The organism is Proteiniclasticum sediminis (assembly GCF_018128025.1).
Lineage (GTDB): Bacteria > Bacillota > Clostridia > Clostridiales > Clostridiaceae > Proteiniclasticum > Proteiniclasticum sediminis.
In genome coordinates, this window is record NZ_JAGSCS010000004.1 from 1 (window position 1) to 115343 (window position 115343).

Genomic DNA, 115343 nt, shown 5'->3' on the forward strand with positions numbered 1-115343 from the left:
TTCGCGACAGTGTTCCGGGAACAACCTAAAAGAGAGGCAATACTACGGCTGCTCAGCGATTGATGGTGAAGGCGAAGAATTTCTTTGTGCTTGGTCATAGGGTACCTCCTCGAGTTTGTTACACCTTAGTGTACAGCTCTATCGTACTCCATAAAAACACAAATGGCTCTCCGTTGCGAAATGGTTGCTCTACACGAGCGAAATCATGGCTCTCATTCACCGTACTCGTGGCTTATTTAGACCGTTATATTCACTCTGCTCTTTGGTGGTTAATGATGGGGCGAGGGAGAGTTAGACGTAGTAATATGACTTTAAAAACTATATTGTTATTTTTTAAATTACTGTTTTACAATTTTTATATCATACGGTCGATATTACTCTTTAAAATTAACGCTTAGATTTAAGTCCTTTGAGCATAGTACGTAGATAACTAACTTCTTCAAATTTCAATACAAAGGCGAATACAAAATATATCACTACACCGATTATGATTTGAAGGGAAATCAAAACTACATTACTATTAAGGTGCAAATATTTTAATAAATAAACCATTACCCCCATAAAAAGTGACAATAGTATCGAAGGCAAAATATCCATCCACTGTTCTTTTATACTATAATCAAGGTATTTTTTATTTGGATAAGCATTTATAACCGTTGAAATTAAACCAGTTAACAACTCTCCTAAGGCAATCATAAAAACACCAAAAGGTACTGTAATAACTAGAACTATAACATCGATTGTTTTTTTTATTATTTCCAACTTTAAGATGGTGCCACTATGTCCGAGTGCTTTAATTGCTAATAAATTTGCTGTATGTATAGGCATTATTGAATATACAGCACAATAAACTTGTACATAAATAACAGCTGGGAGCCATTTTTCTGTTAGTAGTACCAAAATAAGTGGTTCTGCGATTACCGCCAAACCAGTCATCATCGGAAAAATAATAAATGAACTCATTTTTATAGATCGTCGGACCATACTTCTAATAGCTTTGGTGTCATCTTGATACGACGAATAAGCTGGAAGCATTACAGATTGGATTGAACCATTTATATTTGCAACGAAAGCTGCGGGGAATTGCATTCCTCTATTATAAAACCCTAATATTGATGGATTAAATATTTTCCCTATTAATAAGTTTCTTAAATTGAGAAAAGTAGTAGCTAATAAATTAGTCACTAATATATTTGAACCAAATCCAAATAACTCTCTAAGGCTAGTTTTCGAAATATAAAATGATGGCCTCCAATTAACAGTAATAAATAATAATCCGATAATTAGTACCTGATTTATAAGCTGTTGAGATACTAAAGCCCAAACACCATAACCATTATAGGCTAAAAAAATACCCACCAAACCTGATATGACAACTGCTATGGTACTAGTACGAAATAATACTTTGAATTTCATGTTACGTGAAATAATAGCAACTTGGACAGAATTTATGGCGCCTGCAAATAATGTTACTGAAAAGACCCTTAAAATTAAAATTATTCTAGCGTCATCATAAAAACGCGCAATTGTAGGCGCTGCAAAATAAATCATAGAGTATAAAATAGATGCAATAAGTAAACTACATGAAAATGCGGTGGAATAATCAATAGAACTAACTTCTTTTTTTTGTATTAGCGAAGTACTAAATCCGCTCTGTACAAATATGTTGGCAAAAGTAGTAAATACCAAAATCAACGCAACTAATCCGTAATCCTCAGGCGTTAATAGTCGTGCTAATATAAGAGATACAATAAAACTAATTGATTGATTTCCCCCTCTCTCAATTAGCTTCCACATTAATGAAGTAATAACTTGATTTTTTGAAACTGTATTAGTCATATAATTACCTTCTTTTTAATTATGTTGGTATCACCTTGCTGTCAATTAACATGCAAACATTGTTGATAACTTTACACAATTTCAAGTTTGTATGGTGATTTCCAAATCAATTTAATATTGATTGATAGAGAACTTTTATGTGCTTACAACTTCATGTTTCTTTTGTGAATTAGTAATAGCAAGCAAAATTACAAAAGTATACAATAATCTTGGTTCATCGATTAACGAATTAATAGAGAAAGCTATTAATGCAGGTATGACGAATAAGTAATTTCGAGAAATAAATTTTCTATTAAATACCATTATTATCAATGATAAATAAGAGATTATCCCATAGGAATACAAAAATCTCAAATGGTCTGAATGAGGTGTGACATAACTACCCTTTCTTAACAAAGTGTATCCATTACCAATTATTGGAGGTGTTTCCTTCAAAACTTCAAGATAAATATCAGTCCTTCCAGATAAACTATTTGAAGACCATCTTTGAAAAACCACGCTATTGACAATACTATCCATTATTATATTTGATGTGTATCCATCTATAACAATTATCAGCAATGAACCAAGGACTAAACCATAGCTTACAATCAGCTTCTTTATATTAATCCTTTTACTAAGAACAAATGCACTTTTAATTAGTATATAAGCCGATAACGCATAAGCGCCTCCAAGGCTTTTTGTTAGAAATAAAGAAAGTAGCATTACAATCCAAAGTGACGTTTTTTGAGCTGATTTTAATTTGTAATTCTCGAGCAAAAATATTACTATAATTAGAATAAAATAACAAGCATTATTAGGATCTAGTAATATAAAGTTGAATCGGCTTAAATAACCCGCATTTTTTAGAACTGCATTTGTAGCCATATTTACATCGGCATTAAAAAAAACACCTTTAATAAGATAAAATAAATTTATGTCCACACTAAAGATCAATCCAAATAGTACAAAACTGAAACAAACAAATAGTAATATTCTCTTTATTTTTAAGTTAGTATTTAAATTATATTTATAATATGCGTTATATACTGATTTATATAACATGAAGCCCACGAGAAGATAAATTAATCTTTTCACATCTTCCTTTTGAACATTTACAAAGAAACTCGAAACACCATTATCTATTAAAGCTACTGGTTCTTTACTGATAAATGAAAACAATGTTGATACAATCAATGTAAATATAAATAAACTCACTGCATGAATATTATTGAATGTTTTTCTGTTTATATATTTGATTACAAAATATAAAGCTATAGGTGTAGAATAAGGCATTGAAAAAAAAGGACTAACAGGAAAAATGGTAATGTCAAATATAATAAAAGCTAATGCAACGCTTTCAAATTTTTGTTTTGAACTCTTAACATTAGAAATCTCAAGTTCTGCATGCATCTTCAATTACCTCACAAATTGTTTTTTGTACTAAATTCGGATGATGCCTACGTAGAAATCCATCATAAGCTCTTTTTATAATTTGATCCCGGAAATTAGGATCATCTATTAAGATTGTTAGCTTTTTTTCTATGTTTTCAATGCTATCGGATTTGACTACCATTGCATAATTATTTTCTTCCAAATATTTAATTGATGCTACCTTGTCTGGGCCTACAGCAAAAATGCACCTTTTTGATGCCATATATTCAGGAATTTTTGTCGATATTGATAATCTAGTAATTTTCATCATTTTTTTATCAAAAGATTCTACATGTATAAGAATGCTTGAATTATTAATTTGCTCAGCCAATTCTTCTTGATTTAATGAACCACCAATATTTATGGATGAAATATTATTAAATTCCTGTATAATTTCTTGAGGTAATACTGTTGGAGTATATATATCTAAACTATAATCCATAGATCTCTTTTGGTTTATTTGATCTAGCGCTTTCCCAATATTTTTTAATACCTTCCAGCGATTTAAAGATACATTCCCGGCATATATCAGCCTTAAGTCTTTAGGTTCATCACCTATATCTTTTCTTTCCACTGAGTTCATTAAAGTAGTATAATTTCCACCATATAAATTTTCATATTCATTCGACATTTCATCACTTATGGTAATTACATTTTTTGATAATGATATTGCTTTTTTAAAAATTTTTTTATACCTTAATTTATTTATTTTTTCTACAATCGAATACTGGTAGAGACCAGTTGTATAATCATCTGTTAATTCTAATACTAATGGTATTTTAAATTCTTCACATATCCATAGTGCAATATCATATCCAAAAACACCATTACTCCCTTGAAAAAACAGAACATCTGGTTTAAACGTATTTATCCAATCAACTAGCTGTTTTGTTTTCCATGTACTAATTTTCCATAAAACCTCTCTTGCGGTAATGAAAATCGGTACTCTTGATACAAAAGCTTTGTGGATGAATTTATTAAGGTTTTTTCTTTCTACTCCTTTTCTTCGATCTTGATAAAGCTTTTTCACAATTGGATTATAAATTTGTTCAGTATCCACATCTTTTTTCTCTTGGACTACACTACCTATTTCACTCCTAGATAATATATTATTTAATACATCATAATCAGTAATCTTAAAATAGTTATTACAAAAATCAAAATCTGGAATTTCTGGTTGTAAATAAATTTGAGCAATTGCTTCTTTATCCCATTCTTTAAAAAAGGCCTCCAACGTTTTTCCATTGTTTTGCTTTTTACTAAATGCATTATGACTTAAAACTAGTACTCTCTTGAAAGATTCCATAAAAATCTCCTCTATTTAAAATTGATATTCATCATATACAATACAAATATTTATTAAATAAGCTAACTCATAACAAGAATTGCTATTTAAATACATTACATCCAATAGTCAATCAAGTAATTTAGGTAAACTTTTCAATATATCTCATTCCATTTATAATGAATAATGAAGTTATTACATCGAAATGTATATTGCACCACAACAAGACCATTGAACAGGTGAATGAGCCCCCCCCAAAAAAACTACTTTTGAACTCCTAATTTATAGTTAATTTCAATCAGTTTATAAAGGATTTTTCACACTGCTTTGAATCAAGTCCTTGACAAACAAACCTCTGAAAATCAAGTCTTTTCCAATTAGGCAAAGTAAGTATAACTATCCCACTCAAGTGGACTTGTTTGGCGCAATGATGGCTTATTTTTCCGCAAGAGTGGTTCATTTTTCAGTTGATAAATATATTTAAATCAACACAAAATTTATTTTCCCCAAACCACTCTGTTTACATAATCTGTATAGCTTAAAATTATCCTTAACACCTTATTAGACACATTTGGCATGCTATAATCAGCTACTAGCCTCAAACTATCTTTTTCTTGTGTTTCAAGTATTTCAAGCCCCTGAAGAATTCTTTCTTTCTTAAGTCCAACCATCATCACTGATGCTTCTTCCATAGCCTCAGGTCTCTCATGAGCTTGTCTAATATTCAGCGCTCTAAACCCTAGAATTGATGACTCTTCACTGATTGTCCCACTATCACTTAAAACAGCCTTTGCGTACTTTTGAAGTTTTACATAATCGTTAAATCCAAGCGGCTTCATAGTTTTAACTAATGGATTGAACTCAATACCTTTAGCTTCAATCATTTTTCTAGTTCTTGGATGTGTGCTCACGATCAGAGGCATCTGATATTTTTCTGCAATCGTGTTTAGGCTATCTACTAAATCCATGAAATTCTGTTCAGAGCTGATATTCTCTTCTCTATGAGCTGATACAACAAAATACTCTTCTTCTTCTAATCCTAATCTTTCAAGGACATCGGATTTCTCAATATCTTCTTTTCTTGAGTTAAGAACTTCAAACATCGGACTACCAGTCTTTATCACTCTATCTGCTGGGAGACCTTCTCTTAAAAGGTACTCTCTAGCAATGTCACTATACGTTAGGTTAATATCTGCTGTATGGTCCACGATCTTTCTGTTAGTTTCTTCTGGGACCCTCTGGTCAAAACATCTATTCCCTGCTTCCATATGAAAGATAGGGATATGTCTTCTCTTAGCAGCTATTGCACATAAACAGCTATTTGTATCTCCGAGAACTAGAAATGCATCAGGCTTTACCTCTTCAAGGATTGGATCAATCTTAACTAGAATGTTCCCAATCGTCTCAACAGCAGTTCCTGTTGCAGCATTGAGGAAATAGTCCGGTTTCTTTAAGTTGAAGTCATTGAAGAATACTTCATTCAATTCATAGTCATAGTTCTGTCCAGTATGAACAAGAACATGATCAATTGCTTCTGATTCATCTAGTTTATTTATAACAGCTGACAGTCTAATTATTTCTGGTCTAGTACCAACGACTGTCATGACTTTTAATTTCTTCATCAGTTATACCTCCAAATAATAAGTATCAGGTTTTTCAGGATCAAATGGCTCATTGGCCCACATAATTGTTACCATATCTGTATCACCAAGATTTTCTATGTTGTGTGTATAGCCTGTTGGTATATCGACAACTTCCATTTTGTCACCACTTACGAAATACTCTAACACTTCATCTGAATCTATTCTTCTAAATCGTATTACACCTTTACCGCTTACCACTAAAAACTTCTCATTCTTCGTATGGTGCCAGTGATTTCCTTTTGTTATTCCAGGTTTTGAAATATTAACAGAAACCTGGCCTCGATCAGGAGTTTTAATGCATTCAGTAAATGATCCTCTCTGATCCACATTCATCTTTAAGTCGTAACTAAACTGGTCTTCTGGCAAATAACTCAAATAAGTGCTATAGAGTTTTTTAGTAAATGCATCAGCCATATTTGGCACTGATCTATCTTCTCTACTTTTCCTAAATGAATAAATTAGATCTGCTATTTCACCAAGTGTGATAGTATGTGCTACAGGAACTTCACAAAATGAACCTATTTTGTTTTCTTTTCCCTCTAGGGAATTAATCAGCTCATTAACAACATCATCAATATAAACAAGGTTCATTACTACGCTTGGATCATTCACTTGAACAGGCAAAGAATGAGCAACATTATGACAAAATGTAGCAACCGCACTATTATAATTAGGCCTACACCATTTACCAAATACATTAGGAAATCTATAAACAAGAACTTTAGATCCCGTTTCTTTGCCAAAAGCAAATAAGATGTCTTCTCCCGCCTTCTTACTTTCACCATAAGGATTATCTAGCTCAGCTTGAATAGACGACGAAATCATCACCGGACAGGTGTTGTTATATTTTTTAAGCGAGCTTAATAGATCTGAGGTAAATCCAAAGTTTCCTTCCATAAACTCAGACTTTTCCTTTGGACGGTTAACACCCGCAAGATGAAACACAAAGTTAGCCTCTTTACAATACTCATCAAGTAGAGAAGGATCTGTATCTCGATCATATTCAAAAATGCCTTCATACTTTCTATTTCTTAACTCTGCAATTAAATTTTTTCCTATGAAGCCCTTTGCCCCAGTGACTAAAATCTTCATTATTTATCCCAACTTTCCAATTGTTCTCTTACATAATCAAGCTGTAGAAGCTTCTCTTTTATTTGCTCAATGTTAAGCCTTTCTGTATTATGTGAGTTGTACTCATCTTCAGATGAAAGCTTTTGATCTCCTTCAACAAAGTACTTATCGTAGTTTAAATCTCTCTTATCAGCAGGCACTCTATAGAATCCACCCATGTCTTTTGCTACAACATGCTCTTCCTTCGTTAGAAGTGTTTCATATAGCTTTTCACCGTGACGAGTACCAATTACTTTGATTTCATTATCTGCATTAAAAAGTTCTTTAACTGCTTGAGCTAAATCTCCTATAGTTGAAGCAGGTGACTTCTGAACCATAATATCACCAGCTTCAGCGTTCTGAAATGCAAACACTACAAGCTCAACAGCTTCTTCAAGACTCATTAGGAACCTTGTCATATTTGGATCAGTTACTGTCAATGGCTGTCCATTCTTAATTTGATCTATAAACAGTGGAATTACTGATCCTCTTGAAGCCATAACATTGCCATATCTTGTACCGCAAATAAGTGTTCTGTCAGGATCAATGGTCTTTGCTTTTGCAACAAAAACTTTCTCCATCATAGCTTTTGAGATGCCCATGGCGTTAATTGGATAGGCTGCTTTATCAGTAGATAGACATATTACCTTTTTAACTCTCATCTCAATAGCTCCAGAAAGTACATTATCGGTTCCTAATACATTTGTCTTTACTGCCTCGAGAGGGAAAAACTCACAAGAAGGCACCTGCTTAAGGGCAGCTGCATGAAAGATATAGTCGACTCCATGCATAGCATTTTTAACACTTGCAAGATCTCTAACATCGCCAATATAGAATTTCAATTTATCATTTTTATATAGTTTTCTCATATCGTCTTGTTTCTTCTCGTCACGAGAAAAAATACGGATTTCTTTAATATCTGTATTTAAGAATCTTTTCATTACCGCATTCCCAAAAGAGCCTGTTCCACCTGTAATTAATAAAGTTTTGTTTTTAAACATTAATTTTACCTCATTTCTTATTTATTAAAGTGATTTATTATAATCTCATAAGAGTGTTTAGCTGTATAGTTGTCCTCTAAATACTCTCTTGCTTTTTTCCCCATATCATTCCTGAGTTTTAAATTGCATAATTTTGTAACTAGCTTGTTAAATTTTTCTAAACTTCCACTCTCACACCAAAAACCAAAAGTTCCGTTTTCTATCACTTCACCAATGTCTGTATTCTTGTCAGTAGCAGCTAATACAGGCATAGAAGCTTGCATATAAGGAAGTAACCGTGATGGAAAGTTTGGTATTGTAAATCTTTTGTCTAAAAATATCAAACCAACATCAGATGAGTTAACCAACAAGTCATATTCTGTTTTAGGCAATTGGCTTATTAACTTAGCATTAATCGGATTGGATTCTTTAAAAAACCTATCAAGTTTCCCAAATTCTGTTCCCGATCCGACAACTAAGATGAATGAACTAGTATTTTTTTCATTGGCTTGTATACATTCAATAAGAAAGTCAACTCCTTGGGGTTTTCCTAGGTTCCCACCATAGATAAAAACAGTCTTATTATTTGGAATCCCATATTTGTCTCTTATGCTATTTTTCTCTTCATCTACTATTTCAATTTTAGCTGGGTCTATAGAATTAGGACAAACTTCTACTGTTTTGGGATTTATACCTGAATTATGTCTTAGAATATATTCAACATTTGCTCTTGACATGCATCCGATATAGTCAGAATTTCTATAAAGAGCCTTTTCCTTGTGTCTAAAATACAAATATATTGGGCTCTTCTTACTAAACATATTTAAGTCAACAGCATTCTGAGGAAATATATCTTTTAGAAGTAAATATGACTTAGCACCATCTCTTTTCTTCACATATCTTATAACTTTATCAAATGTAATAGGAGGTGTTGTATAAAGCACTAGATCAAATTTTACATCACTAAACGTCTTTTTAATCCCTTCTAATATGATAGTTTCTAAAGTCAGAGTTGATAATCCTTTTTCTAATAGATTTGTTTTTTGAATGTTACCAACCTTAGGCTTGAATATTATTATTCGATCATCGTTAACTAATTGTGTGTTTGTTGCTTTTCTTTTTTCAACTGGTGAAACAGCGTAAATAAAATGTCCATTCTTGTGAAATTCTCTTAACAAATCTGAATAGATACTTTTGTGATTTATGTCTGTAAAATCTAAAAGAGATAAAAATAGAATATTCAATCTAGAGCCTCCTTAAAACAAATTTATGTCTTGGAGACATCATCTCTAACATCCCCTTCATGCTTGCTTATTTCATCGTGAGCAACAAACTCAATCTTTTCACTTTTAAATACAACGATAAAAGTCTTTAGTATAATCTTTAAATCACCTATAAATGTTATATTATCAACGTAATTTATATCATACTGTATTTTTTGCTCCCAGCTTAAACTATTACGTCCACTTACTTGCGCAAGACCTGTTAATCCAGGCTTTACTTTCAATCTTCTTGCTTGATTATCATCATACTTTTCCACTTGATATGAAAGTGTCGGACGAGGGCCAACTATTGACATATCTCCAATGAAAATATTGATTAATTGAGGCAATTCATCAATACTAGTTTTTCTAAGTATGTTTCCAACTTTAGTTACTCTGTCATAGTTTTCAATTGGTGATCCATCAGGATAAAAACTATCTTCAAAAGTCAGCATCGTTCTAAATTTGTAAATTTTAAATTCTTTACCTTCTTTCCCAACTCTCTTTTGAGTAAATAGTGCCGGCCCTTTTGAATCAATTTTGATTAAGACAATGACAATTAGGAAAATTGGTGATAATAATACTAGACTTATTCCACTTGCAGTTACATCTATGAAACGTTTGAGGTGCTTTCTATACATATTGATCGCTCCGTTTTCTATAAACTATTTAATATTCCGGTTGAGGAAAGATTCTCTCGTTTTCTTTAACTTCTCTATATTTTTTTTATACAAATTATTATAGTTATTTCCTTGAACGCTCGTGATGTGTTCAAAGTGTTCTGCTATGAAATCCAAAGCTTCTAAATAATCTAATCTCAAATAGTCTCTTTCATCAAAATCTATACCATTTAACGCTTGGTTCAACATGCCCAGATTTTTATTGTAATAATACCTTTTGTCACCCAATACATCTTTTAGTACACTTATTATTGGTGTTCCAACTGATACCGCTACCACTAGTGCATGATATCTAGAACTAATGACTAATTCAGCTTTTTTTATTAACTCAGTAGCATCTTCAATTGGCAAATAACCTATAGAATCAATATCAAAATAAGTATAATTGCTAAGTGTTGATTCAAAATATAAAGCTTGATCCATCCCTCCATGCTTAAGATTGAAAGGAAGAAATAAAATAGTTAAGCCATATTTTTGATTAATACTTTCGGAAAATTGCTTGAACAACTCTATATTGCTCTCGATGAACTCAATAGGTAAATACGTTTCCATGACTATATATCTATCAAGATTTATTGGTCTCCTAAGATCTTTGTTAACTAATTTCTCGTTTACAATAAAAAAATCATCTGGGATAAACTCAATATTATCTTTGTTAATACCTATTTGACTTGCCCACATTGGAGACAATAGATTATCTCTTGAACCTATTACAGAATGTTTTAATGCATTAAAGGTACATCCGAAAAACTCAGCATCATCAGTGAATGGGCCATAACTGTTACCCGTAAAGACAATCTTTTTATTAAGATTATTCGCAACCAATATAGGAGCAATAATCTTAGACAATCTCTCGATTCGATGTGGCATGCTCCACAAACTATTAAAGTATCCTCCACCATTAACAACTAAAACATCAAGATTACTCATCGCAGCCGCAATTTCATCATAATTTGAAAGATTATGTAAAATGTCTATCGGGGTTAGAATTTTAGTTCTGCTCTCTTCAGCGATATTGAACTTATCTTTGAACTTCACATCTACGATATTTATATTGAAGTCAGATAAGTAATCTTCTTTTATGGTATTCAAGAACGGCGAATCATAAGAAAATAAAACAATATCTTTTATTTCCAAGTCATAGATGTTATTTACAACCATAGCATAATCCCCAAAATTGACATCTGCAAAAGGTCCGGTAAATCCAATTCTTCTTTTTTCTAGCATCTCAGACTCCTCCAATATAGAATCAAAAATATTTTTTTATATCCTCTAGTGACTTAATTCTTAAGTCTTCTTCTATGGATTGATAGTAGAGTTTAGAGGAATGTACACTATCCTGTCTCATGATTCTGATTACTTTAATATGGTAAATAGTTTTGATGTGAAAATCTTTTTCAGGATTATCTCCTACATAGACCATCTCATCAAAATTAACCTCTAGCTTATCTCTAATAAGCTCAAACGCTTTCGGATGTGGCTTCCAATAGTCGCGCCCAAGTTCATCTGTTACAATGATTTCATCAACATATTCATCTGCTTGAATGGCTTTTAATTTCTGACGTTGTGCTATAGCATATCCATCAGTAATAATACCGATTTTAATTCCTGATCTCTTTAACTCTGAAATACATGGTAAAACATCGTCATAGAATTGAATATCAGGAAAGTGCCCTCTGTATTCCTTAACTAAATCAAGTATCATTTCTTTCGAATACTCAATTTGATACATATCAAAAAATCTGTTGAAAACGTTCAAAGGACTAATCTTAAATAGACTCATTAGTTCATCAAATACTTGCTTTTTATCCATTGCAAATCTATCTTCGATGATTCCAGCGATGTGTCGATATCCACTTTTTATATATTCTTTTTCGGATATTAAAGTATCATCTAAATCAAAGACTACTGCTTTTACCATTGAACAATCTCCAAGTTCTCATCAACACATATGCTATTATCAAATCTAAAGAACATAATGTTATCTCGATAATTTTCGTTATACTCTAGATTTTGTCCCATTAACAAACGATATAGGTTTTCACAAGAGTCCGCACCACTTTGAATACTCATTGGTGCGCCCCCACCGAATCTAGGATTAATCTCAATATATTCGATTCCCTTATTTGTTTTCATAAGTTGTACTGTAATATGCCCTATAGGTTTTAATACTTTTACAAGTCTCTTTATATCTTCAATAATTTCTCTATCTCTGATAATTTTGCCCTTTGATATTTCTCCGCTTCGTGTTGCCATCCTTAGCCTTGGGACAACGGTGATTAGGTTTCCATCAAAATCTAAGAACACATCAACAGTAAATTCTTTACCTTCCATGAAGTTTTGCACTATAGGCTCTTTGACTAAAGATCTATATGTAGCTAATTCCTCTAAATTGTTTACTTTAAATGTATTTATACTCGAACTTCCTGATTTCGGCTTAATAAATAAAGGAAATTCTAATTTTCCAGAATCCAATTCTTCTTCAGAGTACATTTTGGGAATCTTGAATCCATTTTCTTCAAGAAACTTTTGTGTATTGATCTTATCTCTACAAATTGATATCACTTCAGTACTAGCTATTAATACTACAGCTCCTGATTCAGATTCTATTCTTTCTCTCTCTTCAGACAAAAGTAGCAGGTCTGTATCGATTGTAGGTATAACCAAGCTAATATTCTCCCTATTACAAACGTTGATAATCTCTTCTATATAGTTCTCTTCGTTTATTCTTGGCAATATTGCTTTTCTGTCTGCAAAATAAATAGCTGGTGCAGTCTCTGAACAATCTCCAGCTACAATGTTACTCTTAATGCTCAATCTCTTAGCCGCATTTTGGAAGCTTCGCACTAGTTCTACTCTTCTACCTGCACTTAATATTAAAATATTAATTTCTCTCATATTACACCCACAGTCCCTTAATAATTGAACAAATTCTCTCAAGATCCTCATCTGTCATCTTCGTATCAGATGGCAGGCACACACCATTCTCAAATAACTTCTCAGATACATCACTACCGATATAATCATAATCAGCAAAGAATGGCTGCATATGCATTGGCTTCCACACAGGTCTTGATTCAATGTTCTCTTTTTCCAACGCTTCCATTACATCAAGAGGTCTAACTTTACCTTTCAACGTCATTACACTAAGCCAGTAATTAGGCTCATTCCAGTCGTTTATAGGCATGAAGTTCACATCTTTTAATGAACCTAACTCTCTCTTATAAAATTCAAAGATATATTTTTTCTTTGCCACTCTCTGTTCTAATACTTTTAATTGCCCTCTACCAATCCCAGCAACGACATTGCTCATGCGGTAATTGAACCCTAATTCGCTATGCTGGTAGTGCCTTGCTGCATCTCTCGACTGAGTGGACCAGAATCTAACTTTCTTGATTTTCTCTTCATCATTAGAAACAAGCATGCCACCACCAGAAGTAGTGATGATCTTGTTTCCGTTAAAGCTAAATACTCCAAACTCTCCAAAGGTTCCCGTATGTTTTCCTTTATAATAGGCACCTAATGACTCAGCAGCATCTTCAATGACAGTCACATTGTATCTACTGCAAATCTCTATGATCTTGTCCATATCAGCTGACAGTCCATATAAATGCACAACTAAAACAGCCTTCACCTTATCACCGTACTTCTCGAAGGCTGCCTCTAATGCTGATGCGTCCATATTCCAAGTTTCGTAATCACTGTCTATAAAAACAGGAGTAGCGTTCTGATAGATGATCGGATTGGCTGTAGCAGAAAAAGTAAGGGTAGGACAGAATACGATATCTCCTTCACCAACACCAGCAGCTTTAAGAGCTAGATGAATGGCCCCTGTACCAGAAGTCATAGCTGCAGCGTGTTTAGAACCAACTTTTGCAGCAAGCTCCTTTTCAAACTCATTTACGTTCGGTCCGAGTGGTGCTACCCAGTTTGTGTCGAATGCTTCTTGTACATATTGCATTTCAAAACCTTCATCACTCATGTGTGGTGAAGCGAGCCAGATTTTTTTGTTATCAGCCATTTAACCGTCATCCTTCCTTATCTAAGTCTATGTATTGTATAGAGGTGCTGGTTTTGGCACCTTCTTGATTTCAAATTTATGTAATTCTCTTCCGAGTTGTATTTCCTATCCAAATTTGCAAAGTATTGAAATGTACATTTTGGGTTTCTGTTGAAACCCTTTATATAACTGCATTACGGCCTCTTCACCCTTTCACCATACTCACGTCGAAAATATACATAATTTCAATAAGTTTGCGATTTCTTAGACTACATAGGCTACAAAAACTCTCAAACCATTGATTTTACTGGCTTTGAGCCTGTAGTCTGACTTTTTCTTAGACTACAAAATCAAACTTTTTCAAACTACATATTGTGGTCCGATACTTTTGACCCACTATATGTTGTAATCCTTTCACCATACTCACGTCGAGCTAACCTTCCAATATTATTGTCTCGGATTATGCTTATACATGAGAGTTAATCGACTACTACTTAGCCAAGGTACCTCAACATCTGGTTTGTCATCATCAACGTCAGTATGATTATGGATACTACAGAGGATTTTTCCTTCTACATAAGATATTTTTCCGTGATCAGGACAGATCCCATCGAAGTTTTCAAGAATAAACTGATCAAGCTCAATATCTTCATTATTTTGTATATTAACAATATTGTACTGTCTCATCACAGCTTCTCGATTAGTTACACAAACCGTCTTCACTGCATTCTCTCTGTAACTCCAAACTTTGGGATAAAGAATCAAAACCAGCATCGCCAAGAGAGCCATAACGATGAGTCCTTCAATTAAAGTAAACCCCTTTGTAACTCTTGGCATTTATCTCTCCTCCAATAAGAAAGAACTAACCTTTGAAATATCATGAAATAACGTGAACCGGAGATGAGTCTCCGGTTCACCGCATTTAGCAGCTGAAAAGATGAATCCAGGACTTATAGTGCAAGGTCGTTAAGATCCGGATCATAGGTAGTGACAATTTCACTCATGATCTTCTTAACTTCTTGTACTGTATTCTCATTCTCAATAATCTGCTCTTTGAGATTAATCAATTTGTCTCGTAACGTATTCTTATCAAACCCATTAGGCCTTCCTACAAAGATCAGGTCATTGGGTGTACTCTCAAGTCCTTCCTCCGCCATGAGTAGTTCTTCATAGAGCTTTTCCCCTGGTCTTAATCCAGTCACCTTAATCTCAATATCTTTATGCGGTTCAAATCCAGAGAGCTTAATGAGATTTTCTGCTAAGTCATAGATCTTCACCGGATCCCCCATATCAAGCACGAAGATCTCCCCTCCATGAGCATAGGAACCAGCTTGAAGTACAAGCTGGACTGCTTCCGGTATCGTCATGAAGTAGCGTACGATGTCCTTATGGGTGAGCGTAACTGGTCCTCCATTTTTTATCTGTTCTTTAAATAAAGGAATTACAGAACCATTTGAACCCAGTACATTCCCAAATCTAACTGCTACAAACTCTGTTGAGGCAGAATCCATGTCCATGGTCTGAACGATCATCTCACAAAGTCGTTTTGTGGCTCCCATGATATTCGTAGGATTTACTGCTTTATCTGTAGAAATCAGAATGAATTTTTCTGAGTGGTAATCTCGAGCTGCCAAAGACACATTGAGAGTACCAAAAACATTATTCTTAATTGCTTCATCTGGGCTTACTTCCATTAATGGTACGTGTTTATGCGCTGCCGCATGGAAAACGATCTGAGGTCGATACTTCTCAAAAATCTTCTCGATCCGTTTCTTATCCCGAACCGATGCAATTAGGACTAGAAGATCAAGATCGGGATATCGTCTCTGTAACTCCATCTGGATATCATAAGCATTATTCTCATAGATATCCACGATAATCAGCTTCTTCGGGTCCAATGCTGCGATCTGCCGGCAAAGTTCGCTTCCAATTGAGCCACCACCACCAGTTACTAGAACAACCTTTTCTTTGATATAGCCTTCAATAAGCTCATTACTGAGTTTTATTTCTTTTCTTCCCAGGAGGTCAGAAATTTCCACATCGCGGATGGAGGATACATTAATCCCTTTCTCCACCATCTCATATACTCCTGGAAGTGTCTTCAGTTTAACCTTTGTACTACTGGCGATTTCCAGTATCCTTCGTCTTGCTTCATTGGATGCACTAGGGATCGCAAGAAGAATCTCATCCACTTTATACTCTTCAACCAGTTCTGGAATGTCTTCCGTCATTCCCAGAACTTTGATCCCGCTGATCTTTGCATGCTGTTTGAAGGGTGAGTCATCCACTAATCCAACAATATCCATTCCCAGTTCTACATGCTGTTTGATCTCCTTGATGATCATGGCTGCGGAGTCCCCCGCTCCTACAATCAGTACTCGCTTTATAGTCCTCTGTCTTTCCTTTGCTTGAGGATGCCGTTCAAACTTCAGCCTGCGATAGATCCGGAAGAACATTCGGATCCCCATAGTTCCCAGCAGAATATATCCACTAGCAATAAGAATAGTTGCTGTAGAGAATAGCATCTCCGACAGCAGCGTATCCAGGATCAGCACTACAATTGTTGTGGCAAAGTTTGCCGTGACAATATTCATGTAGTCGAAAAATCCTGCTACGGTCCAAATGCTGCTGTAGAGTCCTAGAAGGGCAAATCCAGCAAAGTAAACAAAAAGCAAGACTAGTGGATATGTCTGGTTCTGTGTATACTTTGCAGGGATCTGGAAGTCATAAGCCAGAAGTAGCGCCAGGTAGTAGGAGAACCCCACGATGAAGAGATCACCCAAAACGAGAAATATTCGTTTATATTTTCTAAGATTTTCCATGATCTCATCTCCGATTATAAGTTTGATTTATGAGGACATTTTTGCATCATAGGGAATTGCGCCAAGGAAAGGAAGATCCAAGTCGTTCATGATGAACTCTTTATCCTTTACCGTTTTATCCAAGAACTCCAAGAGGAAGACGCCAAAGACTGAAAGCATAAGGCCTAGTACAAAGCCTACTGCTAAGTTCATCTTTACATTAGGTGAAGATGGGCTTGATGGAACATTAGCAGAATCCAGGATTTGAACAATATCCGTTCCTCTCAGGTCGCCAGATACAGTCTTTAAGCTAAGAGCCAGCTGATTAGCTACCTTGTACGCCAACTCGCGATCAGTAGATGTCACACTAAGATTCAGGAACTGGGTATTCCCTTTGGGAGATGTGGAAATCATTTCACGGATATCTCCAATCCCTAAATCAAGATCCAGTTCTTTGATCACATCTTCAGCCACGGTTCTAGATTTGGTGATTTCCGCATAGGTGTCGACCAGCTTCTGGTACATATTAATGTCGTTAATCGTCTGCCCTGTGGTCTTCTCGTCCTGACGGACATCGTTGATAAAGACAGCTACAGTGGATGTATACTTTGGCTCAATGAGGAAGAAGGTGAAGATTCCGGAGGCCATGGTAATAAGAATCGTAATGATGACGATGACATTCATCTTCTTCTTGATGATGCGCCAGAGGGTGCTCAGGTCGATGGTTTCTTCATTCATGAATGGTATCTCTCCTTGTTATCACTTGATTAATAGTTATATATATAAATTTGGTATCAATCGAAAACTACTTTTATATTTTAACATGAAACCGAAGATTTATTTTTCTTATCCTTCGCCATTTCTCCCGATATCCTCAGATGGATTTTAGTGAGGGGAAAAATGAATGAAAAAATAATCCGAAAAATCCGGATTATTTGGAACAGCTTTGTTAATTGTTGTCGTATCTTTAATGGCATTAACAAATCTTCCGGAATGATAATAAATTAATGTAATAAAGTGTTTTCTTCAGGTGACAATCTTTGACACAATATATTGTCGTTTTCGAAAATCCAATTTTAGTATATCATCATTTTAAGGGAAATGACCGGTTAGTGAACAAAATATGAATCTTTTTTATCCGGCAACTCTCATTGAACATTCTCTATTTCTCCTTGTCCATTATTCGCATATTTGAAAAAATCAACAGGCTCAATGGAAAACACCACCAATTTGATGACGATTACACGAACGTTTCTCCGAACATCCTGAAAAATAGCATTTTAGAGATCTCACTTTTTCGATGGTTAGAATTTTTCGCGGTGATATGACAGTGATTTCACCTATTTATAACTTTGTTTTAATTTAACTCACTTTTTTTTAAACCACTTTTTCATTCTCCCATACTCTGCACCGTTGTGCAAGATCGGAAACATTAAAATAGCCACCGGAGCTGGATTTCACAATCCCGGCTCCGATGGCTGATCATCATTTCTTATTCTGTTAGGTTTTTCTCAAAGCGCCAGGAATCCCTAACCATGTCCCGAATCCCTAAAGTGGCCTTCCAGCCAAGCTTTTCATTCGCCTTGGTGACATCGGCATAGCAGGAGGCAATGTCTCCTGGGCGTCTTGCCACGATGTCGTACTGTACCTCCACCTGGTTCTCCTCCACAAAGGCTTCGATGAGTTGAAGGACCGAAGTTCCCTCCCCTGTTCCAAGGTTGTAGATCTCCACGCCTTCTGTGATCTTCTCCAGGGCAATGACGTGGCCTTTGGCCAGATCTACCACATGGATGTAGTCCCGGACACCGGTGCCATCCACGGTATCATAGTCATTTCCGAAAACCCGGAGCTTATCCCGCAGTCCTTTGGCCACCTGGGTCACATAGGGCATGAGGTTATTAGGAACTCCCTGGGGTCGTTCCCCAATGAGTCCACTCTCATGGGCACCCACTGGATTGAAGTAACGTAGAAGGGTTACCGCAAACTGTGGATTAGCCTTGGCCGCATCCGTGAGGATACGCTCACCCATGGCTTTTGTCTCCCCATAGGGATTGGTGGTGGGAAGAAGCGGCAGCGTCTCCACAAAGGGCACCACATTATCTCCGTAGACCGTTGCGGATGAACTGAAGATAAAGCGGTTCACCCCATGCTTCAAGCAGGCCTTGGTAAGCACCAGGGTGCTGACGAGGTTATTGTAGTAGTACTCCACTGGCTTCTCCACGGACTCGCCCACAGCCTTCAGGCCGGCGAAATGGATGACTCCGTCAAAGGAATAGATGTTAAAGAGCTCTTCCACCTTCTCCTCCACAGTCACATCCACCTCATGGAATGGAATGTCTTTGCATGAGAGCTTCTTCAGGGTATCGACGGTTTCCCGTCGGCTGTTGCAGAGATTGTCCGCGATGACTACCTCATGGCCGCTGGCCAGTAGCTCCAGACAGGTGTGGCTTCCAATATACCCGGCTCCGCCGGTGACTAAGATTTTCATGAGTACCTCCTCCAGTTAAACTGACTTCAGTATGCCAAAGATGTCGAGAAAAAGCAAACTCTTTCAGCTTTGACTAAAAAAAGACCGAGGATGATCCCCGGTCTAAAGGTTCTAGCAGTCCGTCAGGGTCTTTACATAACGGGACAGCGCATCCTGCCAAGTGGGAAGTCGATGGAAGCCCATTTCGTCCAGCTTGTCCTTGCTCATGCGGCTGTTTAAAGGACGCTTAGCCGCTGTGGGGAACGCATCACTTCCCACAGGGGTCACTTCCACATCCAGGCCTGCCTGGACAAAAATTTCCTTGGCAAAATCATACCAGGAGCAGATTCCTTCGTTGGTGGCATGGTATGTTCCATACTTGTCCGTTTCAATCATGTCGCAAAGAAGAACTGCCAGGTCTGCCGTGTAGGTAGGGGATCCGAACTGATCCGCCACTACGCTGACCTTGCCCAGCTTCTTGCCAAGACCCACCATGGTGCGGACGAAGTTCTTACCGTTCTCACCAAAGACCCAGGAGATCCGCACAATGTAGCGCTTCGATACCAGTTCTTCCATGACGAGTTCGCCCTCGTACTTCATCTGACCATAGACATTGACGGGATCCCGGTGAGCATTGGGCTCCCAGGGAGTTTCGCCGTTACCATCGAAGACATAGTCGGTACTGATGTACATCATGGGGATATCCTGCGCCTTGCAGACCTCTGCAATAAAGCGGGTACCATCCACATTGATCTTACGAACCAGGTCCACATTGGACTCAGCAGCATCCACTGCGGTGTAAGCCGCGCAGTGAATCACCGCCTCCGCCTGGGCGGTACCCAGGTAGTCCTTGACGCTCTTCTCATCGGTGATGTCCATTTCTTCCTTGTCCACACCCACAGCCTCATGGCCTCTGCGGGTCAGTTCCTTGACCACATCATAACCCAGCTGTCCCCGGGCTCCTGTTACTAAGACTCTCATCTACTTCACCTCGTATACAAAGTTAGCGTCGCTGTCCTTCAGGTTCGGGCTGGTCTCATCCTTAGCGCTGAGAATGGGTGTCACATCGCCCCACTCTACGCCGATCTCCGGATCATCAAAACGGATGCCCCGGTCGCAGTCCTTGGAGTAGAGATTGTCTACCTTGTACTGCACTTCCACGTTGTCTGTGAGGGTGATGAACCCATGGGCAAAGCCCTGGGGAATGTAGAGCTCTTTCTTGTTCTCCTCAGAAAGTTCTACTGCTACCCACTGCTTGTAGGTGGGGCTGCCCTTACGGATATCCACAGCCACATCAAGAATGGTGCCCTTAGTGCAACGAACGAGCTTCGTCTGCGCCATGGGGTTATTCTGGAAATGGAGCCCTCTTAAGGTACCCTTCGTGGCGGAGAAAGAATGGTTGTCCTGGACAAATACGGTGTCCATGCCAAAAGCTTTGAACTTTTCCTGATTATAAGACTCCATGAACCACCCACGATGGTCTCCATAGCAGTCTGGCTCGATGACGAGCACTTCCTTAATGGCCGTTTCTGTTACTTTCATGCGATCCTCCTGATCTCTTTGGGATTAAACATGCCGGATTGCGCAGAGCCTCAGGCTTTGCGCAATCCGGTGTTTACTTTCTTCTATTAACTACAAAATGTTGATCTACTTTACCGTACTTCGGATGACCAAAGGTCAAACTATAATGGGTGATTCAGTTTAGCGTCCTTCGTACATCTGCTTGAAGTAGTTCTGGTACTCGCCGCTGAGGATGTTCTCCCACCAGTCTTTGTTGTCCAGGTACCACTTTACAGTCTTCTTGATGCCTTCATCGAAGGTGGTGGTAGGCTCCCAACCCAGTTCGTTGGAGATCTTGGTGGGATCGATGGCGTAACGCATATCGTGGCCTGCACGGTCTGTAACGAAGGTAATGAGGGACTCGGGCTTGCCCAGTTCCTTCAGAATGGTCTTCACGACTTCCAGGTTAGTACGCTCGTTGTGTCCGCCCACATTGTAGACTTCGCCCACACGGCCGTCATGGATGATGCGGTCGATGGCGATGCAGTGATCCACGACATACAGCCAATCCCGGACATTCTCACCCATGCCGTAGACGGGAAGCTTTTCGTCATTGAGAGCACGGGAGATGATGAGGGGAATGAGCTTCTCGGGGAAGTGGTAGGGTCCGTAGTTATTGGAACAACGGGAGATGGTCACCGGCAGCTTAAAGGTTCTGTGGTAGGCCAGAACCAGAAGGTCTGCCCCTGCCTTGGAGGCCGAGTAGGGGGAAGAGGTGTGGATGGGGGTCTCTTCCGTGAAGAACAGCTCTGGCTGATCCAGGGGAAGATCTCCATACACTTCATCGGTGGATACCTGATGGTATCGCTTTACGCCATACTTACGGGATGCATCCATGAGCACCTGGGTACCCAGGATGTTGGTCTTCAGGAACACATCGGGGTTCTCAATGGAACGGTCCACATGGGACTCTGCGGCAAAGTTCACCACGATGTCGAACTTCTCTTCGTTGAACAGTCCATCGATGAACTCCTTATCCGTAATGTCGCCCTTGACGAAGCGGAAATTCTTGTTTTCCATGGCGTCTTTCAAGGTGGACAGGTTGCCTGCATAGGTCAGGGCATCCAGACAGACGATCCGGTACTCCGGATAGGTCTCCAGCATATGGTACACAAAGTTGCTTCCGATAAACCCGGCTCCGCCGGTCACTAAAATATTCATTCCCAATCCTCCGTAACCTTAATTAGTATTGAATCTTATGGTCTGCTACTTTTTGCAGGTGCAGGCCATAGGGTGATTTTCCGTACTTCTTGGCAGACTCCAGAAGGGTATCCCGGTCAATCCAGCCGTAGTGGTAAGCAATCTCTTCCAAAGCGGAGATCTTGATCCCCTGACGCTTCTCCACCATGCGGACGAAGTCAGCAGCATCTACTAGGGAATCCATGGTTCCGGTATCCAGCCATGCAAAGCCTCTACCCAAAAGCTTAACATCCAGGTCGCCCATTTCCAGGTATACCCGGTTAAGATCCGTGATTTCCAGCTCGCCGCGCTTGCTGGGCTTCAGGTTCTTGGCGATTTCCACTACGCGGTTGTCGTAGATGTAGAGTCCCGTGATGGCATAGTTGGACTTGGGGTTCTCCGGCTTTTCTTCCACAGAGAGAACCTGGCCGGCCTCATTGAACTCCACCACGCCAAAGCGCTCGGGATCTTCCACATAGTAACCAAAGACCGTTGCCTTTCCTTTGTTAGCCACAGCATCCTTCAGGATATGGCTGAACTGGTTGCCATAGAAGATGTTGTCTCCCAGGATAAGGGTGCAGTCATCATCACCGATGAACTCTTCCCCAATGATGAAGGCCTGGGCCAGTCCATCGGGTGAAGGCTGCTCCGCATAGGTCAGGCTGATCCCGAACTGGGATCCGTCACCCAAGAGCCGCTCAAAGTTTGGCAGATCCGTGGGGGTGGAGATGATGAGGATGTCCTTGATCCCCGCCAGCATCAGTGTGGACATGGGGTAGTAGATCATGGGCTTGTCGTAGATGGGGAGCAGCTGCTTGCTGGTCACCATGGTTAATGGATAAAGTCTAGTGCCTGATCCTCCGGCCAGAATAATTCCCTTCATAAATAGCCTCCTGTTTCATTTTCGTTCTTTTCATTCTTCATTCTTTTATCCAAGTCTGTCAACCGTTTTGGTTGACGTTATAATCCACATTGCATTATACACGAAACCCTTTAATTTTCGATGAAGAGTTCCGCAAAAAACCATTAAATAATCGCAGATTTTGAGCATAATGACGAGGTCATGGCCGATTTGCCCCAAAAATCCCTTCCTAGGCTCTCAGCATTCCCTTGATCCGTTTGAAGCTTCCTGCAATTCTCTCCCGCTGGAGGAAGAGATAGACGCCATAGGCGAGAAGATACGGGACCAAAGCCACCACAGACTCCAGGAACCATCCAGAGACCATGAAGACGAGAATCACCAGGAACTCGCCTCTTGCTGCACTCAGGAAATCCACCTTCAGGAGCTTCGCCAGCTGCCGTTCCGCCAGGAACGATCGGATAACGAGGAGAATGGTGATGGACGCCATGGCTAGATCCAGGTTCTTCAGCATCACCGTGGTGATGAGGGTGGCGATGCCACTTAAGGCCATGGTGGTCACATTGAGCTTCAGCATGAGCTTCTCCTGCCGTAGGGTCTTCAGGTACGTGTTGGTGAGAAGGGACATCTGTCCCTCATAGACACTTAAGGGGAAGACTAAAGGCATGTAGTGGAGACTTTCCGCATAATTGGGGAGCCACTTTAAGAGCACTGCTTTCAGCGGGAAGTAGAACACGAGAAGCCCCAGCATCATGGCGAGAAGCAGTGTCCGGATGATGCCGTAGAGCTCCGGCAGCTTCTTCTCCTCCGTGCGGCGAAGAAGCGGATACATGATGATCCCCACGGCATTGATGAAGAGCATGAGGAGATTGGAAATGGTTAAGGATAAGGAGACTTTGGCAAAGGTCACCACATTCCAGACCCGTTCTACCCCAAACCGCACAATGCCCACAATGAGGGAGCCTGCGATGTTGGAGATCATGAGCTTAATACCCACTTGGATATTGTGGAGCATTTCCTTCACGGTCCAGGTGAACTCCGATACCTTGCGGAAAACCATCTCCTTACAGGTCACCATGGCATAGCCCAGGGAAATGGCTTTTCCCAAGAGATCCGCATAGATCATGACCTTGTAGTCCCGGCTACCGGCAAGGAGGAATCCCACAATGAGGACCACATAGATGAGCCGGTCCAGGATGGTGATGGCCGAATACTCCTTGATCCGGGCAGTGCCCTGGAGGATGAAGATCAGCATATAGCGGATGTTCGAAAGTACTAAGCAAATGGCGGTCATCTGGAAGATGAACTGCCGATCCCCTTCCATGGGGAAAATCAGCGTGCCCACCACCACCAAGATCGCTAAAACGATCTGGCTGAAGGAGAGCATATGGAACTGGGAGAAGAACTTCACCTTGTCCAGCTCCTCGTAGGTCTTTCCCCCATAGCGCAGATAGATTCCATCCACCCAACCGAAGTGGAGGAATCCCACATAGGCGGAGTAAAAGAAGTAGAGCTGCCAGTAGCCATACTGTTCAATACCCAAAAGTTTGGGAATGACCAGGACCACCAAGGTGGAAATGACCAGGGAGATGACGTTGGACACAATGGTGTAGGAAAAGTTCTTGAGGAAATTCAACGCTTTATTATTCAACTTCAATACTCCTCAGGATGAATTCTAGGATGCTGCCAAAAAGCCTTGGGTTAGACAAACTTGCGCACTAAGAGATGCCCCAGGCAGTAGGACCTCACCTGCAGCTTATGGGCAAGGCTGTTGGTGCTCTTCACCCCACCTGTGGAGGCGTTGCCCCCATGACGGCGGTATAGAAGAAGCGGTTCCTCCACCAGACCCACACTGAAGTAGGCTTCCCCCACCAGCATGATCCAGTAGTCATGGGCGCAGAGTTTCTGATTCTTGGGCATGGGCAATACCTTCTTCAGAAGTTCCTTCCGGAAGGCCATGCAAGCGCCGATATAACGGGTCTTGGCAAAGTTATACCAAAAACCCGTCTTCACCCCATAGAGGGCAAAATGGGAAGGAATGAGGGTCTTTAAGTCCCCATCCACAATGGCCGCATCGCTGACCACCAAGGCATCCTTCTCCAGGGCCTTCATCATCTTCTCCACTTTTCCGGGAACCCAGACATCGTCCTGGTCGCTTAAGAAGATATAGTCTCCATTAGCCTGGGACAGGGCATGCTCAAAGTTCTTGGCATAACCTCGCTCCCCAGGGTTCAGACTCAACTTCACCCGGGGATCATTGAGATCCCGGATCACCTGGAGGGTATTGTCCGGTGAATGGTCATCGGAAACAATGACCTCATCCTTCTCCCCTAGCTGGGACAAAATAGAACGAAGCTGCTCCGCCACATAGTGCTCACCCTTATAGGTGGCCATACATACACTGATCATAAGGTCTTCTCTCCTCCGTAATACTGCAGGGCCAAAGGCAGCGGCCGCAGTGTTTTGTACTTCACCACGAGGCGAAGCATGCGAAACAGCACAAAGACCGAGAGCTTTCCTTTCGGTCCGCCGGCTTTGCCAAACTCCCGGGCTCCGTTGCAGTAATAGCGAAAACGGCTTAGTTCCCGTTCCTTGTCCATGCCCTCATCGCCGGAAAGCCCATGGAGAAGGGTTTCCTCCACCAGGATGCATTCCTTCTTATAGGCTTTGTACTTCGAGATAAAGGCGATATCGCTGAAATCCAGCTTAATGGTGTCATAGAATCCCCCAATGGCATCCACCACCTTCAATGGCAGGAGGAGGCCACTGTTAATGAGGGACTTGCCCTCCAAAGGGTATACGGGTGAATACACGAAATCCGCCACGGGCGTGGCGCTGTTTCGGATCTTCCCCTCGATAAAAGGCGAATAAACCTTCCCGTTCCCCGCCACCATGGGGGCATAGAGATAGTCCTCCCCATAGGTGGAGAGGGCCTCCCGGTAGCTTTTTAAGATCTCCGGGGAAAACACCGTATCATGATCCAGGAGCAGTACGCCCTTGAGCTTCAGCTTCCTTGCCAGGTCGATGCCCCGGTTGTAAGCCTTGCTCACCCCGGGATTATGGGGATCATGGATGTAGTGCCATTTCGGATCCACGACCTGGGGTTCCGGTGAATTGTCATGGATGAGGATCTCCACCCCTTCCATGCGTTTAAGATAGGCGATGTCTTCTACTTTTTTCCTGTAGCAGACCACCACCAAGAGCAGATCATTCATGGGGATCCTCCCTTTAGACTTTCTCCCAGACCTTCGTCTGGGGATTCCACTGTTTCAGGACCTTGGCGGGAATCCCGCCCACAATGGCCCCGGCGGGCACATCTTTGTTCACCAGGGCATTGGCCCCGATGACGGCGCCGTCCCCGATGGTGACCCCCGGAAGAATCACCGCATTTTCCCCAATCCACACCTGGTGCCCGATGGTCACGGGGCGAGTGATGAGCTTTCGCTCATCGGGGGCTTCCGAAGGATCCGCCGCATCCTCATGGCCATACTCCCCATGACTGGTGTCCGAGATGAAGATCTTGGAGGCCATGAGGCAGTCGTCCCCAATGGTGACCCGTTCACTGGCCACAATATGGACATTGTCCCCGATTTTGCAGTTCTTGCCTAAAATTAATCGGATCTCTCCCGCATCGCCCGATGCGCTCTCATTATCCAGATCAAAACGGCAAGAATATCCGGTGGTGAAGCCCTGTCCAAAGGACAGGTGCTTTCTCCCCCGGATATGGAATGGGCGACGGATGAGCCGCGCCCCCGGATAAAAGACTTTCGTCAAAACCAAAGCGTGAACCGACTTCAGCGTTTCAGACAGACTGTAACTTCCCATGTTTCTTACCTCGTATAGGTCATTTTTTCATCCTTGTGGAGAATTCGCTTCACCCAAGACTGGAGACTATAGGAATCATAGATTTCCTTGGGGATCTCCCGGTAAGGCTTGGCCAGGAACGGAAGAACCTCCTCCTGGTTATCGCTCTTCAGAATAAAGATATTCTCTTCATCGTAGAAGTTGTAGTTGGCCACCTTCTGATTGGTGGTGATGAGCTTCTTCTTGGCCCCCAGAGTCTCGATGGTGCGCATGGTGAGCCCCGTCTGCTTGTCATGGGGAATATCGAAGATGCAGCGGCTCTTCTTGATGATGTCCACCACTTCCTTACTGGTGAGGAAGGTGAAGTTGAACTCCTCCTTCTTCGCCCGGCGAAAGGCCGGCACAAAGAGCTTATTGTAGACATACTGAAGCTTCATGATGTAGTAGAAGGAGAAGATCCGAAGACCCTTTTCCTCCAGCTTCGGGAAGAGCTCCCGGATGATCTTGTAGCGGTTGGGATGAGCCGTGCAGATGCTGGCCAGGTCATACTCCACCTTAACCTTACTCTCGGGAATGCTGGCATACTCCTCCGTATAGAAGAGGGGCAGAAGCTCCAGCTCCGGATAGGACTTGGCATCCTCATAGTCAAAGGTGTAGGCCCGATCCACCACGGGAATGACTTCCCGGACGTGGGGATAGAGCAGCACGGAGTCCCAGAGATAGAGCACAAACTCCGCCTGGGGCTGGGCCTTTCGAAGCCCCTTCACCATATCCCCGTCAAAGGCTTTGCCGTTTAAGATAAACACCAAATCATACCGCTCATGCTTGATCTTTGCCAGGAGCGCCTCATAGTGTTCCCGGATCTGCTTCTGGATGATCTTGGGATTGATCTTCAGGAACGCTCGGGTAAGGGACGAGGTGCCGGGGCGGTCATTGTAAAAATCCACCGCCCAGCCCTGGTTCTCCATGGCTTCCTGAATCAGCGTATGATAATTGTAAAATACGGTTCCTATGAAGAGAACCTTCCGTTTAATCATGAAATCACCTATTTAGTTCCCTTAAGCAGCATGCCCCGGGCCACCAGTTCTTCGATGGATTCGTCAAAGGATACCCCTTCCGGTTTCTTCTCCTTGGAGAGTTCTTCCAGTACCCAGGCGCTGAACTCCTTCATGCCCAGATCAAAGGTGTACTCGGGCGTGAACCCGCAGCAGGCAATGGTCTTCACCATGTCTGCCTTGTTGTGGCGGATGTCGCCGATCCGGAAGTCCCCGGTAACGCCGATGCTGGAGGTGGAGCCATACATGGCCTTCAGGGTTTCCGCCACACGAATGACGGAGACACTCTCTCCGCTGCCCACATTGAGGGTCTGTCCATTGGTCTTCTCATTGGTCAGGGCGTTGATGGTATACGCCGCCACGTCCTTCACATGGACGAAGTCACGGCTTTCCAGACCATCTTCGAAGATGTTGATGTCCTGATTGTTCAGAAGACGCTTGGAGAAGATGGAGAGGATGCCCGTATAGGGATTGCTCAGGGACTGTCCGGGTCCAAAGACATTCTGGTACCGGAAAATGGTGTAGTCCAGACCCATGGAGGGGCACATGACCTTCAGCATTTCCTCCTGGGCCAGCTTAGTGAAGGCATAGTAGGAAATGGGCTTGGGCAGGCTCGTCACATCCGTGGGGATGAGTTCCACATCCTTCGCACAGATGGGGCACTTGGGCTCAAAGTCCTTCTTCAGCATATCCTCCACCACTCGGGAGTTGGGCACCACCACGCCGTGTTCCGCGCAGCGGTACATGCCTTCGCCGTAGACGGAACGGGAGGAAGACAGGACGATCTTCTTCACGGGAAGCTTCTTCTTCAGAATGGTTTCCAGCATATTGGAAAGCCCAGCAATATTTACCTGGGTATAACGGTTCAGTTCGTACATGGACTGGCCAGTGCCGGTCTCGGCAGCCAGATGGATGATGTAGTCCACCCCTTCCAGGGCCTTGGCCACCAGGGCCTCATCGCAGACATCGCCGATAATGAGCTCCACCTTGTCTTTTACCTGCTGGTATAGATAGGAATCCTCATAGTTCTCGCCATGGATCTGGGGGGACAGGTTGTCTAAAACCACCACATCAAAATCCTGGTGGATCTTCTCGATGATGGCATTTCCAATAAAACCGGCTCCGCCTGTGATCAATACTTTGTTTTTCATGTTTTTCTCCTCATCCTCTGTTTTTATTTAATTCAGATATACCATTTACACGGATGGATGTAAAGAAACCCCGTGCAAAGAAAATGTCAATTTTGGATTCAAGCCATAGAAATAATCCTGCTTGGCTGATTTGGCGGTTCCAGATCAGAAAACAGGATTCTTACATATGCTTCATCATTAAACTGCAAGGGAGCAGGCTATCTTGCGCCTTCTCCTGTGAATATGACGCCGATGGTGGCAAAAAGAATCTTGAAATCCAGCTTCATACTTCTGTTCTTGATGTAGTACAGATCGTACTTCAGCTTCTCTTCCGGACTGATGTCATAACCGCCGTTGATCTGGGCCCATCCGGTGAGTCCGGGCTTGACCAGGAGACGGGAACGGAATCCGGGAATGGTTTTCTCAAATTCCTCGGTGAAAACTTCGCGCTCCGGCCGGGGTCCCACGATGCTCATGTCCCCCATGAGGATGTTCAGAATCTGCGGAAGTTCATCGATCCGGGTCTTGCGGATGAATTTGCCCACCTTGGTCACCCGGGAATCTCCCTGGGCTGCCCAGACGGCGCCATCCTTTTCTGCATCCATATTCATGGAGCGGATCTTGTAGATCATAAATTTCTTGCCGTTACGCCCCAGTCTTTCCTGGGCATAAAAAGGGCTTCCTGGGGTCTCCAGCCTCACCAGCAGAGCAAAGATGAGGACAAGGGGGATGGCTACGATGAGCCCCACCAGGGAACCAACAATATCCAACAATCGTTTGATGAGGTTATACCCCACTTTTTTATCCAAGGCCAAATCTTCCATGGCTTCTTCACCTGTCATACTATTCATCGGTATCTCTCCATTATGGGATATTCTTCACCTTATTCAGGTCCGTGAATCCTTAAACAATTATACTATAACCTTTTGGAAAATGGTAGACAGACCGGGTTTAATCAAAGAAATGTAAGAAATCATCATAAAATCCTCATATTTATCCGTGAATTTTAAGAATTCCCCCGGCTTTTTCGGATTCCATCCCCCATTCACTCCCGGAATCCGAAATCCCGAAGAACCTTGTCCCTGAGGACTCCTCGGGACTTTCGCCATTCCCGAAGGAGAATGGCGAAAGAAACCCTTTACCTCCCCTCTATCCTCCGATTTTCGCCGAAAGGCGAACATTCTCGCGATGTTCTGATTTTCAGCCAATGAAAAACTCCGGGCTTCCCACGAAGGGGATCGCCCGGAGATTCATGACGGAATCTTAAATCCTTCTCTTGGACCTTAGGGTCTCAGGAAGGACGGGAAGATAAACTTCTTCACGGCCGTGACGCCCATGGCGTCGAACTGATCCTTGATGCGCTTGGCCTGCTTGTAGGCCCATTCAATGTCCGTGGCATACTGGTGAGTCATGCCGCCGGCCAGATTGTACCGCATCTTGTAGAGGGTGTTCTGTCTTCCGCTGACGCGGTTGATGTAGTTGTCCGCAATCCACTTGGCTCCCCCGTCAATGGCCTTGTCCACGGAATCCCAGCCCACGCTGTAGGCATACTGGGAACCCCAGAGGACCGCATTGCCGTCATAGGCACGGATGCCAAAGACGTTGTGATAGAGCTTGTCGGCATTTTCCGGCGGTACCGGCGTCGTGGGCGAGTTGATGTCGCCAATTTTGGAATACACCACGGTGATCTTCACCCCCTGGGCCAGGACGGAAGTGCCGTTGCCTGTTTCCAGGAGAGAGTGGGCCACCAGGTAGAAGGGGTTCACGCCATAAGCCTTGGCGGCATTGAGGAATACCTGTCCTTTTCCGCTGAGAACGCCCTTGCCGGCCAGCATGGTGTCCAGAAGCTCCACAGGAGCTTCATAGTCTGCGGCATTGTAGGAAAGATCCAGGAACAGGTACTTGTAGGTATCATCATAGATGAAGTTTGCAGGATCCATATTTCGCCAGAGTCTTTCATAGATCACCGGACCGGATCCCGTATAGATCTGGACATTCTTGTATTCCATGTCCACATAGGTCTTGAAGGTCTTGGCATAGGGTTCATTGACATAGCTGTCGGTGCCCGTTCCCCTGAGGATCACGGCATCATAGGCCTTGGAACCGTCCTTGCCCACCACCTCCACCTTGACGGAATTCATGGCTTTCGTCAGAAGTCCCGGCTGAAGGGTGTAAGAGTAACCTGCAGTGGTATTCTCGGGATACTTCGGATAAGCGCTGCCGTCGCTGGGAAGACCATAGGTGGCCGTACCCTGGAGAACGCCATTGACGTAGACATTGACACTGCCGACGCCTTCCGGACTCAGGGCTACCCCCGTGAGGGTGGTGGCCTCCGTGGGTACCGGAGCAAGATCCGTCAGCCCCTTTAGGGTGACAACGGAAGGATCCTTGGCCATTTCCCAGTTGAAGGTCTTGGTTTCCGTAGCCCCACTGTTGGTTTTCACCGTGACCTTGATCACGTGGCTGCCCACGTAGAGATTGGCTTTATTAATGTTGAAGCTAAACCCCGGCTGATTCATCACGGGATACCCGGGATACTTGGTCGCCAGATCCGTACGATCGGAGCGGAACACGGGAATGGGATTCCCATCCAGGGTGATGGTGATGGATTCGATGCCCGTATAGCCGATGGCGTAGCCCCCGCCAATGACATCTTCACTGGTGTAGACGCTCTTCATGGGATCCATTTCGAAGACCAGGGGAAGCGGATCGCTGTAGACGTCATACTTCTTCACCAGATAGTCTGCCGCAGCATAACCGCTGAGGGTACCGTAATCCACCTTGGCCCACTGGTTGCTGTCAATGCTGTAGACCTTGATCAGAGAACCGTAAGGCATGGTAGCCAGAATGGCTCCACTGGTGCTGGCGGTGCTTCTTAAGCGAAGACCTGCAGAGGCATTGACCACATACATGGAGTAAAGGTAGACCGGTTCAGGTGTCGGATCCACGGGATCCACCGGGTCAACAGGGTCAACAGGGTCTACCGGATCCACCGGATCTACCGGATCCACGGGATCTGTAGGAACCACAGGATCTGCCGGATCATTGGGTGAAGGAGGAGTCGGTCCCACGGACTTTTTGTAGAGCCGAATTTCCATCGCTTCAATACGCTTTAAGCTGCCGCCGGCACCGGAGATTTCTCCGTCATGTTTCCAGCCGGTCCAGCCGATGTCCTGAATGTGGGTGCGGTACTCAATGCCATAGTCCTCGGCTACTTGACCCGTGAGCCACATTTTCGTGGCCTCCACCCGAAGCGCCTGCCCGGTGGTCCCGCTGTTGGCCCCATCCTTCACGGGATCCATCCAGCCCAGTCCGGGGACATAGGCGGCATAGTTCAAGGATCCGCTGGGAAGGTAAGGAGAAAGGGCTGCCCAGTAGGCTTCCATGCGGAGGGATTTCCCCACGCTGCCACCGATGGCGCCATCGCTGACGATGGGCTGCCAGCCGTAGTCCTCGATGTGGGCCTGGTAGCGCACATCATAATGAACACTGGTGCTCTTTAAGGCCTTGCCCGTAATGGCCGGACCTTTTCCCTTGTCGTAGAGACGAATCTCCACGGCCTCGATGCGATACCCATAGCCTTCGGAACCGGCGGCATTGCCGTTCTTGGCCCAGTCCTGCCAGCCGTAGTCCTCAATATGGACACGGTAGTAGAGGTCGTACTTGGCTGCATCGGTCCCCGTCAGCTCCATCTTCAAGGCTTCCACCTTTTTGCTGAGCCCCACGGTACCGCTGGTCTGACCGTTTTCCATGTAGTCCTGCCAGCCTGTGCCTTGGACAAAGGCCGCATAGCGGACTCCCAGGTTCACGTTATTCACAATGCTCAGCTCCAGGGCCTCCAGCCGACGCGCCTTGCCCGTGGTTCCGGTGATGCCATCCCCTTGGGTGTAACTTCCCCAGCCCACATCCTGAATGTGGGAACGGTAACGGATGGTGGTGCCATCCGTGGTGACAGCGTAGACCTTCAGTTCCTTTCTCCCCAGGGGCAGAAAGAGGGATAAGCTCATGACGAGCAGAAGAATCCACCCCACGGCTAATTTCCTTCGTTTCATTGATAACCTCCTTTTTCGAAACCTTAAGGCTCCGACGGCCGATCGTACAGCCTTTGGCTGTCATTTTTTTACATCAATATATCAGAAAAACGTGAAAAATTCAACCTTTCCGGGCTTTTCAACTAGGGGCGGAGGGCTCTTCCCACCGCTGCCCGGAAGGAGTCCATGCTCTCCCCGTGCTTGGGGAACCAGTGTGAGACATCCGAGTGCCCGCTGGCGATGCCCAGGTAGTACCCTTCATAGTGGGCGATGATATTGTTCTCGTTAAGATCATACATGCGAAGAAGCATGACAGTGAGTTTTACGGTATTGTCCCAGGCCTTTCGGAAATAGGCCTCATTGGCGGCCACATCGTAGCCGATCATCTGCCCCCCCTTATAGTAGAAGGTTCCGGGCTCCGCAATCTCAATGCCGATGTGGGTGTTGTTGGCAGAACCTCCCGCGTGCCATCCCCGGTGATTCCAGGGCAGGTACTGCCATATGGACTTGTCATCGGTGAAGGCGTGGACCGCCACCTGACGGTTGATCTCGCCGGCATCATAGGATTTGTTCCAGCGGCTGAACCACTCGCCGGCCATGACGCCCGGCGTCGCCGTGGAATGGATCATGACGCCCTTGGGGACAATCTTCCGGTCCAGGTTGTAGCAGTCATTTCGCGTCATGTACTGGGTAAAGAGATTATCCGGGATGTTCATGGCGTAGGGCTTATCCGTCTTCCCGGGAGCAGGCTGACCTTTTTTCACCAGACGGATCTCCATGGCTTCCAGACGGTACTCATAAAGAGCGGTGCCCGCCTTTTCCCCATTCTTGGCCCAGTCCAGCCAGCCCACATAGGCGGCATGAACCCGATAATAGAGGTCATACTCATTGGCAATGGAACCTTCCAGCCACACCTTGATCTCCTCGATGCGACGGGATTCTCCCACGGTTCCCACCAAGCTTCCGGCATTGGCTGCGTCTCGCCAGCCGATGCCCTGGATGAAGGCCGCAGCCTTCACCGTTCCCGAGGGAAGCTGTTCGCCCAGGTTCAGGGTAAAGGCCTCCAGACGAAGACTCTTTCCCGAGGTTCCCCCCAGTTCGCCGTCCCCTACTTCCGACATCCAGCCCACATCCTGGACATGGGCGCTGTAGCGGATGGCTTTCAGGGGAACGGGACTGGCATAGGCATTGGCGCCTTCCGTAAGAACGTTACTGCCCTTCTTCACAATCTGCACCTGCAGAGCTTCCAAACGGTAATGGAAGGTGGTGGACCCGACAGCCATGCCGTTTTTCGTCCAGTCCAGCCAGCCGTAGTTTTGCACATGGGCCCGATAATACACATCATAGGCCGCCGCATCGGCGCCTGTGAGCTCGATCTTCACCGCTTCCAGCATATTCTTGGTCTTGGTATAGTCCAGCACCTGACCATTCTCGGCATAGACGCTCCAGCCCTTGTCCTTGAAGTACCCGCTGTAGCGGATCCCCAGTTCCTTGTAGGGCACCGTGACCTTCATGCTGAAGCCGTAGAGGGCCAGGGCCTGACCCACGGTTCCTCCCGTGGCCCCGTCCTTCACCTCCGCCAGCCAGCCCTTGGTCTGGGCAGCCAGGGTGTACCCCACCACAGGAGGCGTCAACACCAGCACCGGCGGATAGGTCCCTTCAGGAAGGGCAGTACCCTTGGGCACCAGAACCACTTCCACCCCAGTGATCTTCAGCACTTCCCCCTGGGTTCCCGCGGGATTTCCCGCCGTGGTCCAGCCCAGCCAGCCATAGCGTTCCACACGAACCCGGTACTGGAGGTCAAAGCTATCCGCAATGTTCCCCGTGAGGGAGAACCTGAGGGCCTCTACACCGGAAAGAGGATCCGGTGTCAGGACTGCCTCGCCATTCTTCACCGCAGGAAGCCAGTCGCTGCCCACGGGTTTTACACTATAGTTCACTGTTCCAGAGGGTAAAGTCATGGGCAGTGTCGCCTTCAGTCCATTCAGCGGTTGAGGATATGCTGCGCCATTTTGAAGGGCACTGAGCTGCCAGCCGCCCTGGGCGGTGGCGACCTCCAGGTTAACGCCAGGGGTTCCATACTTGCTTTCAAAAGCCTTGGAGACCACAGGAGCAAGGGCATCCCCTTTGGGGAGCACCAGAATCTCCACCGCTTCCATGCGGTAGCTGAGGCCTTCCGATCCCGCGGCGGCGCCATTTTTCGCCCAGCCCAGCCAGCCGATGTTCTGCACGTGAGCCCGGTAGAAGACGTCATAGCCGGCAGCCTGTTCTCCCGTGAGCTCGATCTTCAGGCCTTCCACACGCTTGCCGCTTCCGGGCATGCCGCTGATCTCCCCTTCTGTCACTTCCGGAAGCCAGCCGTAGTCCTCCACATGGGTGGTATAGCGTAGCCCCAGGCCCGGCTGATTCCACTGAATGAGGAGCGCCTCCAGCCGAAGGCTCGCCCCCACGGTGCCGGCGAAGTCCGGCGAGGAGACCAGCCCCTGCCATCCTGCCCCTTCCACAAAGGCCTGGTACTGAAGAACAGAATCCTCCACCGGCGTTGTCACACTCTCCAGCGCCCCCGTTTCCCCGGTTAACGGCAAAGCTGCCGCGTCTCCCGCCAGCTCCGCTGCCGAGACTTTTCCCGGAGAAACACCCAAACTTAAGCTCAACATACAAAGAACCAATAATGCCACCAGTTTCTTCATGCACCCGTCCTACCTTTTGCTTTTTCTTTAATGAAATTATACATTGATTATAGCATTTCTTCGCTTTATCCCATCCCCCAATTTACTCCGTTTTCAATTTTTCACAATTTCCCCACATTTTGATCTTTGTTTCAAAAAAAGTCAAAAAAGGAGACGGTGCACAGCACCGCCTCCAAAAAAGGGTTCACAGTTTCTTCACCCAGCGCTACGCGCCTTGGAAGTTAGGGATTGAAGGGCGTGGTGGTGCTTCCGGGAGCCGGAGCGCCCTTGGGAACAACCACGATCTTCACAGCTTCCATGCGGAGGGATCTTCCGGTGGTTCCAGCGGGAGCGCCATTCTTGGCCCAGCCCAGCCAGCCGAAGTCCTGTACATGGACCTGATAGTAAATGTCATAGAGTCCGGCATCCGTTCCCGTGAGTTCGATGGTCACCGCCTCACCGCGGAGAGATTTTCCGGTGGTGCCGCTGAGAGCGCCATCCATGACGGGATCCTGCCAGCCGTAGTCCTGCACGTGGGTGGCATACTTGATGCCCAGCTTGGTGCTGTTCAGGACTTCGATGTTCAGGGCTTCGAGTCTCAGGGACTGTCCGGTGGTGCCGCTGACGGCTCCATTTTCCACATATCCCTGCCATCCGATGTTCTGGACATGGCCGCGATAACGCAGAGCCACTTCAGGAATTTCCTTCACGATGGTGATGGTTTCCGACGTCGTATGACCAACGGCATCTTCCAGGGTGAAGTTAAAGACGTTCTCGCCGTCCACGAGGTTCACCTTGTAGTCGAAGGTGCGATAGCCTGCGCCCACGATGTACAGTTCTTCAAATCCATCCCGGAGGAAGATCTGGCTGTCATCTTCGTAAAGCTTCAGGTAATCCAGGTTGTCCTTCAGGGTGAAGCGGATGGTGGCTTCCGAGGAGTTGGACACACGATCCAGCACTTCATAGGTGAGGGTCGGAGCGGTGGTGTCCACATAGAAACGGCGGGTCAGCTGGGTGACATTGCCATTATTGGTGATGGCTTCCACCTTCATTTCCTGATAGCCGTCGGGAAGATCCAGAACGGCGCTGAACTTGAAGGCAGGTCCGTTGATAACGGTGGTGGCGGGATCTTCCGGATCCTTCACCACGACGCTGGGCAGATACTCCACGGTGGCTTCCACGGTGCCGTTGAGGAGAACCTTATCCAGGTAGTTGACGTTGGTGACATAACCGGATACGGAGACGGTGCCTTCCGTCAGGAAGTCCAGGGTCAGGGGTTCCATGATATAGATCACAGGTTCCACATCCATGGGCAGTTCTGCGGTGACTTCCGTCATATTGTAGATATAGTCAAAGGCGGCGATGTCCACGGTGCTCACATCAGGAGCAGCCACGGGCAGCGTGTAAGTGTAGGTGTCCTGTCCAGGAGCAGCATTGAGCTGTCCGGGCTGAACCGTACCATTGACGGCAAAGAGGAAGAATCCTAATCCTGCTCCGGCATCGGTGGCCTTGAAGGTCAGCGTACGGGTAGCCTCGTCATAGGAGACGATTTCCACTTCGGGGCCCTTGGTATCCACGGTGACCGATCGCTTGTAAGTCTGGTATTCCGAAGAACCCTGAACCTTGGCGGTGATCTCGTAGATGTACTCACCATCGGCCACTACAGCGCCCTTGACCTTACCATCCCACTTGGCGTTAGCCACGAGGGTATAGGGGTTACGGGTTCCGCCGTTGATGAAGTTCTTCGTCACCCAGTTGCTGGTGAGAAGGGTTCGAAGAGGTGTTCCGTCCGTCTTGGTGATCTTGTAGTTCACCTGTTCGGCATTACGGAGGAAGGAAAGAATGGGCAGAACATTATCAGTGCCATACATGGCTCCGGTTTCGGTGCCTGGGCTGATAAAGAGGTTCTCGTCCCCATTGAAGTAGTAGCCGCCGTTATATTCCAGACCGAAATCGGAATACTGGAAGTAGGAAGGTCCAAAGGCATCGCTGGAATCCAGGCCATCAATGATGGCGGGCTCATCCCAGTCGCCGTAGAAGCCCACAAAGGGAACGCCCACGGTGGGGTTAACATCCAGAGGATCGACCAGATGGACAAATCCTTCCACGAACATGTTGCGGGTAACGGTGGTATCAGCGGAGAAGTCGATGGTCACGGTGAATTCCTTGGTGCCGTTGGCGGGAACCACCACGGTCTCTGGAGCATCCACTGCAGCATTGACATACTCCGAACCCAAGCCAATGACTTCCGTGGTGCCGATTTTGTCCGCAAAGTCTTCCAGCACGGTGGTGTCCACGACATAGGTGACTTCGGCATCCGTATAGTTGGTCGCCTTCAGTCTCAGGGTAAAGGACTTGGTTTCAAAGTCTTTCAGTTCTACCTTGGCTTCGCCTGTGGTGGCGTTGACCAGGGTCACCGGCGTCGTCACGGCGCCGAAGATGTTCATGAGTCCTGCACCCTGGGATCTTGGGGATACATCGTAGTCCCACTTGTCCAGGACAGAGACTGCGGTGTTCATGAGGAGAGTCTTCGCCATGCGGGTCTTTTCTCCTGCAGTGAGGTTGGCAAACTTCGGATTGGACTCCAGGTACTGCATAACCAATGCAGAGCCACCGGCCACATGGGGTGCTGCCATGGAGGTTCCGCTCATGGTGCCGTAGGAATTGTTGTTAAAGGTGGAGAAAATCATTCCGCCAGGAGCGGTGATTTCCGGTTTGATGGCCAGGGTCGGTGTGGTTCCCCAGGAGGAGAACGCGGACATCAGTCCGGCATTAGGATTAGACACAGACATAAACTCAGAGGAGAAGGTCACTTTCTTTTCCGCCAGGTTATAGAGGTCCACGCCAGCGGTATTCCCGATGAAGACTGCAGGAATCTTCAGGGTTTCCGGATAAGCCATGTTGATCAGGGCATTTCCGCCTCCAGCGTTGTTGTAGATGATGACGCCGATGGCGCCGGCATTGGCGGCGTTAGTGATCTTGTCCACGAAGGTCAGGCTTCCGCGAATGATGAGGGCGACCTTGCCGGCAACGCCTGTGAGTTCTGCGGGAGTACCCAGTCCGCCGTAAACATATTCCACGTCAGCCGGAAGAGCCTTTGCAGGATCCGTAGGTCCGGCCACAGCCATGGGGGCTTTCACCGGAACGCCAGCCTTGAGATAGGTGAGGTACGGCATCATCTGGTTGGTGTTTTCGATGGAAGCCACGGAGATGGTGGGAGCATTGAGTCCCGGGGATCCGACGACGCCCACATCGGGGTTGGACTTCCAGGGATAGCCGTAATAGGTTCCGGTCCATCCATAGGTCAGGGTGCCGGAGTTTCCGGCGGAGACGGAGGCCACAATGCCATTATCCACGGCATTTTGGAGGGCCACAGCTTCCGGAGCTTCTGCCGAGGCAAAACCTGCGGTGGAGCCAAGGCTCATATTGAGGACATCGGCGCCCAGCTTAATGGCCTCGTCGATGGCCACCATGTAGATGTCGGAGAAGGTGGACGGATAGAGAGGATCATTGGAGAACACTTTCATGGCCAGAAGCTGCGCTTCCGGGGCAATGCCCTTGATTCCGCCATTTTCCGTGTCGCCATTGGCACCGGCGGTTCCCGCCACGTGCATACCGTGCATGGAGGCTCCAGGGCCCTTGTCGATGACTTCCATGCTCAGGTCAAAGTAGTTGTAGCCATAGGGCACCTTTTCTGTGAAATACTTGCCCTTGAGGCCCAGAGCGCCCACTTCTTCTGCGGTGAGTTCGCCTTCGACGCCTTCACTGAGAATCATGTCGCGATGATTAAAATCAATACCGGTGTCGATGATGGCGATGATCTGTCCCTCACCCTTGAGATCCAGGTTCCAGGTTTGGGCTGCATTGACCATGCTTCCGCTGCTGAGCATATTGGGCTCTTCTGCGGGTTTTTCGTACTCATTGGAAAGATACACATGCTTTACGCCGGTGAGCTTTTCAATGACGGCAATATCCTTGAACTTAACGATGCCACTGAAGCCATTCATGGCTACGGTGAAGCTGTTCTTGAATTCCATCTTGACGGATTTGCCCAGGATCGCCGTCTTCACCGCTTCCTGTTCCGCTTTCAAAGTGGATTCGATTTTCTTAGTCTCCGTCACAGAAAGGGAGCTATAGGATTTATCCTTTCCTGTGGCGATGACCACACCAGGTTTCGAGGTCAGTTCCACCACGATGCGGACTTCATCTTCCGGCTGGAAGAATTCGGCATAAACTTCGGATACCTTGCGGTCCGAAAGTTCCGCTTCGAGTTTAGCACGGGCAGCATCGAGGAATGCACGATTTCCAGCATAGGCTTGTTTCGGCACAAATCCGCCGGACAGTGCAAGCAGCAGGACGAGAGAGAGAACGAGGAATTTTCGTAGTCTGGTCAAAATACTACCTCCTTGTCGAGTTGTCATAAGATCAGCGACCCTCCTTTAATTTCTTGAATATTCACAAGATAAAAATATTATACCGATAGATTAGGAAATTATCAATAAAAAATGGGATAAAATCAAAAATTACGACATATTCTCCATAATTTGTTGACATTATTTTTGAAATCCAACGCATTTCCGGTAAAAATGTGAACCAAAGCTTAATATTTTCTCCAAAATTACCCAATAGAGCGTTTTAGATATGTAAAATTTATGAACATTCTTTGGAATTGATTCATTCTCTCTATTTCAGTTAAACTTTTTTTAAGTTTTCCAGTTTCCCACTTCAGCTCCCAAGGAAGGCAAAACTGAAAATTGAGACCTTTATAGCCTCTGGCGCCCAAGATAAAACACCCGGATCCTTTAGGGATCCGGGTGCCGGGAACGATATTATCATTTTGTCATTCTTTGGAACAGGGATCCTCCCCTACTTCAGGACTTTCGCCGTGAAGGCATTGGCGGTGGATCCGGGGGCGGGAGCCCCCTTGGGAACAAGACAGATCTGGATGGCCTCCAGACGGTAACTGTATCCGGCAGTGCCGGCATCCTGGCCATTCTTGGCCCAGCCCATCCAGCCAAAGTTTTCCGCATGGACGCGGTAGTAAATATCATACTGTTCCGCCACAGTTCCGGTGAGCCGGATGCGGATGGCCTCCAGGCGCTTGGCCTGGCCCGTGGTGCCGCTTAAGGACCCATCGGTGACCTCACCCATCCAGCCGTAATCCTGGACATGGGTGCTGTAGACCACGGATCCATAGGGGAGAGAACTGCCCAGCTTCAGGGTGATGCCTTCCAGGCGCTTGCTGAGTCCCGTGGTGCCGCTGACGGCGCCATCGGTGACGGTGCTCTGCCAGCCGAAGTCCTGGACATGGGTACTGTAGTTGGTCAGTCCATCGCCATAGAAGGAGGTATAGGAATTGGTCTGGGGAAGACTGCTTCCCTGGCCTTTTTCCAGAATCTTGATTTCGATGGCTTCCAGGCGGTAGGAATAGCCGGCGGAACCCGCCGCATGACCATTCTTGGCCCAATCCAGCCAGCCCAGGTTCTGCACATGGACCCGGTAGAAGATGTCATACTTGTCCTTATCCGCTCCCGTGAGCTCGATCTTGATGGCCTCCAGACGCTTGGCCTGGCCCACGGTGCCGCTGACGGCCCCATCCTGGACATATCCCTGCCAGCCATAATCCTGAACATGGGTGCTGTAGCGGATGCCCAGATTGGGCATATTGCCAAGGCGGATCTCAATGCCTTCCAGACGAAGACTCAGTCCGGAGGTTCCGGAGGTTTCCCCGTTGGCCTTAAAAGCCTGCCAGCCGATGTTCTGAATGTGGGTTCGATACTGAACGCCGGTGACGGGAGGTGCCGTGACCACAGGGGCCTCATAGAGGTTCTCCCAGCTGTTGGTGTAGTAACTGGAACGCTGGGTGTACTTCAGTGCCCCGTCCAGGAACGCCAGTCCCTGGATGGCGCCAAGGCCGGCGGAAGGAACGAAGGCCGTGGAAAGTCCAGAACCATCCTTGTTCATGGAAAGGATGCTGCTGTCCGTATGGAAAAAGAGCTTTCCGTTCTTTTCATCCAGTTTCAGGGAAACGCCGCTCTTATAGGACCCGGATGGCAGCGTATAGACGGTGGTTTGGGTTCCATTAATCGCACTGTACTTCATGAGCTTTCCGGCCGTGGACATGTAGTACCAGTTTCCACTGTCCACCACAAACCGGCTGTCCACATTCTTCCAGAACATATTGTCATAAGTGGTGCTGGGGGCGGTGCCGGCTACCGTCCAGCTATAGTGGGGGTTGGTCCCTGCGGAAATGGCGGCATCGCTGAGAAGGAAATAGTCATGACCCACATTGCCCAGGCGGTCCCATACAGGATCATCCCAGGTCACATCCACATGGTAGTTCTGGCCCCCGATGGTGATGAGGTTCCAGGCATGGTTCATGGCATTGCTCACCACGAGCTCCGTGGGGATGCCCAGACGGTTTTCCATGAGGTACTTGTAGGCCAAGGCATAACCGTTGCAGACGGCCAAGTTGTCCACCAGAACGCCGTAGGCGTTGTAGGAGTCCGGCAGGATGGTGCTGTTCATGTCGTACCGGGTGTTGAGGATGAGGTAGTCATGGATGGCCAGGGCCTTCTCCACATCCGTCATGCCCGGAGTGATCACGGACAGGGCTTTGGTCACTTCTTCCTCAAAAAGGTACCGCATGGAGGCCACCTGATCGGCAGTCTTCGTGTAGGAGGGTACCAGCGTCTTGATGGTTCCCTTGACGGAATCAATGGTGTAGGAAATGCTTCCCTTCACATAGAAGAACTCCGGATGGTCATTGAGAATACTAAAGAAGAGCTCCCCAATTTCCGCCCGAGGGATTCCATAGGTGGTGAGGCTCACACTGGGCGCCATATTGGCCAGGGCATTGACGATGGCCGTGGTGGCGGAGGTGTAGGTGCTGGAGAGCACCTGGGGCTCTACAAGATTACTAACCGACGACGTCTGAAGGGCAGGAACCATTTCCCGCTGCAGGAGCGCACCTGCATCATCCAGCGCAGGCCAAGGCACGGTGGAAGTTTCGGCAGCAGCAGTCGTTTCCGGGGAAGGCAGACGCAGATCCTCTGCATGGGCAACTCCAGGAGCAGTCAGTGTAAACGCAAACAGCAGGAAACTGGCGGCTAAATTGCGCACTTTCTTAAAATTCATAAATAACTCCTTTAGGGAAAAAGTTTTAATATTTCATGATTTATACACCTTTATTTTAATTGAATTTCAATGGATTTCAATATTCCTTCATAAATTTCACAGGATGCGGGAAACAATACGCAGATGGCTTCGTATTCAATCAGGATCCCTTTTACGCTCCAGCTAAAAAATGGATCTTCATCAAAATTGTAAACTTTCCGCGGAACATTCTGTTCAAAATATCGCCAAAAAAAATTGCGATCACTTTTTTCTTCTCCTCGGCACATTTTAAGTTATGATGAACAATCCCAAGAAAAATAAGAAAACCGAAGGGTTTTCTGCTATGATAAGAGCAAGAAGTCAGAATTATTCCAATGTCTGACTTCGTCGTTCCCTATCAAAGGGAAAAGATGAGGTAAAGGAGAGGAAATCGATGAACTTTGACCTGACGAATCCAAGAGTTATTCTAGCCAAAGAAATTCGAGAGAAATTGAGAAATGTGGAATTCGACGGGCCTGAACTCATGGCCATGGCTGTCGGCGGTTCGGTATCCCGAGGCCAGGCAGACGCCTTTTCAGACCTCGAACTCCTCTGTTTCTGGGACGTCTTCCCCGATGTAGACACCCGGCTGAAGCTGGTGGAAGCCATCGGCGCCGAGGTAATCTTCCCCGTGGACGATGACCAGAACGAGGACAACCTGCTCCTCAATGACATCCAGGTGGACATCATGCACAACACCGTGGACTACTACGACAACATGATCAGTGATGCCTGGGAGTTCCATCTGGCTGATTACCAGACTCTGGCCTTCCTGGACACCATCGCCTATGCCTATCCGCTCTTTGGCGAAGACATTCTTAATGTATGGAAAGAAAAAACCGAGGTTTACCCTCGGGAACTGGCCATCAACGTCATTTTTGACAATCTGGTGAAACTCCACAACGGCAACATCGAGCTCTATATCCAGCGCGATAACCCCACGGAGTTCTATGCCCAGATGGTGGTGATCCAGCGCAAGCTCTTCAACATCCTCTCCGCCATCAACAAAACCTATGCCGGCGGCTACAAGTGGATGTATCCTGAGCTCCTCAGCATGGAGATTGCCCCGGTGAACATCGCCAGCCGCTTCAAGCAGATGTTCGCCATCAATAAGTTTGAAGCTGTGGAAGATCTCTACGCGCTGGTCTTCGAATCCCTGTATCTGGTCAAACACAACTTCCCGGAGATTGATTTCAATGTGGAAGAGACCTTCGACAAGTTCATGATCAAACGGCTGCCGCTCTAAGGGCTGCCGCTCCAATAAAATACCCTGCGCAAAAAACTCAGCGCAGGGTATTTTTCATTTACGGACGAAACACTAAACCGTCTTGATCCATCTTATCCACAATGGCCAGGCTTTCCAACGGATACCCCGCAGCTCTCAGCTCGGCTCCGCCTTCCAGGAACCCCTTCTCAATGACGATGCCGATACCACCCACGGAAGCTCCGCTTTGACGGGCAATGTCCAGGAGCCCCGCCATGGCCTTTCCATCGGCCAGGAAATCATCGAGAACGAGGACCCGATCCTCCTTCGTCAGATACCTGCGGCTCACCCGGATGATGTACTCCCGCTGCTTGGTGAAGGAATAGACCTTGGATTCATAGACTTCCTTATCCAGATTCTGGCTTTCCACCTTCTTGGCAAAAACCACCGGCACCTGAAAATACCGGGCGGCCATGACGGCGATGGCAATGCCGCTGACCTCGATGGTGAGGATCTTCGTGATCCCCGCATGCTGAAAGCGGTGGAAGAATTCTTTTCCTATAGCATCCAGAAGCTCCACATCCAGCTGATGGTTAAGAAACTGATCCACCTTCAGAATATTCCCTTCGCGCACTTCTCCCAATTCCCTGATCTTTGCTTTCAGCTGATCCATATCCGCACCTCATCCTTTGTAAATTTTCTCCTATTCTACCACAGATCTCCCCCCAGGTAACAGGGTTTCTTGCCAAAGCTCCTGGCGCTCCCTCTTCTCCTTTTTTCATCGTTCTCTCCTTCCCCCATGTGGTATAATGGGCAAAGAGAATGAAAGAGAGGAAGATCCCATGTTTGACTTGTTCATTTATCTCCTGGGTCTTAGCATCGGCGCCGCCATCCTCCTCACGGGAGGCTACCTGCTGATCTCCGCCCTGCGTAGCAAGGATACCTATATGCGTTTAAACCGGGCCACCCTTCTGGTTGCCCTGGTGGTTTTCTTTGGCATGCTCACCCTGAACTACAGCCTGCTGAATTCCTTCCTGGCTTCAGCCCTGGCGCTGCTCCTCATCCGGGTGTCCTATGTCATCTACATCGATGCGGAATAGCACACAAGGAGGATCTGCACATGCCCATTTTTGATACCGTCCTTTCCCGGCGGGTGAAGCTCCCGTTTCGCCTGAGCCTACCTAAAGGTTATGCCGAAAAAGCAGCCCAGGGTGAAACCTTTCCCCTCCTCCTCTTCCTCCACGGCATGGGAGAGCGGGGAACAAACCTTCAGCGCCTGAGCGCCACCGGACTTCCAAAGCTTCTGGACGAAGGTCTCGAGCTGCCCTTCCTCGTCCTCATGCCCCTTTGTCCGGAAGATTCCTTCTGGAATGACGAGCATGAGGCGCTTCACGCCCTCGTGGAATACATCACCGAGAATTATGCCGTGGATGCATCCCGGCGGGCCATCACCGGCCTCAGCATGGGCGGCTTCGGCACCTATGAAATGCTCACCCGCTATCCGCAGATGTTTTCCGCCGGTGTGCCCATCTGCGGAGGCATTGGCTCCCTGTACACCCGGTTCTTTCTGGAAAACCTGAAGGAGATCCCCCTGTGGATCTTCCACGGGCGCTTGGATGAACAGGTTCCCGTGGAGGAGAGTCTCACCATCCATGACCGACTCCTCAAACTCGGCGCCCAAGGCGTAAAACTCACCGTGTATGACGACCTTAACCATGATTCCTGGAGTGCCACCTACGCCAATCCCCAAGTCTATGATTTTCTCCTGGAACCTAGGCTCCAGGCGGATTCCCAAATATAAGAGCTTCACAATAAACACTTTCGAAGAGTACGGAAGTGTTTATTATTTTGTATAAAAATAACATAATCATAAATTTCGTAAATAACGGATTAATATTTTATTTATAGTCTATAATCATAATAACTACCCTCTATGCTCTTTTCCTTTCTTCAGCATATTTTAGTAATACAAGTATAATTTCAGGAGGAAACCATGACAGAAAGTATTTTTCTGCTCGCAAAGAATGGAAATCAGGACGCCACAGAACAAGTCATCCGATCCATCGAACCCTTCATCATCCAGCAATGCCGGAGAGTCCACCTCAGGATCCACGACTTCGAGGATCTGAAACAGATCTGCTATGAAGCGGTCATTAAAGGGATCCCAAAAATCCGGAAAGAAAACCTGGAGTCGGCGCCCTCCTATCTCATGAAATGCGTCCACAATGCCCTGAAATACGAAGCCCGGCGAATCCTCGCCCAGCCTTCGGATCTCAGCTTGGAAAGTGAGGACAGCGACGGCATCCGATACGGCGAGAAGCTCGTGGCGGAGGATGACACGGAAGAAACCATCATCCGAAACCATGACCGGCAGCTGATCAAGGAAGCCTTTCAGGAATTGTGCACCGAGGAGAAAAATGTTGTTTCATACTTCATTCAAGACCACTATGGGGGGTTGAAACGATACTCCGATCTCTACAAGGTCGATTACCGAAAAGCCCGTTATCTCAAAGACAAGGCCCTGCGAAAGATGAGACTCTACCTGGAAGCCCAGGATGAGCAGTTATCCTCAAACTCTTAACCGATCAACAACGGACATCATCAAAAAAATTGTACTTGTATAAAATATGGGGGGGATTCTGGAGAAAACCAGAGTCCCTTTTATTTTTGTCTTGCCCTTTCCCCCATCTTTCCCCCGTTTTCCTCCATGTGCTAAAATGGGAGAAAGGAAGTGAAACAAATGGACCGATACGAAAAAAGCGCAGATCTTCTCCACGGGGCAAAACGGATTACTGTTCTCACCGGGGCCGGTATGTCCACCGAGTCAGGGCTGAAGGATTTCCGTTCCAAGAGCGGACTGTCCAGTAGCCTCTATGAGGGGTATGCTCCCGAAGAGATCCTCTCCCGCAGTTTTTTCCGTCGAAACACCGATCTCTTTTATTCGTATCTTCGGGAACATCTGGATGTGACGGGCATCACGCCCAACATCGGCCATAAAATCCTGGCCCAGTGGCAAGGGCGAAAGCCCCACCACATCATCACCCAGAATATCGACTCCCTCCATCAGGCCGCGGGAAGTCACGATGTCCTGGAGATCCACGGCACCCTGACGACGGCCACCTGTACGGGCTGCAAAAAGCAAAAGAGTCTTCGGGAAGTGCTGGATAGGGGCTACAGCTGCGACTGTGGTGGTGTCTACAAACCCGACATTGTCCTCTACGATGAGGAAGTGAGCCAGATCTATGAAGCCTTTCGCCTGGCGGAGGAATCAGACCTCCTCGTGGTTTTGGGGACTTCCCTGAAGGTCTACCCTGCCGCCTCCATCCCGGAGGCCTATGGCATCCGCAAAAAGCCAGCCATCATCATCAACCGGGATCCCAGCCCTTATGCCTTTGGCTACAATGTGGTGGAGATCAATGAAAGCATTGGGGAAACCCTTCGAAGGATCGATGAGATCCTGAAAAAGAAACATCCCCTGGAAGAGATGCCCCGCTGACGACAACGAAAATCGTAAAGGAGCCTCGATATCCCGGATTCAACGGGGATATGGAGGCTCCCTTTTATTTTGCTTAGAGAGAGAAATCAACGGGATTCCCTTCTACAAAAGCATGGCTCCAAGGATGCCTTGCCTTGATCCAGGGGAACTCCAGGCGAAGCCTTGACGCGCTCATGTCTCGCGTCCATCCAGGATAACCTAGATCTCGATGCCCAGGGCATTCTTCACCATGATACCGATGACAAAGGAGGCAAAGGCCACACTGAGGGAGATGGCCGCCATGACCCCGAACTGCTTCTTGAAGCTCTCAGCCCGGGTCACGGACACATAGAAGCTGAAGACGGCGATGACGCTGATGACTACCCCCAGCATAATGGCTAAGGAGATCAAGTACTGGTCCTCCGGAAGGAGGATGTAGGGAAGCACCATGAGGGACACCGTGAGGACATAGGCGATGCCCGTGATGAGGGCCGCCTTTCCCGGCGTCTTCTTGCTGTGGTTGCCGTCAGCCCGGGTGGAGAGAAACTCCGACGCGGCCATGGACAAACTGGCAGAGATGCCGGTAATGATGCCGGCCAAAGCAATGAGCCGGTTATTGCGCATGGCGAAGGTAAAGCCCGCAATGGCCCCGGAGAGCTCCACCAGGGCATCATTAAGCCCCAGCACGATGGAACTGACGTAGACCAGGCGCTCCTCATCCAAGAGGGAGAGAAGGTCCATGTCGATCATGTCTTCTTCCTGGAAGATAAAGTCCAGCTCCGGGATCACCTGAATGAGCTCCTGACGGATGGCCTTGGACATGACCCTGGCCTGGATCATCTCCATGCGCTTCAGGGTAAAGGTAAACCCCAGGATTCGGGAGCGAAGGAGCATCCGCTCAATGCGGCTGGGCTTGCTCACTTCAGGCCCTAGATACTTGGCAAAGATTTCCACATGGGTCTTTTCGTGCTCGGCAATCTTCCGAAGAGTCTCGGCATTGTCAAAAGACAGCCGGGGATCTTCGGATAATCGCCGGTATACCTCATAACCCATGCTCTCATTGGCCTGAAAGCGCTTCAGGGCTTTCAGCAGATGGGGGGCCATGTTCATAATGGTCATTTCCTCTTCCACTTTTCTCACCTCTTGTCTATTTTATGAAGAATAGATGAACAGGATGAGGCCGTGAAATTTACAATTATGTGCAAATGTTGAACATTATTAGAATCCCGGGAAAGATTCTCAGAAAGAATAATTCTCATTGATACCTTCCCCGGCGCTTCCTCTTTCCTTATGCCCCGGAGGTTCCGGCCCTGAGACCGATTTCACCCTTTCCCCTGCGTCTTCCCTTGATCCGCCTCATTTTCTTACGATTTTTTTAAGATTTCTTAATTTCTCTTTTTTGTCATCCATTGGAGTCGATCTACGCTATAATAGGAAAGTGAAAACTTAAACGAAGAAAACGGAAGACCCCCGTGGAGGAACACATGAAAAGAAATGTAAGTCAAGCTGAATACAACCGAAAACGAAGAAAGCGCCGAAATCGCATCCGCACCGGACTCCTGGTCGTAATGACCCTTCTCATGTTCTCCGCGGGGTTTGGCTATGCCTATATCCATAACCTCCTGGATTCCACGAATAAGGATCTCATCTCCCAAAAGAACGATGATCTGGGTATTGAGAATCCGGAAACCCCGGTGGAAACCGAGGGTGAGCCCTATGAGCCGGAAGTGGATCCGAAGGATAAACTCCCCTACTACTATCATGGCGTCACCGGCGTCACCAACATCGCCCTCTTTGGCGTGGATGCCGAGCTGGGCAAAGCCGGCCGCAGCGACACCATCATGATCGTCACCATCGACAAGAACAACAATAAAATCAAGCTCACGTCCATCATGCGTGACTCCTATGTGGACATCGAAGGCAAGGGCATGGACAAGATCACCCACGCCTATGCCTACGGCAAAGCCCAGCTGGCGGTGAAAACCTTGAACACCAACTTCCATCTGAACATCAAGGACTACGCCACGGTTAACTTCACCACCCTGCCCAAGATCATCGATATCCTGGGTGGTGTCACCATCACCGTGACCAAAGCGGAAGTTCCCCATATCCCCGGCCTCACCCAGGCAGGAACCTTTAACCTCAAGGGTGATCAGGCTCTGGCCTATGCCCGGATCCGAAAGATCGACTCTGACTTTGCCCGTTCCGAGCGTCAGCGTACCGTCATGAAGGCCATCATCGACAAGATGCTGAAGAGCCCCGTGACCAGCTATCCCGGAATTCTCAGCAAGATCCTTCCTTTGGTGACCACCAACCTGTCCTCCAGCGATATCCTGGGGATGGCCACCAGCGTTGTCACTAACAACATCCGCACCATCGAGCAGAACCGTTATCCGGAAGATGCCTATGCCAAAGGCCAGATCATCAACGGCACCTGGTACTATGTCTTTGACCGAGCCAAGGCCGTCGATGCCATCGGCAAATACATCTACCTGGATGAGAAAACGGAACCTGTGCAGACGCCGAACTAACAGACCCTGAAGCCCGGGAAGCCGGGGCGTTTGCCCCCTTCCCGGGTATTTTTATCCCGAAAAGAAAACATCTCCGGGGTTCATCTTTGAATTTTTGTAAAATCCGGGTATACTATAGTGGTGAATAAATGAGAACTTGACCGCAAGAGGAGGAACATCCATGAACAACTACCGAAAACTGGCCTATGGCGGCCTCATCGGCGCCCTGGTCTTTCTAGGCACCTATCTAATTCAGATTCCCATCCCCGGCGGTCTCGGCTATGCGAATTTTGGCGATGGGGTGATCCTCATCAGCTCCACGCTGCTGGGACCCTTCGCCGCTTTCCCGGCAGCCATCGGCTCAGCTTTAGCAGATATGTTTGCCGGTTTCCCCCAGTACATTCCCTTCACCTTCACCATTAAAGGACTGGTGGCCCTGGTGCCGTCTCTCCTCCTGCGGAAGAAAACGAGATCCTTCCGTTCCATGCTCCTGCCCTTTATTCTGGCCGAGGCCGTCATGGTCTCCGGATACTTCATCGCCGACTCCATTCTCTACGGTACGCTCTATGCTGCAGGCGCCGTAGGCTACAATCTCCTCCAGGGATTTGTAGGGGTGGTCCTGGGCATCGTCGGATCCGTCTTCGTGCTGAAGAACAACATCAGCATCAAGTAAGAAGCCGATACGGATTGCATGGGATGTATTCCATGGAACAAGACGACATCTCCCCAATGACATTCACGAAAGCATGAAAATTTAAACAGCACGATTCCTCGATCATGATATGCTCATCATCATCGGGAATCGTGCTGTTCTCATTTGGTGGAGTGCAAAATAATGGCCCTATGTTCAAGGAAAGCTCGTCAAAGTCAGATGCTTTAACATCCAGCAGCAAAAGAAAAATTGTATATGACTCTGGAGTTCCACAACTGTGGAGAAAACTGATGCAAGCTGATCCATGAAGGGAATTATTTACACCATTTATTCAAGAAGTGGATCATCAAGAGCATTAAGAAAATTACGCTCACTCTCGAACTGCAGGGATAAGCAAGATCGATGATTTTGAATGCCTCGACAGGTTCTGGGCAACGCTGCCCAAATTGAGTTCTCGAATATAGCCCCGACCTTGGCTACCCATAACCACTAAGGAGATACTTTTCTCCTCAATAATTCTTAACAGCTCAGTCGTTGGGGATCCGAGTCGCAGGATGATCTCCACCTCTGCATCTCCGACTTCCATAAGCGATTTCTTCATGCTTCCCAGCCGTTCCGTATCCATCTGATTGAAATTATGAAGTTTATCTTTTAGGTAAGGCATTATTCTTGATTCGTCTTGAATATGAACCAGTGTTATTTTTTTAATCCCAGTTGCGACCATTTCTTTTAGTGTCCCAAAGGCAGTTTCCGCATTTTTCGAAAAATCTGTGGGAAAAAGGATATGTTCGGTAAGGTCGCAGTCCTTTGGCGACTTATCCAAGTTTTCCCGATGACGAGATAGTCGTATAAGGAGAACCGGTTTACTGGCATGATGAATAACTTCGTTTGCCACTCCCCCAAACAGCAGGCCTCCAATTAACGTATGCTCTGCTGCTGCAGCCACAATAAGATCATAATCTTCCTCTTAGGCAATACGGTTGATTTCATCCTTCATCTCCCCTGTAACAAGCCTCGTCTCCACAGAATAACCTTCTCCATCCAACTGTTCCTTTTGTCTTCTCAAATTCTCTTCCATAACCTCGGCGAAGAACGTGGATGCTTTTGGTTTTATCTCATATGAATTTATACACTGCAAAAGCAAACATTCTTCGACGCCCAATTTTTTAAAGCTCTTCAGGCAAGTAATAATATCAAATTCGCCACGGGACATTTCTGATGCAATAACTATTCTTTTAAACATGGTCATCACTCCTTTTCATCAGATTCTTCATTCATATAGGTTCTATTGGGTTTCCTGATCTTTCCTATGATTTAGCCTTTGTCCTCATCTCCTGATCGTGATATGGTTTTCATCCATCTGACGATCGGGAGATGCCCTGAATTTTCCGAGGTGAATCTCCCATGTGGTGTCCATGACGAGAAATTCAAAAGGAAATGCCTCTCTATACCCTATTCTGTCCATTTATTACAGACTCGGCGGATCTTTCCTCCCATAAGTCACGCCTTATTTCAGCGCAGTGACTGGGATAAACTGACTTTCATTTCGATCTGCTTTTCACGATACCTACTTTCAGCATAAAACATGCACATCTCCATCGAAACCCAAAGTCACATCGATGAATCTTCACCAGCGTCAATGACCTCTTCCCTTGCATTAGGCAAGTATTTTTCTGACATCCCTACCCCCCATAAAGAAAGGTGCTGAGAATAATGCCATCGGGTAAACCGTTCCATGATCCGGTGCATGATCAAACTTCATCGTCATCTATCCTGTATTCGGAGCAGTATTGCACGGCAAAATTAATGATTATCCCAAAATTACTATACTGCATTATTTCATACAACCTATGACAACAACGATCAGATTTTTGAACATTCTGATATTTATTTGTGACTTTATCCTTGGACATAAGCATTGAAAGGGTCATGGCAATAATTTCAGTTCTCGGGATACATATGAACAAACTAATTCCCGCGAATGTCGTCCCTAAAGAAGCAATCTCCAAAAAACTACAGGAGTAGTTTGGTTGTCCTTCATGCCCCGATGAAAGTCGAATACTCCTGAACTTTACCCTTTTCTTCATGAACCACCATCCCCTCTTTCCGAAGAACGGTATCCCTTTGGTGCATGATTTTGAGAATAAGGCTGCGTGATCCGGAAGGTGCTTCTTTTGTTCTTTTTCCGTTCATTGTCAGGGGCATGGGAACATGCTATATTGAAAATAACAACAAATCAGGAGGGACAGCCATGAAAAAACTGCTTGCCGTGATCCTCATCCTGGTGGGAGCCTTCATCATGATGATCCCCACCCTCAAAGATAATAAAGTAGAACAGACCGTCCAGGAGACGGTTAAAATCGTGGAAGCCATCACCCCGGAAGTCATCGAAGAAAATGAGGCCAATGAAGAAGCTCAGTTCGATTACTCCGTGGTGGAAGACATCACCGTCACAGGAACCCTCCTGGGAAATATCAAGGCCAATCCCAAGCTTCTTGTGGGCCAGCTGGTCATCCCCTCCGTGGGCATGAACATCAGCATCTTTAAAGGCATCAACAACACCAACCTCCTGGCCGGTGCCGCCACCATGCGGGCCAACCAGAAGATGGGCGAAGGAAACTACCCCTTAGCCGGACACTACTCCAAGAACAAAGACATCCTCTTCGGTTCCCTCATGGATGTTCAAGTGGGCGATCCCATCCGGATCACCAACAAGAAGACCATCTACGAGTACATCGTCTACGAGGTAAAAGTCGTCCCCGACGATGCCCTCTACATCATCGATGACAAAGTGGCTGCCCTTTATGGCAAACCCGTCATCTCCCTCATGACCTGCTACTACTCCAGTAAAACCGGAAAGCGCTACTTCGTCCTGGGGGAACTTACCAAGACCTACCCCTACAGCGAAGAAGTCCTCTTCAACGATTAAAGGCAAAACGAAGTCCTTCCTTTGACTCCCCTGAAATGGGGTGCCCAGGAAGGACTTTTTTGTACGGAAAAGGAACCCCAGACTCACCGGTGGCTTCCTGTTTATCACGCATTGATAGAGGATTTGCCGGTAAACCTGAGATTCCCAATTCTAGAAGGTTGTTTAAACTCCGTTATTTACAGAATTAAGTTGACATAATAAAACCTTCCACCCTAATAGAATAGCACAAGTTATATCACCTTGCAACTTAATTTATAACACTGTGAGGAGAATAGTTTTCGACACTATTCTGCACTGAGCCGAAAATCCGAGATTTTGAGCTGCACCCGGGTTTCCCCATTGTAGGTGTTGAGATCCGGATAAAAGAGAAGATCACAGAACGTGTTCTTCACCGCCAACGTGGGATCCTCCACCTCGATTCCTTCCTCGGCCAAAAGGTCCCGAAGAATCCTCGTCCCGAAGAAGTAGACTCCTTCCACGGTTTTCCCTCCGGCATTGAAGTAGAACTTCAGATGCTCCTTTTCCCGGCCCATGGTGAAGGCTCCGGTGATGAGGAGCTTCTTCTCCGCAAAGACCGGCTTGGGGTTGCCCTTGCCAAAGGGTTCCAGCTTTGCGAGATTCCGGACAAACCCCTCGGTGATCCGCGCAGGATTGAGACGCGCGTCGATGGTGACCTTGGGGATGAGATCCTCTTCCGTCAGCTGGCTCTGGGCATTGAGTGCTGCCTTAAACGCGGGGAGATTCTCCTCCGCCAGGGTGAGCCCTGCCGCCATGGGATGTCCCCCAAACTTTAAGAGATGCTCCTTGGCCTGGTGGAGTCCCTCGAACATGTTGTATTCCTCAATGGATCGGGCGGAGCCCTTCAGCCCCTTCTCCGTGCGGGTAAGAACGATGGCGGGGCGGTAGTACCGCTCCTTTACCCGGCCGGCGATGATCCCCGCTAAAGATTCATGGACGTCATCCAACCGGATAACCATGACAGAATCTTCCCCCTGTCTTTCCTCCTCAATCCTCTGCTCCGCCAGGAGCACTCCTTCCTCCGTCATAGCCCGCCGGGTCTGATTGAGGGCATAGAGCTCCTGGGCCAGACCTTCCGCTTCCTCGTCTTCCATGAAGAGCAGCTCCACGGTCTTCTTGGCCGTGGACAGCCTTCCTGCCGCATTGAAGCAGGGACCGATGACAAACCCGATGGCGTAGGCGGAAAGGTTCTCCAGATCCACCTGGCAGGCCTTGGCTAAAGCCCGAAGGCCCGCATTCTTCGTTTTGCCCACCAGAGACAATCCATGCTTCACCAAGGTCCGGTTCTCTCCCTGGAGGTCCACAATATCCCCCACGGTGGCAATGGCCACAAAGGGAATGAGCTCCAAGAGCTCCTCCTTAGGGATGCCCATCTCCTCATAGAGGGCGGTGATGAGTTTAAAAGCCACCCCGGCTCCGCAGAGGGCTTTGAAGGGATAGAGGCAGTCTTTTTGCTTGGGATTCACCACGGCGTCCGCCGGGGGGATCACCTCCACCCGCTGTCCTTCTTCCACCACAAAAGGCACATCATGGTGGTCCGTCACAATGACCATCATCCCTAAAGACTGGGCATACTCCACGGCATCCAGGGCCGCAATGCCGTTATCAAAGGTGACGAGAAGACCCACGCCTTCATCATAGGCTTTCTTTACCAGATCCCGATTGATGCCGTAGCCATCCTGGATCCGGTCGGGAATGTCGTAATCCACCACCGCTCCGCAGCGCTTTAAGGCCGTCATGGCCACATAGATGCTCATGGCTCCGTCGATGTCGTAGTCCCCCATGAGCCGGATGGACACCTCTTCCGCGATGGCCTCCCGCAGAATATCCACGGCCAGGTCCAGGTCCTTCAGAAGGCCGGGATCCGGCAGAGTGTCCAGATCTGGCGCCAAATAAGCCTGAATCTCCTCTAACGTGGAGGGACCCCGGTTAATGAGGCACCGGCAGATTTCCTCCTCCAGTTTCAGCTCCCGGGACAGGGCCGGATAGTCATAGCGGATATTGCGAATGAGCCATTTGCTTTTCATGTGTACTCCTTATTCCAAGACCGGCGTAGTTCTTCCCCGGCCTGTCGTCTTCCAATCATATTCTCCTATTTTACCCCAAGGGGTGACCGAAAAAAAGGTCAGGGGAAAAAAGACCCTCCTTCAAAAATCTCACCCATGAAAAAGAGGAAGCGCCAAAGCTTCCCCCTTCTGTGTGTCTTCCCTATTTTTCCTTCTCCAGAAGAAAATCATACTGCATTTCCTGCCGAAGCCTTACTGCCTCCTCCGGAAGACCGATGGCCTCCAGAATATGGAAGCCCATATCCATGGCGGTTCCCGGACCGCGGCCCGTGAGGACATTGGCGGATCGGACGAAGATTTCATCCACATAGTTTTTTACGTTCAGCTTTCCCTTGTAGGTGGGATAGCTGGTGACTTCCTTGTCCGTGAGAAGCCCTGCCGTATCCAGAACCTTGGGCCCGGCACAGATGGCCGCCAGAAGCGTTCCATCCTCGTGGTACTTCTTCAAGAGTTCCAGGACCCGGTCATCGGCGGCCAGGTTGTCCACCCCGGGCTGCCCGCCCGGCACATAGATCAGGTCATAGGTGTCATTGTAGATGTCGATGAACTCAATGCGCACATCGCTCTTCACCGTGATCCCGTGGGATCCCGTGACGTATTCCTTGTCCGTGGAGCAGATCTGCACTTTCACATTTGCCCGCCGCAGAATATCGATGACGGCAATGGCTTCAATTTCCTCAAAACCTTTGGCCAAAAGGACCAATACTTTATACATACGCATACCCCCATTTCTACCCCCGTACTCTCGCTTTCCCCGGCCATTTGCCCTAAAAACGGAGCCCTTGGGGTTGGCTTAATTATAGCATATTCCCCTGATTTCGCCAAAAGTTTACTGAAAATTCAATAAGTACCCTAACCCTTACCCCTGGGTTCGGGCTGCAGCCAAAATCCGATCCAGCACGGCGCTGTTTCGGCGGGACTCCTCCAGGGAAAGCTTCGGTGCCCGCTTTTCCAGGACAGCTTGGGAGAAGTCCTCCACCTCCAGGGTGTAACGAGCGCAGGCCTCCACAAGAAGGCTCTGCGTGCCCTGGTCCGTAATGAGGGTTAAGGCACCGGCATTATCCAGGAACACATCGGGGATTTCCAGGCTTCCCTTGGTCCCCAGAATCAGGGCATGGTTTCGGCCCACGGTATCAAAGCCCGTATGGAGCGTCGCCGTCTGGCCATTGCCATAGGTCAGGAGCACGGAAGCCGCCACATCGACGCCCTCCTGGAATCGGGCAGACACCGCCACATCCTTTGGGGCTTCGCCATAGACAAAGCCCGCAAAGTTCACGGGATAGCAGCCCACATCATAAAGGGAGCCTCCTCCCAATTCCGGCTTCATCTTGATAGTATTGGGCCGGTTAAGGAAGAAGCGGAAGGTGGCATCCACATGACGGATGTCGCCCAGAACACCGCTCTTCAGGATCTCCTCCACTTTCGCCATGCGGGTGGTGTAGCGGTACATGAAGGCCTCCATGAGGATCACCCCATGCGTTTCAGACGCCTTAGCCATGGCCTCCACTTCCTCGGCATTCAATGCCAGGGGCTTTTCGCAGAGCACATGCTTTCCCTTCTCCATGGCCTTTAACGCCCACTCCTTGTGGAGGGCATTGGGCAGGGGTACATAGACCGCATCCACCTGGGGGTCCTCCAGGAGGGCCTCATAGGTGTCGTAAACCACGGTGCAGCCGAACTTCTCCTGGGCTTCCTTTCCCTTTTCGGCGTTTCGGGAAGCCAGGGCATAAAACTCCCCATGCTCGGCTTCCAATATGGCGGGAATTCCCGAAAGCTGTGCAATACGCGCATAACCGAGAACGCCCCATTTAGTTTTCTTCATGTTCTTCTCCTTCTTCACCCCCGGGGTATTCCGAAAAGAGAAATCTTTCGGTGATTTTTGGGGGATCTTCCTTTCCAGTATACTCCAAAGCCCTCCCTGGCCAAAGGAAGGAAGGGTATAAAGAAAGGGAAACCGCCGGAAAATACCCCGTACCTTTGGGCCATTTTCCGGCGGTGATTCCTTTGAACTTTCCTATTTTGCTTCCCCCAGATATGCCGCTTTCACCCGTTCATGGACCAGAAGCTCGGCACCGGTGCCTTCCAGCACCAGGCTGCCCGTTTCCAGCACATAGGCGTAATCGGCGATTTCCAGGGCTTTCTTGGCGTTCTGCTCCACCAGGAGGATGGTGTTTCCCTGGCGGTGGATCTCCTTGATGATGGCGAAAATGTCCTTCACCAGAAGTGGCGCCAGACCTAAGGAGGGTTCATCCATCATGAGAACCTTGGGCTTCAGCATCATGGCCCGGCCCACGGCCAGCATCTGCTGCTCGCCGCCGGAAAGGGTTCCGGCCTTTTGCCAGAGCCGTTCCTTCAGCCGGGGAAAGAGTTCGTAGATGTTATTCATCTCCTTCAAAATGGCGGCCTTGTCCGTGCGGGTATAGGCCCCCAGAATGAGGTTCTCCTCCACAGTGAGATTGGCGAAGACCTTACGGCCTTCCGGCACCAGGGCGATGCCCCGCTTCACGATGTCCATGGTCTTCATGGCAGAGATGTCTTCCCCGTCCTGGGTGATGGTGCCTTCCTTCTTCACCAGGTTCATGATGGCCCGAAGGGTGGAGGATTTTCCGGCACCGTTGGCGCCGATGAGGGTGACGATCTTATTGTCCTCAATGGTCATGTTGACGCCGCGAAGAGCACTGATGCCCCCGTAGCTCACATGGAGATTCTCTATTTTCAGCATTAGTCCACCCCCAGATACGCTTCGATGACTTTGGGATTGTTTTGGATTTCCGAAGGATTTCCTTCGGCGATGAGGATGCCGTGGTCCAGCACCAGAATCTTTTCACAGATGCCCATGACCACATCCATGTGGTGTTCAATGAGGAAAACCGTCAGGTTGAACTCCTTCTGGATCTCGGCGATGAACCGCATGAGATCCTGGGTTTCCTGGGGATTCATCCCGGCTGCGGGTTCGTCCAGAAGAAGCACCTGGGGATCCGTGGCCAGGGCCCGGGCGATTTCCAGCCGGCGCTGCTTGCCGTAGGGCAGAGAATGGGCCAGTTCATCCTTTTCCGCTTCCAGCCCCACCTTCTGAAGAAGATAGAGCGCCTTCTCATAGAAGGCCTTTTCCTGGCGAACGTAGCGGGGAAACCGCAACGAAGCTTCAAAAATATTCGACTTCAGCCGCAGATGGTTGCCGATGAACACATTCTCCAGCACCGTCATGTCCTTGAAGAGCCGGATATTCTGGAAGGTTCGGCAAACCCCGGCCTTGGCAATCTGGTCCGGCCGAAGATGAGACACCTCCAGATCCTTCTTTCCCTCCACATAGCGGATGGACCCTTCCGTGGGCTTGTAGACCCCGGTGATCATGTTGAAGATGGTGGTCTTTCCCGCGCCGTTGGGTCCGATGAGCCCCACGATGGTGCCCTCTTCGATGGTGGCGCTGAACTGATTCACGGCGACGACGCCGCCGAATTTCATGGTGACGTTATTTAGACTTAGCATATTTCTTCACCAGCAGGGCAATGGACTTCTTAATGCCGCTGTCCTTTTTAAAGATTACGACCAGCATGAGAATGAGGGAGAACACCACCATACGCATGCCGGGGATACCGGGGATCACCACAAAGCCCAGATTGATGGACTCATCCAGGAAGCGCAGGGCCTCCATGGACAGGGTGACAATGATGGCGGACACCACGCTGCCCGTAATGCTGCCCATGCCCCCAAGAACCACAATGAGAAGGATGTTGAAGGTGAAGGTGAACTTGAAGAGCGTGGGGTCGATGGTTCCCAGCTGGGAGCCTAAGAGGCCGCCGCCGATGCCGGCGAAGAAGGCGCCGACGATGAAGCTCATGAGCTTATGGGAAAAGAGGTTAATGCCCATGGCCTTGGCCGCGATCTCATCTTCCTTGATGGCCCGAAGGGCCTTGCCATAGCTGGAGTTCATGAGAAGAGTGATGAGGATCACCGTGAGAATGGCCAGGCCCCAGGTCCAGGCCGTGGTGGCGTGGTTAGGGATCCCCTTTAGGCCCAGGGCCCCGTTGGACAGGGACTGGGTGTTGATGAGGACGATGCGGATAATCTCCGAAAAGCCTAAAGTCGCAATGGCCAGATAGTCATCCGTCAGCTTCAAGACCGGCGCCCCGATGAGGAAGGCAAAGAATGCGGTGACGAACCCCGCCATGAGGATGGCTGGCAGGAAGCCCCACTGAAGGTTGGCGAAAAAGGGAATCATGGGCTTCATGTAGAAGTTCATTTCCTTATTAGCCGGGGTCATGGTGAGGATGGCGGTGGTATAGGCGCCCACGGCCATGAAGCCTGCATGGCCCAGGGAAAAGAGTCCCGTGAAGCCGTTGATGAGATTCATGGAGAGGGCCAGAATGATGTAGATGGCGGCCAGGTTCACAATCCGGAGGGGATAAGGATCCAGCACCGCATTGAGGACGAATAGGACCGCCACGGCCACAGCCAGAAGAATCAGTTTGGAGATGAGTTTTTTCTTATCCATGGTTACACCTTCTCTGCGATCTTCTCGCCCATGAGCCCTGTGGGCTTGATGAGGAGAATGAGGATGAGGAGGACAAAGGCGAAGGCATCCCGGAAGCCTGTCATGGACGGAATGGCCGCCACCAGGAGAATCTCTCCCAGGCCCAGAATGAAGCCGCCGATGACGGCGCCCTTAATGTTGCCGATGCCGCCGATGACCGCGGCGATGAAGCACTTGATCCCGGGAATAACCCCCATGAAGGGAAGAAGCTGCGGGTACTTGACGCCCCACATGATGCCGCCCACGGCGCCCAGCACCGAACCCACGAAGAAGGTCATGGAGATGACCCAGTTGATGTTGATGCCCATGAGGCTGGCCGCTTCATATTCCTTGGACAGTGCTCGCATGGCCATACCGGTTTTGGTCTTGTTGATCCAGTAGGTGAGGCCGAAGAGAAGGAGCAGCGTCACCACGGGGATGAGGATGGTCAGCATGCCCACGGACACTCCGCCCACCACCACCACTCCGGTGAAGATCTCCGGCACCGGGAAGGCCTTGGGCCTTCCCCCGAAGATCAGGATCGCAAGATTCTGAATAAGAAAGGAGGCGCCGATGGCGGAAATGAGCACGGTGATCCGGGCTTTTCCCCGAAGAGGCCGGTAAGCCAGCCGCTCGATGACGAGCCCTAAAGCGCCGGTTAAAAGCGCGGCCAGGAGAAACACCAGCCACCAGGGCAGCGGCGTGTACATCATCCCGTAAAAGGCGATATAGGCGCCGAGCATGAAGATCTCCCCATGGGCGAAATTCACAAGACGCAGGATGCCGTACACCATGGTGTAACCGATGGCGATGAGGGCATAAAGGCTTCCCAGGGAGATCCCGTTGGCCAGATGTTGAAACAGCGCTTGAATACTCATTGTATTCCCTCCAGTTTTACAGATTAAGGTTCGATGGTCATCAGATATTCAAACTTCCCATCGGTGACTTTATTGATGACAGCGGACTTCACGGCATCGCCGTTGGCATCCAGGGTGATGTTTCCCGTGGCGCCCACAAATCCCTTGGTGGCAGCCAGCGCATCACGGATGGCCTGGGGCTCGGCAGAATCCGCACGCTTGATGGCGTCAAGGATGAGCATATAGGCATCATAGCCCAGAGCCGCAAAGGCATTGGCATCCTGGTTGAACTTGGTTTTGTAGTCGGCCAGGAAGGTCTTGGAAACATCCGTCACCGGTGCCACAGCGGTAAAGTGGGAGGAGAAGGCTGCGCCTTCCACAGCAGCTCCGCCGATTTCCAGGAAATCGGGAGCTTCCCAGGTGTCGCCGCCCAGGATGGGGGCATCAATACCCAGATCACGGGCCTGCTTGATCAGGATGGCGGATTCGCCGTAGTTGCCGGGAGCGAAGATAACATCAGGATTCAGTCCCTTGATGTTGGTCAGCTGCGCGGTGAAGTCCTGATCGCCGGTGTTATAGGAAGAGGTTCCCACGATGCTGTTCTTATCGCCCGTGAGCTTGGTGAAGGCATCCACGAAGTACTTGGAGAGGCCCACGGAGTAATCCTGCTGCACATCCTGAATGATGGCGGCGGTGCGGGCGCCCAGTTCCTTGTAGGCATAGTTCGCCATGACCGTTCCCTGGAAGGGATCGATGAAGCAGACGCGGAAGTAGTAGTCATTGCCTAAGGTCACCAGGGGATTGGTCGGAGAACAGCCCACAGCCGGAACCTTGGCTTTCTTCACGATATCCCCGGCAGCCATGGAGAGGGAGCTGCCGTAGCTTCCGATGATGGCCACAACCTTGTCCTTGTCGATGAGCTTGGAAACGGCATTGGCGGCTTCCACCTTCTCAGACTTGTTGTCCACGATGACCAGTTCCACCTTCTTGCCCAGCACTTCACTCATCTTTTCATTGGCCAGCTTGATGCCTTCCACGGTCATCTGGCCGCCAGCGGCATTGGCACCCGTCAGGGGCTCAAAGACACCGATCTTGATGGTATCTCCACTGCCAGGGGTTGCCGCCTTATTTCCACAGGCGGAGAGGATTCCCAGAGCCATGAGGGCGGTCAGGGTAAGGGCCAGCGCTTTCTTTTTCATACAATCACTCCTCGTCATTTATTAACAAATCATTGCTGATCTGTAAATTTATTACAGTTTACGCCCACCGTGAGGTAAAGTCAATTGTATTTCATTGGCGTACATTATCTGACAACTTGAAACAGTTTACGCTTTTTGGGGGAATTGACAGATTCGTAAAAGGCTTCCAAGTGCCCACCGTTTCCATCATCAACCTGTAATTTGATTCCCAAATTAAATGGCAATTTCCCATTCCCCAGATTTCCCCCAAAATCCGTCCCTCAGCAACAGGAAACGATTCCAAAAGGATGAAAAGGGACCGGAAAAGTTCTTCTCCGGTCCAGACCTGTTAATGTTATCGCATTTTAGGTAAAGAGCTTTCGCACCAGCTCCGGATGGGCATTGGAAATGGCCACGGCGCAGAGCACATCCCCCATGGGCACAAACTTCTCCTCCACGGCCGCCACGGCCCGCCGCACGGCGGAAATCTCCCCGGAGAAGATGGTGAAGCCCTTGCCCCCTAGTCCTCGGGCAATGCGCACTTCAACGATCCGCACATTGGCCGCTTTTCGAGCGATGTCTGCGGTGATGATGGCATTTAGGGCCGACATGGTCTCAATGACCCCCACGTTTTCGATGCCGTCGATGTCCGCCGTCCCCGACAGGGCCGGGAGAATATCCGGATGGACATTGGCAATCATCTGGGCTTCGATGCGGAACACCCCGCCCAGGGTTTTCCCCAGCTCCACGGCATTTTTTACCTGGGCCAGTTCTCCGGTGAACACCGTGACATACTTGCCCGGGCAGATGGCGTTGGAGAGGAGCAGCTCCACATGGGAGGACTTCATGACCTCATCGGTGACCTCGATGCCCTTGGCGATGCTTTTGAACTCCAGGAGTCCGATGGAATTCTTCATGACTTCTCCCCCTTCTTCGTGATGGTGATCTTATTGCCGTTGAGATGGACGATGCCGCTGATGCTGGCATGCATATTCACGGCCATCTTGTTTCCCCCCTGGCCGTAGATGAGCTGCCCTTTTGCAACCTCATCCCCGTCCTTCACCAAGGGCACCGACGGTGCCCCAATGTGCTGCTTAGCGGCGATGTTTACCTCGGTGAACTCCCGCTCCACCTTCTCTAAAGGAGCCGGCACATCGTACTTATAGAGATCCAGCCGATACACCAGCTTTTTCACGGGGAAGCCCCGAAGATCCAGGAAGGGGTGGACGGTGAGGTCCTTTCGGCAGTTGGAGTTCTTCACCCCTGCCGCCGTCAGTTCCTTCTTTAAGTAGATATTTACTTTCCAGGGCTGCAGATTCATGATGCAGGCCTGCTCGCAGAGCCCGCATTCGCAGCAGAGGAAGGCTTCGTCCAGGGACGCCTGGGGATCCCCCAGGGAAGCGTAGCTGGCAATGCGCATGATCTTGCTGGGATGAAGCTTGTGCCCCAGAAGATACCGGGGACAGACATCGGTGCACAGATCGCAGTGGCAGCAGGCGGTTTTCGTTTCCTTCAGCACCGTGGCGATATCCTTTTCCTTGCTCTGGATGAGGCCATGGTCCTTGGGCAAAACGATGTAGCCCTTGGAGGTCTTCTTCACCGGGGTGTCGATGCTGTAGAGGATCTTCCCCATCATGGGGCCCCCGTCGATGACCTTAAACTCCGTCAGCTCCGTGCCTCCCGCCAGTTCCAGGGCTTCCCTGACGCTTATTCCCAGAGGAACCTTCACGGTCTTGGGCTGCCGGACATGGCCGGTGATGGTCATATACTTCTCCGTCACGGGAATCCCCCGGGAAGCCTGCTCGATATTCAGGAGCGTCTCCACATTGAGGACCACCACGCCCACCTGGAGGGGAATGCCCCCTTCGGGGACAATGCGCCCCGTGACGTCATGGACAATGTACTGTTCATCCCCTGCGGGATAGATGTTCTTCAGAAGATGCAGCCGTAGCTTGGGATAATCGCCAATCCTTTTGGTCAGTTCGTCCAGGGCTTCGTGGTACTTGGCCTTTAGGGCCAGCACCCCTTCCTTGGCTCCTACGAGCTCCACCGCCAGATGAAGAGCGGCGAGGACTCGCGAAGCTTCCTCCTTCATCAGGATCTGGTCCACCCGAAGGAGCGGCTCACATTCGGCGCCGTTCACCAGGACGTACTCGGCCTGGGCGTCCAGCTTCACATGGGTGGGAAAACCGGCGCCGCCGGCGCCCACGATGCCAGCTTCGGTGATTTTTTGCAGCAAATCGTTCAAGATTCCACCTCCTCATGCCTTACCGGATGTTAAAGCCTCCGATGAGCGCGCAGCGACGCTTTCGGGTAAAGGTGCTGGCCGAGGTCAGCCCTTCGCCCGTGGGTCCGGCGATGGTGAAGGTAGTATACCCTTCTCCGCCGACGCCGATGCCCGCATAGGATGGTCCATTTTTCACAAAAATCGTGGTCTGGATCCGATGGCCCATTTCCGTCAGCACATCAATGTCCTTGCTGTGGCAAATGGCCGTATGGCGGAAGCCATGCTCCACCTGGACTGCCAGATCAATGGCCTCCCAGGCATCCTTCACCCGGACCAGGGGCAGCACAGGCATCATGAGCTCCTCCACCACAAAGGGATGATCCTTCTCCACTTCCATGATGATAAGTCGGATGGAATCATCCACCTCGATGCCGATGGCTTTCAAAATCACCTTCGCATCTTTGCCGATGAAGTCCTTGTTGGGCTTCCACTTCTCTGGTACCAGAAGATTCGTAAGTTTATTGATGGTATTTCGATCCTTGATTTCATAGGCCCCATGCTTCTTCATGTTGAAGACCAGATAATCAAAGACCGCATCCACGATGATGCCTTCCTTCTCGGCGATGCAGGGCAGATTGTTGTCAAAGCTGGAACCGTCCACAATATCCTTGGCGGCCTTCTCGATGTTGGCCGTCTGATCCACCACCACCGGGGGATTGCCCGCACCGGCTCCGATGGCCTTTTTGCCCGAGGAGAGTACGGCCTTGACCAGCCCTGGTCCGCCCGTGGCACAAAGAATGCTGATCTTCTTGTGCTTCATAATCTGTTCCGATTTCGCCATGGTGGGTTCATCGATGGTCACCACCAAATTTTTCGGTCCCCCGGCCATGCGGATGGCTTCATTGATGAGCTCCACCGCCCGATTGGTGGCCTTGTAGGCTCCGGGATGGGGCGAGAACACCACGCTGTTGCCGGCGGCTACCATACCGATGGTATTGCAGATCACCGTCTCCGTGGGATTGGTGGAGGGGGTGATGGCGCCAATGACGCCAAAGGGCGACAGCTCCAGAAGGGTCAGCCCGTCGTCGCCGGTGAAGACTCCTGCCCGCAGGTCCTCCGTGGAGGGGGTCTTCTCAATGGCCAGGCGGTTCTTCACGATCTTGTCCGCCACGCGGCCCATGCCTGTTTCCTCCACCACCATGCGGGACAGCTCCTCCACATAGAGGAGAAGATGACTCTTGATGGTGTCCGTGATGCGCTTGCGGTCGGAAAGGGTCATCTCAAAAAGCTCCTTCTGGGCTTTCCAGGCGGCCTCCACCGCCTCATCGGGATCCTTGAAGATCCCCTTGTCCTTGGCCTTGTCCTCCTCATCGGCGGGTAGCTGGCTCTGCAGCTTCTCGCAGACTTCCCGCACCAGGCGGGTGAGATCCATATCCTGTATACTCATGATTCCACCTCAATCTTTCATGCTGGTCAGGCCTGCCAGGCAGACCGCCTTGTCTTCTTCCACGGTGCCGCCGCTGACGCCCAATGCCCCCAGAAGCCTGCCCTTGCTGTAGATGGGCATGCCTCCGGCAAAGGTCACCACATGGCCTCCATGGGTCTGTTCCAGGCCGTAGAGGGAAGCTCCGGGAAGGGTTTCCTTCCCCAGGTTCTCCGTCGCCGTTTGAAAATATACCGCCGTCAGCGCCTTGTCCCGGGAAATGGCGACGCTGCCCTTGATGGCCCCGTCCATGCGCTTCATGGCCTTCAGGCAGCCTCCGTCGTCCACCACCGAGAGGACCATGGGGATGCCCAGTTCCTTGGCTTTCTTTTCCGCTTTTCGTAGAATTTCCTCCGCTAACGTGTCAGACAGGGCTTCGGCGGAAAAGCTCTCCATATCCTTCTTTGTCCCTTCATCCTCATAGCGGCTCATGGCGTAGAGGGTATCCGACAAACGGTTCATGTACTGGAGAATATCCTCGCTGACTTCCTCCTCTTCCCCAAGGGTGAGGATCTCCCGTTCGGCAAACCGCACCTGGGTGCGGGCGCCATGGAGAAAGGCGGACCCTTTGGTCATGCCGGGGATGACGAACCAGGTCTTCTCCGGGAGACTTTTCGTAATTTCATCGATGACCCCTTCCAGAAAGGCGATGTCCGCTTTTCCGATGCGGATCTTGAGCTTCCTTCGGCCTTCCTCATCGGAGGCCAGCTCCCCGCCCAGGACAAAGAGCTTGTCCTGGATGACCCGGATCACCTTGATGAGGATTTCCGTTTCCATGAAGTTTGCCGCCACGCCTAAGGCTGCATTGGCCTGATCCACAGCGCCGTAGGCGCTGACCCGGAGGGAGGCCTTCTTCACCCGGCTTCCGCCAAAGAGGCCCGTTTCGCCCTTATCCCCGGTTTTGGTGTAGATCTTCATCCTGTCCCCTCCTTCCTCAGTAGAGCTCCACCGTATCGATGATGGCCACTATGGCCGCATCCACCGGGGTGCCTTCGGCAAAAATCGTCCGGGCGGACCCGCCCGTGGCGATGATCACCCGGTCCCGGAACCCCGCCCCCACCGTATCCACGGCGATGAGGGGATTGCCATAGGGGGTGAAGGTGGGATCCATGGGCTGCACAATGAGGAGCTTGGTCCCCACCAGCTTCTGGTCCTTGGTGGTGGCTACGACATTTCCTTTGACTTCCGCTAAATACATCTCATCACCTGTTCCCTTCATTCACGTTGAATCCCGAAGGATCTTCACACCTTTTTGCCGAAGATAATCCTCCGCCTCCGGGGTGAGCCGGAGATTTTTCGGAAGCACCTGTTCCCCTTCCCAGTTCATGATCTGGGCTTTGGTTAGGTAGCCCCCAAGGGGTACCGCAGTTTTCACGGGTACTGTCTTCGAGGGCTCTCCTGCTCCAGCCTTGGGGGGATTCAGAACCCGAAGACCCCAGGTGTGGAGAAGATCAAGGGTTTCCTTCATCTTCTTCATGAGGGGAGGATTCTTTCCCCGCAAAAAGTCGCCGCAGAGGGCGTAGGCGGGTTTTCCCAAAAAGAGCGCCGTGAAGAGGATTCCCCCTGCCGTGTCTTTTGGCCGAAGCTCCTTCAGCTCCAGCATCTCCAGAAAACGAAGCTCCGACACGAGGATGGCATCGTCTTCCTCCAAAAATTCCTCATAGGCCGCAAAGCGAAGGATTCCGCCGGGAATCACCGGGATTCCCAAAAACATGGGCTTCGCCAGGGCTCCCCCCTCCCGGGTGAGCAGATTCAGGATCCGAAAGGTCACCCCTTCCGCCTGAAGCAGGGCCATCATGGCCTCCAAAACCCTCCAGTTGGTGCCGTCCTTGAGAATAAGCAGCACTTGTCTTCGCCGCATCCTGGCCTCATAGCGGCGAAGGACTTCTTCCACGATTTGCTCAAAATGGATGTCCATCATCCGCCTCCCTTCCGTGCACAGAGGGCGATGCCCATGGGGGTCACCAGCATGGGATTATAGGGTTTCAGCGTCCTGATCCCCAGGGCGGCGGCAAAGTATTCCTCAAAGCCCGGCAGCGCCGAGCCTCCTCCCACTAGATATACCGCCTCCACAGCCCGTTCCCCCAAAAAGGTCTTCACGATGCGGGCCATTTTGTCGATGACGGGCAGCACCACATGGTAGATTTCCCCCTGGCGCTCCAAAGAGCATTTCAGGGCTTCTGCCTCCTCATAGGGGATGCCATAGCTTCCCGAAATCACGAGATTCATATGGTGGCCTCCTGTGGCTTCATCGTAAGTGTCCAGGACCTCTTCATCTTTTAGGATGGAGATGCCTGTGGTTCCTCCGCCGATGTCCACCACGGCGCCTTCAGTGACTTCCAGCACCTGGGCTGCTGCCGTGGGCTCATCCACAATGTTCACCACAGTAAATCCCGCAGCCTCCAAAACATTCCTCACGATCTTCGCCGAACCTTCCGAGACCCCTGGCGGAATGGCTCCCGCCCCCTTCACCAGGGGACGTCCCAGGAGCTGTTCCAGCTCCCGTTTCATCCGGCGCACCGTGTCCACGGCGCCCACAAAGTCCACCACGATGCCATCCCGCACGGCGGTGCCCCGTTGAAAGGCACCGGTGACGAGATTTCCCGCCTCATCCACCACACAGAGGACGATGGAGGCTGTGCCCAGATCCACCCCGGTATAGAGCTCCCCCGAAGGGATCACCGGGTTAACTTTTCCAATGAGGCCCTCAAAGGCCAAGATCCTCTCATTGACTTTCTCCATGTCCATGGGCCCACTCCTTAATGCTTGATCACTTTCAAAAGATCACCAGACCGGATGTTGCCGGCATTGGCCTCATCCAGATCCAGATGCATTTCTAACGCATACTTGTCCGAAACCCGAAGGAGAACGTCTTTAAAAGTCAGTCCCCGGGATCCTTCCTTTTCCACATCCACCAGATCACCGTTTTTCAGGCCATACTTCTCTGCCACCTCCGGTGGCATATGGATGTGCCGGTGTGCCGCAATGGCCCCCACGGGAAGCGTAACTTCGCCTTTGGGCCCCACCAGGGTCACACTGCCGGAATTCTCGATTTTCCCCGATTCCCGAATGGGAATCGCCACCCCCAGGGTGAAGCCGTCCGACAGGGACAGCTCCACTTGGGTGGCCTTTCGCAGGGGACCGAGGATCCGGACTTTCTTAAAGCTGCCCTTGGGGGTTTTAACCTCCAGAGTCTCCTCGGCGGCAAACTCCCCGGGTTGCTTCAGGTCCTTCATCTTTTTCAGTTCATAGCCCTTGCCGTAGAGGATGTCGAGATCCTCCCGGGTCACGTGGATATGCCGGTTTGACACACCCACGGGGACATAGAGGGCGTCTAGATATTTTTTCACGACTTCCTGAATCAGCTGTCTCAGTTCCGCCTGTTCCATGATCGTCTACCGCTAAAACTTCGGCAGGAAGATCTCGATGTCCGGATGGGGACGGGGAATGACATGGACGGAGACCACTTCGCCCACGGCTCTTGCAGCCGCAGCGCCGGCATCCACAGCCGCTTTCACGGCTCCCACATCGCCCCGGACCATGACGGTGACCAGTCCGGATCCGATTTTCTCGTAGCCGGCCAGTTCCACGTTGGCGGATTTCGTCATGGCATCGGCAGCCTCAATGGCGCCTACCAGTCCCTTGGTCTCAATTAAGCCCAATGCGTTGTTCATCTTCTTCACTCCTTCTCCTTATGGTGTATGCAGCGATTCCGGGGTTCCCCCTTCTTCCTCGGGCAGGTGGGATCCTGACAGAGGTTGCAGGTGGGTGTCCCCTTCTTCAAAGGGGTCTTTCGGGGTCGAGGCACTTCCATGGCGATCTTCACCAGCTCTCCGTTATCTACTGTCTCCGGTCCCGGCTCCGCCGGTTCCAGAAGATCTTCGGAGAAAGAGCTGTCCTCGAAAGGCTCCGCCTCTTCTTCCTTCGGCTCCTCCACAGGTTCCGTTTCCACCGTTTCTTCGGTGAAAGGCTGGGGTTCCACCGGGAGAGGTTCCTCCGAAGGGGTTTCCTCCACGGTTTCTGCCTCAGGCAGCGCCTCTTCCCGGGAGGGGTTCTTCTTCAGGGGCAGCTGATCCTCGGCCTTTTCCAAGAGCGTTTCCAGTCCCTGGGAAGGACGGGGAATCACCGTATGGGACCGGACCTTACCCTGGAGGGACCGCTCTGCCAAAATGGCGCTGACGGCCGCTTTCACGGCACTGACCTCCCCCGTGAGCTTGATGGTGTGCCATCCGCCACCCTTGGCGGCTTCCAGACCCTCCAGCTCCACGTTGGCGGCCTTGAGGGCGGTGTCCACCGCCACCACGGCGCTGGCCAGGCCCATCATTTCAATAAAACCGTATGCCTTTTTCATCCGTTTCCTCCTCCCATGCGGAAGGGAATCCCCTTCACCATGCGGGCCGCGTTGACCCCCAGGCTCCGGGCTTCTTCCAGGGTATAACTGAGCTTTTGGCGAAAGAGGAGATGCCCTTCGGGCAGTTTGTCGTGATAGAGCCCGGCGAAGGCGCTTTCGTCCACGCCGATGCCCACATCCAGCTGGGAATCCTTGCTGGCCAGATGGGCCAGATCCTCCAGGCGGCTTTCGTCGCTGTAGCGGATGATCCAGGGGATGCCCTCCTCCTCGATGCCGTAGGTGATTTCCTTGATTTTTTCCTGGGCCGTCATCTTCTCATTGACGCAGATGACCACACAGATGTTTTTCCGTTCATCCATCTCTTCCCCTCCTACAGCACCAGGCCCGTGGCCACGGCATTGCGGGGACCTAAGGATCCGCGGATATTTCCGCGGCCGGCCACCACCCCGTACTCCGCCAGAGCATCGGTGACAAGCTGGGGCACTTCAAAGTCCAGGGCCGAGCCTCCCACCAGCACCACATGTTCGATGCCCCGGATATCACCGGTGAGACTCACCTGGGAAAGGGCCCGAAGGGCGTTGGTGACAAAGACCTTTTCCTTGGCTTTTTTGCGGACAAACTTGATCTTCTCGATGGAGAGGTCTGCCTGAATGGGGACCATGCCCTCTTCCTTCAGAATCACCACCCGGGCGAAGAGTTTGGGATCCAAGGGTTTTTCGAAAAACTCCACCGACCCGTCCTCATGACGGATATGGAAGAGGCTTTCCGCCTTGGCTAAGGAATATTTCTTGATGTCTTCGGCCAGGTCAAAGCTCTCCAGGCCCAGCTCCGTCTGAATGAGGAGCGTCACCATGTTGCCCGCCCCGGCCAGATGGACGAGATGCACCCGTCCGTCCCGGGTCATGAGGGAGGCATCGGTGGAGCCGGCCCCCATGTCGAGAATGGCTAAGGGCACATCGGTACCCGGGGTGGTCAGGGCGCCTTTAATGGCCATCTGGGCTTCCACGCCCCCCACTTCCACCCGAACGCCTAACCGCTCCTCCATGGCATGGGCGATGAGCTCCATCTGAAGCCGATCCGCCTTCACCATGGCAGCCACGCCCACGGCGCTTTCCATGGAAAATTCTCCAGCGAGACCGCCAGTGACTTTCTGGGGCGAAATGGTGTCCACGGCCAAGAGGTCCTGGATCTTGATGTCGTTGTAGTTTTGCCCCGTGAGATTCGCCATGACGTGGCGGATCCTCTCCAGCATGCCCCCGGCATTGGTACCGGGTTCCCCCACGATGTCCTTCACCGGCTGGCACTGGGCCATGGCCTTCATGAGGCTCTGGGCCCCGTCGTCCACATTGACCTTCAGCCTGCGGTTTTCGCCCACCACCTGGATTTCCCCCGCCGGAATGCTTCGGAGCTTCACATCCCCTTTGGGGGTTTTGATGACCACCGCCGACCGGTTCCCGATGAGGGCCCGGGCGATGGGGACCACAAACTTCGTCTCCTCGCTGTCCAGATTGAACAGGGTGGCGATGCCGTAGGGGTTGGACAGCACTTCCACCACGGCGCCCACATGGGCCACCTCGATGGCCGTGAGCATCCCCTGGGGAATCTTCTCAAACAGGGTCACTTCATCGACAATGGGAATGGGCCGCTTCAGCCGGTTCACAATGAGCACGCCGTCATCATTGGCGGCGATGGCTCCCTTGACGGACACCCCTTTCTCCATGGCCCGGTTGATCCGCTCCGCGGATTCTTGGAAGCCCACCTCCCGGGGAAGGAGCACGATGACATCCTCCCCAGGCGGGATGGTTTCCAAATCCGCCAAGACGACCCCCTTGCCCACGCCGATGCCCAGCCCCCCCGGTGTCCGGGGGTTGTGGCCGATCATGGTGGACTCGGTGATGATGGTCTCCGTGATGGTTTCCATGGCCACGTCGCCGATGACCGGCGCCGCTTCATTGATGCGGATAAGGGAAAGGTCCGTGATCAGAAGACCCGCCTTTTCCAGGGCTTTGTTCAGGGAGTTGAAGATGCCGGGAATGTTGTCCCGGGTTCCCTTGATCCCCGTGGTGGTCACCAGGGCATCGGAAAGAAATTTCACTGTCCCGTCCTCCAGGACCCGGCCCACCGCCGTTTCGGTGGTGGCATTGCCGATATCGATGCCTGCTATGATTTTCATGCCAAAGCCTCCTGTCTACTCTTTCAGTCTGCCTCTCTTCTCATAAAGATCCGCGGCTTCCCGAACCAGCTTGCCGTTGACCTTGGCGGAGTATTTGCCTTCCAGCTCGTCGGCGATAGCTAATAGCTCCGCCTTGGTGGAACGGTAGGGACGTAGGGCGTTGTAGATTTCCAGAATGCGCTCATCCGGAATGGCAATGAGCTCTGCTGCGCGGCGAAGATTCACCGCAAAGGCCTCGCGGCCCACAGACTCCGCCACCTGGGCCTGCATCTCCAGCGTCTCCGGGGCGATCTTCACGTCATTGGCGGTGATGCTTCCGCTGAGGACACCGTCGATGGTGATGTCGGCCAGGGTCTTTCCCGTGGGAGCCTTGATGACTTCCGTCATTTTTTCACTGAGGGGATAATCCGCTTCCGTCACCCGGCGGGCGCCGCCAGCCTTGGGCTCGGTGTAGCTGGCTTTCGCCATGCCGGCCATGACTTCCCGGATCATTTGCTCCAGAACACTGTTATCAATCATTTCATTCCCTCCTTAGAATGTGATTTCAAGTTCGTCAGACAGCTTCTTGGGCACCACATGCTCCGTCTCCTTGATGTGGAGAAGGGCTGCAATGGCCTGGTACTTGGGTCGAGCCATCTGATCGTTCATGGTGGGCACCGGATTGGGCGACTCGCCCTTGGCATACTTGGCAGCATTCTTGCCGATGGCCCGGTACACGGAAAGATCCAGAAGCGGGGCCTGGGGGAAGAGCTCCAGATTGGACAGGGGAACCAGATCCTTGGAATGGATCACCGTGGTGCCCTTGCTCTGGATGCCGATGCCGATGCCGGACCCGGAAAGGGTAGCGGCATGGTGGGCGATGAAGGCCACGTCCGAGGTGTGGTAGACCTTGATGATGCGGGGCGTCAGCCCTTCTTCCTCCACACCGGCCATGACTTCCCTTAATACACTCTCATGGGGAACCTTGATGATGGTGCGGGTCTGGTGAACCCCGAAGGCGGGACCCACGGCGATGACCACTTCATCCTTGCGGCGGCCAGCCTCGGCGATGCCCTTGATGCGCATTTTCAGCGGACCCACGGGAACATCTTTCTTGGGCTTCTCGGCGCTGTTCATATTCTGCAGGACTTCTTCGATGATGCTTTTTAGAATTTTTTCATTGATTTCCATTGATCCATCCTCCTATTCAAAGTCCGCAGCCGATAGGGCGTTCTCGATGTCCTTGACTTCATTCCAGCGCTTCTCGCTCATGGCGTAGCCCGTGCAGGGACCCATGTAGTCATTCTTGTCATTGACGGCGCTCTTGACCTTGAAATTGTTGTCGATGATGGCGGAGGTGTGGAGATGGTCTCCGGAGACTCTCAGCTTCATCATGGCCAGGATGGTGTTTGCCACATCGTCATAGCCGGCTTTCTTCAGGGCCTTGATGATTTCCACGCCGGTGGTCTTGCTCTTCATGAGGTCGTTGCAGGCCTTGATGTCCTCCACCATGTTGCGGTCCGGCATATCCTTGGAGCCGTGGGCGTAGGTGGCCGCTTCCACTTCCTCATCGGTGATGAGGGGGAAGTTCATTTCCTTGAACACGGCCTGGAGTACCTTGGCGGCCTTATTGCGGATCTTGATGACTTCCTCCTCCTTCACGGGGCGGAGTCCTCCGTCGACCTTCAGGTCGCGCTGGAGTACATTGTAGTCATCATAGTCCTCGGCATCAAAGTTCGAACCGGCGAACATGTTGTCATAGTTGGGAACTGCCGAGTAACCGGAGAAGATGAAGTCCGTTCCCGGGATCATCTGCATGAGGGTACGGGCGGTTCGGCGGATATCGGAATGGGAGAAGGTCTGGTCATTGCCCGAGGCCACTTCCAGATCCATCATGCAGGTAAGGACGTTCTCGGCGAGGACCGCACGGATTCCCGAAGGAACAGCGCCAGGAACGCCGATGCAGGAGATGGATCCATTCTGAAGACCCTGAACGCCGGCACCTTTGGTGATGAACACGCAGCGTGCTTCCAGATACAGCATGGATTTGGATTCCGCATAGCCCATGAGAACTTCGGAACCGGTTCCTGAGGTGAATCTCATCTTCAGGCCACGGGAAGCATAGGCGGAGGCCAGGAAAGCCTTGGACCACGGTGTATCGTCGCCATCGATGAAGACCTGCTCCGTACCATAGACGGATACGGTTTCGGCATAGGCCGTGAAGCCCTTCATGCCCAGGGTCAGCTCCGTGGCTTCTTCCACGGCGCACTGGGTGAGGACGCCGGGTCTTCCCACATTGGCACCGACCAGCAGCGCAATGGCATTGAATGGAGCATAGCGGGCCACAGCCACGGTGGTTTCCTGCTCATCGAATCCACGAAGAGCAGCTTCCGCAGCTTCGGCGGCGATGAGGACCGGATTGTCCTTGACGTTGGTCACGTGGCACTGGTTGGACGGCGTCTTTCTTGCGCGCATCTTCGTCAGGGCCATCATGAGCTCCAGCACATTCATCTTGGACAGAACTTCCGTGGCCTTTGCCGGGGTCAGGGACTTGGTGATCTTCACCAGTTCATTGCGGGGAACATTGATGTCCACCAGCATATGGGCAATGGCTTTCGAATCCATGGCCATGACTTTTTCGGCGTTGGTGAGCTCGATGGAGTTGTCGGCGATGAAGGTATCGATGAGGTCAAAGTCCTCTCGCTTCTTGCCGTCCAGTTCCACCACGACACCGTTTTGGATCTTGATGCTGGGCTTGGGGTCCAGCGGGGAATCCATGGCGATGAGGCCCACTTCTGGCCATTCCTTGAGGAATCCGTCCTTATTGACCGGGCGGTCACGCAGAACTTCAAATCGTTTGGATTTCATCATTCATCCCCCCTGTTAAATGTAAGGCTTCGTCGATGACGGCGCAGGCTCATTTCCTAAAGTTTCCAGAAGCTTGATGCCCAGTTCCCGGGCAGCGATGACGGCCTGACGGACAGCGCCGGAATCTCCGCTGATGAAGAGAATGGCCTCGTTGGTGAAGGACGTGGTGGACGGGGAGGCATAGAGAACGATGTCCACATTGGCGGCCTTGACGGCGGTATCGGCGATGACGACGCCGATGGCGGCAGGAGCACCGACGATGAGGCCGAAGGCCTTGCCGATGGGGGCTCCCCAGGCTTTATTGCAGGCATAGCTGGCTCTTGCGGTGTACTGCAGCTCGATATGTCCGGCATTGTTGCCATAGACATCGCCAAAGGTACGATCCAGTTCCTTCAGGGTAACTTCCACAGCGCGCCTTGCATCGGACACATCTTCAGCGCCGAAAAGGATCAGACAGCCGTGGCCAGCTCCGCCCTTGGTATCCCGGGGAAGCTCGATGGAGATAATTTCCGTATTGGTGGCCTTGACGGCTTCATCGGCGGCCATGATGTGGGGGCCGGCTCCGGTGCGGGCACCGATAATACCGATGGATTTGTACTTGGGATCAATCTTCATAAAACCGTGCAGGTGGTGGTCCACATTGGCAATGACCAGGCCGATGGTATCCCCAATGGCCGTGCCCACAAATTCTGTGACGCCGGGGTTCCCGATGACCCGGGGGGCTTCCTTCTTCTCGCCCATTTTCTTCATGACCTCGTCCATGACTCTTTCCATTAAGTTCTCATCCATTTTTTCCCATCCTCCTTGTTATTCTTCGGTCTTGGGCAGAATCTTCTCAACATCTGTGTGGGGTCTTGGAATCACATGAACGGAAACCACTTCGCCCACTTTGCTGGCTGCGGCGCAGCCGGCATCGGTGGCAGCCTTCACGGCGCCCACGTCTCCCCGGACCATGACGGTCACGAGGCCGGATCCGATCTTGGTGTAGCCCACCAGGAACACATTGGCGGATTTCACCATGGTGTCCGCGGCTTCAATGGCCCCGACCAGTCCCTTTGTCTCGATCATTCCCAGTGCTTCTTTTTGCATGATTTTTCCTCCTTGGGTTTAATTTGGGGATTGGATACGTTTACTTCCATTTCCATGATAAAAAATAAACCTCCGAAACCCGTTACACTAAAAATTGAAAGATAGGTAATTTTTTATGGAGGTCATTTCCCGCTGAAACTTTTTTATCCCCCACTGCGACATTTTGGAAAATTCGCATAAAAAGGGCAAAAAGAAAAGCTGCCCTAAGGCAGCGGGGTTAATTCCATAAATTCGTTTTTGAGGAAGGGACAGATGCTTTGCCCTTGCGGACTAAATCATCCATTTTACCCCGAGGGGCTGGCTTTTCCGAAGAAGCTCCTGCTCCTCGCTGCGCCTCTCCTCCACGGCCTTGCGGAAGTTGCTGGGGGTCATGCCCGTCTTCTTCTTGAACACCTTGCTGAAGTAGTTGGCTTCATTGAACCCCAGTTCAAAGGCGATGGCGCTTAAGGGATGGTCGGTGCCTTCGATGAGCTCCTTGGCCCGCTCCACTTTGCGGTCCGTCACATAGTCGATGAAGTTCTCCCCCACCTGGCCCTTGAAGAGCTTGGAGAAGTAGTGGGGTGAAATGTTCATGTAGGAGGCGGCGCTTTCCAGGGTCAGGGTTCGGGTGAGGTTCTTTTCGATGTACTGGAGGGCATAGGTCATTTCCTCCCCATAGTCCACCCGTTTGTCCCGGATGATCACCTCGAAGATCTCCTCGAAGATGAGTTCCAGAATATCAAAATACTGGTCTTTGGTCTGGCTCCCTTTCAGCTGCTCGTCCACCTTGGTCTTCAGGGACTTCTCCACTTCAATGCGGAAGCTCTCCGCCATTTTCAGAAGACAGCTGAGGAGCTTCTTCAGCACTTCCCGTTCCTTCTCATAGCTTTCAAACCGGGCCTCTCGGACCTTTTGGAGAAACTTCTTTCCCCCCATGTAGTCCCCTTTCATGCAGAGGCCCATGAATACATCCTCCGCCTGAGTCCAGGGAGAAGTGGTCTTTTCGCTGTAAAGGCTGATTTTCTTGATGGTGCTGGCCAGCGCCTCAAAGATGCTCTCGGGCCGGGTGGGCTTTAAGAGATAGTCATCCACGCTGTACTTCACGGCATGCTGGGCAAATTCAAAATCATTATAGGCCGTGACCAGGATCACGCCGATTTTCTTGGAATACTCCTTCATGAGCCGGGCGGCATCGAGGCCCGTCATCCGGGGCATTTTAATGTCCATGATGACGATGTCCACGGGGTGGCTTTTCACAAAACGCAGGGCATCCTCCCCATTGTCCGCCTCCCCCACCACCTGATAGAGGTCCGGTTTCTTGGCGAGGATCATCTTCAGGACTTCCCGTTCCAGATATTCATCATCCACTAACAGTATTCTGTGCATTCTTTCACCTACTTGGGAATTCGAATGGTAATTTTTGTGCCTTTGCCCACCTGGGACTCAATCTTCAGCCGGTAATTGGTGCCGAACTGATGGATGAGCCGATGGTCGGAGTTCACCAGGCCGATGCCGTTGGAGAGGGTCTTCTCTCCGGACTCGTATTTTCCGCTTAAGATCTTGGCAATTTTTTCCTCGTCCATGCCCACCCCGTTGTCCTCAATGATGAGGTTGATGTCATTGCCCAAATCCTCGGAGTAGATGCGGATCATGCCGTTCTGGACGGCATAGATCCCATGGTCGATGGAGTTGCAGACGATGGGCTGAAGGATCATGAAGGGCATCTTGAGGCCGTAGAATCGCTCCTCCACATGGATGGCGAAATCCAGTTTGTGGCCCATGCGGATCTGCTGGATCTTCAGGTATTTCTTCACATAGTCCAGTTCCTGCTCCACGGTGACCATATGGTCCATCTCATTCTTGATGGTATAGCGCAGCATGTCCGAGAGGAAATAGATGACCTCTGTGGTCTTGTCCGCCTTCTCGATCATGGAAAGATTGCTGATGGTATTGAGAGCGTTGAAAAGAAAATGGGGATTCACCTGGGACTTCAGCACCTTGAGCTCCGCATCCCGGAGGCTCTTCTCCAGGGCCATGCGGACCTTCATCTCATTGATGAGCTTCTCATTTTTCTCATTGAGCTCATTTTGCATATACTCGCCGAAACCGCTCTTCACCACATAGTTGCCCACGATGGAGAGAAGATTGGCGGAATTTTTGAGATGTTCCTCCGTGGTGACCAGGATTTTATCCTGGTACTCCCTGGCTAAGGGAGACTCCATAAAGGCCTTGGCCTCGGGATTGAGTTCCCCTTCATTATGGGGATACTCCTCCTTGGGATCAGCCACATGGACCTGCCCTGCCAGCATGGAGCCCAGGAACTGCCCTTCGAAGATAATGGGCACGGCCATGTCGTAGAGTCCTGCATGGCAGCGGTAAATCGAAGGCATGCCGCTGCGGGCGGCCTTGATCCCCCCGAAGGCATCGGACTGGTAGCAATGCTCCTTGCAGGCATCGCTCTCCCGAAACTTCAGGCAAAAGTCTGTGAAATTGCTGTAATTGGTGATGGGCTCTCCTTTGAAATCCACCGTCACTGCCGCCAGCTTGGTCACCGCGGAAAAGTTATCCTGGATCTTCTGCAGGGTCTCCACATCGATGATATCTTTCAGACTGATTCCTTTCATGGCGTTCTCCTCTACGGGAAAAAAAGTGTTGACGTTTACAAACCCATTGTACAATATTTTCCGCTTTTGCGAAGGTCTAATCAAAACATTATCAAATTCTCCGAGACACTGATACTTTTTTGCGATTTTCGCCGGGGCCCAAGGGAAAGACTTTCCCCACCTGGGATAAATTTTTGGAAGTTGCTGAATTTGGCAGACGATTTCGCTATAATAGCGTTGTGTACAGCACCAAGAAAGGAGCGAAGGGCCATGAAGGAGTTCAATGTGAAACCCGTCATTGCATACGGGGAAAATGCCTTAAGTAAAATTGACACCTATTCTTTCCATAAGGCCTGCATCGTCACGGATCCCATGATTAAAAAGCTGGGCCTTCTGGATCTTCTCACGGCTAAGCTAAAAGGTATGGGTGTTCCCTACGAGGTCTTTGATGAAGTGGTGCCGGACACCGCCTCCACCGTGGTGGAAAAGGGCCTGCTCCACATCATCCATTCCAAGCCCGATGTGGTCTTTGCCATCGGCGGCGGCTCCAGCATCGACACCGCAAAAGCGGTGATCTTCTATTTTCAGAAGCTGAAGGAGACCTTTATGAGTGATGATGTCATCGTGAAACCCTACCTCGTGGCCATCCCCACCACCGCCGGCACCGGTTCCGAAGTGACGGAGTATGCCGTGGTCACGGATATGAATACCGGGCTGAAGATCCCTTTAACCAGCAAAGTCATGCTGCCGGATCTGGCCATCCTAGATCCCCTCTTCACCAGCTCCGCCCCGGACTTTGTCACGGCGGACACGGGCATCGACACCCTGACCCATGCCCTGGAAGCCTATGTGTCCCGCATGGCCAATGAGTTCAGTGACTCCTATGCCTTAAAGGCCATCAGCCTTATCTATGAAAACCTCATCGCTGTCTACAAGGACGGGAAGAATCTGCTCCGGCGGGAAAAGCTCCAGATCGCTTCCTCCATGGCCGGCATTGCCTTCAACAACAGCACCTTAGGGATCAACCACAGCCTGGCCCATGCCCTGGGGGCGAAGTTCCACCTTCCCCACGGTCGCGCCAACGGTATCCTTCTCCCCTATGTCCTGGAATACAACCTAAAAGACGAGGACACCCAGAAACGCTATGCGGACATTGCCCGCCACCTGGGCTTTGCCTTCGAGGATGACCACATTGCCGCCATCGCCCTCATCGAGAGCGTGAAGCTCCTGAAGAAATCCCTGGGCATTCCCGCATCCCTCCTGGACGCCGGCGTGGACCGCACAGTCTTCATCGAAAGCCTGGATGAGCTCACCGATGCCGCCCTGAAGGACCTCTGCACCCCAGGAAATCCTGTGCTCCCCACGGAGCAGGATCTTCGGGGACTTCTCCTGAAGCTGGTGTAGTGGTGGCCTCTTCGGCAATGAATGACCTGGCCTCTAAAGGGTTCCTTTCTCCGTATCAAATACGTTCAATGGCACAAAACCAAGGGATTCACGGAATCCCTTTTTTCATGGAATGAATTCTTCAGAGTGCTCCTCTCGTTCCCGTTGACATACCCTGAAATTCTCTGTTTCTTTCCGTGAAGAGATCCCATGTCGAAAAGTTTATTGATCCATTTTTAAATTAAACCGCCGAAATGGTGCAAAAGTTGGTATAGTGACGTCAAGGAGTGAGGAAAATGAGTCATACACCCGCGGAAAAAACCTATCCCCGTTCCATCGATATCTCCTGTTTCAACGGGAGAAAAGCCAGCAGAATTTTTGAAGAAATTCGCACAGAAGGAACCAAGATTGTGCTTCAGCAAAGCAAACCCGTAGGGGTTATTCTTGCTCCTGAGGTTTATCTCGCACTTCTGGAGCAACTCGAAGAACTGAATCTCCTCGTCGTAGCAAATGAACGATTAACCCATGGATCTCCTGAAACGGTATCTTTCCCCGAGGCCCTCTACCGTCTTGGTCTAACCCAAGACAACCTGGTAAATGTTCCGGTGGATTTGGATCTCCGCCCAGAGAAGTAAAAGGGGTTATGATCACTATTTTAGTAGCAAGCTCGAGCTCGACTCGATAAAGCCTAAAATCAAAAGGATTCGAAAGAGTCCTTTTGTCTACCCATGATCCCTTGGATGGTTATGGGGTCCAAAAATTAAGCGCCAACTCCTCCCTCAGTGAAACCTTAGTTTCAAGCCAAAGGGATGAGTTGGCGCTTTTGTCGTGCTTACTTACACTTGAAGAGTGTTTTTGAAAAAGCTAGGGTCTCTAATTCACTTCCGCCTTGTTCACCTTATCCCCCATGATGACCATGAGGAGGTTCTTGCCCCGGGTGGCCCGGTTCTGCAGGCGAATCTCATCCAGGGGAATCGTCAGATCATCCAGGGCCTTGGAGCCCAGGGTCAGCGTCGTTTCCTCCGTGATAACCCGGCCAAAGAACACCCGGTCCTCATCCTTGAGATTCATGCCCACGACACCGGTGGCGTTGCGGGACAGGAGGGAAATGGAGCCTGTTTCAAAACGCAGGACCATGCCCTTTTCGGAAACCAGAAGCATGGAAGCATCCAGATCCTGGGGGAAGGCCTCGGCATAGACCAGGCGGTCCGTGGCATTCTTGAACTTCAGGGCATGGGAGGAGGCACCTTCCTTGAGGTAATCCGACAAAGGTGTTCGTTTCACGATGCCCTCGGCGGTGACGAAGTAGACCTCCCGGTCATCGTTCATCTCCTCTTCCAGGGTGAAGACTCCCACCACCTTTTCCTCTTTGCCAAAGTCGCCATAGAGGGTGGAGAGAAGCACACTGCCCTCCAGGTTTTCAAACATGTAGAGGGGCAGCTTGTAGTAGGCCCCCAGGCTCGTGAGAATCATGAGGCTGAGATAGGATTCCCCCGTGACCTTAAAGAGGCTGCGGGAACGGCTGGCCCGGGGAGAAACCTTGATTTCGCCCTGCTCCGACACCGTGAGATTGAACTCCTTAGCCTCGTAGTCGCTTTCGTAGTGAATGCGGAAAACCTCATCCTGGTCCGGCAGCTGGAGGAAGGGATCCGGCAGGGCCATACGGTCCTTCACCAGGACACTGGCCTCGGGGATGGTGAAGTCCAGCCCCTTCTTCGTCAGGATTCGAAGAAATGCGGGGATTTCCGGCAGCTCCACGAAGCCCAGTTGCTCCTTGTTCTCCTCTAGGTAGTCCTTGTAGACCTTGGGAAGAAGCTCGCCCATGGTGTTGTCCAGGAGCATGCGGTTCTTCTCCAGCACCACGTTGAGAAGTCTCTCTCCGTCCTTCAGCTTCAACGCGATGATCTTGGCGTAGCTGGTGCGGAAGCTTTCCAGCGGTGTACGCTTCAGCGCGCCTCGTGAGGTAAAGAGCTTCACCACGGCCTCCTCTTCAGGATTGGCAATGCTGAAGGCCGCCACGATGCGTTCCTCGCTGAAGTCGATGCCCTTGATGTAGTTGTCCAGGCGAACGCCCTTGTCCTTCCACTTATGCTCCGGCACATCCATGGTCTTCAGCTGATAGAGCATCCCCGCATCGGTGAAGAGATAGAGAAGATCCCGGGTGTTGGACTCCAGGATCACCGCCAGGGCATCCCCTTCCCGGTACTCGATGGCGGAGATGTCCGAGGTCACCCGCTGGTAGTTCTTCAGCGGAATGCGCTTGATGAACCCTTCCTGGGAGACGGTGACCACCACGTCCTCCTGGACAATGATGTCCATGGCGTCGATGACGGCCTCCTCCTCGTCGGCGATGATCTTTGTCCGGCGATCGTCGCCGAACTTTTCCGCCACTTCCAGAAGCTCTTTCTTGATGAGCTTGAGAAGCTCCTTCTCGCTGGCGATGATCTTGTTTAAGGACTTGATGAGCCGGTCCAGCTCCCCATGTTCCTTGATGTAGGCTTTCAGCTCCAGCCCCGTGAGGCGGTAGAGCATGAGCTCCAGGATGGCCGTGGCCTGCTCATCGGAGAAGCCGAACCTCGCCATGAGGTTCTCCTTGGCATTGGCCTTGGAGGTGGATTCCCGGATGGTCTTGATGAGCTCATCCATGATGTCAATGGCCTTCATGAACCCTTCCACAATGTGGAAGCGCTTCATGGCCAGCTCCAGTTCCTTCAGGGTTCTTCGCTTCACCACTTCCTTCTGGTGTTCCAAATAGTGGTGGATGATGGCCTTAAGACTTAAGGTCTCGGGTTTTCCCTTGTAGAGGGCCACCATGTTGAAGTTCAGGTTAATCTGCAAGTCGCAGCGCTTGTAGAGGTAGAGGAGGATCTTCTGGGCCGTTTCCTCATCCACCTGCTTCTTGAACTCAATGACCGCCCGGATGCCTTCCCGGTCAGACTCGTCCCGGATGTCCATGATGCCGTCCAACACCTTCTGATGCTTCTTGTCCGCCGTCATGGCGGAAATCTGCTGCAAAAGCTTGGCCTTGTTCTTTCGGTAGGGGAACTCCGTGATGACGATGCCGAAGCGGCCCGTGGTGAGCTTTTCCACCAGAGCCTTGGCCCTAAGGATTACCTTCCCTTCGCCCTTCTCATAAGCTTCCTTCAGGGACTCGCCCCCGATGAGGACGCCTCCCGTGGGAAGATCCGGCCCTTTTAGGTGTTCCATGAGTCCCTCCACGGTGATGTCGGGATCATCGATGTAGGCGTTCACCGCCGAAATGGATTCACGCATGTTGTGGGGCGGGATGTTGGTGGCTAACCCTACGGCGATGCCGAAGGCGCCATTGACGAGAAGATTGGGATACCTAGCCGGCAGCACCTTGGGCTCCAGCTCGGAATCGGAATAGTTGAAATCAAAATCCACTGTGTCCTTGTCGATGTCCCGGAGCATCTCTCCGGCCACCTCCGACAGACGGGCCTCCGTGTAACGCATGGCGGCAGCGGAGTCTCCGTCGATGGAGCCCCAGTTGCCATGGCCGTCGATGAGAGGCGTCCGGGTGGAAAAATCCTGGGCCAGGATCACCATGGCGTCATACACCGAGGCATCGCCGTGGGGATGGTATTTTCCCAGAATGTCGCCCACGATTCGGGCGGACTTGAAGTAAGGCTTGTCATAGAAGGCCTTCAGTTGATAGGCTCCGTAGAGAATTCTCCGGTGCACGGGCTTCAGCCCGTCCCGGACATCCGGCAGCGCCCGGTCCTTGGCCACTTCCACCGCATAGGGGAGGAAGTTGTCGGGCATGGCCTCTTCCAAAGGAACGTTGACGATGTTGTTGTCCACAGGCAGTTGATTTTTTGCGCTCATCTCCGTTCCCTCCTAAAATTCCGCATGTTTGTAGATATAGTTTTTCCGGGGCTCCACCACATCGCCCATGAGGAGCGACACCATGCGCTCCGCCCGGGCGGCGTCATCGATGGTCACCCGGAGCAGGGTCCGGGATTCGGGATTTAAGGTGGTGTCCCAAAGCTGATCGGGATTCATCTCCCCCAGTCCTTTGAAGCGCTGGATCTGGTAGCCGGAGCCAATCTCCTTCTTCACCGCATCCAGTTCCTCATCGGAGTAGGCATACTTCTGGACCATGCCCTTCTTGGTGGATTTGGACACCTTGTAGAGGGGCGGCTGGGCCAGGTACAGCATGCCGTTGGAAATGAGGGGCCGCATATACCGGTAAATGTAGGTCATCCACAGGGTCCGGATATGGTAGCCGTCCACGTCGGCATCGCTCATGATGATGATTTTGCCGTAGCGCACATCCTCCAGCTTGAAGTTGGTCAGCGTTCCCGTACCGATGGCCGTGTTAAAGATCTTCAGCTCTTCCGAGGAAAGGACGTTCTCCAGCTTTTGCTTCTCCGTGTTCATGATCTTTCCCCGGGAAGGCATAATGGCCTGGAAACGACGGTCCCGGGCCTGCTTGGCCGAACCGCCGGCGGAGTCTCCCTCCACCACGATGAATTCCAGATAGTCCTTATCCCGGGAGGTGGCCACGGCGATCTTGCCCGCCAGGGGCGAAGTGCCCTTGCCGATCTTCTTTCGCTCCGCATCGCTGATCTTCTTGATCTTCTCCCGGCGGGTGGCTGCCTCGATGGCGTTGTTAATGAGGGTCGTGGCCACATCCTTGTGGTCCTCGATCCACTCGTAGAACTTCGTATAGCTCAGGTCATTCATGAGGGTATAGGCCTCGGAATTGCCCAGCTTGTTCTTGGTCTGGCCCTCGAACATGGGATTGGAAAGGCGCACCTTGACGATGGCCGTCATGCCTTCCCGCAGGTCATCCCCTTCGAAGGACTTGTCCTTTCCCAGGTTCAGCTTTTTCGCCCATTCCTTGAAGGCCCGGGTCATGCCCGTCTTGAAGCCGCTTTCGTGGGTTCCCGCCTCGGAGGTGGGAATGTTGTTCACATAGCTGGCGATGTTTTCCAGGGTGGAGTCCGTGAACTGCACGCAGACCTCCCCTTCTAAAGAGACATTGCCAATGCTCCGCTCCCCCTCAAAGAGGATGGGCTCCGCATGGATGACGGTCTTGGACTCATTGAGATACTCGATGAAGTCTAAAAGACCCCGTTCGCTGTGGTAGGTCTTCTCCACGGGTTCCTCGCCGCGAAGATCCTGAAGAACCAGGGTAATACCCTTGTTCTGGAAGGACAGCTCCATGAGGCGAAGATCGATGACTTCAAAGCGGTACTCGATCTGGGAGAAGACTTCGGGGTCCAGCATGAAGGTGACCTGGGTCCCCTGCTTCGCAGTTTTCCCCACCACTTCCAGCTTCGTCACTGGGGTACCCGGCATGACGCGCTTCAGCTTCTCGTCATAGGCATTCTCAAACCGCTGACGGTAGATCTTGCCTTCCTTGTGAACCTCCACCACCAGCCATTTGCTGAGGGCGTTGACCACGGAAGCGCCCACGCCGTGGAGACCGCCGGAGGTCTTGTAGTTGCTGTTGTTGAACTTTCCTCCGGTATGCAGCTCCGTGTAGACCATCTCCACACCGGAGATTTTCTTCACGGGATGAATATCCACAGGAATGCCGCGGCCATTGTCAATGACCGTGACGCTTTTGTCTTTATTCAAGATGACCTGGGCCGTGTCCCCGAAGCCGTTGGTGATCTCGTCGATGGCATTGTCCAGAATTTCCCAGACGCAGTGGTGAACCCCCTTGCTTCCGGTACTTCCGATGTACATGCCCGGTCGGATCCGCACCGGCTCCAGTTTTTCCAGCGCCGTCAGGTCCGTGACACTATAGGACTTTTTATTTTCTTCCATACTACCCCTCCAAGCAATCCGTCTTCAATTTTGTCGTTTAGAATCCAAAGGTATAGAGCTCCGTCTCCACCGTCATGTGGTGAAGCTCCCCTTCGGAGTCCGCCATGGGCTTGTCCCATAGCATGGGGGTCATGAGGAGAAGATCATCGGCATAGGCCGTGACGTCCGTCACGTAGCGGATCTTCTCGGAATCTTTGATCACGGCATGGGCTTCCAGATGGCGGACGATCTCCCCATTGCTGTACTCCGGAAGGCCGTAGAGTTTTCGAAGCTCCGTCAGATACCCCGTATCCGGAATGACCTTATAGGCCAGGCCGTCTTTTTTCAGGACCCGGGCAAACTCTTTGTAGTTGGCCGGGGACAGGATGTTCAGAATAATATCCATGGTGCCCTCCAAAAAGGGCAGCCGGGAAAGATCCCCCACGAAATAGAGGGCATCGCCTGCGCGCCGGCCGGCAATACTGATGCCGTCCTTGGAAATATCCACGCCGTAGAGGGAAACCGAAAATCCCTTTTCCTTCAGGAACAGGCCCAGACGAACCAGCTGGCTGCCATCGCCGCACCCGGCGTCCAGAATCCTGGCGGTCTGCTGTCCCTTGGCCATGAGATCCCTGGCCACGGCTTCCGCCACCCTGCGGAGAATACCGTCAAAAAAGCCTTGGGCGATGACCCGTTCCCGGGCTTCCAGCATCGCCATGTTGTAGTCATCTTCTCCTTCGCCCTGGACAAAATTCACCGTGCCCTTCTTGGACACATCATAGGTATGGCCTGTGGCGCAAACCAGGCTTTTCCCGGAAACTTCCAAAGGTTTCCGGCACCGGGGGCAGGACAGCACCGGGTCCTTTGCCATGAGACTGATCTTTTCTTCAATTTTTTTCAAGGGTCCCGTCCTCTTTCCAGCCATGCTCCATGGCCCATATTTGCCTCCCCGCAAGTTCCGACGAGGCTTTCAACTCTTTGATTATAGCAGAAAACCAAGGCCAGGAAAAAGGGGATCTCCCTTTCCGACGAAAGAACCCCTCAGCCCCAAGGAAGATCCTCCCCGAGACACTTTTTTCCCCAGAGGATTCCCCTTACCTTGTGCATGATCATTCAATTATGAATTCATTACCAATTTCAAAAAAACAATAAAAATAATACAATAATAGCGGAAATCTGTTATGGAATCCATTGATTTGCACCCTAATCCGATGTTATAATCGATTTGTAAAGGGATACCCGCCCTTTAGCGTATCCAAAAGATATGCAAACCAGGACTCGCCCCTTATTCGGGATACCCAACCCCGGATGATATACCCAAAAGCAAGAGGCTGAAGAAATTCAGCTTCTTGCTTTTTTGCCGTATTTTTTTCCTGTCCCTTTCTCCGTGAGGAGAAGATCCCCGAAAAGCAGCCGAAACCTCGACCTCCCGAAATGAAAAACCCGGCAGCGGCGGAAACCTTGGGGGAAAGCTGCCTTTCCCCTGGCGTCCGCTGCTGCCGGGATTACTTCTCGGAAAAGTATTCCCGAAGAACCGATTTTTTTGATGACTTCAATCAAGGTGCTGTGGGGAGCTGCAGTTTTCCGGCTTCCAGTCCCAGGGCCTGCTCAATGATGGAGGTGAGCACCACCGGATCCGTGGTGCCTTCCCCGTAGAGATCGGCGATGCCATAAATCAGCACCTTCAGCATGGCCTCAGGATGGGCGATCTTGAGGATCCCCTGGGCGGCCGCCTCCGTAAGGAGGCTCTTGGCCTGGTGAATGGCGATGCTGCAGAGCCGGGTCTTCATGAACTCATAGACCCCCGGATTTCCCGGGGTGACGCTCATGAGGGCGGGGTGATCCGTGATGGCGCTGAAAAAGAGTGCCACCACGGCGCCAAGCTTTTGGTAGAAATCGAGAGCTCCATCGGCCAGGATGGCGCTGATGCGGTCATCCATCTCCTTGGAGAACACCTCGATGACCTCCGCCAGGAGGTCTTCTTTGGAGCGGTAATAGTAGTAGAGGAGGCCCTTGGCCACGCCCGCCTTGGCGGCAATGTCGCTCATGGCGGTCTTCTGGATGCCCCGCTCCTCAAAGAGCAGAAGAGCAGTTTCCAGGATCTCCTGTTTCCGGATTTCCGGGTCTTTCGTCACACGCATGTCCTTCCTCCTTTTGGTTATTCCACAGATTTCAGGGACTCCACCATGTCAATCTTCTTTAGCTTCGAGGACATGAAGAGATTGACGATGAAGGAGAAGAAGAGGGTCAGGGCGATGGAGAGGCCGTAGGAAAGGAGGGAGATTTTCCGCCCGAACATCATGTTGTCCACCTCCATGGTGTTCATGACAAACTGATGCATGGTGAGCCCCAGCACCAGCCCCAGGAGGGTGCCGATGAGGGTGAGGAAGAAGTTCTCCCGGTACACATAGGAAGACACCTCCGGGTCCCGGAAGCCCAGGACCTTGATGGTGGCAATTTCCCGAATCCGCTCCGTGATGTTGATGTTGGTGAGGTTGTAGAGGACCACAAAGGCCAGGGCCCCTGCAGCCAGAATGAGGATGAGGATCACGTAGTCCAGGGATGACAGGCTCTTGCCGAAATCCTCCCGCATGGACTCCACCAGGAAAGTCCCCTGAACCTCCTCATGGGCCAGAAGGCTCGCATTGAGCTCGCTTTCCGGCGTCGTCTCGGGATTCTTCAGGGTAAAGATCCCCGTATTCAGCGCCGGACTCTTCCGGGTCACCTCATCATAGGCTTCCCGGTCCATGAAGATATAGTGGGCCAGATAGTTTTCCGCAATGCCGGCCACCTGAAGACGATAGGTGTGGTTTTCCGGATCCCGGTAGAGGATGGTGCTCCCCACCTGAACCTGAAGAAGGTTAGCCAGTTTCTCCGAAATCACCGCGCCGGAGGCCGGCAGTTCCAGTTTTTTCTGGCTCACTCGGTCCCGGAGGGTGAAGAAGTGTTCAAAATTCCCGGTATTCTCCGGCACCATGAGGTTCACGGCAAACTCCCGGCGCTGGCCCTCTTTGTACACCGTCACGGTCTCGCTGAGCATGGCGCTGTAGTCGGCGATAAAGTCATTTTTCCCCAGAATAGCCTTCAGATCCGGGGCTTTTTCCCCTTCGTCCTTCAGGACCACCAAGCCGTCATAGAGGAAGATCTCATCGAACTGCTTGCCCATGATGGCATTGACGGAGTCCCGAATGCCAAAGCCCGTGACCAGGAGCGCCGTGCATCCGCTGATGCCGATGACCGTCATGAGGAACCGCTTCTTGTAGCGGAAAATGTTCCGGAAGGTCACCTTGTAGGAGAAACTGAGACGTTTCCAAAGCGGCGTGATCCGCTCCAGAAGAATTCGCTTGCCGGGCTTGGGGGCTTTCGGCTGCATGAGGTTCGCCGGCGTCTCCTGAAGCTCGCTTAACGTGGCAAAAAGGCTGGCGGACATGGTGGTCAGCACCGCGATGCCCGTGGACAGAAGGGCCAGATCCCCATGGAAGGGCGCCATGACATAGGGCGTGTCATACATGGCCCCATAGACGGTGATGATGGCCCGGGGGAAGAGCTGGAAGCCCACCAGGAAGCCGATGATGCTTCCGGAAAGACTGGCCAGGAGAGAATAGGTGAGATACTTGGAGGCGATGGTGCCGGTTTTATAGCCCAAGGCCTTCAGCGTCCCGATTTGCACCCGGTCCTCCTCCACCATGCGGGTCATGGTGGTGAGGCAAACCAGGGCGGCCACCAGGAAGAAAAAGAGCGGGAAGATTTTCGCCACGGCGCCTAAACGGTCCGCGTCAGTGCCCAGGCTGGCATAGCCGGGAAAGCCTTCCCGGTCGAAGACAAACCACTCCGCGGGCAGTTCCAGGAGCTGGCGCTCCGCGTCCTTGATCTCCAAGTCCGCTTCATCGAGTTTCGCCAGGGCATCGGCCTTTTCCTGGGCAAAGGTGGCCTTCCCCTCCTCCAGATCCTGACGGGCCTTCGCTAGGTCCTCCCAGCCCTGAAAGAGGGATTCCTGAAACTCGGCCTTGGCCTCCTTCAGGGTTTGTTCACCGGACCGAAGCTTTTCCTCGTTCTCCGCCAGGGTCTTGGCTGAGGCTTTCAAGGTGGCATCCGTGGCCTCCAGCTGGGCTTTCGAGGCTTCCAGGGTCAGCTTTCCCGCCTCATAGGCCTGAAGTCCCTCGGTGTAGAGGGTACGGTTTGCCTCCACCTGGGCTAGACTTTCCGCATAGCTTTCCTCGCCAGCCGTAAGCTGGGTCTTGGCCTGAAGATGCTGGGCCTCCAGATCCCCAAGGGCACTGTCCAGGGCTCCGCGCAAAATATCCGTACTCCCTGGGGTTTCCGGAGTCACGGTCTGTTCCAGGGTATCCGCTAGCTCTGGTAGAATCTGGCGAAGTCCTGCCAAAAAGGCCTGATAAGCCTCCACCGTCATGGTGGAGGTGGCCGGAAGACTCTCCCGAAGGACCTGGAGCCCTTCCAAAGCGCCCTCCAGCTGGGCGATGCTGACGATGGCCTGGTCCAGTTCCTGCCGGGCGGCGGCGAGCTCCGCCTCTGCCGCGGCCAGCTGCACGCCGGCGGCATCCAGTTCCTGTTTTTTGAGGGTGAGCTCCGCAAAGCCTGCCTCCACCTGCTTCACCCCGTCTGCCCACTGGGCATACCCATCGGCATAGGCGGCTTTTCCTTCCGCCAGGGCTCGTTTGCCTTCTTCCAGTTTCTTTTCCTGATCGGCAAATTCCTTCGTATACTTAATTTCATTGTCCTTCAGGGTCTTCTCCCCGGAAAGGATCTCCGCCTCCGCATCCCGGAGCTTCTTTTCGCCATCGGCCAGCTCCTGCTCCGCTTTGGCCCGGTTTTCCAGAAGGGTTGCCCGGCCATCCTCCAGCTCCTGCTTCAGCGCTTCCGTTTCCCGGGCCATGGCAGTTTTTCCGATCTCCTCCAGGGCGTTCAGCGTGGGTTCATGATAGCTTTTGTACCTTTCGCTGTATGCCGTGAGAATATCGGACAGTTTCGTCTTCACATAGAGCTCATTGGGTTTTTCCAGGGCGAAGTCCTGGGGCTGAATGTAACCGTAATAGGCCACGGAGCCGTCGCCGATGTTGGTTTGGCCCCGCTCAAAGGTGATGTAGAGGGGGGAGTTCAGAAAGCCCACCACGGTGTACTCCGTGCGGGTAAAAGATTCCGACACCTCTTCGCCTTCGGGTAGGGAAAGAGAGATCTTGTCCCCCACCTGGACGTCCTGATAGAGGCGCAAAGAGTCCTCCAGAAGGATTTCTCCGGAAGCTTGGGGGAGCCTCCCCTCGGTGACCAGGGGGAGATTGATTTCGGAAGAGGTGCTGTAGAGGCGGATGATGGCACTTTCACTTTCCTTGAAGCCCAAAAATGCATCCTTCATGTAGCCCGCTTCCATATAGAGGACCTCGGGTTCCGCCTTCACGTTCTCCAGATCCTCCGGGGTAAAGCCCAAGGGAGAAATGGCGCGGAAGTTCGCCAGCTGATAGTCCTTGAAGTAGGTATCCGCCGACAGCACCATATCGGGCTTTGTGGCGTTGATCCCCGCAAAAAAACCCACCCCCAGGGCCGTCATGGCCAGGATGGAAAGAAAACGGGCTTTGGATTTGGAGATGGCCCGGGTCAGATCCTTGTAAAATGCCTGATTCCGCATTACCACTCAATCCTTTCCACCGGCACCGGATTATCGTTGATGATGAACTGCCGGACTTTCCCGTTCTTCATTTTGATGACCTTGTCCGCCATGTCCGTCAGGGCGGCATTATGGGTGATGACCACCACAGTCATCTCCTGCTTTCGGCAGGTGTCATGGAGAAGCTTCAGAATGGCTTTACCCGTCTGGTCATCCAGGGCGCCCGTGGGCTCGTCGCAGAGGAGGAGCTTCGGATTCTTGGCCAGGGCCCGGGCGATGGCTACGCGCTGCTGCTCGCCGCCGGAAAGCTGAGCCGGAAAATTCCCCGCTCGGTCTTTGAGCCCCACCATTTCCAGCACTTCCAGGGCATTGAGGGGATTCTTGGAGATCTGGGAGGCCAGCTCCACATTCTCCAGGGCCGTGAGGTTCTGTACCAGATTATAGAACTGGAACACAAAGCCGATGTCGTAGCGACGGTACTCCGTCAGCTCCTTGCGGCCATAAAGACTGATGTCCCGGCCGTCCACGGTGATGCTTCCGCCATCGGCGGAGTCCATGCCCCCGAGAAGATTCAGCACCGTGGTCTTGCCGGCCCCGGAGGCCCCCACCACCACGGCGAAGTCTCCCTTTTCAATATCAAAATCCACCCCGTCCACCGCGGTGATGGTGACTTCTCCCATACGATAATGTTTCTGCACATTGCTTAGTTCAATAAATGGCATATTTCTCACCTGTTTCCTTGATTTGTACTCTTATTTTACCACTGACTGACCGTAAGTCAATTAACTTTCCCCTAAGGATTCGTCCCCTGGTTTTCGCCCAAATCCCCTCGATTTCTCCCGTTTTCCCCCGGGGAGATTCGGTTGTGCAAATGGGAGGGGAACGGTATAATGAACCTAACATCAAAAATTTCAGAATTGGACACAAAAAGTTCCCCCACTGTGGGCAGAAAGCCCCCCGGGGAAGAAGGAGCGATTGATTATGGAAGGAAAACTGAGACTGGGTCTCGTGGGTCTGGGATCCATCTGCCGAAAAGCCTACATGCCGGTTCTCGTCCGGCAAAAAGACTGGACCCTCGCCGGCTGCTACAGCCGGACCCCGGAAAAGCGGGAGGCTTTCAGCGAAGAGTTCCACATCCCTGCCTTTGACTCCCTGGAGGACCTGGCCAGTGCTGTGGATGCCGTCATCCTCAACACCAGCACCGCCAGCCACTTTGAAGTGGCCCGGTTCTTTCTGGAAAAGGGAATCCCGGTCCTCATCGACAAACCCCTGGCCAGCACGGTGGAAGAATGCGAAAAGCTGATTTTCTCCAGCGTTCACAATAAAGCTCTCCTCATGGTGAACTTTAACCGGCGCTATGCGCCCCTCTACCGTATGCTGAAGGAGAACATCACGGCCACCTCGGTGATCCGTCTGGTGAAAAACCGATCCGGCCGCAAGGGCCCGGAAACCGCAGAGTTCACCCTCAACGATGACTACATCCATCTGGTGGACACGGCCCGGTGGTTCTTCGACGGAAAGCTCATTCTGGTGGACGGCGATGTGGCGGTGAACAGCGACAACTTCCTGATCTACGCCAACCACTATTACCGAAGCCCCGAAGGCTGCCGCATTGAAACACTGCTCCACCGGGATTCGGGAAAAACCACGGAGATCATCGAAATCATCAACGAGGGCAAGACCCTCCGCGTCATCGATATGGCCACCCTGGAAATCGAAGAAAACAATGAACGAAGAACCATTACCCCTGGCTCCTGGTCCACCGTGGAGAAAACCCGGGGCTTTGAGGATGCCATCCTGCACTTTGTCAAAGCGGTCCTCGAGAGTACCGAGACCGAATCCTCGGGCAAAGAAGCCCTGGCCACCCAGCGGGTCATGGACACCATCATCCACTGCAACTAACCCAGCAGAAGACCAACATTCAACATTAAAGGAGCAAATCATGGAACAGGGACAACTGAAATTCAAAACCTTTATTTTGGAACGGGTAGGCGAAGGCCATCAGGAAGAAGCCACCGCCCTCTTGGAAGGAAATTTTGCGAAACAGCGCGAAGGTACCTTTACTCCAGCCGATGCCCTAGCCTTCGGAACAGAAATTTTTCCTCTCCTGAAACCGGAGCATCTGACAGAGGTCAAAGCCATCCTCACCCAGTTTTCTCAGGGCCGTTAATCCATAATATAGAAGAGCAGCAAAGTCTGTCCCAAAAAGGACAGTCTCTGCTGCTCTTTTATAGTCCCCATGATCATGACTTCACGCTGTGGGTCATCTTTTGGGTCTGGAAGGATGCATTGTAAAGAAAACCTGGTGTTTAAAAAGTTCTTTCACTAGGGGATGTAATCTAGGATTAATAAATTTCAATCCAGTAATCATGATGTTCGATTGAAAAGATGAGTTACTCCTACGCTTCCATGAAATCCTTCTTAAAAAGCTTCCCCCCCCCTCGCAATTGAAAACGCCAAAGGCAAATATGTGTGACACCTGTTTCCTTTATCCTGATCCTCATCTAAGTCAAAGGTGTCTGATTCCTGATTTTGTGGTTTTAACAGTCAAATCCCTTTAAGCTGCTGAAAGCATTTGGCTAGGACCATTGAATCTTCCCACTTAACTGACTTAAGCTGCTCGTCAATAAATGAAAACACCTTTTCTGGCGACTGGATTGCCCAAGTCACTCCTAGGTATGACTTTAACTTCAATCGTTGAGTCGCTAAATAACGCTTGGCCAATGGTTGTATTTTATCCACAAACTCTTTGCTCTGCGTTACAATTTCCCGGTCTTCAACCTGCTCAGAGATGGCTTCTAAAAGTAATGTTTCTAATGCTCCTTGGCTCCCCAAGGGAATTAAAAGCATGAGAACATCCACTTCAACTTTCATTTGATAGCTGTTGGTGTAATGATTCATGACCCAGGAGTTATTTTTCACCTCCGTGATTATTGGTGTAAACCAACGACGCAGATCCGTGATCATCTCTTCTTCACTCTTTTGATCCCGATCTGTGACCACCGCAATCTTTGAAAATGCATCCGAGTCTATTATGGCAGGAAGGAGCTTCTCCGAAAAAAAGCTTCTGAATTTATCTCTTCCTCCCACACCACAGATCAGTAGAAATTCATTATCTTTCTTGTACCAGTATGCTGACTCGCCTTTTGCATCATCCGCTTTGATATTTATATTCTTTAATGGTTGATGATAAGCCCACCCACAGGTTTTCTGAAGATAATAACTGAGCAGAATAGCATCTGTTTTCCCCTCACACAGGATTAACTTGTTCATAGTCGAACCTCAAACCCAAACTGATCACGATTCATAAATACACGCCGGCCTGGAAGTACCCTGGAGAGTGTCTTTGCATTTGCGTTCTCTTTTTTGAAGGTAATCACATTAATCGCATCCTGGTTACTTTGATGTTCATAGTCTTGGGTAGCCAAGAAACCATCTATGGCTTCGATACTATGGGTGGTCAGAAAGACTTGCACCTCAAACTCCAGGGATGCTTTGATCATGAATCGAAAAATATCATCATAATACTTGGCATGAATCGCCGTTTCAACTTCATCGATTAACAAGACCCCCCCACTGGCGCGTACAATTGCATCCGCGATGGCGATCACCTTCTTAATTCCGTCTCCGTAAGTGGATATCGGCATGTTCCCGAGAACCTCATGCTGAAGATATTCGACTGGTGCCAAACCTTGATCATTCTCTAAAATCAGAAGATCAGTGATCTGAGGATCAAAAAGCTGTAAAGCACGAATGCATATTCTCTTATAGGCATCATTCTTGATGATCCGGCTAAAAATGGATCCCCGCAGATGGTCAGTTGGAGAAAGATAGACCATATTGATATCGCTATTCTTCTTGATTTCTCTTCCGAACGTAGACGAATATTGGTCAAACTCAATTTTCATTTGATCTCGAAAATGGTTCATTCCATACCTTAACTCGCCGTAAAATGCACTCATCTCATGAATTCCACTGTTAAGGTCTGCCAGCAGCCTATTGCGGTTGGAATTATTGACACGACTCATCATGGTTTGGGGATCGAGCATGATCATTTTTGTCTCACCCACCAGTTGGGTGAAGATCTCCTTCCCATGGTAGTTCGCTTTAACCGAAATCTCTAAACTCTCACCGTTTCGAGGAAAGAGGTTGAGAAAGCTCTCATAGGCTGAAACACTTCTGCTGAAGGAAAGGGACTCCCGTAATCGTGCTACTCTTAAAATGTTGGTGAAACTGCTCATATTCTGCAAGAGGAGCATCGCTTCTAAGACTGTTGTCTTCCCGCTGTTATTATCTCCGGCGAAAATGTTGACATGATTAAACTGATCAATGAGTAACTGGTTGATCCCTCGAAAATGTGATATTTCCATGCTTTGAAGATGAATGGCCATCAATATCCCCCCTCTCGATCTTCAAATGTAATGATGACTCGCTTGCCTAGACCGTCGGCTATTCGCTTTAAAACGGATAAGCTTGGTGTATAACTGCCATTTTCAATTCTGCTGAGATTTGCCTGAGAAACCCCAGAGATCTGCGCCAACTCTTTTTGTGTCATTCCTACTTGGTTTCGCGTTCTTGAGATAAGGTCCGACACTTCATTGGTAAGATTATATTCTTGAGGGAGGAAAACTTCATTGGGTTTTTCGAGCACCACTTCTTTTAGTGCTTGATCTAAAAATGATTGAAAGTCACTCATGATCTTACCTCACATTCACTGATTTCTTACCTCTAGATTATGCTTAATCCGGCATAAAATCAACAAAAATATGCTTAATTTAACATATTTCGTGAGTTTTATTTTCTAAGTACGTCATCCTTTCATTTTCCCTGAAAATCAACGGAGCAGCTCTAAATTTTGAACTGCTCCGTTTGCATTATCTTTATTCGGTAATGGGCTCCAGTTTCGCGGTGAAATGGCGAAGAATCGGGGGCTCCCAAGTGATGCGGTAACCTTTTAAGGACTCTCTGCGGTTCCAGATTTCCTTCAGGGCTTCTACAATGACATCCAGATGGGACTGGGTATAGACCCTTCGCGGAATTGCTAATCGGGTGAACTCAAACTCCGATTCCAGCTGCTCCCCAGTATCCGGGTCATTGCCCATCATGTAGGAACCAATGTCACAGCCTCGGATTCCCGCTTCGATGTAGAGCTCCACGGCTAAAGCCTGGGCAGGAAACTCATGATAGGGAATGTGGGGCAGGAACTTCTTGGCATCCAGGAACACCGCATGGCCACCCACAGGGGTCTGATGGGGAATCCCCGCTTCCAAAAGCTTCTCGCTGAGATATTCCAGCTGACCTACCCGATACTTCAGGTAATCCTCGTCCACACCCTCCTGAAGGCCGATGGCCAGGGCTTCCAGATCCCGGCCGGCTAAGCCGCCGTAGGACAGGAATCCTTCAAAGGGAATGGTATTGGCTTTGACTTTCTCAAAGAAGGCTTCATCCTTCTTCACTCCGATGAGTCCCCCGATGTTCACGATGGCATCCTTCTTGGAACTCATGGTGAAGAGATCGCCATAGCTGAAGAGTTCCCTGGCAATTTCCTTTATGCTCTTCTTCTGGTAGCCATCTTCCCGCTCCTTGATGAAGTGGCAATTCTCGGCAAACCGAGCGGCATCGATGAGAAGCGGAATCTCATATTCCTTGGCCACCACAGCTGTTTCACGAAGATTCTCCATAGAGACGGGCTGCCCTCCGGCACTGTTGTTGGTCACCGTCATGATGATGACGCCTACATTTTCCGGTCCGTACTGCACGATGAGTTCCCGAAGCTTTCGCACATCCATGTTTCCCTTAAAGGGATCGTAGGCTGTGGTATCCCGGGCCACCTCCACCACGCAATCCACAGCTCTGGCCCCGGCAATTTCCACATGGGCACGGGTCGTGTCAAAATGCATGTTGGAGATGGAGACCTTTCCTTTTCCCAGAAGGATCGGCATCACCACTTTCTCCGCGGCTCTTCCCTGATGCACCGGCTGGATGTAGGCATACCCAAAGATGTCTTTGGCGCTTTCCAGGAGCTTGAAGTAGCTGGACGAACCCGAATAGGACTCATCCCCCAGCATGATCCCGGACCACTGATGGCTACTCATGGCGCCGGTGCCGCTGTCGGTCAAGAGATCAATGTAGCAGTCTTCGGCCGCCAGGCCAAAGACATTATAATGGGCTTCCTGAATTTTTCGGATCCTTTCTTCCCGAGTCAGGATCTTGATGGGTTCCACCATTTTGATTTTGAACGGCTCTGCAAAATACTTTCCGGTCATTTGTTAAAATCCCCCTATTCGTCCGTTTACCCAACGACACTAGACCGCAGCAATAACCTCAATTTCCACCAATGCGTCTTTCGGCAGCCTGGCCACCTGGAAAGCGCTTCTCGCTGGATAATCCTCCATGAAAAATTCCTTGTACACTTCATTCATCTTGGCAAAATTCGCCATATCGCTGAGAAATACCGTGGTCTTCAGAACCTTTTCCATACCGGATCCCGCCTCTTCCAAGACGGCCTGAACATTGCGGAGCACCTGCCGGGTCTGTAGGGTAATATCATGCCCCACCATATCTCCAGTTTCCGGATCCAGCGGAAGCTGGCCTGAGGTGAAGATCAGATGTCCCGCCAAGACTCCCTGGGAATAGGGTCCAATGGCTGCAGGTGCTTTTCGGGTGGCTATGTTTTTTTTCATCTTATACCTCCTGTAAACATTTTCACTCACCCTTATTATAGTACATGGGGAAGGGCCTCGCCAAGGCTGTCTGGGATGAAAATCGCATAAGACATCTGGACTGCTAACCTTTCAATATCCCAAAGCCAATGGATGAAAACAATTCCTGTCATTTCATGTTATTTTTCTTCGATTTTTTACACAAAAACGCATGAAGTTTCTTCAAAACATGACACTACACAGCATGAACATTGAAGAAACTGAAAAAAACCAGCGAGGGATGCTGCATAGCCTTTCCTCGCTGGTTTTTGGTGACCTCATATCATGAAAGTCACCCAATCTTTACTTTCTTATCAACATCCCCCTAGAAAGAATTTCCTGGGGACAAGTTCCCATCTTAATCAATGCTCCGTCCATAAAGGATGGTGGAATAGAACATGCCGTTTAAACAGATATCCCGGGCCAGTACGCCCTCTTCATAGAACCCCAGGAACTTGTAGACTTCTTTCGTCACTTCCAGATCTTCCCGAACCCGGAGATTGATCTTTCGGATGACACCCTTGCTCTTACAGGCCAGAATCATACGGCCGATGAGCTCCTTGCCCAAGGTGGCCATGAGGTCATCGGAGCGAAGACTGACGGTGAGGTTCCCCACATGGCGGAACTTCTCGGATTTACGCTGGGTAAGGACGACGATGCCCGAAAGCACCCCTTCCACGGTTCCCAGGAGAATATTTCCCTTCTCGATGCGTTCCATGATTTCCCCATAGGTTTCGCCCACGGGAAACAGCTCATCCCAATCATGAACCCCGTAAAAATTCCGGGTGTGCTCACAGGTCTCGGCGATGAAACGCTTCATTTCTTCAAAGTCTGCTTCGGTTGGACGTCTGACAATGATATTGGACTTCAGTTCAGCCATTGACATAGTATACCCCACAACTCATATATTCAGCATTAATAACTTTACATCTGGATATCATTATACGGTTTTGTCATTAAATTGTAAACTATTACGATGTTGAAAAACCAAGGAAAACACCAATTTCATCCCGAAAAATGAGGATCCCCCAAGGAGATCCTCATGATTAGCCTTAAATTATGGGGTTTCCGACGCTTCTCCCGGTTCCTGGGAGGTTTCCGGGGCTTGGGGCTCCTCGCCCAGACTTACCCGGATCACCACACGGGTTCCCTTGGGCGCTTCGGCGCCCACCTTCCAGTTCTGGGACCAGACGATGCCCTTCTCTGCCCGGTTGCTCTCGTTTTTGTAAGCCCGTTCCACGCCCACTTCCAGATCCAGGGCCAAAAGCTTCGTTTTAGCCTCCTGCTCCGTGAGACCAATGAGATTGGGAATCAGAACCTTTTCTTCACTGACAGGTTCCTCCACGGTCTCCCGGGGGCCCTTGCTCACGCTGTAACTCACCGTGGCACCGACTTTAAGCTCCACATCCTTGGCGGGAATCTGCCAGAACACATAATCGGTTTTTGCCGTATCATGGTACTCATAGTGGGGGTCTGCCACCAGTCCTAAATCTTCCAGGATCTCCAGCGCATCATCCTGCAGAAGTCCGTACAGGGAGGGAACCTTGATCTTCTCGGGTTCCGACGGCGATTCCACTGGAGTTTCCGAAGCGGTCTCCACAGGGGTTTCCCCCAAAGTTTCCGCCGGCTCCAAGGGTTCCGGCTTCAGGACCACCGGCGTGATCTCCTTGGCCAGCATGGACTTCAGCTCCTGCTGATAGGTAAACATTCCAAATATAAAGACCGCAGTCGTCACGGTGAAGATGACAATGGCCATACCTTTGTAGCGCATACGATTCTCCTTAACGCAAGTTTCAATATTGTTTATATGATTATAACATATTCCAGGAGATGTTTACGTAAAAAAAAGAAAATCCTAAAAATCTTAGGATTTTCTTCGATAGCAATTTACTTCCAGTTATAGGTGATGCCGTCCCAGATCATCTTTCCGGACTTGGCCAGACTCACAATGCCATAGACACTGTTGGGAATCTCAGCGCTCATGATGGTGAAGATGAAATCGCCCTTTTGGATCTCGATGAGGGTGGTGTCATTTTCCACACCGGGCATATCGCCGGCCTTGCTGGCGATTTTTCCCTTGAGGCTCTCATCCAGATAGAAGGCGGTCTTTTTCTTCTTGTTGTCGCCCTTCAGAAGATCGATGACAAAGCGGGAATGTTCTTCGGACAGATAGCTGGCGTTCTTCAAGAGCTTCCAGCACAGGGACAGATCATAGCTTGTGGTGAGGTTGATGGCCGAACCGGGCATATCGTTCATGGAGGTGTCCAGAAGACCCATTTCCTCAAACTTGACCTTGAGTTCATCAAAGCCCACCAGGCTCACCAGCTTCTGGGTCGCCATATTGTCGCTTTCCACCAGCATGACGATGAGGAGTTCCTTGATCGTGTACTCCCGGGGATTCAGTTCCTTCAGAATTCCGGAACCTTCCACCCGATCCTTCTTTTCCAGAAGGATGTTTGTCTCCAGGGAGAGCTTGCCTTCTTCGGCTTCCTTCAGCACGGTCATGGCCACCGGCAGCTTCATGCATCCGGCTGAGGTCATTTTCACGTGCTCATTATATCCGTATACAAATCCTGATTTCATATCCTCGAAGTAGAAGCTGTACTTTCCCAGCCGTTCCTCGAGATAGCGTCTGACTTCCTTCATTACCCATCACTCCATATGCTTACTGAATATAAGTTTAACACAAGAAACGAGGGATGAAAACATTTAAACGGTAATAGTTTTTGTCAGGATGAGGATGGTGAAAACGATGGACAGGGCGATGCGGTAATAGGCAAAGACTTTCATGGGTTTCTTCTGGATGTAGCTGACAAAGCCCTTGACGCAGATCAGCGCCACCAGAAATGCCACGAGGAAGCCCAGGGCAAAGGAGACGATTTCCGTGGAACCCAGGGTCTGGAAGCCCACATCCCCCTGGAACTTCACCACCTTCACCAGAGAAGCACCCACCATGACGGGAATGGCCAGGAAGAAGGAATACTCCGAAGCCACCTTGGAGTCCAGGCCCGTGATCCAGCCGCCCATGATGGTGGAGGAAGAACGGGACATGCCGGGCCACATGGCGAGGCATTGGAAGAATCCGATTTTCAGGGCCTGAAGCTTCGTAATGTTCTCCACTTCGTGGACCTTAGCGGATTTTCGATAGCGGCCTTCCACATAGAGCAGAAGCACAGCACCCACAAAGAGTCCGATGATGACGGGAACAGGCTTAAAGAGATACTGATCAATGGTGTCCTCCAGAAGGAAGCCCAAGATGGCGGCGGGGATGACGCCCACAATGAGGGCAATGACGAAGTTCACGCCTTTTTTCTCCCCCTTGAAGAAGGAAACCACCAGTCCCCAGAGCTTGCTCCAGTACAGGACCACAATGGCCAGGATGGCCCCCAGCTGAATAACCACATTGAACATTTTCGTGAATTCCGTTTCCGGGAATCCGATGACGCCCCCCGCCAGGATCATATGACCCGTGGACGACACGGGAAGAAATTCGGTAATTCCTTCCACGATGGCGATGATGATCGCTTTTAGGATAAACAGGATTTCCACAATAACTAACCTCCATAATTGCACAAATTTACTCTCTCTCCCATTCTACACAAGTTCGGCGTGAAAAACCTGAAAAAGTTCCTTAATTCTCCCTGAAGTTCCCGAGCTGAAGAAAACATTTTCCTCGTCCTTCCCCCAGAAATCATGTAGAATAGAGGAGAATTCAACATGCGAGGTATCCAAATGAACGATTTTCTTACCATGTCCATCGTCTTCTCCCTCTTCAGTTTAGGGCTGGGCATCAACGGCGTTATCATGACCCGCAAAGTCCTTTCCCGAAACACCGAGATCCACTACATTGAAAAATCCCGGAAGCTCCATTTCCTGGGCATTCTGGCTGTCCTCTCCACCCTTTTCCTCTACTTCATTTTTGATGTCCCCGAGGATCAGACCACTTTCCTCGGAATGCTGGCCATCATGGTCTCCTACACCTTCTTCGCCTATTTCTACCGCAATATGGTCGCCTTTTACAGCAAGGAAGGCGTCTTCTTCAACACCAAGGAGATTCCCTACAAGAAGATCGATTCCTACAGTGTAACCGGGGAAGACAAGGCCTACCCCAAGATCACCCTGCGTTACCGCACAGAATCCAACAAGAAAAAAGGCGAGGTCCAGGAACAGGGCACTATGAAAGTGGAAAAAGCTCTCCTCACGGGCTTCACCGACCGGCTCCGCAAGGAGCGCGTCCGAAAACGCACCTAGCCTAAGCGAAAATCCACGGTCAACGGACAAAACCGGCTTCTCTCCTCGAAAGGAAAGAAGCCGGTTTTTCTTGCTGTCTAATCTACGGATTTTCTAGAAAGGACCTGCCCCCACGATGCTTTGTGCTACATTCGGGAAGCGGCTGAAGTTGGCCTTGAACCGCTCAGCCAGCTCCTTGGCCGTCTCCTGGTAGCTCTTAGGATCCTTCCAGCTCTTCTCCGGATGGAGAAGCTCCGAGGGAACCCCTGACACCGCCGTGGGAATGGCGAGATTGAAGATATCATCCTTCACATAGTCCACCTCAGAAAGGGCACCGCTTAAGGCCGCATCCACCATGAGACGGGTGTACTTCAAGGGAGTGCGCTGGCCCACACCATAGGCACCGCCGCTCCAGCCCGTGTTGATGAGGTAAACTTCCGTCTCCTCCCGCTCAATGAGCTCGCCCAGAAGATGGGCGTACTCCTCAATGCAGCGGGGCATGAAGGGTTCTCCAAAGAGGGCGGAGAAGGTGGTCTCCGGCTGCACGATGCCGCGCTCCGTGCCGGCCAGCTTCGAGGTATACCCGGACATGAAGTGGTACATGGCCCCTTCTCGAGTCAGCTTGGAAATGGGGGGAATGACGCCAAAGGCATCGGCCGTGAGGAAGAGAATCGTGGAAGGATGTCCCCCCCGCTTTTCCTCGGCCCGCTCCGCGATAAACTCCAGCGGATAGGTGCAGCGGGTGTTTTCCGTGAGACTGCCGTCGCAGTAGTCCGGATGGCCATTGTCATCCACCACCACATTTTCCAGCACCGCGCCAAACCGGATGGCGTCATAGATCTCCCGTTCCTTCTCCGGATCCAGGTTGATGCACTTGGCATAACAGCCCCCTTCGAAGTTGAAGACACCCGAGGAGGACCAGCCATGCTCGTCATCGCCGATGAGGAGCCGCTTGGGATCCGCTGACAAGGTGGTTTTCCCCGTGCCGGAGAGGCCGAAGAAGAGGGCCACGCTGCCGTCTTTTCCCATGTTGGCGGAGCAGTGCATGGGCAAAATGCCCTCGGCTGGCAGAAGATAGTTCATGAGGGAGAACACCGCTTTCTTGATTTCTCCGCTGTACTTGGTTCCGCCGATGAGCACCAGACGCTCCGTGAAGTTCAGCACGATGAAGGCTTCGGAATGGATCCCGTCTGCGGGTCCCTCTGCCTTGAGATTAGGCAGGGCCACCACGGTGAAATCCGCCTCCAGGCCCTCCCGCTCCTCATCCTTCAGGAAGATCTGCTTGGAGAACACCGCCTGGGCCGCATCCTCGCAAAGGACATTGATCCGCAGAGAATGCTTTGGATCTGCCCCCGCCCGAGCTTTAATGAGATAGAGCGGCTTCTCCTTAACATAGGCCCGGGCTTTTCCCAGAAGACCCGCAAAGACCTGGGGCTCCATGGGCAAGTTCGTTTTGCCAAAGGCCACCGTGTCCTTGGTCAGCTCATCCTTCACGATGTAGCGGTCCTTGGGGGACCGTCCCGTGTACTGCCCCGTCTCAATGTTCAGCGCTCCATCCTTCGTGAGGGTCCCCTCACCCCGGCGCACAGCCTCATTGATGAGTCGGCCCACGCTGTAGCCCATGAGCAGCTGATTTTCCTCGATACCCAAAAGTTTCAATGTTGACATGTTTACCCCCCTATTTTATCCCGGCTTTTTGCGTCGGGATCCTTTACAACCATGATAACTGTTCTCGGCGAGGATGCGCCGTCTTTCCACTGTTTAAACAGCTAAAACACACCCTTCTTTCAGATTTCCCCAAAAACCCAGAAAGTTACACAAAAACAGCCCTTTCTTCTTACAGTGCCAGGGTGAGGATTTCCCGCACATCCTGGGCGTTCAGCTTCATCAGGGTTCCCAAGGGACCCCGCAGCACGGCATTTTCCGCCATGTCGTCCAAATGCTCCTGGCCGATGCCCCGCTCCGACAGCGCCACAGGAGCGCCAATCTCCTGGAGAAACGCCTTATAGGCCCCAATGGCTTTCAGAGCTTTTTCTTCCGTGGTGCCGTCCACAATGCCGAAGACCTTCTCGCCGAACCGGGCAAACTTCTCGGGATCCACATGGTGCACGTAGGTCATCCAGGCGGGGAAGACAATGGCCAGTCCTTCGCCGTGGGCAATGTCATAGTAGGCGGAAACAGAATGCTCGATGCCGTGGGAAGCCCAGTCTCCCGCTCTGCCCAAGCCATTGATCCCGTTAAGGGCCAAGGTGGCCGCCCAGGCTAAGTTTGCCCGAGCTTCATAGTTCGAGGGCTCCGACAGGAGCGTCTTCACGGAGGTCATGGTGGTGCGGATGATCCCTTCGGAGAGTTCATCCTGCATGAGCGTTCCCTTCGTTCCGCCAAAGTACGCTTCAAACACATGACTCAGGGTATCCACGGCGCCATTCACCGTCTGGTTCACCGGCAAAGAACTCTGGACGGAAGGATCGATGATGGAGAGACGAGGATAGGTAAAGGGTGAGCCCCAGCCCCACTTCTTCTTCTCCTCCTCATTGGTGATGACTCCGCCGCTGTTCATCTCGGAACCCGTGGCGGAGATAGTGAGGATGCCATAGATGGGCAGGGCTTTCTTCGGGAAAACCTTCCGCTCGTAGAAATCCCACGGATCGCCGTCATAGTAGAAGCTGGCAGCGGAGATCTTTGCCGTATCCAGGACAGATCCTCCCCCCACGGCCACGATGGCTTCCACCTGCTCTGCCTTCATGAGGGCCACCACTTCCCTAACCTTGGAAAGGACGGGATTGGGTTTCACGCCGCCGGCTTCCACCACGGTGAGCCCCGCTTCCTGCAGGGATTTTACTACGGTGTCATAGACGCCGTTCTTGAAAATCGAGCCTTTTCCGTAGAGCAGAAGGACCTTCTTCTCCCCGTACTCCTTAATATACTGGCCGATCTTTGGAATGGTGTCCTGACCAAAGACCAGGCGGGTGGGATTGTGAAAATCAAAATTTCTCATGGATTCTCCTCCTTCAATAGGTCGATGAAACTCTTGATGATCTGGGCGGTGAACCCCCAAATCACATAGTGTTGATACCGATAGAAATACTGCTTGTTGGTGGCTTTGCGGAAGGGATAATTCTTCCCCCCCTCAATAAGGTGATAGGGAAAATCCTCCCGCATCTGAGAGGCCAGGTCCACCTCATAGGTCAAGGGGACGTGGTGGGCAAAAAAGGACAGGGGCACCCAAATGAGGTGATCCACTTCGTCGGGGCTGGGATGAAACGTGGTGACCGCTGTCCGGGCCACGAAGGGATACATGGTCTGCCCGTAAGGGCTGATAAAATAATCCATGGGTCCGATGACCTCCATCTCCTCCTCCTTCAGGTTCAGTTCCTCCACGGTTTCCCGGATGGCTGCCTCCCGGGGCGTTTCCCCCGGATCCAGAGACCCGCCAGGTAAACTGATGTCCCCGGGCTGGCTGTTCAGGGTCAGGGCCCGCTTTTCCAGAATGAGCCCTTCCTCCCCGTCCTTCTCGACCACCAGGAGCATCACGGCATATTCATTTCGTTTTCCGATGATTCCGGGGGGTCTGTCCCGGAAAATGTCGATGCTTTTCATCCCGAATCCCTGCCTTCAGTTCATATTCAGTTCAATTATAACAGATATTCCCTCGATTTTTAGATGAAAAGCCCTGGCCTTTTAGGTTATAATGTTAACAGAAATGAAAAATATATCCTGATCTGGTTGGCCTGCTTTTCCAAAAGTCGTGCCCCGAGGAAGGAAAACCCAATCGCCCCCGGGCTGTTAAGGAGGAAAAATGGGAAAGACATTCAAAAAGCTTTCGGTGCTCCTGCTCATCATGATATTCCTTTTTCCGAATATCGTGGTCAAGGCAGCGATGCCCCAAATTAATGGTGCTTCTGCCGTCACGTTTGATCTGGAAACCGGCGAGCTCATTTTCACCAAGAACATCGACGACAAGAAATATCCGGCATCCATCACGAAGCTTTTAACGGCGCTGGTGTTTTCCGATGCCTATGCCAACAAGAAAACCGAATACCTGAAATATCCGGCGGAAGGGAAACTCATGGTCCCCTATGCCATCTACTACAACCTGAAGAATATCCCCGTGGGGGAAGAAATTTCCGCCGATGACATCATGCATGCGCTGCTTTTGGGCTCTGCCAATGATGCCGCCGTGGTCATCGCCCTCAATGTCTCCAAGACCATGGACGAGTTCATGGCGCTCATGAATGCCAAAGCCAAGGAACTGGGCATGGTGAACTCCCACTTCGTCAATCCCACCGGGCTCCATGACCCGGATCACTACACCACCGCCTACGATCTCACCTTCCTGGTGAAGGCGGCCTATGCCGATCCCTGGATCCGGGAAGTTTCCAAGAAAACCGACTATGTCATGAAGAGCAAGAACCAGACCCTGGGCAACATCATCAGCAAAAACGTCCTCACGGGACTGGAAGGAAATGTCCTGGGGAAAACCGGATTCACCGGCGAAGCCGGACGCTGCTTTGCTTCCGTTTTTGAACGGGATGGCCGGGCCATCGGCTCTGTCATTCTGGACTCGGAAAATGATGCCGGCAATGTTCGCGTCTTCAACGACACCCTGCTCCTGGTGGATGACTCTTACCTGGAAGAACGGGTGGTGAAGGTGGCCAAATCCGAAGAGATCGGCACCATCATCCTTCCCTACAAACCCTACCGCTTCTTCGGACCCACCAAGGAAATGGAAGTGCCCGTCATCGCCGGCAACACCATCTCTTACTACAGCAACGATGTGAATCTCTCGGAAACCAAGCTGGACATCGCCTATGACTATCCCGATGTCCGTACCATCAAGGTGGGTACCGTGGTGGGCACCGCTCAGCTGAAAGAGCGAAATCTCACCAAGAGCGTTCAGCTCCTGTCCACCATCGATGTGCCGGGGAAGATCCTTAAAACCCATCTCTTCAGCTACATCGTCCTCACCTTAGCCGCTTTCCTCATTCTTCTGGTCCTCGTCCTCACCTTCATCGGCAAACGCCGCCGCAAGCTCGCCCGTAAGCGCAGGCTGGAAGCTGGACGCCGATCCCGAAAGTACGTGGATGACCACCACCGCAGAAAATACTGATCACTTAGGGGCTGAAGGAATTCAGCCCCTTTTCAACCTTTTGTAACCCCCTGCCGGAAAATCTCTGGCATAATGGAGCGAATGAAGGAAAAAGGAGGTCTCGCCATGTTTCATCCCCATCCGCCATCGTTGGAGGAATCGAGTTCCCCCCATCCCCTCTTGGAGGCCCATGGCCAAAAGCGGCGGAGAAAGAGCCGATTTACCCGCCTGGCCCTTTTTCTTTATCTGGCCTTGGTCCTGCCCCTGGGATGCATGGCGCTGCCCCAGGCCCCTGGTACTCCGGTGGAAACCCCTGTAGAATCTCCGGGAGAAACCCCCGTGGAAACTCCCCAGGAACCCGAGGACCCCGTGACGCTTTTCCCCGTGGTGAAGGACCCCGCCTCCCCGAAATACCAGTTTCGGGCAGCCTGGCTCCCCTCGGTGCGAAACCTGGACTTTCCGGCAAAACCCGGCATGACGGCAGCAGAGCTGAAGGAGGCCTTCCGGAAGATCCTCGATGTCTATGAGCTCTATCACCTCAATGCCGTGATTCTCCAGGTCCGCCCCTCCGGCGATGCCTTGTATCCTTCGGAACTGAATCCTCCGTCTGTGTACGTCACGGGAAATCCCGAGGGCACGCTGCCCTTTGATCTTCTGGAATTTGCCGTGACCGAAACCCACAAGCGGGGCATGGAGTTCCATGCCTGGTTCAACCCCTTCCGGGTGACGGTGGAAAAGAATAGCGCCTCCACGGAGGAAATTCTCCAGGGACTCAGTTCCCGAAACTACGCGCGGCTTCACCCGGAAACAGTGCTGCGCTTTGACGATCGCCTCTTCCTGAATCCCGGACTCCCCGAAGTGCAGAAATTTGTCCAGGACAGCATCCTGGAAGTGGTGACCAAATACGACATCGACGCCGTCCATCTGGACGATTATTTCTATCCCTACCGAAGCTCTCGCCAGAATGAAACTGGCCAGACGGTTCCCTACCTCTTTGGAGACGACGGCGAGGATGCCGAAACCTTCGCCGCATACGGGGAAGGGTTCACCGACATTCGGCAGTGGCGCCGGGAGAACACCTACCGCTTCATCAAGAACCTTTCTGCAGGCATCAAAGAGCAAAAGCCCTACGTAAAGCTGGGCATCAGCCCCTTCGGCATCTGGGGCCATGCAGAAGAAACCCAAGGCTTAGGCTCCAATACCCCGGTGACCAGCTCCGAAACCTATGCCCACACCGTCTTCATCGATACCCGCCGCTGGGTAAAGGAAGAGCTCATTGACTACATCCTCCCTCAGATCTACTGGAACTTCGGGGAAACCGCTGCCCCCTATGACACTTTAGCCTCCTGGTGGGCCCAGGTGGTGGAAGGCACCCGGGTGAACCTCTACATTGGCCATGCCCTCTACAAGGTCTATGACAATGTGAAAAGCCCCCTCTGGAAAGGGGACGAGATCATGGTCCAGCAGCTGGACTACAATAAAAGCCTTCCCGCCATCAAGGGCAGTGCCTTCTTCAGCTTCCGCCACCTGACGCCCCAGCATGAGGAATTTAAAAAGAATGCCGCGGGAAAAGCGTCCCTGGTGAAAAATACCGAAGCCCTGAAAGATGCCTTCACCCTGCCCGCGCTGATTCCCGTTTCGGCGAAAGTCACCCCCACGGAAGTGCCCCCACCGGACCATGTCCGCTGGGAAAACGGCACCCTGAGCTTCCAAAACGGCTATACGGAGTTTGACGAGCTGAAAAAGCCCAAGTACTTCCTCGTCTACCAGTTCCCCAAGGAGGATGTGGATCCGGAAAACCCCGCCTACATCTACCGAAAGCTGGCTGCCGATCCCCAGACCCTCACCTACACGGTGAATCAGCTGGATTCTGCAAAGTACCGCTATGGAGTTTCCGCCGTGAACCGCCTCCATGAGGAAAGCCCTGTGGCCCTTCTTCCCGAGGCCCCCTAAAGGAACAACGAAAGTAAAACTGGACAACAAAACGGTCAGGCATCCCCTTTTCCTTGGGGATCCCTGACCGTTTCGTGTCGCTTTGCTGTTCTTTTTGGTGAAGGACGTTAAGCCAGAGTTCCTGCGCCCTCCACGATGGCCAGAAGTTCCCGCAGATCGTCCACCACATAGGTGGGCTTTGCCGCCAGGAGTTTCTCCATCTTGATCTTGGAATAGGAGACGGCCACCGATGCTGCCCCAGCCCGGTTCCCGCAGAGGATGTCATAGGCGGAATCCCCCACCATGAGGGTCTCCTTGGGTGAAATGCCGCCCATGAGCTCGCAGGCCTTCAGCAGCGGTGCTGGATTGGGCTTGTGCTCCGTGGTGAGCTCCGGGGTGACGATGACATCGAAGTAAGGAAGCAGATGAAGCCGCTCCAGACTTCGCCTAGCCATGCGTTCCCGCTTGGAGGTAACGATCCCGAGTTTAATCCCCTTTTCCTTCAGGCTTTCCAGGGCTTCCTTCACCCCGTCAAACTCCCGGATCATGATGTCATGCTGCCCTTCATTGAAATCCCGGTAGTAGGAAAGAAACTCCTCGCTTTCCGCCCCGTACCGCTTCAGGCTGACCACCAAAGGTTCCCCAAAGAGGCCATAGATCTCCTCATCGGGCACGGGAAGACCCATCTTCTCGTGAAAAAGACGCCGGAAGGACTCGTAGATCAGGCCGTTGGTGTCGGCCACGGTTCCATCCAGATCAAAAAATACTGCTTTAATCATCATTTCTCCTTTCTCCCCGGGCAAACCCGCAAAATCCTCCAAAGAGAATTTCGCCGCCAGGGCTTGAAACCTAAAAACATCTTCCGCTATTTCCGTCCAATGGTCAAGATTTATTCAAATCTTTAAGGTTTCATGGTATCATTTTTTTAGAGAAAAATATACGTGATAAAGGAAGACATCGAATGAACGCTTTACCTCTCCTCGACCTCGGTATGATCATCCTCATTTTTGCCCTGATCTCCACGGGCCAGGGAACCTTGGCCAACGTGCTCATTGTGTCCTATTTGGGCCTCACCATCTATAAAAGCATCCCCATCATGGAGGCCAACCGCGGAAGCCGGGCCTTCAACGCCGGAGACAACGAAAAGGCGCTGATGCACTTTAAGAAAGCCTCGGAGCACCGCTTCACCAAGCCCTACATCCGGGCCAACTACGGCTATCTCCTCATGCGGGCGGGAAAACTGGAGGAGGCGGAAGCCATCCTCACGGAACTCACCCAGGTGAAGACCCGGGATGACCGGTTCAAGTATAAAAACCACATCAACCTGGCCATCCTTCAATGGAAAAAAGGCGACACCGGCGCTGCCATCGCCAAGATGGAGGAGATCCAGGATGCCTACAAGAACTCCCTCATGTATGAGATTCTGGGCTACCTCTACCTCATCAACGGGGACAATGAAAAAGCCCTGGAGTTCAACCATGATGCCCACCAGTTCAACCCCGAGGACAATGTCATCTCCGCCAATCTGGCCCAGTCCTACTATGCCCTGGGGAAAAAGGAAAAAGCCATGGATCTCTATGAAGAGATCATTGAAACGGTGAACTTCCCCGAAGCCCACTACTACTTCGGAAAGCTGAAGTGGGAAGCCGGCGACTACATCACCGCCCGGGAGGCCTTTGAGAAGACCCTCATCATGCCCAGCCCCTACCTGTCATCCCTGACGGAAGAGGACTACCAGGCCAACTATGAAGCCTTCAGGGCTGCCATGGAAGCCGAGAACGTGGACTGGAATGCCCTGCTTCCAGAAGACGAGGAGGAAACTCCCCAGATCCTGAACAAGGCCAAAGAGTACAAAAATGACTGATTCTCATCGGTCATTCACGGTAAACGCAAGAGATCCTGGAACCGTACCCCCAGGGGGTACGGTTCCAGGATCTTGTTTTTTTGTGCTTACTCGTCCACACCAAAGAGCTCTTCATTGATGTTGGAGGTGTAGTCGGCACCCAGCCACTGAATGGACAGAGCCTTCAGGGTTCCGTCGGCTCTCAGTTCATCCAGCGCGGTGTTGAGCTTGTCCCGAAGGTCAGCCTCATCCTTGCGGATGGTGATGGCGATGGGTTCGTTGGTGAGCATGACATCGGTGAGCTGGAAGGACTGGGGGTCCTTATTCACATAGTCGATGGCCACGGCATAGTCGGCGACGATGACATCCACATAACCGGCCTTCATGGCGGTGAAGGTCTGGATAACTTCGTCATAGCGGGCGATTTCAAACTCTACGGTTTCCAGATACTTGGTGGCGGCGATATCTGCTGTGGTTTCCAGCTGCACGCCCACCTTCATGCCCTTCAGATCTTCCGGCTTCGCCAGCGGGGTCTCCCCAGCGCGGGTGACGATGACCTGACCGTTGGTCATGTGGGGTTTGGTGAATATATAGGTTTCCAGCCGCTTCGGCGTGATGCTCGTGGCGGACATGATGACGTCATAGTTTTTGGCGTTGAGGCCATTGAAGATTCCTGACCAGGCGGTGGAGATGAATTCCACTTCCATGCCAAGTTTTTCCCCTAGGGCTTTCCCCAGGTCCACTTCAAAACCTACCATCTCGTTACTGTCGTTACGGAATTGGAAAGGGGGATAGGTATCATCGGTTCCAATCTTTAAAATATTGTCGTCCGTCTCTTTTTGTGCACATCCGGCAAGAAAAGTCATTCCTGCGACTAATGCGGCAGTCAAAATGGTCAGCGTTTTTTTCATTGGTGGTATCAGCTCCTTTTTCAAGTCCGGTTTTTCCCGGTTACCTGATTGATTATAACACAGGATTTCAAAATGTATAGTATAATTATCGAAATTTATGCATATTTTTTTCGGGGGTTTCTCAAATTTCAAGGTGTTAAAACGTAACCGGTTTCACCCCTAGACCGTTATGGGGCATCGCTTGTCCTTCCCTTTCCCAGGGACAATAAATCATAATGCTTTGTTGCATAAATCCCCAGGATTATGCACAATTTGATGCATAATCCCGGGGATGAAAAACCGGAAGGGCTGATCTGAGCCACCTCCGGTTTTGGTTCTACTTTAAAATCTTGTTCAGGAAGGATTTGGTTCGTTCCGCCTGGGGCGCCGTGAAGATGACTTCCGGATCTCCCTCTTCCACGATCTGGCCCTCATCCATGAAGATGACCCGGGTGCCCACTTCTCGGGCAAAGCCCATTTCATGGGTAACCACCACCATGGTCATGCCTTCATCGGCCAGCTTCTTCATGACTTCCAGGACTTCGCCCACCAGCTCCGGATCCAAGGCGGAGGTGGGTTCATCAAAGAGCATGATGCTGGGATTCATGGCCAGAGCTCGGGCAATGGCCACTCTCTGCTGCTGTCCGCCGGAAAGCTTCGTAGGATACTCATCCTTCTTGTCCTGGAGGCCAACCCGCTTTAAAAGGTCCAAAGCCCGGTCCTTGATCTCCTCGGGCTTTTCCCCCTTCACCAGCTGGGGAGCAATGGTGAGGTTCTCCAGCACCGTGAGGTGGGGGAAGAGGTTAAAGCGCTGAAACACCATGCCCAGATTGGTTCTGAGCTTAATGGCTTCCCGCTCGTGAAGGTTCAGCTGATCCTTGCCCTTCTTCACAAAGCTTACCAGGTTGTTGTCGATGTAGATTTTTCCGTCGGTGATGGTCTCCAGCTGATTCATGCAGCGGAGCATGGTGCTCTTGCCCGATCCCGAGGGACCGATGACACAGACCACTTCCCCTTCCTGGACTTCCAGGTTGATGCCCTTGAGGACTTCCAGATCTCCAAAGGATTTGTAGATATTCTCGAGTTTTATCATGGCGTCCTCCTATTCGTACACTGAGTATTTCTTTTCGAGCCGGTCAAAGACCACCTGAATAAGCGAGGTCAGAATCAGGTAGATGACGGCGGCATAGATAAAGTAATGCCATTTCCCCGATGCATTATTCATGGAGGTGACGGTGCGCAGCAGGTCAAACATGGAGATGGACGCCACCAAAGAGGTATCCTTGATCAGCGTGATGAGCTCATTGCCCACGGGGGGAATGAGACGCCGGTAACTCTGGGGGATAATAATTTTGAACATGGCCTGGTAATAACTCATGCCCAGGGCCTTGGCCGCTTCCATCTGTCCCTTGTCGATGCTCTGGATGGCTCCGCGGATGATCTCCGACAGATAAGCCGCCGAGTTCAGCGTAAAGGCCAGGAACGGCGCCGTGAGGCCGGGAAGCCTCAGGGTGATGTTAAACACATCCTGGGTAAAGATGGGCAGAGCATAATAGAACACGAACAGCTGCATCAGCATCGGCGTTCCGCGGAACACCCAGACATAGAACCAGGATACCCCGTGCAAAACGGGATTCCGGGAAATCTTGAACAGGGCAATGACGATGCCCAGAAGGATTCCTCCGATAATGGAGACGGAGGCAATGGTCAAGGTGGTTTTTGTCCCTTCCAGTATGGCAAAAAGTTGTTCTTGTGTGATCACAGGCTTATCTCCCTCCTAACGTGCAGTTTATTCGACGACTTGAATTTCTTCGTTGATATCTGAGGTGTAGTCCGCGCCCAGCCATTTCTCGGACAGGGCTTTCAGGGTGCCTTCCTGACGAAGTTCATCCAGGGCGGCATTGATCTTGGTCTGAAGCTCCACATCATCCTTGCCCAGGGCAATGGCGATGGGTTCATTGGTCAGCATGACCTCGGAGAACTGGTAAGCCTCGGGGTCCTTCTGGACATACTCGATGGCCACGGCGTAATCCACAGCGATGGCATCCACATACCCCGCCTTCATGGCGGTGAAGGTCTGAAGGATTTCATCGTACTTGGTCAGTTCAAACCCGATCTGGGTGGCGAATTTCTCCGCAGCGGTATCGGCGGTGGTGCCCAGCTGAACGCCCACCTTCATGCCGGCCAGTTCTTCGTGCTTGGTAATGTTGGGGGTACCTTTGCGGGTCAGGATCACCTGACCATTGGACAGGTAGGGCTTACTGAAGAGCATGGTCTCCAGACGGCCGGGGGTCATGCTTACGGCAGCCACCACCACATCGTAGTTTCCGGCATTGAGGCCGTTGAAGATGCCATCGAAGGCGGTGGAGACAAACTCCACATCCATATCGAGCTTCTCGCCGATGGCTTTGATGAGATCGATGTCGAAACCGACGGTCTCATTGGCGTCATTCTTATATTCAAAGGGGGGATAGGTATCATCGGTTCCCACTTTCAGGACCGTTTTTCCCGTCTCTCCGGTTTCCGGCGTCCCTTTATCCACACATCCGCTGAAAATTCCCACAGACAGCAGCACAGAGAGGAGGATGGCCATTGATTTTATCTTTTTCATTTCATTTTCCTTTCGCGTTGAAGTTCCTTGGCGGCCAAGCCGCCGGCCATTTACAGGCACGATAGATTATAGCACAGCAGTTTCAATAAATATACATCCCCATGAATTTTAATCCAATCTCAATAATTTGGACAAAATTCCTCCATATTCTCAATGTCAAACCGTTTTCAAGATTAAACTTGTCACAATC

Annotated in this window: 100 protein-coding genes and 2 pseudogenes; 16 read left to right on the forward strand and 86 right to left on the reverse strand. The window is 50.5% G+C overall.

The window, feature by feature from the left end:
- Positions 1–387 precede the first annotated feature (387 nt).
- From KCG48_RS04355 to KCG48_RS04500, 31 genes and pseudogenes are all read right to left on the reverse strand, one after another.
- Positions 388–1839: a lipopolysaccharide biosynthesis protein gene (locus KCG48_RS04355; RefSeq protein ID WP_211800094.1), complete on the reverse strand. Its 1452-nt coding sequence runs from the start codon at positions 1837–1839 to the stop codon at positions 388–390.
- A gap of 135 nt (positions 1840–1974) precedes the next feature.
- Positions 1975–3231 carry a hypothetical protein gene (locus KCG48_RS04360; RefSeq protein ID WP_211800095.1) on the reverse strand — a complete coding sequence of 419 codons (1257 nt, stop codon included), beginning with the start codon at positions 3229–3231 and terminating at the stop codon, positions 1975–1977.
- Entirely contained in the window at positions 3215–4558 is a 1344-nt protein-coding gene (locus KCG48_RS04365) for a glycosyltransferase family protein (protein ID WP_211800096.1), read from the reverse strand. Before KCG48_RS04365 ends, KCG48_RS04360 begins: the two co-directional genes overlap by 17 nt.
- 476 nt (positions 4559–5034) lie before the next feature.
- The gene (gene wecB / locus KCG48_RS04370; RefSeq protein ID WP_211800097.1) at positions 5035–6159 is read right to left on the reverse strand and encodes a non-hydrolyzing UDP-N-acetylglucosamine 2-epimerase; all 1125 of its coding nucleotides are present in this window, start codon (positions 6157–6159) and stop codon (positions 5035–5037) included.
- A gap of 3 nt (positions 6160–6162) precedes the next feature.
- Positions 6163–7272 carry a capsular polysaccharide biosynthesis protein CapF gene (locus KCG48_RS04375; protein WP_211800098.1) on the reverse strand — a complete coding sequence of 370 codons (1110 nt, stop codon included), beginning with the start codon at positions 7270–7272 and terminating at the stop codon, positions 6163–6165.
- Positions 7272–8291: a polysaccharide biosynthesis protein gene (locus KCG48_RS04380; RefSeq protein WP_211800099.1), complete on the reverse strand. Its 1020-nt coding sequence runs from the start codon at positions 8289–8291 to the stop codon at positions 7272–7274. Before KCG48_RS04380 ends, KCG48_RS04375 begins: the two co-directional genes overlap by 1 nt.
- A 17-nt stretch (positions 8292–8308) precedes the next feature.
- On the reverse strand, positions 8309–9514 hold the full coding sequence (locus KCG48_RS04385; RefSeq protein WP_211800100.1) for a glycosyltransferase family 4 protein: 1206 nt from the start codon (positions 9512–9514) through the stop codon (positions 8309–8311).
- Between the two features lie 23 nt (positions 9515–9537).
- Positions 9538–10173: a sugar transferase gene (locus tag KCG48_RS04390; protein WP_211800101.1), complete on the reverse strand. Its 636-nt coding sequence runs from the start codon at positions 10171–10173 to the stop codon at positions 9538–9540.
- Positions 10174–10197: 24 nt separating this feature from the next.
- Complete coding sequence (locus KCG48_RS04395) at positions 10198–11439, reverse strand: polysaccharide pyruvyl transferase family protein (RefSeq protein ID WP_211800102.1); 1242 nt, start codon at positions 11437–11439, stop codon at positions 10198–10200.
- 22 nt (positions 11440–11461) lie between these two features.
- Positions 11462–12133: an HAD family hydrolase gene (locus tag KCG48_RS04400; protein WP_211800103.1), complete on the reverse strand. Its 672-nt coding sequence runs from the start codon at positions 12131–12133 to the stop codon at positions 11462–11464.
- Positions 12127–13110, reverse strand: a complete 984-nt coding sequence (locus KCG48_RS04405; protein ID WP_211800104.1) for an ATP-grasp domain-containing protein — start codon at positions 13108–13110, stop codon at positions 12127–12129. Before KCG48_RS04405 ends, KCG48_RS04400 begins: the two co-directional genes overlap by 7 nt.
- Position 13111: 1 nt before the next feature.
- The gene (locus tag KCG48_RS04410; RefSeq protein WP_211800105.1) at positions 13112–14233 is read right to left on the reverse strand and encodes a DegT/DnrJ/EryC1/StrS family aminotransferase; all 1122 of its coding nucleotides are present in this window, start codon (positions 14231–14233) and stop codon (positions 13112–13114) included.
- Positions 14234–14659: 426 nt separating this feature from the next.
- A complete protein-coding gene (locus KCG48_RS04415; protein WP_211800106.1) occupies positions 14660–15049 on the reverse strand; it encodes a type II secretion system protein in 390 nt (129 codons plus the stop codon).
- A 113-nt stretch (positions 15050–15162) separates the two neighbouring features.
- Positions 15163–17034 (reverse strand): polysaccharide biosynthesis protein, encoded by a 1872-nt coding sequence (locus KCG48_RS04420; RefSeq protein WP_230977005.1) that lies wholly within the window; start codon positions 17032–17034, stop codon positions 15163–15165.
- 27 nt (positions 17035–17061) lie between these two features.
- A complete protein-coding gene (locus KCG48_RS04425; RefSeq protein WP_211800107.1) occupies positions 17062–17751 on the reverse strand; it encodes a YveK family protein in 690 nt (229 codons plus the stop codon).
- A gap of 754 nt (positions 17752–18505) precedes the next feature.
- A complete protein-coding gene (gene galE, locus KCG48_RS04430) occupies positions 18506–19501 on the reverse strand; it encodes a UDP-glucose 4-epimerase GalE (RefSeq protein ID WP_211800108.1) in 996 nt (331 codons plus the stop codon).
- Positions 19502–19612: 111 nt separating this feature from the next.
- Complete coding sequence (gene rfbD, locus KCG48_RS14705) at positions 19613–20461, reverse strand: dTDP-4-dehydrorhamnose reductase (protein ID WP_230977006.1); 849 nt, start codon at positions 20459–20461, stop codon at positions 19613–19615.
- Positions 20462–21022, reverse strand: coding sequence for a dTDP-4-dehydrorhamnose 3,5-epimerase (gene rfbC, locus KCG48_RS14710; RefSeq protein ID WP_230977007.1), 561 nt, complete (start codon positions 21020–21022; stop codon positions 20462–20464).
- Positions 21023–21181: 159 nt separating this feature from the next.
- The gene (gene rfbB / locus KCG48_RS04440; protein WP_211800109.1) at positions 21182–22201 is read right to left on the reverse strand and encodes a dTDP-glucose 4,6-dehydratase; all 1020 of its coding nucleotides are present in this window, start codon (positions 22199–22201) and stop codon (positions 21182–21184) included.
- 22 nt (positions 22202–22223) lie between these two features.
- Complete coding sequence (gene rfbA, locus KCG48_RS04445) at positions 22224–23102, reverse strand: glucose-1-phosphate thymidylyltransferase RfbA (protein ID WP_211800110.1); 879 nt, start codon at positions 23100–23102, stop codon at positions 22224–22226.
- Positions 23103–23310: 208 nt separating this feature from the next.
- A complete protein-coding gene (locus KCG48_RS04450; protein WP_211800111.1) occupies positions 23311–24729 on the reverse strand; it encodes an MATE family efflux transporter in 1419 nt (472 codons plus the stop codon).
- 50 nt (positions 24730–24779) lie between these two features.
- Positions 24780–25487, reverse strand: coding sequence for a glycosyltransferase family 2 protein (locus KCG48_RS04455; RefSeq protein WP_211800112.1), 708 nt, complete (start codon positions 25485–25487; stop codon positions 24780–24782).
- On the reverse strand, positions 25484–26293 hold the full coding sequence (locus tag KCG48_RS04460) for a glycosyltransferase (protein ID WP_211800113.1): 810 nt from the start codon (positions 26291–26293) through the stop codon (positions 25484–25486). Before KCG48_RS04460 ends, KCG48_RS04455 begins: the two co-directional genes overlap by 4 nt.
- Positions 26294–26306: 13 nt before the next feature.
- Positions 26307–26495: pseudogene (locus KCG48_RS15065) on the reverse strand (DapH/DapD/GlmU-related protein); the annotation flags it as partial.
- A gap of 413 nt (positions 26496–26908) precedes the next feature.
- Positions 26909–27919 carry a CgeB family protein gene (locus KCG48_RS04470; RefSeq protein ID WP_211800115.1) on the reverse strand — a complete coding sequence of 337 codons (1011 nt, stop codon included), beginning with the start codon at positions 27917–27919 and terminating at the stop codon, positions 26909–26911.
- 8 nt (positions 27920–27927) lie between these two features.
- Positions 27928–29088 (reverse strand): NAD-dependent epimerase/dehydratase family protein, encoded by a 1161-nt coding sequence (locus KCG48_RS04475; RefSeq protein ID WP_211800116.1) that lies wholly within the window; start codon positions 29086–29088, stop codon positions 27928–27930.
- 197 nt (positions 29089–29285) lie between these two features.
- Entirely contained in the window at positions 29286–29918 is a 633-nt protein-coding gene (locus KCG48_RS04480; RefSeq protein WP_211800117.1) for a sugar transferase, read from the reverse strand.
- Positions 29919–30350: 432 nt separating this feature from the next.
- Positions 30351–33119 carry a glucosaminidase domain-containing protein gene (locus tag KCG48_RS04485; RefSeq protein WP_211800118.1) on the reverse strand — a complete coding sequence of 923 codons (2769 nt, stop codon included), beginning with the start codon at positions 33117–33119 and terminating at the stop codon, positions 30351–30353.
- Between the two features lie 122 nt (positions 33120–33241).
- Positions 33242–35755: an N-acetylmuramoyl-L-alanine amidase gene (locus KCG48_RS04490; protein ID WP_211800119.1), complete on the reverse strand. Its 2514-nt coding sequence runs from the start codon at positions 35753–35755 to the stop codon at positions 33242–33244.
- Between the two features lie 254 nt (positions 35756–36009).
- Entirely contained in the window at positions 36010–40161 is a 4152-nt protein-coding gene (locus KCG48_RS14980) for a S8 family serine peptidase (protein WP_211800120.1), read from the reverse strand.
- Positions 40162–40633: 472 nt separating this feature from the next.
- Positions 40634–42904, reverse strand: a complete 2271-nt coding sequence (locus KCG48_RS04500) for a transglutaminase domain-containing protein (protein ID WP_211800121.1) — start codon at positions 42902–42904, stop codon at positions 40634–40636.
- Between the two features lie 412 nt (positions 42905–43316).
- Here KCG48_RS04500 and KCG48_RS04505 point away from each other — a divergent pair, with 412 nt between their 5' ends.
- The gene (locus KCG48_RS04505; protein ID WP_211800122.1) at positions 43317–44168 is read left to right on the forward strand and encodes a nucleotidyltransferase domain-containing protein; all 852 of its coding nucleotides are present in this window, start codon (positions 43317–43319) and stop codon (positions 44166–44168) included.
- Positions 44169–44226: 58 nt separating this feature from the next.
- On the opposite strand, the gene KCG48_RS04510 is transcribed toward KCG48_RS04505, so the two are convergent.
- Positions 44227–44799, reverse strand: a complete 573-nt coding sequence (locus tag KCG48_RS04510) for a xanthine phosphoribosyltransferase (RefSeq protein WP_211800123.1) — start codon at positions 44797–44799, stop codon at positions 44227–44229.
- Positions 44800–44968: 169 nt separating this feature from the next.
- On the opposite strand from KCG48_RS04510, the gene KCG48_RS04515 reads away from it, so the two are divergent.
- The 4 genes from KCG48_RS04515 to KCG48_RS04530 all read left to right on the forward strand — a co-directional run bounded on the left by KCG48_RS04515 (position 44969) and on the right by KCG48_RS04530 (position 47622).
- Positions 44969–45226, forward strand: coding sequence for a hypothetical protein (locus KCG48_RS04515; RefSeq protein ID WP_211800124.1), 258 nt, complete (start codon positions 44969–44971; stop codon positions 45224–45226).
- A 20-nt stretch (positions 45227–45246) separates the two neighbouring features.
- Positions 45247–45927: a carboxylesterase family protein gene (locus KCG48_RS04520; protein ID WP_211800125.1), complete on the forward strand. Its 681-nt coding sequence runs from the start codon at positions 45247–45249 to the stop codon at positions 45925–45927.
- A gap of 192 nt (positions 45928–46119) precedes the next feature.
- Positions 46120–46707, forward strand: coding sequence for a sigma-70 family RNA polymerase sigma factor (locus tag KCG48_RS04525; RefSeq protein ID WP_211800126.1), 588 nt, complete (start codon positions 46120–46122; stop codon positions 46705–46707).
- Positions 46708–46866: 159 nt separating this feature from the next.
- A complete protein-coding gene (locus KCG48_RS04530; RefSeq protein ID WP_211800127.1) occupies positions 46867–47622 on the forward strand; it encodes an SIR2 family NAD-dependent protein deacylase in 756 nt (251 codons plus the stop codon).
- Positions 47623–47820: 198 nt separating this feature from the next.
- Here the strand turns inward: KCG48_RS04530 and KCG48_RS14985 are convergent, their stop codons facing one another.
- Positions 47821–48741 carry a VIT1/CCC1 transporter family protein gene (locus KCG48_RS14985; RefSeq protein ID WP_211800128.1) on the reverse strand — a complete coding sequence of 307 codons (921 nt, stop codon included), beginning with the start codon at positions 48739–48741 and terminating at the stop codon, positions 47821–47823.
- 344 nt (positions 48742–49085) lie between these two features.
- On the opposite strand from KCG48_RS14985, the gene KCG48_RS04540 reads away from it, so the two are divergent.
- Both KCG48_RS04540 and KCG48_RS04545 read left to right on the forward strand, forming a co-directional pair.
- On the forward strand, positions 49086–50132 hold the full coding sequence (locus KCG48_RS04540) for an LCP family protein (RefSeq protein ID WP_211800129.1): 1047 nt from the start codon (positions 49086–49088) through the stop codon (positions 50130–50132).
- 160 nt (positions 50133–50292) lie between these two features.
- Positions 50293–50784, forward strand: a complete 492-nt coding sequence (locus KCG48_RS04545; protein ID WP_211800130.1) for an ECF transporter S component — start codon at positions 50293–50295, stop codon at positions 50782–50784.
- A gap of 349 nt (positions 50785–51133) precedes the next feature.
- On the opposite strand, the gene KCG48_RS14865 is transcribed toward KCG48_RS04545, so the two are convergent.
- From KCG48_RS14865 to KCG48_RS04555, 3 genes and pseudogenes are all read right to left on the reverse strand, one after another.
- Positions 51134–51586, reverse strand: a complete 453-nt coding sequence (locus KCG48_RS14865; RefSeq protein ID WP_408004698.1) for a universal stress protein — start codon at positions 51584–51586, stop codon at positions 51134–51136.
- A gap of 33 nt (positions 51587–51619) precedes the next feature.
- Positions 51620–51718, reverse strand: a pseudogene (locus KCG48_RS14870) (universal stress protein); the annotation flags it as partial.
- Between the two features lie 12 nt (positions 51719–51730).
- Positions 51731–52006, reverse strand: a complete 276-nt coding sequence (locus KCG48_RS04555) for a hypothetical protein (RefSeq protein ID WP_211800132.1) — start codon at positions 52004–52006, stop codon at positions 51731–51733.
- Positions 52007–53014: 1008 nt separating this feature from the next.
- Between KCG48_RS04555 and KCG48_RS04560 the strand changes: the two genes are divergently transcribed.
- Positions 53015–53692: a class A sortase gene (locus tag KCG48_RS04560; RefSeq protein ID WP_211800133.1), complete on the forward strand. Its 678-nt coding sequence runs from the start codon at positions 53015–53017 to the stop codon at positions 53690–53692.
- 284 nt (positions 53693–53976) lie between these two features.
- Here the strand turns inward: KCG48_RS04560 and recJ are convergent, their stop codons facing one another.
- From recJ to KCG48_RS04695, 27 genes are all read right to left on the reverse strand, one after another.
- The gene (recJ, locus tag KCG48_RS04565) at positions 53977–55737 is read right to left on the reverse strand and encodes a single-stranded-DNA-specific exonuclease RecJ (RefSeq protein ID WP_211800134.1); all 1761 of its coding nucleotides are present in this window, start codon (positions 55735–55737) and stop codon (positions 53977–53979) included.
- A 181-nt stretch (positions 55738–55918) separates the two neighbouring features.
- Positions 55919–56491: a DJ-1 family glyoxalase III gene (locus KCG48_RS04570; protein ID WP_211800135.1), complete on the reverse strand. Its 573-nt coding sequence runs from the start codon at positions 56489–56491 to the stop codon at positions 55919–55921.
- A gap of 144 nt (positions 56492–56635) precedes the next feature.
- The gene (locus KCG48_RS04575; protein ID WP_211800136.1) at positions 56636–57598 is read right to left on the reverse strand and encodes a Gfo/Idh/MocA family protein; all 963 of its coding nucleotides are present in this window, start codon (positions 57596–57598) and stop codon (positions 56636–56638) included.
- 192 nt (positions 57599–57790) lie between these two features.
- Positions 57791–58498 carry an ABC transporter ATP-binding protein gene (locus tag KCG48_RS04580; RefSeq protein ID WP_211800137.1) on the reverse strand — a complete coding sequence of 236 codons (708 nt, stop codon included), beginning with the start codon at positions 58496–58498 and terminating at the stop codon, positions 57791–57793.
- A complete protein-coding gene (locus KCG48_RS04585; RefSeq protein ID WP_211800138.1) occupies positions 58498–59265 on the reverse strand; it encodes an ABC transporter ATP-binding protein in 768 nt (255 codons plus the stop codon). Before KCG48_RS04585 ends, KCG48_RS04580 begins: the two co-directional genes overlap by 1 nt.
- Positions 59249–60271 (reverse strand): branched-chain amino acid ABC transporter permease, encoded by a 1023-nt coding sequence (locus KCG48_RS04590; RefSeq protein WP_211800139.1) that lies wholly within the window; start codon positions 60269–60271, stop codon positions 59249–59251. Before KCG48_RS04590 ends, KCG48_RS04585 begins: the two co-directional genes overlap by 17 nt.
- A 2-nt stretch (positions 60272–60273) precedes the next feature.
- On the reverse strand, positions 60274–61167 hold the full coding sequence (locus KCG48_RS04595; RefSeq protein ID WP_211800140.1) for a branched-chain amino acid ABC transporter permease: 894 nt from the start codon (positions 61165–61167) through the stop codon (positions 60274–60276).
- Between the two features lie 23 nt (positions 61168–61190).
- Positions 61191–62345, reverse strand: a complete 1155-nt coding sequence (locus tag KCG48_RS04600; RefSeq protein ID WP_211800141.1) for an ABC transporter substrate-binding protein — start codon at positions 62343–62345, stop codon at positions 61191–61193.
- Positions 62346–62689: 344 nt separating this feature from the next.
- Positions 62690–63241 (reverse strand): BMC domain-containing protein, encoded by a 552-nt coding sequence (locus KCG48_RS04605; protein ID WP_211800142.1) that lies wholly within the window; start codon positions 63239–63241, stop codon positions 62690–62692.
- Complete coding sequence (locus tag KCG48_RS04610; RefSeq protein WP_211800324.1) at positions 63238–64575, reverse strand: 4Fe-4S dicluster domain-containing protein; 1338 nt, start codon at positions 64573–64575, stop codon at positions 63238–63240. The genes KCG48_RS04605 and KCG48_RS04610 overlap by 4 nt, the downstream gene beginning before the upstream one ends.
- Before the next feature lie 16 nt (positions 64576–64591).
- Positions 64592–65998, reverse strand: coding sequence for an aldehyde dehydrogenase family protein (locus KCG48_RS04615; protein ID WP_211800143.1), 1407 nt, complete (start codon positions 65996–65998; stop codon positions 64592–64594).
- A gap of 9 nt (positions 65999–66007) precedes the next feature.
- The gene (locus KCG48_RS04620) at positions 66008–66952 is read right to left on the reverse strand and encodes a cob(I)yrinic acid a,c-diamide adenosyltransferase (protein ID WP_211800144.1); all 945 of its coding nucleotides are present in this window, start codon (positions 66950–66952) and stop codon (positions 66008–66010) included.
- A 16-nt stretch (positions 66953–66968) separates the two neighbouring features.
- On the reverse strand, positions 66969–67253 hold the full coding sequence (locus KCG48_RS04625; RefSeq protein WP_230977009.1) for a EutN/CcmL family microcompartment protein: 285 nt from the start codon (positions 67251–67253) through the stop codon (positions 66969–66971).
- Positions 67254–67955 carry a hypothetical protein gene (locus KCG48_RS04630; RefSeq protein WP_211800145.1) on the reverse strand — a complete coding sequence of 234 codons (702 nt, stop codon included), beginning with the start codon at positions 67953–67955 and terminating at the stop codon, positions 67254–67256. It abuts the gene before it with no gap.
- Positions 67952–68782, reverse strand: a complete 831-nt coding sequence (gene eutJ, locus KCG48_RS04635; protein ID WP_211800146.1) for an ethanolamine utilization protein EutJ — start codon at positions 68780–68782, stop codon at positions 67952–67954. Before eutJ ends, KCG48_RS04630 begins: the two co-directional genes overlap by 4 nt.
- Positions 68783–68793: 11 nt before the next feature.
- Complete coding sequence (gene pduL, locus KCG48_RS04640) at positions 68794–69423, reverse strand: phosphate propanoyltransferase (protein ID WP_211800147.1); 630 nt, start codon at positions 69421–69423, stop codon at positions 68794–68796.
- 12 nt (positions 69424–69435) lie between these two features.
- The gene (pduA, locus tag KCG48_RS04645; protein WP_211800148.1) at positions 69436–69708 is read right to left on the reverse strand and encodes a propanediol utilization microcompartment protein PduA; all 273 of its coding nucleotides are present in this window, start codon (positions 69706–69708) and stop codon (positions 69436–69438) included.
- Positions 69709–69713: 5 nt separating this feature from the next.
- Positions 69714–70385 (reverse strand): BMC domain-containing protein, encoded by a 672-nt coding sequence (locus KCG48_RS04650; RefSeq protein ID WP_211800149.1) that lies wholly within the window; start codon positions 70383–70385, stop codon positions 69714–69716.
- Positions 70382–70744: a glycerol dehydratase reactivase beta/small subunit family protein gene (locus tag KCG48_RS04655; RefSeq protein WP_211800150.1), complete on the reverse strand. Its 363-nt coding sequence runs from the start codon at positions 70742–70744 to the stop codon at positions 70382–70384. The genes KCG48_RS04650 and KCG48_RS04655 overlap by 4 nt, the downstream gene beginning before the upstream one ends.
- An 11-nt stretch (positions 70745–70755) precedes the next feature.
- Entirely contained in the window at positions 70756–72558 is a 1803-nt protein-coding gene (locus tag KCG48_RS04660; protein ID WP_211800151.1) for a diol dehydratase reactivase subunit alpha, read from the reverse strand.
- A 15-nt stretch (positions 72559–72573) separates the two neighbouring features.
- A complete protein-coding gene (locus tag KCG48_RS04665; RefSeq protein ID WP_211800152.1) occupies positions 72574–73077 on the reverse strand; it encodes a diol dehydratase small subunit in 504 nt (167 codons plus the stop codon).
- A gap of 12 nt (positions 73078–73089) precedes the next feature.
- On the reverse strand, positions 73090–73728 hold the full coding sequence (locus tag KCG48_RS04670; RefSeq protein ID WP_211800153.1) for a propanediol/glycerol family dehydratase medium subunit: 639 nt from the start codon (positions 73726–73728) through the stop codon (positions 73090–73092).
- A gap of 12 nt (positions 73729–73740) precedes the next feature.
- On the reverse strand, positions 73741–75405 hold the full coding sequence (locus KCG48_RS04675) for a propanediol/glycerol family dehydratase large subunit (protein ID WP_211800327.1): 1665 nt from the start codon (positions 75403–75405) through the stop codon (positions 73741–73743).
- A 15-nt stretch (positions 75406–75420) separates the two neighbouring features.
- A complete protein-coding gene (gene pduB / locus KCG48_RS04680; protein WP_211800154.1) occupies positions 75421–76194 on the reverse strand; it encodes a propanediol utilization microcompartment protein PduB in 774 nt (257 codons plus the stop codon).
- An 18-nt stretch (positions 76195–76212) separates the two neighbouring features.
- Positions 76213–76494: a propanediol utilization microcompartment protein PduA gene (gene pduA, locus KCG48_RS04685; protein ID WP_211800155.1), complete on the reverse strand. Its 282-nt coding sequence runs from the start codon at positions 76492–76494 to the stop codon at positions 76213–76215.
- A gap of 270 nt (positions 76495–76764) precedes the next feature.
- Complete coding sequence (locus tag KCG48_RS04690; protein WP_211800156.1) at positions 76765–77859, reverse strand: response regulator transcription factor; 1095 nt, start codon at positions 77857–77859, stop codon at positions 76765–76767.
- 8 nt (positions 77860–77867) lie between these two features.
- Positions 77868–79097, reverse strand: a complete 1230-nt coding sequence (locus KCG48_RS04695) for a sensor histidine kinase (protein ID WP_211800157.1) — start codon at positions 79095–79097, stop codon at positions 77868–77870.
- Between the two features lie 249 nt (positions 79098–79346).
- Here KCG48_RS04695 and KCG48_RS04700 point away from each other — a divergent pair, with 249 nt between their 5' ends.
- Positions 79347–80480: a 1-propanol dehydrogenase PduQ gene (locus KCG48_RS04700; protein ID WP_211800158.1), complete on the forward strand. Its 1134-nt coding sequence runs from the start codon at positions 79347–79349 to the stop codon at positions 80478–80480.
- 275 nt (positions 80481–80755) lie between these two features.
- Positions 80756–81094 (forward strand): type II toxin-antitoxin system Phd/YefM family antitoxin, encoded by a 339-nt coding sequence (locus tag KCG48_RS04705; protein WP_211800159.1) that lies wholly within the window; start codon positions 80756–80758, stop codon positions 81092–81094.
- Between the two features lie 238 nt (positions 81095–81332).
- Here KCG48_RS04705 and KCG48_RS04710 read toward each other — a convergent pair whose 3' ends face one another.
- The 6 genes from KCG48_RS04710 to KCG48_RS04735 form a co-directional block, all read right to left on the reverse strand.
- Complete coding sequence (locus tag KCG48_RS04710) at positions 81333–84305, reverse strand: DNA topoisomerase (ATP-hydrolyzing) (RefSeq protein ID WP_211800160.1); 2973 nt, start codon at positions 84303–84305, stop codon at positions 81333–81335.
- Positions 84306–84317: 12 nt separating this feature from the next.
- Positions 84318–86258 (reverse strand): DNA gyrase/topoisomerase IV subunit B, encoded by a 1941-nt coding sequence (locus KCG48_RS04715; RefSeq protein WP_211800161.1) that lies wholly within the window; start codon positions 86256–86258, stop codon positions 84318–84320.
- Positions 86259–86295: 37 nt separating this feature from the next.
- Positions 86296–87138 (reverse strand): methyltransferase domain-containing protein, encoded by an 843-nt coding sequence (locus tag KCG48_RS04720; protein WP_211800162.1) that lies wholly within the window; start codon positions 87136–87138, stop codon positions 86296–86298.
- A 655-nt stretch (positions 87139–87793) separates the two neighbouring features.
- A complete protein-coding gene (locus KCG48_RS04725) occupies positions 87794–88378 on the reverse strand; it encodes a TetR/AcrR family transcriptional regulator (protein WP_211800163.1) in 585 nt (194 codons plus the stop codon).
- Positions 88379–88395: 17 nt separating this feature from the next.
- On the reverse strand, positions 88396–91878 hold the full coding sequence (locus KCG48_RS04730) for an FtsX-like permease family protein (protein WP_211800164.1): 3483 nt from the start codon (positions 91876–91878) through the stop codon (positions 88396–88398).
- A complete protein-coding gene (locus KCG48_RS04735; protein ID WP_211800165.1) occupies positions 91878–92579 on the reverse strand; it encodes an ABC transporter ATP-binding protein in 702 nt (233 codons plus the stop codon). Before KCG48_RS04735 ends, KCG48_RS04730 begins: the two co-directional genes overlap by 1 nt.
- A gap of 259 nt (positions 92580–92838) precedes the next feature.
- Between KCG48_RS04735 and KCG48_RS04740 the strand changes: the two genes are divergently transcribed.
- Together KCG48_RS04740 and KCG48_RS04745 are read left to right on the forward strand one after the other, a co-directional pair.
- Positions 92839–93759 carry a Gfo/Idh/MocA family protein gene (locus KCG48_RS04740; RefSeq protein ID WP_211800167.1) on the forward strand — a complete coding sequence of 307 codons (921 nt, stop codon included), beginning with the start codon at positions 92839–92841 and terminating at the stop codon, positions 93757–93759.
- Positions 93760–93799: 40 nt separating this feature from the next.
- Positions 93800–94027, forward strand: a complete 228-nt coding sequence (locus KCG48_RS04745) for a hypothetical protein (RefSeq protein WP_211800168.1) — start codon at positions 93800–93802, stop codon at positions 94025–94027.
- Between the two features lie 377 nt (positions 94028–94404).
- Here KCG48_RS04745 and KCG48_RS04750 read toward each other — a convergent pair whose 3' ends face one another.
- The 9 genes from KCG48_RS04750 to KCG48_RS04790 form a co-directional block, all read right to left on the reverse strand.
- Complete coding sequence (locus KCG48_RS04750) at positions 94405–95130, reverse strand: DUF3226 domain-containing protein (RefSeq protein ID WP_211800169.1); 726 nt, start codon at positions 95128–95130, stop codon at positions 94405–94407.
- On the reverse strand, positions 95127–96248 hold the full coding sequence (locus KCG48_RS04755) for an AAA family ATPase (RefSeq protein WP_211800170.1): 1122 nt from the start codon (positions 96246–96248) through the stop codon (positions 95127–95129). The genes KCG48_RS04750 and KCG48_RS04755 overlap by 4 nt, the downstream gene beginning before the upstream one ends.
- Entirely contained in the window at positions 96248–96553 is a 306-nt protein-coding gene (locus KCG48_RS04760) for a helix-turn-helix domain-containing protein (RefSeq protein ID WP_211800171.1), read from the reverse strand. Before KCG48_RS04760 ends, KCG48_RS04755 begins: the two co-directional genes overlap by 1 nt.
- A gap of 184 nt (positions 96554–96737) precedes the next feature.
- On the reverse strand, positions 96738–98123 hold the full coding sequence (locus tag KCG48_RS04765) for a tryptophanase (protein WP_211800172.1): 1386 nt from the start codon (positions 98121–98123) through the stop codon (positions 96738–96740).
- A 39-nt stretch (positions 98124–98162) separates the two neighbouring features.
- Complete coding sequence (locus KCG48_RS04770; RefSeq protein ID WP_211800174.1) at positions 98163–98540, reverse strand: RidA family protein; 378 nt, start codon at positions 98538–98540, stop codon at positions 98163–98165.
- Positions 98541–98916: 376 nt separating this feature from the next.
- A complete protein-coding gene (locus tag KCG48_RS04775) occupies positions 98917–99438 on the reverse strand; it encodes a GNAT family N-acetyltransferase (protein ID WP_211800176.1) in 522 nt (173 codons plus the stop codon).
- A 177-nt stretch (positions 99439–99615) separates the two neighbouring features.
- Positions 99616–100329, reverse strand: a complete 714-nt coding sequence (locus KCG48_RS04780) for a PASTA domain-containing protein (protein ID WP_211800178.1) — start codon at positions 100327–100329, stop codon at positions 99616–99618.
- 116 nt (positions 100330–100445) lie between these two features.
- A complete protein-coding gene (locus KCG48_RS04785; RefSeq protein WP_211800180.1) occupies positions 100446–101204 on the reverse strand; it encodes a serine hydrolase in 759 nt (252 codons plus the stop codon).
- Positions 101205–101267: 63 nt separating this feature from the next.
- Positions 101268–102101, reverse strand: a complete 834-nt coding sequence (locus KCG48_RS04790; protein WP_211800328.1) for an undecaprenyl-diphosphate phosphatase — start codon at positions 102099–102101, stop codon at positions 101268–101270.
- Between the two features lie 174 nt (positions 102102–102275).
- Here KCG48_RS04790 and KCG48_RS04795 point away from each other — a divergent pair, with 174 nt between their 5' ends.
- The gene (locus tag KCG48_RS04795) at positions 102276–102809 is read left to right on the forward strand and encodes a hypothetical protein (protein WP_211800182.1); all 534 of its coding nucleotides are present in this window, start codon (positions 102276–102278) and stop codon (positions 102807–102809) included.
- Positions 102810–102902: 93 nt separating this feature from the next.
- Here the strand turns inward: KCG48_RS04795 and pckA are convergent, their stop codons facing one another.
- The 3 genes from pckA to KCG48_RS04810 form a co-directional block, all read right to left on the reverse strand.
- The gene (pckA, locus tag KCG48_RS04800) at positions 102903–104456 is read right to left on the reverse strand and encodes a phosphoenolpyruvate carboxykinase (ATP) (protein WP_211800184.1); all 1554 of its coding nucleotides are present in this window, start codon (positions 104454–104456) and stop codon (positions 102903–102905) included.
- 169 nt (positions 104457–104625) lie between these two features.
- A complete protein-coding gene (locus KCG48_RS04805) occupies positions 104626–105786 on the reverse strand; it encodes an iron-containing alcohol dehydrogenase (protein WP_211800186.1) in 1161 nt (386 codons plus the stop codon).
- Complete coding sequence (locus KCG48_RS04810) at positions 105783–106388, reverse strand: NUDIX hydrolase (protein ID WP_211800187.1); 606 nt, start codon at positions 106386–106388, stop codon at positions 105783–105785. Before KCG48_RS04810 ends, KCG48_RS04805 begins: the two co-directional genes overlap by 4 nt.
- A gap of 199 nt (positions 106389–106587) precedes the next feature.
- Here KCG48_RS04810 and KCG48_RS04815 point away from each other — a divergent pair, with 199 nt between their 5' ends.
- A complete protein-coding gene (locus tag KCG48_RS04815) occupies positions 106588–107898 on the forward strand; it encodes a D-alanyl-D-alanine carboxypeptidase family protein (RefSeq protein ID WP_211800188.1) in 1311 nt (436 codons plus the stop codon).
- A gap of 105 nt (positions 107899–108003) precedes the next feature.
- A complete protein-coding gene (locus tag KCG48_RS04820; protein WP_211800189.1) occupies positions 108004–109830 on the forward strand; it encodes a glycoside hydrolase family 10 protein in 1827 nt (608 codons plus the stop codon).
- A 107-nt stretch (positions 109831–109937) separates the two neighbouring features.
- Here KCG48_RS04820 and KCG48_RS04825 read toward each other — a convergent pair whose 3' ends face one another.
- Positions 109938–110591 carry an HAD-IIIA family hydrolase gene (locus tag KCG48_RS04825; RefSeq protein ID WP_230977010.1) on the reverse strand — a complete coding sequence of 218 codons (654 nt, stop codon included), beginning with the start codon at positions 110589–110591 and terminating at the stop codon, positions 109938–109940.
- Between the two features lie 179 nt (positions 110592–110770).
- On the opposite strand from KCG48_RS04825, the gene KCG48_RS04830 reads away from it, so the two are divergent.
- Positions 110771–111673: a tetratricopeptide repeat protein gene (locus tag KCG48_RS04830; RefSeq protein ID WP_211800190.1), complete on the forward strand. Its 903-nt coding sequence runs from the start codon at positions 110771–110773 to the stop codon at positions 111671–111673.
- Between the two features lie 86 nt (positions 111674–111759).
- Here the strand turns inward: KCG48_RS04830 and KCG48_RS04835 are convergent, their stop codons facing one another.
- The 4 genes from KCG48_RS04835 to KCG48_RS04850 all read right to left on the reverse strand — a co-directional run bounded on the left by KCG48_RS04835 (position 111760) and on the right by KCG48_RS04850 (position 115153).
- Positions 111760–112563 (reverse strand): ABC transporter substrate-binding protein, encoded by an 804-nt coding sequence (locus tag KCG48_RS04835; RefSeq protein WP_211800192.1) that lies wholly within the window; start codon positions 112561–112563, stop codon positions 111760–111762.
- A 316-nt stretch (positions 112564–112879) separates the two neighbouring features.
- Entirely contained in the window at positions 112880–113635 is a 756-nt protein-coding gene (locus KCG48_RS04840) for an amino acid ABC transporter ATP-binding protein (protein ID WP_211800193.1), read from the reverse strand.
- A 9-nt stretch (positions 113636–113644) separates the two neighbouring features.
- Positions 113645–114304, reverse strand: coding sequence for an amino acid ABC transporter permease (locus tag KCG48_RS04845; RefSeq protein WP_211800194.1), 660 nt, complete (start codon positions 114302–114304; stop codon positions 113645–113647).
- 27 nt (positions 114305–114331) lie between these two features.
- The gene (locus KCG48_RS04850) at positions 114332–115153 is read right to left on the reverse strand and encodes an ABC transporter substrate-binding protein (protein ID WP_211800196.1); all 822 of its coding nucleotides are present in this window, start codon (positions 115151–115153) and stop codon (positions 114332–114334) included.
- Positions 115154–115343 lie beyond the last annotated feature (190 nt).

Excerpts from the sequence above, each read along its gene's own strand:
- KCG48_RS04355 (WP_211800094.1), bottom strand. The coding sequence starts at position 1,839 with ATGACTAATACAGTTTCAAAAAATCAAGTTATTACTTCATTAATGTGG.
- KCG48_RS04360 (WP_211800095.1), bottom strand. The coding sequence starts at position 3,231 with ATGCATGCAGAACTTGAGATTTCTAATGTTAAGAGTTCAAAACAAAAA.
- KCG48_RS04365 (WP_211800096.1), bottom strand. The coding sequence starts at position 4,558 with ATGGAATCTTTCAAGAGAGTACTAGTTTTAAGTCATAATGCATTTAGT.
- wecB (WP_211800097.1), bottom strand. The coding sequence starts at position 6,159 with ATGAAGAAATTAAAAGTCATGACAGTCGTTGGTACTAGACCAGAAATA.
- KCG48_RS04375 (WP_211800098.1), bottom strand. The coding sequence starts at position 7,272 with ATGAAGATTTTAGTCACTGGGGCAAAGGGCTTCATAGGAAAAAATTTA.
- KCG48_RS04380 (WP_211800099.1), bottom strand. The coding sequence starts at position 8,291 with ATGTTTAAAAACAAAACTTTATTAATTACAGGTGGAACAGGCTCTTTT.
- KCG48_RS04390 (WP_211800101.1), bottom strand. The coding sequence starts at position 10,173 with ATGTATAGAAAGCACCTCAAACGTTTCATAGATGTAACTGCAAGTGGA.
- KCG48_RS04395 (WP_211800102.1), bottom strand. The coding sequence starts at position 11,439 with ATGCTAGAAAAAAGAAGAATTGGATTTACCGGACCTTTTGCAGATGTC.
- KCG48_RS04400 (WP_211800103.1), bottom strand. The coding sequence starts at position 12,133 with ATGGTAAAAGCAGTAGTCTTTGATTTAGATGATACTTTAATATCCGAA.
- KCG48_RS04405 (WP_211800104.1), bottom strand. The coding sequence starts at position 13,110 with ATGAGAGAAATTAATATTTTAATATTAAGTGCAGGTAGAAGAGTAGAA.
- KCG48_RS04410 (WP_211800105.1), bottom strand. The coding sequence starts at position 14,233 with ATGGCTGATAACAAAAAAATCTGGCTCGCTTCACCACACATGAGTGAT.
- KCG48_RS04415 (WP_211800106.1), bottom strand. The coding sequence starts at position 15,049 with ATGCCAAGAGTTACAAAGGGGTTTACTTTAATTGAAGGACTCATCGTT.
- KCG48_RS04420 (WP_230977005.1), bottom strand. The coding sequence starts at position 17,034 with ATGGAAAATCTTAGAAAATATAAACGAATATTTCTCGTTTTGGGTGAT.
- KCG48_RS04425 (WP_211800107.1), bottom strand. The coding sequence starts at position 17,751 with ATGAATGAAGAAACCATCGACCTGAGCACCCTCTGGCGCATCATCAAG.
- galE (WP_211800108.1), bottom strand. The coding sequence starts at position 19,501 with ATGAAAATCTTAGTCACCGGCGGAGCCGGGTATATTGGAAGCCACACC.
- rfbD (WP_230977006.1), bottom strand. The coding sequence starts at position 20,461 with ATGAGAGTCTTAGTAACAGGAGCCCGGGGACAGCTGGGTTATGATGTG.
- rfbC (WP_230977007.1), bottom strand. The coding sequence starts at position 21,022 with ATGAAAGTAACAGAAACGGCCATTAAGGAAGTGCTCGTCATCGAGCCA.
- rfbB (WP_211800109.1), bottom strand. The coding sequence starts at position 22,201 with ATGAATATTTTAGTGACCGGCGGAGCCGGGTTTATCGGAAGCAACTTT.
- rfbA (WP_211800110.1), bottom strand. The coding sequence starts at position 23,102 with ATGAAGGGAATTATTCTGGCCGGAGGATCAGGCACTAGACTTTATCCA.
- KCG48_RS04455 (WP_211800112.1), bottom strand. The coding sequence starts at position 25,487 with ATGATCAGTGTATGTATGGCCACCTATAAGGGTGAGCACTATGTGGCG.
- KCG48_RS04460 (WP_211800113.1), bottom strand. The coding sequence starts at position 26,293 with ATGAATGATCTGCTCTTGGTGGTGGTCTGCTACAGGAAAAAAGTAGAA.
- KCG48_RS04470 (WP_211800115.1), bottom strand. The coding sequence starts at position 27,919 with ATGATTAAACGGAAGGTTCTCTTCATAGGAACCGTATTTTACAATTAT.
- KCG48_RS04475 (WP_211800116.1), bottom strand. The coding sequence starts at position 29,088 with ATGAAAAACAAAGTATTGATCACAGGCGGAGCCGGTTTTATTGGAAAT.
- KCG48_RS04480 (WP_211800117.1), bottom strand. The coding sequence starts at position 29,918 with ATGAATAGTATGACAGGTGAAGAAGCCATGGAAGATTTGGCCTTGGAT.
- KCG48_RS04485 (WP_211800118.1), bottom strand. The coding sequence starts at position 33,119 with ATGAAACGAAGGAAATTAGCCGTGGGGTGGATTCTTCTGCTCGTCATG.
- KCG48_RS04490 (WP_211800119.1), bottom strand. The coding sequence starts at position 35,755 with ATGTTGAGCTTAAGTTTGGGTGTTTCTCCGGGAAAAGTCTCGGCAGCG.
- KCG48_RS04500 (WP_211800121.1), bottom strand. The coding sequence starts at position 42,904 with ATGAATTTTAAGAAAGTGCGCAATTTAGCCGCCAGTTTCCTGCTGTTT.
- KCG48_RS04505 (WP_211800122.1), top strand. The coding sequence starts at position 43,317 with ATGAACTTTGACCTGACGAATCCAAGAGTTATTCTAGCCAAAGAAATT.
- KCG48_RS04510 (WP_211800123.1), bottom strand. The coding sequence starts at position 44,799 with ATGGATCAGCTGAAAGCAAAGATCAGGGAATTGGGAGAAGTGCGCGAA.
- KCG48_RS04515 (WP_211800124.1), top strand. The coding sequence starts at position 44,969 with ATGTTTGACTTGTTCATTTATCTCCTGGGTCTTAGCATCGGCGCCGCC.
- KCG48_RS04520 (WP_211800125.1), top strand. The coding sequence starts at position 45,247 with ATGCCCATTTTTGATACCGTCCTTTCCCGGCGGGTGAAGCTCCCGTTT.
- KCG48_RS04525 (WP_211800126.1), top strand. The coding sequence starts at position 46,120 with ATGACAGAAAGTATTTTTCTGCTCGCAAAGAATGGAAATCAGGACGCC.
- KCG48_RS04530 (WP_211800127.1), top strand. The coding sequence starts at position 46,867 with ATGGACCGATACGAAAAAAGCGCAGATCTTCTCCACGGGGCAAAACGG.
- KCG48_RS04540 (WP_211800129.1), top strand. The coding sequence starts at position 49,086 with ATGAAAAGAAATGTAAGTCAAGCTGAATACAACCGAAAACGAAGAAAG.
- KCG48_RS04545 (WP_211800130.1), top strand. The coding sequence starts at position 50,293 with ATGAACAACTACCGAAAACTGGCCTATGGCGGCCTCATCGGCGCCCTG.
- KCG48_RS04555 (WP_211800132.1), bottom strand. The coding sequence starts at position 52,006 with ATGTTTAAAAGAATAGTTATTGCATCAGAAATGTCCCGTGGCGAATTT.
- KCG48_RS04560 (WP_211800133.1), top strand. The coding sequence starts at position 53,015 with ATGAAAAAACTGCTTGCCGTGATCCTCATCCTGGTGGGAGCCTTCATC.
- recJ (WP_211800134.1), bottom strand. The coding sequence starts at position 55,737 with ATGAAAAGCAAATGGCTCATTCGCAATATCCGCTATGACTATCCGGCC.
- KCG48_RS04570 (WP_211800135.1), bottom strand. The coding sequence starts at position 56,491 with ATGTATAAAGTATTGGTCCTTTTGGCCAAAGGTTTTGAGGAAATTGAA.
- KCG48_RS04575 (WP_211800136.1), bottom strand. The coding sequence starts at position 57,598 with ATGAAGAAAACTAAATGGGGCGTTCTCGGTTATGCGCGTATTGCACAG.
- KCG48_RS04580 (WP_211800137.1), bottom strand. The coding sequence starts at position 58,498 with ATGCTGAAAATAGAGAATCTCCATGTGAGCTACGGGGGCATCAGTGCT.
- KCG48_RS04585 (WP_211800138.1), bottom strand. The coding sequence starts at position 59,265 with ATGCTAAGTCTAAATAACGTCACCATGAAATTCGGCGGCGTCGTCGCC.
- KCG48_RS04590 (WP_211800139.1), bottom strand. The coding sequence starts at position 60,271 with ATGGATAAGAAAAAACTCATCTCCAAACTGATTCTTCTGGCTGTGGCC.
- KCG48_RS04595 (WP_211800140.1), bottom strand. The coding sequence starts at position 61,167 with ATGAGTATTCAAGCGCTGTTTCAACATCTGGCCAACGGGATCTCCCTG.
- KCG48_RS04600 (WP_211800141.1), bottom strand. The coding sequence starts at position 62,345 with ATGAAAAAGAAAGCGCTGGCCCTTACCCTGACCGCCCTCATGGCTCTG.
- KCG48_RS04605 (WP_211800142.1), bottom strand. The coding sequence starts at position 63,241 with ATGAAGAATTCCATCGGACTCCTGGAGTTCAAAAGCATCGCCAAGGGC.
- KCG48_RS04615 (WP_211800143.1), bottom strand. The coding sequence starts at position 65,998 with ATGAGTATACAGGATATGGATCTCACCCGCCTGGTGCGGGAAGTCTGC.
- KCG48_RS04620 (WP_211800144.1), bottom strand. The coding sequence starts at position 66,952 with ATGAAGATCTACACCAAAACCGGGGATAAGGGCGAAACGGGCCTCTTT.
- KCG48_RS04625 (WP_230977009.1), bottom strand. The coding sequence starts at position 67,253 with ATGAAGGGAACAGGTGATGAGATGTATTTAGCGGAAGTCAAAGGAAAT.
- KCG48_RS04630 (WP_211800145.1), bottom strand. The coding sequence starts at position 67,955 with ATGATGGACATCCATTTTGAGCAAATCGTGGAAGAAGTCCTTCGCCGC.
- eutJ (WP_211800146.1), bottom strand. The coding sequence starts at position 68,782 with ATGGACATGGAGAAAGTCAATGAGAGGATCTTGGCCTTTGAGGGCCTC.
- pduL (WP_211800147.1), bottom strand. The coding sequence starts at position 69,423 with ATGGAACAGGCGGAACTGAGACAGCTGATTCAGGAAGTCGTGAAAAAA.
- pduA (WP_211800148.1), bottom strand. The coding sequence starts at position 69,708 with ATGAACAACGCATTGGGCTTAATTGAGACCAAGGGACTGGTAGGCGCC.
- KCG48_RS04650 (WP_211800149.1), bottom strand. The coding sequence starts at position 70,385 with ATGAAAAAGGCATACGGTTTTATTGAAATGATGGGCCTGGCCAGCGCC.
- KCG48_RS04655 (WP_211800150.1), bottom strand. The coding sequence starts at position 70,744 with ATGGATGAACGGAAAAACATCTGTGTGGTCATCTGCGTCAATGAGAAG.
- KCG48_RS04660 (WP_211800151.1), bottom strand. The coding sequence starts at position 72,558 with ATGAAAATCATAGCAGGCATCGATATCGGCAATGCCACCACCGAAACG.
- KCG48_RS04665 (WP_211800152.1), bottom strand. The coding sequence starts at position 73,077 with ATGATTGATAACAGTGTTCTGGAGCAAATGATCCGGGAAGTCATGGCC.
- KCG48_RS04670 (WP_211800153.1), bottom strand. The coding sequence starts at position 73,728 with ATGGAAATCAATGAAAAAATTCTAAAAAGCATCATCGAAGAAGTCCTG.
- KCG48_RS04675 (WP_211800327.1), bottom strand. The coding sequence starts at position 75,405 with ATGAAATCCAAACGATTTGAAGTTCTGCGTGACCGCCCGGTCAATAAG.
- pduB (WP_211800154.1), bottom strand. The coding sequence starts at position 76,194 with ATGGATGAGAACTTAATGGAAAGAGTCATGGACGAGGTCATGAAGAAA.
- pduA (WP_211800155.1), bottom strand. The coding sequence starts at position 76,494 with ATGCAAAAAGAAGCACTGGGAATGATCGAGACAAAGGGACTGGTCGGG.
- KCG48_RS04690 (WP_211800156.1), bottom strand. The coding sequence starts at position 77,859 with ATGCACAGAATACTGTTAGTGGATGATGAATATCTGGAACGGGAAGTC.
- KCG48_RS04695 (WP_211800157.1), bottom strand. The coding sequence starts at position 79,097 with ATGAAAGGAATCAGTCTGAAAGATATCATCGATGTGGAGACCCTGCAG.
- KCG48_RS04700 (WP_211800158.1), top strand. The coding sequence starts at position 79,347 with ATGAAGGAGTTCAATGTGAAACCCGTCATTGCATACGGGGAAAATGCC.
- KCG48_RS04705 (WP_211800159.1), top strand. The coding sequence starts at position 80,756 with ATGAGTCATACACCCGCGGAAAAAACCTATCCCCGTTCCATCGATATC.
- KCG48_RS04710 (WP_211800160.1), bottom strand. The coding sequence starts at position 84,305 with ATGAGCGCAAAAAATCAACTGCCTGTGGACAACAACATCGTCAACGTT.
- KCG48_RS04715 (WP_211800161.1), bottom strand. The coding sequence starts at position 86,258 with ATGGAAGAAAATAAAAAGTCCTATAGTGTCACGGACCTGACGGCGCTG.
- KCG48_RS04725 (WP_211800163.1), bottom strand. The coding sequence starts at position 88,378 with ATGCGTGTGACGAAAGACCCGGAAATCCGGAAACAGGAGATCCTGGAA.
- KCG48_RS04730 (WP_211800164.1), bottom strand. The coding sequence starts at position 91,878 with ATGCGGAATCAGGCATTTTACAAGGATCTGACCCGGGCCATCTCCAAA.
- KCG48_RS04735 (WP_211800165.1), bottom strand. The coding sequence starts at position 92,579 with ATGCCATTTATTGAACTAAGCAATGTGCAGAAACATTATCGTATGGGA.
- KCG48_RS04740 (WP_211800167.1), top strand. The coding sequence starts at position 92,839 with ATGGAAGGAAAACTGAGACTGGGTCTCGTGGGTCTGGGATCCATCTGC.
- KCG48_RS04745 (WP_211800168.1), top strand. The coding sequence starts at position 93,800 with ATGGAACAGGGACAACTGAAATTCAAAACCTTTATTTTGGAACGGGTA.
- KCG48_RS04750 (WP_211800169.1), bottom strand. The coding sequence starts at position 95,130 with ATGAACAAGTTAATCCTGTGTGAGGGGAAAACAGATGCTATTCTGCTC.
- KCG48_RS04755 (WP_211800170.1), bottom strand. The coding sequence starts at position 96,248 with ATGGCCATTCATCTTCAAAGCATGGAAATATCACATTTTCGAGGGATC.
- KCG48_RS04760 (WP_211800171.1), bottom strand. The coding sequence starts at position 96,553 with ATGAGTGACTTTCAATCATTTTTAGATCAAGCACTAAAAGAAGTGGTG.
- KCG48_RS04765 (WP_211800172.1), bottom strand. The coding sequence starts at position 98,123 with ATGACCGGAAAGTATTTTGCAGAGCCGTTCAAAATCAAAATGGTGGAA.
- KCG48_RS04770 (WP_211800174.1), bottom strand. The coding sequence starts at position 98,540 with ATGAAAAAAAACATAGCCACCCGAAAAGCACCTGCAGCCATTGGACCC.
- KCG48_RS04775 (WP_211800176.1), bottom strand. The coding sequence starts at position 99,438 with ATGGCTGAACTGAAGTCCAATATCATTGTCAGACGTCCAACCGAAGCA.
- KCG48_RS04780 (WP_211800178.1), bottom strand. The coding sequence starts at position 100,329 with ATGCGCTACAAAGGTATGGCCATTGTCATCTTCACCGTGACGACTGCG.
- KCG48_RS04785 (WP_211800180.1), bottom strand. The coding sequence starts at position 101,204 with ATGAAGGAAGTCAGACGCTATCTCGAGGAACGGCTGGGAAAGTACAGC.
- KCG48_RS04795 (WP_211800182.1), top strand. The coding sequence starts at position 102,276 with ATGCGAGGTATCCAAATGAACGATTTTCTTACCATGTCCATCGTCTTC.
- pckA (WP_211800184.1), bottom strand. The coding sequence starts at position 104,456 with ATGTCAACATTGAAACTTTTGGGTATCGAGGAAAATCAGCTGCTCATG.
- KCG48_RS04805 (WP_211800186.1), bottom strand. The coding sequence starts at position 105,786 with ATGAGAAATTTTGATTTTCACAATCCCACCCGCCTGGTCTTTGGTCAG.
- KCG48_RS04810 (WP_211800187.1), bottom strand. The coding sequence starts at position 106,388 with ATGAAAAGCATCGACATTTTCCGGGACAGACCCCCCGGAATCATCGGA.
- KCG48_RS04815 (WP_211800188.1), top strand. The coding sequence starts at position 106,588 with ATGGGAAAGACATTCAAAAAGCTTTCGGTGCTCCTGCTCATCATGATA.
- KCG48_RS04820 (WP_211800189.1), top strand. The coding sequence starts at position 108,004 with ATGTTTCATCCCCATCCGCCATCGTTGGAGGAATCGAGTTCCCCCCAT.
- KCG48_RS04825 (WP_230977010.1), bottom strand. The coding sequence starts at position 110,591 with ATGATGATTAAAGCAGTATTTTTTGATCTGGATGGAACCGTGGCCGAC.
- KCG48_RS04830 (WP_211800190.1), top strand. The coding sequence starts at position 110,771 with ATGAACGCTTTACCTCTCCTCGACCTCGGTATGATCATCCTCATTTTT.
- KCG48_RS04835 (WP_211800192.1), bottom strand. The coding sequence starts at position 112,563 with ATGAAAAAAACGCTGACCATTTTGACTGCCGCATTAGTCGCAGGAATG.
- KCG48_RS04840 (WP_211800193.1), bottom strand. The coding sequence starts at position 113,635 with ATGATAAAACTCGAGAATATCTACAAATCCTTTGGAGATCTGGAAGTC.
- KCG48_RS04850 (WP_211800196.1), bottom strand. The coding sequence starts at position 115,153 with ATGAAAAAGATAAAATCAATGGCCATCCTCCTCTCTGTGCTGCTGTCT.